70 protein-coding genes, 3 tRNA genes and 1 pseudogene are annotated in these 88,613 nt (G+C 72.8%); 43 read left to right on the top strand and 31 right to left on the bottom strand.

Translation table 11 applies throughout. The annotated features are described in order from the left end of the window. Positions 1–112: 112 nt before the first annotated feature. From MXD62_RS12835 to MXD62_RS12825, 3 genes are read right to left on the bottom strand one after another with little or no spacing between them, the layout of a single operon-like run. Entirely contained in the window at positions 113–946 is an 834-nt protein-coding gene (locus MXD62_RS12835) for an enoyl-CoA hydratase (protein WP_248829494.1), read from the bottom strand. A gap of 46 nt (positions 947–992) precedes the next feature. Continuing rightward, entirely contained in the window at positions 993–1,829 is an 837-nt protein-coding gene (locus MXD62_RS12830; protein WP_012157787.1) for an SDR family oxidoreductase, read from the bottom strand. After that, positions 1,826–2,764 (bottom strand): zinc-binding dehydrogenase, encoded by a 939-nt coding sequence (locus MXD62_RS12825; protein WP_248829493.1) that lies wholly within the window; start codon positions 2,762–2,764, stop codon positions 1,826–1,828. The genes MXD62_RS12830 and MXD62_RS12825 overlap by 4 nt, the downstream gene beginning before the upstream one ends. 298 nt (positions 2,765–3,062) lie before the next feature. On the opposite strand from MXD62_RS12825, the gene MXD62_RS12820 reads away from it, so the two are divergent. Continuing rightward, positions 3,063–4,187, top strand: coding sequence for a hypothetical protein (locus MXD62_RS12820; RefSeq protein ID WP_248829492.1), 1,125 nt, complete (start codon positions 3,063–3,065; stop codon positions 4,185–4,187). A 19-nt stretch (positions 4,188–4,206) separates the two neighbouring features. Here the strand turns inward: MXD62_RS12820 and MXD62_RS12815 are convergent, their stop codons facing one another. The 4 genes from MXD62_RS12815 to MXD62_RS12800 all read right to left on the bottom strand — a co-directional run bounded on the left by MXD62_RS12815 (position 4,207) and on the right by MXD62_RS12800 (position 8,290). Next, entirely contained in the window at positions 4,207–5,478 is a 1,272-nt protein-coding gene (locus MXD62_RS12815) for a choice-of-anchor D domain-containing protein (protein ID WP_248829491.1), read from the bottom strand. Positions 5,479–6,012: 534 nt separating this feature from the next. Further along, positions 6,013–6,678: a response regulator transcription factor gene (locus MXD62_RS12810; RefSeq protein WP_248829490.1), complete on the bottom strand. Its 666-nt coding sequence runs from the start codon at positions 6,676–6,678 to the stop codon at positions 6,013–6,015. Positions 6,679–7,140: 462 nt separating this feature from the next. Continuing rightward, positions 7,141–7,217: transfer RNA gene (locus MXD62_RS12805), tRNA-Pro, on the bottom strand. A 161-nt stretch (positions 7,218–7,378) separates the two neighbouring features. After that, positions 7,379–8,290, bottom strand: a complete 912-nt coding sequence (locus MXD62_RS12800; protein ID WP_248829489.1) for a metallophosphoesterase — start codon at positions 8,288–8,290, stop codon at positions 7,379–7,381. Between the two features lie 230 nt (positions 8,291–8,520). On the opposite strand from MXD62_RS12800, the gene MXD62_RS12795 reads away from it, so the two are divergent. After that, positions 8,521–8,979, top strand: a complete 459-nt coding sequence (locus MXD62_RS12795) for a GatB/YqeY domain-containing protein (protein ID WP_248829488.1) — start codon at positions 8,521–8,523, stop codon at positions 8,977–8,979. 30 nt (positions 8,980–9,009) lie between these two features. Here the strand turns inward: MXD62_RS12795 and MXD62_RS12790 are convergent, their stop codons facing one another. Then, positions 9,010–11,352 carry a penicillin-binding protein gene (locus MXD62_RS12790; RefSeq protein ID WP_248829501.1) on the bottom strand — a complete coding sequence of 781 codons (2,343 nt, stop codon included), beginning with the start codon at positions 11,350–11,352 and terminating at the stop codon, positions 9,010–9,012. Between the two features lie 785 nt (positions 11,353–12,137). Here MXD62_RS12790 and MXD62_RS12785 point away from each other — a divergent pair. Next, positions 12,138–12,494, top strand: a complete 357-nt coding sequence (locus MXD62_RS12785; protein ID WP_248829487.1) for a WhiB family transcriptional regulator — start codon at positions 12,138–12,140, stop codon at positions 12,492–12,494. A gap of 461 nt (positions 12,495–12,955) precedes the next feature. Here the strand turns inward: MXD62_RS12785 and MXD62_RS12780 are convergent, their stop codons facing one another. Both MXD62_RS12780 and MXD62_RS12775 read right to left on the bottom strand, forming a co-directional pair. After that, on the bottom strand, positions 12,956–14,464 hold the full coding sequence (locus tag MXD62_RS12780) for an ArsA-related P-loop ATPase (RefSeq protein ID WP_248829486.1): 1,509 nt from the start codon (positions 14,462–14,464) through the stop codon (positions 12,956–12,958). Beyond that, positions 14,461–15,480 (bottom strand): ArsA-related P-loop ATPase, encoded by a 1,020-nt coding sequence (locus MXD62_RS12775; protein WP_071066205.1) that lies wholly within the window; start codon positions 15,478–15,480, stop codon positions 14,461–14,463. The genes MXD62_RS12780 and MXD62_RS12775 overlap by 4 nt, the downstream gene beginning before the upstream one ends. A gap of 119 nt (positions 15,481–15,599) precedes the next feature. Here MXD62_RS12775 and MXD62_RS12770 point away from each other — a divergent pair, with 119 nt between their 5' ends. The 5 genes from MXD62_RS12770 to MXD62_RS12750 all read left to right on the top strand — a co-directional run bounded on the left by MXD62_RS12770 (position 15,600) and on the right by MXD62_RS12750 (position 22,457). Then, complete coding sequence (locus MXD62_RS12770) at positions 15,600–15,761, top strand: DUF4177 domain-containing protein (RefSeq protein WP_012157776.1); 162 nt, start codon at positions 15,600–15,602, stop codon at positions 15,759–15,761. 87 nt (positions 15,762–15,848) lie between these two features. Then, complete coding sequence (locus MXD62_RS12765; RefSeq protein WP_248829485.1) at positions 15,849–16,340, top strand: RidA family protein; 492 nt, start codon at positions 15,849–15,851, stop codon at positions 16,338–16,340. A gap of 38 nt (positions 16,341–16,378) precedes the next feature. Further along, the gene (locus MXD62_RS12760; protein WP_248829484.1) at positions 16,379–17,365 is read left to right on the top strand and encodes an NUDIX hydrolase; all 987 of its coding nucleotides are present in this window, start codon (positions 16,379–16,381) and stop codon (positions 17,363–17,365) included. Then, positions 17,362–18,141: an MBL fold metallo-hydrolase gene (locus MXD62_RS12755; protein ID WP_248829483.1), complete on the top strand. Its 780-nt coding sequence runs from the start codon at positions 17,362–17,364 to the stop codon at positions 18,139–18,141. The genes MXD62_RS12760 and MXD62_RS12755 overlap by 4 nt, the downstream gene beginning before the upstream one ends. A 476-nt stretch (positions 18,142–18,617) precedes the next feature. Further along, on the top strand, positions 18,618–22,457 hold the full coding sequence (locus tag MXD62_RS12750) for a tetratricopeptide repeat protein (RefSeq protein ID WP_248829482.1): 3,840 nt from the start codon (positions 18,618–18,620) through the stop codon (positions 22,455–22,457). A gap of 134 nt (positions 22,458–22,591) precedes the next feature. Here MXD62_RS12750 and MXD62_RS12745 read toward each other — a convergent pair whose 3' ends face one another. Both MXD62_RS12745 and MXD62_RS12740 read right to left on the bottom strand, forming a co-directional pair. After that, positions 22,592–23,281 (bottom strand): Crp/Fnr family transcriptional regulator, encoded by a 690-nt coding sequence (locus MXD62_RS12745; RefSeq protein WP_018506292.1) that lies wholly within the window; start codon positions 23,279–23,281, stop codon positions 22,592–22,594. Between the two features lie 290 nt (positions 23,282–23,571). Further along, complete coding sequence (locus MXD62_RS12740) at positions 23,572–23,808, bottom strand: hypothetical protein (protein WP_012157770.1); 237 nt, start codon at positions 23,806–23,808, stop codon at positions 23,572–23,574. A gap of 119 nt (positions 23,809–23,927) precedes the next feature. On the opposite strand from MXD62_RS12740, the gene nth reads away from it, so the two are divergent. Genes nth through MXD62_RS12720 form a run of 4 tightly spaced genes read left to right on the top strand, consistent with a single transcriptional unit; the run spans position 23,928 to position 27,085 of the window. Further along, positions 23,928–24,653 carry an endonuclease III gene (gene nth / locus MXD62_RS12735; protein ID WP_248829481.1) on the top strand — a complete coding sequence of 242 codons (726 nt, stop codon included), beginning with the start codon at positions 23,928–23,930 and terminating at the stop codon, positions 24,651–24,653. Next, a complete protein-coding gene (locus MXD62_RS12730) occupies positions 24,650–25,471 on the top strand; it encodes a CoA pyrophosphatase (protein ID WP_248829480.1) in 822 nt (273 codons plus the stop codon). The genes nth and MXD62_RS12730 overlap by 4 nt, the downstream gene beginning before the upstream one ends. Then, complete coding sequence (locus tag MXD62_RS12725; RefSeq protein ID WP_248829479.1) at positions 25,468–25,884, top strand: cupredoxin domain-containing protein; 417 nt, start codon at positions 25,468–25,470, stop codon at positions 25,882–25,884. The genes MXD62_RS12730 and MXD62_RS12725 overlap by 4 nt, the downstream gene beginning before the upstream one ends. Before the next feature lie 19 nt (positions 25,885–25,903). Then, the gene (locus MXD62_RS12720) at positions 25,904–27,085 is read left to right on the top strand and encodes a MarP family serine protease (RefSeq protein ID WP_248829478.1); all 1,182 of its coding nucleotides are present in this window, start codon (positions 25,904–25,906) and stop codon (positions 27,083–27,085) included. Positions 27,086–27,095: 10 nt separating this feature from the next. On the opposite strand, the gene MXD62_RS12715 is transcribed toward MXD62_RS12720, so the two are convergent. Together MXD62_RS12715 and MXD62_RS12710 are read right to left on the bottom strand one after the other, a co-directional pair. Beyond that, the gene (locus tag MXD62_RS12715; protein ID WP_248829500.1) at positions 27,096–28,148 is read right to left on the bottom strand and encodes an alpha/beta fold hydrolase; all 1,053 of its coding nucleotides are present in this window, start codon (positions 28,146–28,148) and stop codon (positions 27,096–27,098) included. 116 nt (positions 28,149–28,264) lie between these two features. Continuing rightward, complete coding sequence (locus MXD62_RS12710; protein WP_248829477.1) at positions 28,265–28,765, bottom strand: phage holin family protein; 501 nt, start codon at positions 28,763–28,765, stop codon at positions 28,265–28,267. Positions 28,766–29,076: 311 nt separating this feature from the next. Between MXD62_RS12710 and MXD62_RS12705 the strand changes: the two genes are divergently transcribed. From MXD62_RS12705 to MXD62_RS39720, 7 genes and pseudogenes are all read left to right on the top strand, one after another. Further along, on the top strand, positions 29,077–30,072 hold the full coding sequence (locus tag MXD62_RS12705; RefSeq protein ID WP_248829476.1) for a hypothetical protein: 996 nt from the start codon (positions 29,077–29,079) through the stop codon (positions 30,070–30,072). Between the two features lie 158 nt (positions 30,073–30,230). Then, positions 30,231–31,655 (top strand): septum site-determining protein Ssd, encoded by a 1,425-nt coding sequence (ssd, locus tag MXD62_RS12700; RefSeq protein WP_248829475.1) that lies wholly within the window; start codon positions 30,231–30,233, stop codon positions 31,653–31,655. Between the two features lie 179 nt (positions 31,656–31,834). Continuing rightward, positions 31,835–33,214, top strand: coding sequence for a TadA family conjugal transfer-associated ATPase (locus MXD62_RS12695; protein WP_248829474.1), 1,380 nt, complete (start codon positions 31,835–31,837; stop codon positions 33,212–33,214). Further along, complete coding sequence (locus MXD62_RS12690; RefSeq protein ID WP_248829473.1) at positions 33,211–34,809, top strand: secretion system protein; 1,599 nt, start codon at positions 33,211–33,213, stop codon at positions 34,807–34,809. The genes MXD62_RS12695 and MXD62_RS12690 overlap by 4 nt, the downstream gene beginning before the upstream one ends. A 222-nt stretch (positions 34,810–35,031) precedes the next feature. After that, positions 35,032–35,286 (top strand): DUF4244 domain-containing protein, encoded by a 255-nt coding sequence (locus MXD62_RS12685; RefSeq protein WP_248829472.1) that lies wholly within the window; start codon positions 35,032–35,034, stop codon positions 35,284–35,286. Between the two features lie 10 nt (positions 35,287–35,296). Continuing rightward, positions 35,297–35,695, top strand: coding sequence for a TadE family type IV pilus minor pilin (locus MXD62_RS12680; RefSeq protein ID WP_248829471.1), 399 nt, complete (start codon positions 35,297–35,299; stop codon positions 35,693–35,695). After that, positions 35,692–36,069, top strand: a pseudogene (locus tag MXD62_RS39720) (Rv3654c family TadE-like protein); the annotation flags it as partial. The gene MXD62_RS12680 and the pseudogene MXD62_RS39720, both read left to right, overlap by 4 nt. A 131-nt stretch (positions 36,070–36,200) precedes the next feature. Here the strand turns inward: MXD62_RS39720 and MXD62_RS12675 are convergent. Together MXD62_RS12675 and MXD62_RS12670 are read right to left on the bottom strand one after the other, a co-directional pair. After that, positions 36,201–37,232 carry a hypothetical protein gene (locus MXD62_RS12675; protein WP_248829470.1) on the bottom strand — a complete coding sequence of 344 codons (1,032 nt, stop codon included), beginning with the start codon at positions 37,230–37,232 and terminating at the stop codon, positions 36,201–36,203. Positions 37,233–37,340: 108 nt separating this feature from the next. Beyond that, complete coding sequence (locus MXD62_RS12670; RefSeq protein ID WP_248829469.1) at positions 37,341–39,788, bottom strand: DEAD/DEAH box helicase; 2,448 nt, start codon at positions 39,786–39,788, stop codon at positions 37,341–37,343. Positions 39,789–40,123: 335 nt separating this feature from the next. Between MXD62_RS12670 and MXD62_RS12665 the strand changes: the two genes are divergently transcribed. The 9 genes from MXD62_RS12665 to MXD62_RS12625 all read left to right on the top strand — a co-directional run bounded on the left by MXD62_RS12665 (position 40,124) and on the right by MXD62_RS12625 (position 54,562). Continuing rightward, complete coding sequence (locus MXD62_RS12665) at positions 40,124–40,465, top strand: STAS domain-containing protein (protein ID WP_012157755.1); 342 nt, start codon at positions 40,124–40,126, stop codon at positions 40,463–40,465. Positions 40,466–40,501: 36 nt separating this feature from the next. Beyond that, positions 40,502–41,104: an ATP-binding protein gene (locus MXD62_RS12660; protein ID WP_248829468.1), complete on the top strand. Its 603-nt coding sequence runs from the start codon at positions 40,502–40,504 to the stop codon at positions 41,102–41,104. A gap of 656 nt (positions 41,105–41,760) precedes the next feature. Then, entirely contained in the window at positions 41,761–44,121 is a 2,361-nt protein-coding gene (locus MXD62_RS12655; protein WP_248829467.1) for a sodium-translocating pyrophosphatase, read from the top strand. Between the two features lie 655 nt (positions 44,122–44,776). After that, positions 44,777–47,863: a type I DNA topoisomerase gene (gene topA / locus MXD62_RS12650; protein ID WP_248829466.1), complete on the top strand. Its 3,087-nt coding sequence runs from the start codon at positions 44,777–44,779 to the stop codon at positions 47,861–47,863. Then, positions 47,863–50,268 (top strand): dTMP kinase, encoded by a 2,406-nt coding sequence (tmk, locus tag MXD62_RS12645; protein WP_248829465.1) that lies wholly within the window; start codon positions 47,863–47,865, stop codon positions 50,266–50,268. The genes topA and tmk overlap by 1 nt, the downstream gene beginning before the upstream one ends. 16 nt (positions 50,269–50,284) lie before the next feature. Further along, positions 50,285–51,541 carry a DNA polymerase III subunit delta' gene (locus tag MXD62_RS12640; RefSeq protein ID WP_248829499.1) on the top strand — a complete coding sequence of 419 codons (1,257 nt, stop codon included), beginning with the start codon at positions 50,285–50,287 and terminating at the stop codon, positions 51,539–51,541. Positions 51,542–51,583: 42 nt separating this feature from the next. After that, positions 51,584–52,537, top strand: a complete 954-nt coding sequence (locus MXD62_RS12635; protein ID WP_248829464.1) for a metallophosphoesterase — start codon at positions 51,584–51,586, stop codon at positions 52,535–52,537. 162 nt (positions 52,538–52,699) lie between these two features. Next, entirely contained in the window at positions 52,700–53,782 is a 1,083-nt protein-coding gene (ricT, locus tag MXD62_RS12630) for a regulatory iron-sulfur-containing complex subunit RicT (protein ID WP_248829463.1), read from the top strand. A gap of 111 nt (positions 53,783–53,893) precedes the next feature. After that, positions 53,894–54,562, top strand: coding sequence for a histidine phosphatase family protein (locus MXD62_RS12625; protein ID WP_248829462.1), 669 nt, complete (start codon positions 53,894–53,896; stop codon positions 54,560–54,562). Here MXD62_RS12625 and MXD62_RS12620 read toward each other — a convergent pair. Then, positions 54,522–55,253, bottom strand: a complete 732-nt coding sequence (locus MXD62_RS12620) for a response regulator transcription factor (RefSeq protein WP_012157746.1) — start codon at positions 55,251–55,253, stop codon at positions 54,522–54,524. The two genes, MXD62_RS12625 and MXD62_RS12620, sit on opposite strands and share 41 nt — an antisense overlap. Before the next feature lie 459 nt (positions 55,254–55,712). Here MXD62_RS12620 and MXD62_RS12615 point away from each other — a divergent pair. Further along, positions 55,713–55,784, top strand: a tRNA-Thr gene (locus MXD62_RS12615). A gap of 158 nt (positions 55,785–55,942) precedes the next feature. On the opposite strand, the gene MXD62_RS12610 is transcribed toward MXD62_RS12615, so the two are convergent. Continuing rightward, positions 55,943–56,485 carry an inorganic diphosphatase gene (locus tag MXD62_RS12610; protein WP_308301248.1) on the bottom strand — a complete coding sequence of 181 codons (543 nt, stop codon included), beginning with the start codon at positions 56,483–56,485 and terminating at the stop codon, positions 55,943–55,945. A gap of 616 nt (positions 56,486–57,101) precedes the next feature. Here MXD62_RS12610 and dacB point away from each other — a divergent pair. From dacB to folE, 5 genes are all read left to right on the top strand, one after another. Beyond that, the gene (dacB, locus tag MXD62_RS12605) at positions 57,102–58,589 is read left to right on the top strand and encodes a D-alanyl-D-alanine carboxypeptidase/D-alanyl-D-alanine-endopeptidase (protein ID WP_248829497.1); all 1,488 of its coding nucleotides are present in this window, start codon (positions 57,102–57,104) and stop codon (positions 58,587–58,589) included. 148 nt (positions 58,590–58,737) lie between these two features. Continuing rightward, positions 58,738–59,871, top strand: a complete 1,134-nt coding sequence (locus MXD62_RS12600; protein WP_248829461.1) for a zinc-dependent metalloprotease — start codon at positions 58,738–58,740, stop codon at positions 59,869–59,871. A gap of 70 nt (positions 59,872–59,941) precedes the next feature. Continuing rightward, entirely contained in the window at positions 59,942–61,771 is a 1,830-nt protein-coding gene (hpt, locus tag MXD62_RS12595; RefSeq protein WP_248829496.1) for a hypoxanthine phosphoribosyltransferase, read from the top strand. 300 nt (positions 61,772–62,071) lie between these two features. Next, positions 62,072–64,333, top strand: a complete 2,262-nt coding sequence (gene ftsH / locus MXD62_RS12590) for an ATP-dependent zinc metalloprotease FtsH (RefSeq protein ID WP_071060916.1) — start codon at positions 62,072–62,074, stop codon at positions 64,331–64,333. Then, positions 64,330–65,106, top strand: coding sequence for a GTP cyclohydrolase I FolE (gene folE, locus MXD62_RS12585; protein WP_248829460.1), 777 nt, complete (start codon positions 64,330–64,332; stop codon positions 65,104–65,106). The genes ftsH and folE overlap by 4 nt, the downstream gene beginning before the upstream one ends. A 102-nt stretch (positions 65,107–65,208) precedes the next feature. On the opposite strand, the gene glsA is transcribed toward folE, so the two are convergent. The 3 genes from glsA to MXD62_RS12570 all read right to left on the bottom strand — a co-directional run bounded on the left by glsA (position 65,209) and on the right by MXD62_RS12570 (position 68,594). Beyond that, the gene (gene glsA, locus MXD62_RS12580) at positions 65,209–67,008 is read right to left on the bottom strand and encodes a glutaminase A (protein WP_248829459.1); all 1,800 of its coding nucleotides are present in this window, start codon (positions 67,006–67,008) and stop codon (positions 65,209–65,211) included. Between the two features lie 214 nt (positions 67,009–67,222). Then, positions 67,223–68,068, bottom strand: coding sequence for an ATP phosphoribosyltransferase (hisG, locus tag MXD62_RS12575; protein WP_248829495.1), 846 nt, complete (start codon positions 68,066–68,068; stop codon positions 67,223–67,225). A 64-nt stretch (positions 68,069–68,132) separates the two neighbouring features. Continuing rightward, positions 68,133–68,594, bottom strand: a complete 462-nt coding sequence (locus MXD62_RS12570; RefSeq protein ID WP_248829458.1) for a phosphoribosyl-ATP diphosphatase — start codon at positions 68,592–68,594, stop codon at positions 68,133–68,135. Positions 68,595–68,844: 250 nt separating this feature from the next. On the opposite strand from MXD62_RS12570, the gene MXD62_RS12565 reads away from it, so the two are divergent. Beyond that, complete coding sequence (locus MXD62_RS12565; protein WP_248829457.1) at positions 68,845–69,654, top strand: Cof-type HAD-IIB family hydrolase; 810 nt, start codon at positions 68,845–68,847, stop codon at positions 69,652–69,654. Positions 69,655–69,696: 42 nt separating this feature from the next. Here the strand turns inward: MXD62_RS12565 and MXD62_RS12560 are convergent, their stop codons facing one another. Then, the gene (locus MXD62_RS12560) at positions 69,697–70,608 is read right to left on the bottom strand and encodes a Scr1 family TA system antitoxin-like transcriptional regulator (protein WP_248829456.1); all 912 of its coding nucleotides are present in this window, start codon (positions 70,606–70,608) and stop codon (positions 69,697–69,699) included. A 718-nt stretch (positions 70,609–71,326) separates the two neighbouring features. After that, entirely contained in the window at positions 71,327–71,743 is a 417-nt protein-coding gene (locus tag MXD62_RS12555) for a hypothetical protein (protein ID WP_248829455.1), read from the bottom strand. Between the two features lie 575 nt (positions 71,744–72,318). Between MXD62_RS12555 and MXD62_RS12550 the strand changes: the two genes are divergently transcribed. The 3 genes from MXD62_RS12550 (at position 72,319) to MXD62_RS12540 (ending at position 77,053) form a co-directional block, all read left to right on the top strand. Continuing rightward, positions 72,319–73,662: a hypothetical protein gene (locus MXD62_RS12550; RefSeq protein WP_248829454.1), complete on the top strand. Its 1,344-nt coding sequence runs from the start codon at positions 72,319–72,321 to the stop codon at positions 73,660–73,662. A 290-nt stretch (positions 73,663–73,952) separates the two neighbouring features. Continuing rightward, positions 73,953–75,524 carry a TldD/PmbA family protein gene (locus tag MXD62_RS12545; RefSeq protein ID WP_248829453.1) on the top strand — a complete coding sequence of 524 codons (1,572 nt, stop codon included), beginning with the start codon at positions 73,953–73,955 and terminating at the stop codon, positions 75,522–75,524. Further along, a complete protein-coding gene (locus tag MXD62_RS12540; RefSeq protein WP_248829452.1) occupies positions 75,521–77,053 on the top strand; it encodes a metallopeptidase TldD-related protein in 1,533 nt (510 codons plus the stop codon). Before MXD62_RS12545 ends, MXD62_RS12540 begins: the two co-directional genes overlap by 4 nt. Positions 77,054–77,096: 43 nt before the next feature. Here MXD62_RS12540 and MXD62_RS12535 read toward each other — a convergent pair whose 3' ends face one another. The 3 genes from MXD62_RS12535 to MXD62_RS12525 form a co-directional block, all read right to left on the bottom strand. Beyond that, entirely contained in the window at positions 77,097–77,660 is a 564-nt protein-coding gene (locus MXD62_RS12535; RefSeq protein WP_248829451.1) for a bacterial proteasome activator family protein, read from the bottom strand. Between the two features lie 99 nt (positions 77,661–77,759). After that, the gene (locus tag MXD62_RS12530) at positions 77,760–78,752 is read right to left on the bottom strand and encodes an NAD(P)H-quinone oxidoreductase (RefSeq protein ID WP_083788141.1); all 993 of its coding nucleotides are present in this window, start codon (positions 78,750–78,752) and stop codon (positions 77,760–77,762) included. Positions 78,753–78,794: 42 nt separating this feature from the next. Continuing rightward, a complete protein-coding gene (locus MXD62_RS12525; protein WP_235014915.1) occupies positions 78,795–79,061 on the bottom strand; it encodes a hypothetical protein in 267 nt (88 codons plus the stop codon). Between the two features lie 403 nt (positions 79,062–79,464). Between MXD62_RS12525 and MXD62_RS12520 the strand changes: the two genes are divergently transcribed. The 4 genes from MXD62_RS12520 to MXD62_RS12505 all read left to right on the top strand — a co-directional run bounded on the left by MXD62_RS12520 (position 79,465) and on the right by MXD62_RS12505 (position 83,770). Next, positions 79,465–80,508, top strand: coding sequence for a SigE family RNA polymerase sigma factor (locus MXD62_RS12520; protein ID WP_248829450.1), 1,044 nt, complete (start codon positions 79,465–79,467; stop codon positions 80,506–80,508). A gap of 151 nt (positions 80,509–80,659) precedes the next feature. Continuing rightward, the gene (locus MXD62_RS12515) at positions 80,660–82,219 is read left to right on the top strand and encodes a hypothetical protein (RefSeq protein WP_248829449.1); all 1,560 of its coding nucleotides are present in this window, start codon (positions 80,660–80,662) and stop codon (positions 82,217–82,219) included. A gap of 583 nt (positions 82,220–82,802) precedes the next feature. Next, positions 82,803–83,345, top strand: coding sequence for a hypothetical protein (locus tag MXD62_RS12510; RefSeq protein WP_248829448.1), 543 nt, complete (start codon positions 82,803–82,805; stop codon positions 83,343–83,345). After that, positions 83,342–83,770, top strand: coding sequence for a DUF3817 domain-containing protein (locus MXD62_RS12505; RefSeq protein ID WP_248829447.1), 429 nt, complete (start codon positions 83,342–83,344; stop codon positions 83,768–83,770). The genes MXD62_RS12510 and MXD62_RS12505 overlap by 4 nt, the downstream gene beginning before the upstream one ends. A gap of 42 nt (positions 83,771–83,812) precedes the next feature. Here MXD62_RS12505 and MXD62_RS12500 read toward each other — a convergent pair whose 3' ends face one another. The 4 genes from MXD62_RS12500 to MXD62_RS12485 all read right to left on the bottom strand — a co-directional run bounded on the left by MXD62_RS12500 (position 83,813) and on the right by MXD62_RS12485 (position 86,424). Next, on the bottom strand, positions 83,813–84,622 hold the full coding sequence (locus MXD62_RS12500; protein WP_248829446.1) for a hypothetical protein: 810 nt from the start codon (positions 84,620–84,622) through the stop codon (positions 83,813–83,815). A 155-nt stretch (positions 84,623–84,777) separates the two neighbouring features. Further along, positions 84,778–85,125 carry a hypothetical protein gene (locus MXD62_RS12495; RefSeq protein WP_248829445.1) on the bottom strand — a complete coding sequence of 116 codons (348 nt, stop codon included), beginning with the start codon at positions 85,123–85,125 and terminating at the stop codon, positions 84,778–84,780. Positions 85,126–85,766: 641 nt separating this feature from the next. Continuing rightward, positions 85,767–85,855 (bottom strand) — tRNA-Ser (locus MXD62_RS12490). A 161-nt stretch (positions 85,856–86,016) separates the two neighbouring features. Further along, complete coding sequence (locus tag MXD62_RS12485; RefSeq protein WP_248829444.1) at positions 86,017–86,424, bottom strand: hypothetical protein; 408 nt, start codon at positions 86,422–86,424, stop codon at positions 86,017–86,019. Positions 86,425–86,535: 111 nt separating this feature from the next. Between MXD62_RS12485 and MXD62_RS12480 the strand changes: the two genes are divergently transcribed. Continuing rightward, the gene (locus MXD62_RS12480) at positions 86,536–87,093 is read left to right on the top strand and encodes a hypothetical protein (RefSeq protein ID WP_248829443.1); all 558 of its coding nucleotides are present in this window, start codon (positions 86,536–86,538) and stop codon (positions 87,091–87,093) included. Here MXD62_RS12480 and MXD62_RS12475 read toward each other — a convergent pair. After that, positions 87,024–88,541, bottom strand: a complete 1,518-nt coding sequence (locus tag MXD62_RS12475; protein WP_308301246.1) for an FUSC family protein — start codon at positions 88,539–88,541, stop codon at positions 87,024–87,026. The genes MXD62_RS12480 and MXD62_RS12475 overlap by 70 nt on opposite strands. Between the last annotated feature and the right edge of the window lie 72 nt (positions 88,542–88,613).

Genomic DNA, 88,613 nt, shown 5'->3' with positions numbered 1-88,613 from the left:
ACGGCGGTCGGGTGAATCCCACCGGACTCACCCGACCGCCACAGTCATCTACACAACAGCCCACACCGGACGGCCGGGTGCCGGATCGCTGTCGCGGTGACCGCGGGCCGGGTCAGCCGCGGGTCTGCTGGCGGCCGCGCTGGGTGACGTCGGTGCGCCGGGCGGCGACGTGGCTGGTTCCGGGCCGCCACATCTCGGCCATGAGTCCCTCGGCCAGGTGCGCCTCGTCGAGGGTCGCCGTGTTCGCCAGCTGCCGGTAGTGCAGCAGCAGCCGGCGAACGCTCTGCCCGTCGTTGCTCACGATGTCGCCGGCCAGCCGCCGCGCGCACCCCAGCAGCTCGTCGTGCGGCACGACGTGGTTGACCAGGCCGAGCCGCAGCGCCTCCGCCGCGGTCAGGAAGTTGCCGGTCAACGACATCTCGACGGCCCGGCGCAGCCCGATCGACCGCGCCAGCAGGACGGTGGCCCCGCCGCCCGGCATGATCCCGAGCCGGGCGTGGGTGTCGGCGAACAGGGCGCGCTCCGAGGCCACCAGGAACGTGCACTGCAGGGCCAGTTCGAGGCCTCCCGTCACGGCCACACCGTTGACGGCTCCGATGACCGGCTTGTCGATGACGGGCAGGAACCGGAACAGCCCGTTGTCGTACCGCTCGGGCCCCTCCCCCGGCCCGCGCGGGACGGCGGAGGGCGGCACCTCGCCCGAGACCTCCTTGAGATCGACCCCGGCACAGAACGCGGGATCGGCGCCGGTCAGGATCACCGCGTCGACGCCGGGATCATCCCCGGCCGCGGCGACGGCGTCCCACAGCGCGTGCGTGAGCGCCCGGCTGAGCGCGTTGCGCGCGGCGGGCCGGTTGAGCGTCACCGTCGTGACGCGGTCCGCGGTCTCGACTACGACGACGGGCTCGCTCTCGCCCACCACCGACACCCCGCTTCCACAGGTCATGGATTCACCATCGGGTCAAGGATCCACCGGCTCGGGCGGAGTCCCGCTACCTCACGGCAGCGGCGGCCGGCCCGCGCACGGCCGCCGCGACCCCGCCGTCCACGAGGACGTCGATGCCGCTGACGAAGCGCGCCTGGTCCGACAGGAGGAAGGCGACCACGTCGGCGACGTCCTCGGACTGCCCGATGCGGCCGACCGGGGTCCGCTCGACGAGCGCCTGCATGGAGCTGTGCTCCGCCGCCTCCTGCTTGCCCTGCGGCGTGTCGATGATCCCCGGGGAGAGGGAGCAGACCCGGCCGCCGAGCGGCCCGACCCGGACGGCCTCCTGCTGGGCGAAGCGCTGCACCCCCCGTTTGGCCCACGAGTAGGCCCAGCCCGAGTCCTCGACCGTGGCGCCGAGCGCGGCGTGGATCCGGTCGAGGAGGTCCGGGGCGAGCGGGTCGTCCAGCGCGGCGTCGGCGGTCGGGTGAGGTTCACCGATCGCCAGGATCGGCGCCATCGAGGCGAAGTAGACCGACGCCGTGCCGGCCGTGGTGAGCGGCCGCAGCGCCTGCGCCAGCTGCGCCGTGGCGACCAGGTCGACGGCGAAGATGCGCCGCCAGTCGGCCATGGTCGGGGAGATCCCGGCCGCGTGGGCGACGGCGCGCAGCGTGCCGAGCTCGGCGACCCGGGCGGCGAGCCGCTCCACGCCGTCGACGTCGGTGATGTCCAGGACGAACGGCTCGACGGTGGCCGAACCGGCCTTGGTGAGCTCGCCGACCACTCCGGCGACGGCGGGGTCGCGGTCCACCAGGAGCAGGACGTCCACCAGGTCGACGAGCCGGTGGGCGCAGGCCAGGCCCATGCCGCGGCCGGCCCCCGTCACGATGCCCACGGTGCTCACGGCTCGATCACCACCCGCAGCGCGCCGGCCTTGCGGTCGGCGGCGACCCGGAACGCCTCGGCGGCGTCGGCGATCGGGAACCGATGGGTGATCAGCGTCCGGGTGATCTCGGGGTCCTTGGCGAGCATGGCCGCCGCGTCCTCCATCTCCCGACCGTTCTCGTGGGCGCAGTAGCCCATGGAGGGGATGAGCCGCCCCTCGCGGTGGAACAGCGGGCTCCAGTTGACCCCGACCTTGCTTTCCAGCTGGACGCCCACGCAGACCACCGTGCCACCGGGGGCGACGAGATCGATCGCGCGGTCGAGGCCGCTGTCCGAGCCGGCGGCCTCCACGACCACGTCGTAGAGCCCGTCGTGGGCGAGCGTCGCGCCGAGCCGCTCCCCGGCCTCGGCCTGGTGGGGGTGACGCGCGTCGAGGGCGACCTCGGGTGCACCCTGGTGCCGCGCGCCGGCGACGGCGAGCAGGCCCAGCGCCCCGGCCCCGACGACGGCGACCCGGGTGTTCGGGCCGGTGCCCGCGAGCCGCAGGGCGTGCCAGGAGACCGACGCCGGCTCGACCAGCGGGGCGTCACGGACGTCGAGGCCGGCCGGGAGCGGGACGAGCCGCTCCGTGGGCACGCGGAACTGCTCGGCTATCCCGCCGTCAGCGGTCGCGCCGAGGGCCTGCTTCGTGTGCTGCACGCAGAGGTTGTACCGGCCCTGCCGGCAGAGGTCGCACACCGTGCAGCCCATGATCGCCTCGACGATCGCCGCTGATCCGTCCTCGCGCACGCCCGCCAGCTCGTGCCCGATGATCCGTTGGCTGCCTAATCTGATGTACAGGAGGTCGGAGCTACAGATGCTCGCGGCCGCGATCTTCAACACCTCGCCGGAGCCGGGCGGCTCATCGAGGTCGACGACGCTGACGCCGCCGTTGCCGGCGCGTACGGCTTTCATGGGCGCTCCCTGACGGTGACGATTCGATCCGCCCTTGTCACCCGCATCACCAGAACGCTGTTCTGACCATGCGGAAACAGCTTCTTCATCGCCGGAATCGTACTCTCAGCACACCGCCGCGGAAACGGTATCGCCGCTTCCCCACCAGCCCCGCTTTCCGGCGCCGGATCTGACCGCGGGACGGCGCCGCGCCGTCGATATGGTGGGGATCTTCCCGGACGAAACAGTCGCCCACCCGACGGCGGTGGCCGCGGGACAAGGGGCGCACGTGCGGCAACGGGCGACGGCGGTACTCTCGGTGGCGGCACTGACCACTGCGGCGGTCTGCGGGCTCGCCGCGTGCGGGGGCGCGTCGGGCGACGCCGACGGCCGGGGCTCCGGCGGCGAGGTCCGCGCCGTCGACGGGCCGGTCGACATGGGTGCCCTCAACGACGTCTGCGCCGGGAACGTGGCCCTCACCTCCGCTCCGCCCTACACCGGGCCGGCGCCGCATCCGGTGGCGTTGTTCAGCCAGCAGCAGGGAAACGACCCCACCGGGTCGACGTTCCCCGTCCGGCTGCTCCAAGACATGGGCCAGCCCGAGCGCGACGCCTTCCTGGCACCGCCGGCGCAGGCCCAGCTCGTCGCGTGCGCTGAGCGGGACGCCCGCGAACCCACCGATGTCATCTGCCATTTCGACATCGGCAGCCAGGAGCAGGTGCCGTTCTTCCGCACCTCGTACCGGATCACGGTGCGCGCGGCGCGCACGGGGCAGGTCGTCGCCACCGTCCCGGTCAACCCGGCCGCCGCGGGGTGCCCGACCTCGGTGAAGGTCGCCTGGAGCGGCGCGGAGGTGTTCAGCGCCCCGACCGACCGTCAGATCGTCACCGTGCTGACACCCTTCGTCTCCTGGGACGGAACCGGGACACCGCCGGCGTCCGCGGGCCCGGAGGACGCCCCGGCCGCGGGCGGGGCCCCGGTCGTCGCGGGCTCCGTCCAGATGACGACCGGGCCGGGGGTGGACCCCGCCAGCCCCGCGGTCCGCGTCCATCTCACCTTCTGGGACGCCTTCGCCCGGGCCCAGGAAGGCGACCGCGCCGCCCTCGGCACGCTGCTGGACCAGGTCGACGGATCCTTCTTCGGCATGCTGACGACCCTCCTGGACCAGAACCGCGCCATCCCGGGCCGATCCGTCCGCGGGCCGCTGCGGCTCCTGGTCACCGGGGTCTCGGCCGGGCCGGAGGGTGGGGCGGTCGCCGTGGACAGCTGTCTGGACGAGACCGGGCGGGAGACCCTGGAGCAGTCGCTGCCCACCGGGCAGATCGGCATCGCGTCCCGGATCCGGGTGAACCTTGCCCGCGACTCCACCGGCGAGTACCGGGTCACGGACTTCGCCGATGCGCCACCGGCCCCATGCCCATCCCCCGCCGGGCGGATCAGCTAGCCCGAGGGCGGAAACGGGTTCAGGAGGCGGAGAGGGTGACCTCGGTCGCGGGCCCGGCGAGATTGTGGTGGATGACCAGGGTGGCCGTCGCATCGGTGCCGCCCTGCGGCGTGTATTCGGGGGTGACGACGCACCGGGCGCCTGTCGGCAGGGACGCGCCCTCGCAGTCACTCGTGTAGCTGAACGCGGCGGCGTCCGACCCCACGATCTCGACGGACGTGACGGCCAGCGGGTCGTCGCCGGTGCTCTCGACCGTCACCGGCTGGCAGGCGGAGCTGGTGCAGAACACCGTCTCCGGCGTCACGGCGATGCCGGGCTCCGGGCCGGGCGGCGCCGTCCCGGCGCTCCCCTCCAGGTTCACCTCGTTGGCGGGACCGCTGAGATTCTGGTGGATGACCAGCGTCGCGGCGGCCGCCTCGCCGCTGTCCAGCGGCACGTAGCCGACGCTGAGAGTGCACTGCCCGCCGGGAGGCAGCTCGGCCTCGCAGCCCGCGTCCACGGAGAACGCGTCGGCGCCGGGACCGATGATCTCGGTCGAGGTGACCCGCAGCGTGCCGGTGCCGCTGCTCTCCACGGTCACGGTCCCGGCGCACCCCGAGTCATCGCAACTCAGCGTCTCCGGTGTCACCTCGATGCCCGGCTCACCCGACCCACCGCTCGGCCCTCCACTCGGCCCGCCGTCGTCCGGTGCGGCCGAGGGGTCCGTGTCCTCGGGGACCTCCGGCAGTACCTCGACCTGCTCGGATTCGAAACGGTCACCGGAGTCGTCGTCTGTCGCTTCGGCGACCACCCCGGTCGCCGGGCCGGTCACCTCCAACAGCGCGACGTTCTCCTCGGCCTGCGGGACGAGTCGGTTCGCGCCGTCCACGGAGAAGTGCAGGTTCACCGCGGCCAGCAGCGTGAACCAAGCATCCCTCAGCTCACCGGCGACCTTGTGACGAAGGATCATCAGAGTTCGGTCCGATGGGACGTCCCGCGGCAATGCAACCGATTCGCTGATCGTGAAGGTGCCGATCGGGGTCACCAGGTCACGACTCGCGCTGACGTCGATGTTGCCGTTCTCGTCGATGGCGAACACGATGGGCGCGAATGGTGGCTTGTATTCGGCCTGGCAGGCACTGGCGCCGACTAGAACAACGACCGCCAGCAGAAATCCCGCGGCGCGGCGCCGACCGGCCCGGGCCACCGCCGTGAACCCGGTACGATCCTTCCGCCGCCGCCTCCTCGGCTTCGCCGCCACCGCACGGGTCTCGCCTTCCTTCGGTACGCCCGTCCTGAGATCGATGCTCACCTGAGACGTCACTGCAAGGCCCCCCGGCTGTGAGTGAACAGGCGTTCATGGCGCGCGGAACCACGCTGGCCCGATGGGCCAGCGCACCCCCCCGTGGCGCGCTGGCCCGGGTTCACCGGACCGGCCGCGGCGGATGTGGCCGGCGATCCGGCTGACCGGCGCGGGTGCCGTTTTCCCACGGGCGCTGTTTCCCCCGAAGGATGATCGGTCACGAAGATGAGCCTGATCTTTCCGGGAGCGGCCAACATCAGGGGTAGCCCTGAAACCGGAACCGGCTTCGAGTGGCATCCTCGGACAAATGTCCGCCACGGCCCTTCTCACAGATAACCACGCGGATTTCTGTGCCCTGGCAGGCGTCATCCTGACGGCCGGCGGCTACCGGGTCGTCGGTGACGCCGGACAGGATGGGCCGGACTGGCCGCGACGGTCGCCGTCACCCCGGACATCGTGCTGCTCGTCCCGCAGCTTCCCGACCTCGACGGCCAGTCGGTAGCCGGGCCGGATCGCGTCGTCGGCGCGCCCTGAACACGTCGGTCAGTGATGTGCTCGCAGATAGGTGAGCACCGCGAGAACCCGCCGGTGATCGTCCGGTTCGGGTGCCAGGCCAAGCCGGGTGAAAATGCTGCGCACATGGGATTCGACCGTCTTGGGAGTGAGAACCAGCCGGGCACTGATCGCCTGGTTGGAACGGCCCTCGGCCATCAGCGCCAACACCTCCCGTTCACGGGCGGTCAGGGTGTGCAGGGGATCACGCCGCGACCGGGCGGCGATCATCAGGTCGACGACCTCGGGGTCGAGAACGCAGCCGCCCGCCGCGACCCGGGTGACGGCCTCGACGAACGCCTCGATGCCGGTCACGCGCTCTTTGAGCAGATAGCCCACGCCCCGGGCGTTCGCACCGAAAAGCACCGGAAGGTAATGCGACTCCAGGTAGTGCGAGAGCAGCAGCACCCCGAGGTCCGGATGCCGGGCGCGCAGCTCCACCGCGCTCTCCAGCCCTTCCAGCCGGCCGGTGGGAGGCATGCGGATGTCGATGACCGCGATGTCGGGGTGTAGCGCCGAGACCGCGTTACGCAGCCCGTCGGCGTCGCTCACCTGCCCCACGACCTGGAAGTCGTGCTGCTCCAGCAGCCAGGCGATGGCCTGACGGAACAGCGGCGCGTCGTCCGCCAGGACGACCCGGGTCGGCGTCACACGCATGGGAGCGCAGCCCGTACGGACGTCCCACCGCCGACACGGTCGCCCACCGTCAGCCCGCCGCCGACCGCGGCGACCCGGACGACCATGCCGACGGCCACAACACCGAGCACCACAGCCGCCCGTACTCGGTATGGACGAGCCGGCTTGTCCCCCCTTGGCACCGCCCCAGCATCCCAGGCCCGCCACGAAACGTCACAGACCTGACACAAAGAGATCGCACGTCTTACCGGGCCCGCCGCGGGCCCAACCAAGTCGGCACGCCCCGCCGGCCACGTCTCTATGTACGGTTCCGAGCAACCGCGGCGGTTCGAGCCGTCCGAAATCCCCGGCTGTCTCCGGCGACCTCGGGGAGATTCCCGATGAGTTGAATCTTCTCAGCCCGGTGGGCGGAGGGCCGGCGGCTCAGATGGTCGCCCAGAACGGCGAAGAGGCCACTTTCAATGATCGAAAGTGGCCTCTAGCTGGTCGGGGTGGCGGGATTCGAACCCACGACCTCTTCGTCCCGAACGAAGCGCGCTACCAAGCTGCGCCACACCCCGCGACCGTGGCTCAGTGTACTAGACGCAAGGATCCGAGTGGCGTGCCGGGGTACCCCGGTTTTCGGAACGGTCCACCGGGCCGGCACCGGCGCTCCGCCGGCTCGCCCGCCCTCCAGCCCGCCCTCGGGACCGCCGGCCTGCCCTCCGGGGACGGGCACGGATCAGCGACGTTCGGTGAGCGTGAGCAACGTTGCCTCCGGGCGGCAGTTGAAGCGGAACGGGGCGAACGGTGAGGTACCGAGCCCGGCGGACACGTGCAGCCAGGAGTGCCGCCCGCCCGCCGCGTGCCGCGACAGGCCCCAGGCCCGCTCCCGGTCGATGCCGCAGTTGGTGACCAGCGCGCCGTAGCCGGGCAGCCGGATCTGTCCGCCGTGGGTGTGGCCGGAGAGGATGAGGTCGACCCCGTCCGCCGTGAAGGCGTCCAACACCCTGGGCTCGGGGGTGTGTGACAGGCCGAGCCCCAGCGCCGTGCCCGGCTCGGGTGGGCCGGAGACCAGGGCGAGCCGGTCGCGGCGCAGGCGGGCGTCGTCGACCCCACGCAGGTCGAGGGTGCGGCCCCCGATGTCGATCGTGCCCCGGATGTTGGTCAGCTCACGCCAGCCGCTGGCCGTGGCGAGCGCGCGGGCGAAACCCGCCCAGTCGAGCGCCGGGCCCTTCGGCCCGGGCGTGTTCGTGCGTCCGAGATAGCGGTGTGGGCTGCGCAACGTCGGTGCGTGGTAGTCGTTGTTGCCCGGCACGAACAGGCCGGGGAACGTGAAGAGCGGGTCGAGCGCGGCGAGCAGCGGAGCCTGGGCCCGGGGGTGCGAGAGCACGTCGCCGGTGAGCACGACGAGGTCGGGGACCAGCCGGGCCAGATCCGACAGCCAGGCGAACTTGCCGTGCTGGTTCGGGGTGACATGCAGGTCCGAGATGTGCAGCAGGCGCAGAGAGGTACTTCCCGGCGCGAGAACCGCCACCTCGCGCCGGCGCAGGGTGTAGGCGGTCCGCTCGTAGACGCCCGCGTAGAGCGCGGTGCCGAGACCCGCGGCCGCGAGCCCCGACACCGCGCGGACAGTTCCCCGGCTCGGTCGCATCGGTCGCATCGCTCCAGTCTCGCCCAGCCGCACGACGGCCCGGCTGCCCGGTGCCACGCCCGCGGACGTGTCCGACCACCCCGGCGGACAGGTCCCGCCACACCGGCGGAAGTCCCCGGTCGCGTCGGCGCCGTCTACCAACGGCCGCACCGGCGCGAACCGGACCAGCGGCTGCACCTGAACGGAAACCGCGTGGCCGCCGGTGCGGGCGGGCCGTAGGCTCGGCGACCATGAGCACACTCAAGGAGCGGCTGCGCGAGGATCTCACTGTCGCCATGCGAGCACGTGACGACCTGCGCCTGTCGACGCTGCGCCTTGCCCTCGCCGCGGTGAAGGACGCGGAGGTCGCCGGCACCACCGCCCGGGAGCTCGACGACGCCGAGGTCGAGAAGATCCTGGCCCGGGAGGTCCGCAAGCGCCGGGAGGCCGCGGAGGCGTTCGCCGCCGCCGGGCGGCCCGAGCAGTCCAGCCGCGAGAACGCCGAGGGTGACGTTCTCGCCGACTACCTGCCCAGCCAGCTCGGCGAGGACGAGCTGCGAGCGATCATCGACGAGGTGCTGGCCGAGCTCGGGCTCACCGGCATGAAGGCGATGGGCCAGGTGATGAAGGCCGCGCAGGCGCGCATCGCCGGCCGGGCGGACGGGAAGCGGGTGTCCGAGCTCGTCCGCGCGCGGCTGAGCGAGTCCTGACAGCCGGATCCCGCCGCGCCGCGCCGGCCTTCAGTTCCGGAGCTGGTTGCGCAGGTCCGGCAGCCCCGGGACGCCTGCGCGGCCGTCCCCCGCCGGTGGGGCGGCGGGCTGGCCGGGGCGTGCGCCGGCGCCGTTCGGCAGCAGCACCGCGCCGGTGAGGCCGCCGGACACCTGGAGCACCACCTCGGTATCCATGGAGACCTCCCCCCCGGGCACGGGAGCCATGCCGACGACGATCCCGGGCGGGGCCACGTGCGGCACGGTCTCCGAGCGGACCCGGAATCCCAGCGAGCGCAGGGCGTACTCGGCCGCCTGCTGGCTCTGCCCGCGGACGTCCGGCAGGGCCTTCTTGGGCACCTGCGGCTGGGTGTTGTCCGGCGCCGGCAGTGGCATGACGGGCAGCGCCAGGCCGTCGATCGTGCGCGTCATCGTCCGGGCCCAGATCTGGGCCGGGAATCCGCCGCCGAACACCACGCGGCTGGTGAGCACGTTGCGAAGCTGATGAGTCGTCGGGCCGCGCGGGTCGGCGAGGGTGACCGCGGTGGCCAGCTGCGGGATGAAGCCGGCGAAGGACGCCGTGCTGAATCCCTCGGCCGTCCCGGTCTTGCCCGCCGCCGGACGTCCGATCTGCGCGTTCCCGGACGCGGTCCCGTGGTTGATGACGCCCTGGAGAACCGAGGCGACGGTGTCCGCGATCCCGGGGGCGAGGACCTGTTCGCACGGCTTTCCCGTGTTGAAGGCCAGCGGACGGTCAGCCGTCCCGACGCGCTGTGTGATCGAGAGCACTGTGCGGGGATAGCAGCGGTTTCCGCGGGCGGCGAGCGTCGCGTAGGCGGTGGCGAGGTCCAGCGTGCTGATCTCGTTCGAGCCGAGGATCGCCGAGCCGTCGACCGGTCCGATCCCCCCGCCCCTGCACTTGGGGTCGTTCTCTTCATTCGGCCGGATCCGGCAGGAGGAGACGCCTAGCCGGCGGGCCATCTCGGCGGTCTTCATGACGCCGAGGCGCTCGGCGAGCTGGATGTAGTAGGTGTTGACCGAGTTCCAGGTCGCCGTGGTGAGGGAGTAGAAGCCGTCCTCGCTCGGGTCGGCGTTGCTGTAGCAGTTCTTCCCGCCCGGATCCGGGTTGGGGAAGCGGTCCGAGTGATAGCACAGCGGCGAGTGGAAGGTGGTCGACAGCGGGATGTTGTTCTCCAGCGCCGCGGCCAGGGTGAAGACCTTGAACGTGGAGCCGGGCGAGAACGAGTCGGGGTCGACCGGGTAGATCTCCTTGGTGTGGACGAAGTCGGCGGTCAGCGCCGGCGGCTGGTTGTCGTCCGGCGTGCCGTAATCCCGGTTCACGGCGAGTGCCAGCACGTTGCCGGTGCCCGGCTGCACCATCGCGACGCCGGCGGCGACCCGGTTCCCGGTGGGGATCACCTCTCGTGCGGATGTCTGCGCCGCGCCCTGCGCGACCGGGTCGAGCGTGGTCCGGATGGTGAGCCCGCCCTCGAACAGCAGCCGGCGGGCGTCCTCGGGGGTGGCGGCGAACGTCCGGTCGGCCAGCAGCACCTGGCGGACGTAGGAGCAGAAGAAGGGGGCTGAGGAGTCCTGACAGGCGTCCGGTGACCGCGCCGGGCGGTCGAGGACGAGTTCCTCGGCCCGGCCTGCCTCCCACGCGGCGGCGTCGAGGTGGCCGAGCTCGTGCATCCGGTCGAGGACGATGTTGCGGCGTTCCCTGGCGGCCTGCGGGTGAAGCGCCGGGTTGTACGCGGTGGGGTTCTTCACCAGGCCGGCCAGCATCGCCGACTGGGTGACGCCGAGCTGGCTGACGTCGATGTTGAAGTAGTGCCGGGCGGCCGCCTGGACGCCGTACGCGCCGTCGCCGAAATAGGCGATGTTGAGGTACCGCTCGAGGATCTCGTCCTTGGTGAGGTGTTCTTCCAGATACAGCGCGTAACGGGCTTCGCGGAGCTTGCGGTCGACCGTCTGCTCGGTCGCGGCCGCCTTTTCCTCCGGTGTCCGGGCGGAGGCCAGCAGGACGTTCTTCACGTACTGCTGGGTGAGGGTCGATCCGCCCTGGGTGACCCCGCCGGACTCCTGGTTGGCGAGGTACGCGCGGATCATTCCGCGGTAGTCGACGCCGGTGTGCTCGTAGAAGCGCGCGTCCTCGATGTCGATCATCGCCTGGCGCATCTGCGGCGGGACCTTGTCCAGGGTGACGATCTCGCGGTCCTGCTCGCCGCGCAGCACCGCGATCTGGTTTCCGGCGGCGTCCAGGATGCGCGAGGGCTGGGCCAGCGGGGGGACGGTCAGATTCGCGGGGAGAGAAAGGAAATGGTCCGCGCCGCCCTTGGCGGTCACGCCGGCCAGGCCGATGACGGGCAGCGCGAGCATGCCGACCAGAACGCCCGCCGCCACGCTGGTGGTGAGGACGCCGAGCAGCCGTTTCGGTGTGACTCGGCGGCGGCGCGCCGAGTCGGGCCCGATATGCCGTGAGGCTGGGCCGGAGGCCGGCGCGGACAGGCCTGATTGCCACGTGGACCGCGCGTCGGCAGCGCCGCGGAGTTTCGACCGGATCACGCCTGGACCCACCGTGGCGCAGGGAACGCTCCGAACACGGGGAACACGGGGAACACGGGGAACGGCTGGGTGCACGGAACGCCCCGGGGCTCGGTCCCGGCTTCGGCGACCGGCGCTTCACCGGTGTTTCGGCCTGGTATGAACACTGAGCCCGGGACCCCCTGCTCGAGTCCTCCGCTGCCGTCGACGATGCCCGCCTTCGTCAGGTGCCCGCACCGGCCGCGGCCGAGGCGCTGATCGAGTACTGCGCTGACCCAAACACCGTGCCCGCCCGGGGCCCGCCAGTCCAGGACTGTGGTCCCGCACACTGCCCGCCCGGGACCACACGGGCACGCACGGCAAGGCGTCCGAACGGCTACCTCATCGAACTAAGACTACGACGCCACAGCAAGGTCACGGTTGCGTCACCGAAGTGACACACGGGCGTCACAGATCGCACTACTGCGGCGATCGGGATCAATGGCCCGGACTAGTCATTTGGACAACCACCCGTGTGGGGTCTGTGCCGTGGCCACGCCACTCCGTACGGTTTCGGTTCAACGCCACGTCACCACCCGCACGGGCCCCCTGACCCGGACTCGAGAAGAAAGGCAGGTGGCATGACCACAAGCCTGACCCCACCCGTCAGCCTGTCACGCCGTACCAGTACGACCGGGCTCGTCGGCTCCACCGCCGACGGCGACTGGACGGCCCACGCCGCCTGTCGCGACCTCGACCCGGATGAGCTCTTCGTCCAGGGAGCGGCCCAGAACCGGGTGAAGACCAGGTGCTTCGGGTGCGTCGTGCGCACCGAGTGCCTGGCGGACGCCCTCGACAACCATGTCGAGTTCGGCGTCTGGGGAGGAATGACCGAGCGGGAGCGCCGCGCGCTGCTCCGCCGCCGTCCGGACGTCACGTCCTGGCGGAAGCTGCTCGCGGACGCCCAGGCGGATCACCGCTCCGCGTCCGCCGGCTAGCCCGGCCTCGAGCCCTCATCCGGAGGTGTCCGACGACAGCGGGGTCGAGCGGACACCACCACCCCGAACGTGACACCAGCAGTACACAGTTGTTTCCATCCGAGTCGCGTATAGCCCGGATGGGCGGTGAAGTCTCCACCAGTGGCGCTGGTCCCCCGCAACATCCCGGGCAACACGTTCCTGTGTATGGCCCGGACGGGCGGAGGCCCTCCTTGGACCCGGGTTCACATCGCACCGGCGCGATTCCCGGGGCCGTCATCTCAGTGCGTCAAGCCAGTTCAGTGCGTTGAGTCAGTGCATCGAGCGAGTGCATCGAGTTCCGTACGCGGTCCCCGACGGGTCCCGCGGAACGACCCTTCGTACCTACGGCAGGACCCCGCCAGGTGCCTACGCCAGCCACCTCCACGTCGGCCTCCCCCAGAACACGCGCCGCGCGCTCCCACCCGCCGTTCCCCGGCCGGTCAGCCGGCCGCCGCGGCCCGTTCGTCCCCGGCGAGCGCGCGACCGATCTCCCGCAGCCCGGCCAGGTCGTGGACGTCCTCGGACAACGCCTCGACCTCGACGAGTGCCGTGTCCGGATGGGCACTGGTGAACCGTTCACGCAGCCGGACCTCACGTTCGGCGAGCCGCGCCCGGTCGGCGTGGATACGCAGCACAGCCGCGGCCAGCGGATGCTCGCCGTGGTCGGTGAGATTCTCAGCGGCGGCCAGCCCCCGCTCGACGGTCAGCGCGGAGGCGGCGCAGAAGTGCATCCTGTTGACGATCAGTCCCGCGAGCGGCATGCCGTCCGAGTCGAGCCGGTCCACGAAGTAGGACGCCTCCCGCAGCGCGGCCGCCTCGGGCGCCGCGACCACCACGAAAGAGGTGCCGGGCGCCGCGAGCAGGCGGAACGTCTCGTCGGCGCGGGCCCGGAAACCGCCGAACATCGTCTCCAACGCGGCCACGAACTGGCTCACGTCGGCCAGCAGCTGCGCGCCGAGCACCTTCGTGATGACCCGGGTGAACATGCCCAGGCTGGCTCCGATGACCTTCGCGTACGCCCGGCCACCGGCCTTCGCGGGCGCCAGCAGCAGGCGCAGCAGGCGCCCGTCGAGGAAGTCGCCGAGCCGGTTCGGCGCGTCCAGGAAGTCCAGCGCCGAACGGGTCGGCGGGGTGTCGACGACGATCAGGTCCCAGGAGCCGCTGGCGTCGAGCTGCCCCAGCTTCTCCATCGCCATGTACTCCTGCGTACCGGCGAAGGACGACGACAGCGACTGGTAGAACGGGTTCGCCAGCAGCGCCTCGGCCCGTTCGGGCGTGCTGTGGTCGAGGACGATCTCGTCGAACGTCCGCTTCATGTCGAGCATCATCGCGTCGAGATGGCCACCGGCGGCCGGGTCGACCCCCGCGACCTCGCGGGGGTTGTTGTCGAGCGCGGTCAGGCCGAGCGACTGCGCGAGGCGCCTGGCCGGGTCGATCGTCAGTACCACCACGCGCCGGCCACGCTCGGCGGCGCGCAGCGCGAGCGCGGCGGCGGTCGTGGTCTTGCCGACCCCACCCGACCCGCAGCACACGATGATCCGCTCGTTGTCGAGCATGGCGTCGACGTCCAACCGCGGGACCCCGAGCGGATGCGGACGCGGCCGCGGCCGGCTCGGCGCCGTCCGCTGACCCCGTCCCGTGGCCCTACGGGCCCCGGTCGCCTTCCGCGGCGATCCGGGCGTCGCCTTCGCCCGCCCCGTGGTGGTCTTCTTCCCCGCAGCACGTGATCCCGTAGCGCGTGACCCCGCGGCGCGGGTCGGCTTCCCGGCCGTCGCGCCGGAACCACTCTCACCGGCGCCATCGGCGCCACCGGACGGCGGCCCGCCACCGGCCCGCCCGCGGCCGCCCGCGGAGCCACCGGCCGTGCCCATGCCGGTGGTCGGCTCCGTGCTGGTGGTCGGGTCCGTGCCGGTGGTCGGGTCAGCCGGGTTCTCGCCCGCGGGGGTCATGCCACCATCCGCTGGGCTCGGAGCATCTCGGCGAACCGGTAGAGCGAACCGAGATCCACGCCGTCCGCCAGCAGCGGCACCTCGTAGACCGGACGTCCCAGCGCGGCGATCTCGGCACGTTGCGCCGTCTCCAGCGCGACCCGCTCGGCGTGCTGCGCGGCCTCCCAGGCCAGGTTCGAGATCAGTTCCTCGGTCGGCTCGATGCCGGTCTCCTTGATGCCGGTGGCCAGTTCCTCGCGGTCGAGCTGGCCACGCCGGGCCAGGTCGAGATCGCCGGGGGCGAGCAGCGGGCTGCGCACCATGTTCACCACCACCGCGCCGACCGGCAGGCCCACCTCGCGCAGCTCCCGAATGCCGTCCACCGTCTCCTGGACCGGCATCTCCTCGAGCAGGGTGACCAGGTGGACCGCCGCCCGCTCGGGCGCCAGCACCGCCATCACGCTGTCCGCCTGTGCCCTGATCGGGCCCATCCGCGCCAGCCCCGCGACCTCCGCGGTGACGTTCAGAAAACGGGCGATCCGGCCGGTGGGGGGCGCGTCGAGCACGACCGCGTCGTAGGCGAGCCCACTCGGGCGGGTGCCGTCCGGCCGGTTGACGGCCTCCTTCACCTTGCCGGTGAGGAGCACGTCACGGACACCGGGGGCGACCGTGGTGGCGAAGTCGACGGCGCCGATGCGGCCGAGCGCCCGCCCCGCGCGGCGCAGGTTGTAGAACATCTCGAGGTACTCCAGCAACGCCTCGTCCGCGTCGATGGCCAGCGCGAAGACCTCGCCGCCGCCGGGCGCGCTCGCCACCTTGCGCTCGCGGTAGGGCAGCGGCGGGGTATCGAAGAGCTGGGCGATCTGCTGGCGCCCCTCGACCTCGGTCAGCAGCACCCGGCGCCCCCCGGTGGCCAGCGCGACGGCCAGCGCGCCGGCGATCGTGGTCTTTCCCGTGCCGCCCTTGCCGGTGACGATGTGCAACCGACAGTCCCAGGGGCCGGCGGTCGCCGCTGGCGCGTTGTCGTCACCGGTCACGTGCTCGACCGTACCCGTGGGCCGCCGATCCGGACTGCCACGCCCCGGACCCTCGTCACGGCGGCCACACCGCCTACCCAACCGGGTGGCGGTCCGCGGATGCTCTAGGGTCCATCGTCATGCAGACCAAGTGGGAGTACATGACTGCCCCGCTCCTGATCCACGCCACCAAGCAGATCCTCGACAACTTCGGTGCCGACGGCTGGGAGCTCGTCCAGGTCGTCCCCGGGCCCAACCCGGAGAGCCTGGTGGCGTACTTCAAGCGGCCGAAGTCCCAGTAGGGACGTCCGCCCGCGACGGGACGGTCGTCCCCGCCCCGCCCCCCTGTTCCCTGACGTGCCCTCCTCGACAGAAGGTCGACTCCGACGATGACCGCTCCCGTCCCGCCCGCGGCCGCCACGACGCCGTCCGGGCGGCTCGCCGAGCTCGGGCTGGTCCTCCCGGCGGTGCCCACCCCGGCCGGGGCCTATGTCCCCGCGGTGCGCGACGGCGATCTGGTCTGGACGGCGGGGCAGCTCCCGCTGGTGGCCGGGAAGCTGCTGGCGTCCGGCCTGGTCGGTGCGGAGATCACCGCCGAGCGGGCCGCTGAGCTGGCCCGCGTGTGCGCGCTCAACGCGCTCGCCGCCGCCGCGGCCGTGGCCGGTGGCCTGGACACGATCACCCGGATCGTGAAGGTCGTCGGCTTCGTCGCGAGCGCGCCGGGATTCGTCGGCCAGCCGGTCGTCCTGAACGGCGCCAGCGAGCTGATCGGCGCCGTCTTCGGTGCCGCCGGACTGCACGCGCGCTCCGCCGTCGGGGTCGCGGCGCTCCCGCTGGGAGCGCCCGTGGAGGTGGAGCTCGTCGCCCGCGTGGCCGGCTGACCTCGGCTTCTGTCGGCCCTACTGTCTACCATCAGAGGATGGCTGATCATCAGGCGGCAATCGTCGCCCGGTTCGGCACGTCCCGCCGGATGGAACCGGAGGAGGAACTCCGGCTGGCTCGGCTGGCCGCCAACCCGGCACCCGCCCGGGACGCGGCGACCGTTGTGCTCCTGCGCGACGCGCCGGCCGGTTCCGGCATCGAGGCCTACCTGCTCAGGCGCACCCGGGCGATGTCGTTCGCGGGCGGCATGCACGTCTTCCCTGGCGGGCGGGTCGACCCGTCGGACGCCGCCGAGGATCTCCCGTGGGTCGGGCCCTCCGCCGAGGAGGCGATGCCGGGGCTGGACGACGATCCCGCCCGCGCGCGGGCCCTGGTCTGCGCGGCCGTCCGTGAGACCTTCGAGGAGTGCGGCGTCCTGCTCGCCGTCCCGGCGGGTGGAACCGTGTCTCCGGGCACGGGCAATCCGGGCTGGGCCGCCGAGCGGCGGGCGATGGAGAGCCATCGCAGTGGCCTCGCCGAGCTGCTGACCCGCCGCGGGCTGGCCCTGCGGGCCGACCTGCTGGCCCCGTGGACCCGTTGGATAGCCCCCGAGCTGGAGCCACGGCGGTACGACACCAGGTTCTTCGTCGCCGCGCTGCCGGCCGGGCAGCTGCCGGGCGAGCTCGCGACGGAGCTCTCGACCGAGGCTGACGGGATGCTGTGGATCCGTCCGGCGGAGGCGATGGAGCGGTTTGTCGCCGGCGAGATCGGTATGCTCCCGCCCACCGCCTTCACCCTCGCGGAGCTGTCGGCCTACGACGACGTCGCCGGTGCGCTCGCGGCCGCGCGCACCCGCGACCTGAAGCCGATCATGGCGAGGATCGTCGCCGGCGACGGCACCTGGCAGCTGTCGTTCCCACACCTGTTACCGCCGGACGGTGCCCCCGGCACACCGCTGGACGGTGCCCCCGACACCGAGCCGGGCACGCCTTCGGGAACCGCCCCGGCACCGGCCGCGGGCACCCGCGGTGGTGTCCCGCGGTGACCGCCCTCCGCCGGGTCACGAAGCTGGCCTCCGTCGTCCTCGCGCCGAATCCCGGCCCGATGACCCTCGACGGCACGAACACCTGGATCCTGCGGTCACCGGGCGACGCCGGCTGCGTGGTCGTCGATCCCGGCCCCGACCACGGCGAGCACCTCGCCCGGGTCGCGGCCGCCGGCCTGGTGCGCACGATCCTGCTGACCCACGGCCACTCCGACCACAGCGAGGGCGCCGCGACGCTGCACGCGCTGACCGGGGCGCAGGTGCGCGCCCTCGACCCCGCGCACCGCCTCGGCTCGGAGGGCCTCGGCGCCGGGGACGTCGTCGCCGCCGCCGGGATCGAGCTGCGGGTGCTGGCCACCCCCGGGCACACCTCGGACTCGCTGTCCTTCGTGCTGGCCGGCGACGACGAGCACCCGGCCGTGCTCACCGGCGACACGATCCTGGGGCGCGGCAGCACGGTCGTCGCCCATCCCGACGGCCGGCTCGCCGACTACCTCTCGAGCCTGCGCCTGCTGCGCGAGCTCGGCGACACCACCGTGCTGCCCGGCCACGGCCCCGAGCTGCCAGCGGCCGGGCGGGCGGCCGAGGCCTACCTGGAGCACCGGGCCCGGCGGCTCGATCAGGTGGTCTCCGCGTTAGCCGATCTGGGTGCGTCGGCCGAGCAGGTGACGCCGATCGACGTGGTCCGGATCGTGTACGCGGACGTCGACGTGGCACTCTGGCCGGCGGCCGAGCTGTCGGTACGGGCCCAGTTGGACTACCTCCGCCCACGCTGAGCCACCCGCCGCGGCGCGCGCGGGGTCACCCCGGCACACGCCGGTCCGCCACGCCCCGCGCAGGTCAGGGCCCTGGCGGCGGTCACCGCGGGTAGCCGGCGGGGCCGGTGTGGACGTTCAGAGGCTGGCCGCAACCTGCCGAAAGACGCGGGTCATATCCCGGAAACCGGGTAGGCAAGTGAGCTGCGCCACTATAGAGGCCGGGCCGCTCGCGGTCTGGAATCCCCGCGAACGGGGCCAGGTCGGTCATCCGACACACCTTGATCCAGAAAGGGAGACGAAGGCCACTAAACTTTCCGGCGGAGGAGACCGCTCGTGCGCTTTGTGACCCTTTGGACCATTGGTACCAACCGCGGGCCCTCGTACCCGCGGGACGTTACCGACCGCGCGCGCTCCGGTGCCGGCCCCCACCCGGCCTTCCGACCCAGCGGTTCGCGCGGCCCAGCGATCATCCGGCGGAGAGGAACCGATCCACGATGGTGATCAGCTCCCCCACGACCGGTCCCCTGGTCTGTCCCAGATGCGGCACCCCGACGGTGCCCGGCGGGCGGTTCTGCTTCAACTGCGGGCTCCGGTTCACCCAGACCGACACGCCGCGCGCCGAGGCCGCCGAGCGCCGGGTCGTCACCGTCCTGTTCGGCGACCTGTCCGACTTCACCGCCTGGGCGGAGGACCGCGACCCCGAACGGGTCGGCGAGGTCACCGACCGGGTCCTCGCCGCGCTCGCGCGCGAGGTCGACGAGGTCGGCGGGCGGGTCGACAACCTCAGCGGCGACGGGATCATGGCCGTCTTCGGCGCCCCGACGGCGCACGAGGACGACCCGGAACGCGCCGTGCGCGCCGCGGCGGCGATGCAGGAGACGGCCCGTCGCCTGATCAAGGACGAGGGCGGTGACAGCAGCCCGCTCGGCCTGCGGGTCGGCGTCAACACCGGCGAGGTGCTCGCCGGTGTGCAGGCGGCGCTGTCCTACACGGTCATCGGGGACACGGTGAACACCGCCGCGCGGTTGTCCGGAGCGGCCGCGGTGGGCACCGTCTACGCCGGCCGGGACACGGTCACCGCCACCCGCTCCGTCGCCACCTGGCGCGATCTGCCGCCCCTGGTACTCAAGGGCAAGCGCGAGCCGGTGCCCGCCTACGAGCTGGTCAGCCTGCGCCCGTCCAACATCGCCCGGCCGGGCCTGGCCGACGACGCGACGTTCATCGGGCGCGAGCAGGAGCTGGCCGAGCTCAGCCGCTACTTCGCCGGCGTGGTCGACGCCGGCCAGCCCGACATGGCTGTGATCATCGGCGAGGCCGGCATCGGCAAGACCCGGCTGGCCCGGGAGCTCGCCGAGACCGCCGAGGCCGCGGGCGCGACCGTGCTGTGGGGGCGCACCGTGCGCCACGGCGACGTCCGCGACCTCGCCCCGCTGATCGACCTCATCCGCGGGGCGTGCGGCATCACCGACGGCGACACCCTCGACCGGGTCGCCGACCGGGTACGCCGCACGGTCGCCGGCCTCACCCATCCGATCTTCGAGACGAAGCTGCCGAGCGGCATCGGGGACCGCCTGCTCGGGATGCTCGGCGTGCCGCCGGACCGCCGTCCCAGCGCCGGGGCGACCACCCCGCCGGGTGACCCGGTCGGCCGGGCCTCCCACGGCGAGGCGGTCCAGCGGGCCGCCGACGACGCCGTCGAGACGGTCGGCCTCCTGCTGAGCGCGCTGGCGGTCCGCAACCCGGTGCTGGTCGTCGTCGACGACCTGGAGTGGGCGACCAGCCGGCTGACGACGGCCCTGCGGCGGCTGACGACGACCCTCAACGGCCCGGTGATGCTCGTCCTGCTCGACCGGGAGAGCCCGCAGTTCTCCGATCTCGTCGGCGCGCGCCGCATCGCGCTCAGCCCGCTGCCGGAGAGCGCGGCGCGTGCCCTGCTCAAGGACTACCTGGGCGAGCCCGGCCTGTCCCGGGCGACCCAGGCCGAGCTGCTGGCCCGGGTGCACGGGAACCCGTTCTTCCTGACCGAGCTGCTCAACCTGCTGGTGGACCGCGGTCTGCTGCACCAGGTGCCCGACCCGGGCGGCGGCGAGGGGATGCGCTGGGTGCTGGAGGGCTCTCTGGCGGCGACCGTCCTGCCCGCCGGCGTCCAGTCGGTGCTGGCAGCCAGGATCGACGACCTGGACGCGGCCGCCAAGGCGGCGCTGCGGGCGGCGGCCGTGCTCGGCGCGCGCTTCCCCGCCGAGGCGCTCCAGGTCGTCGGCGAACGCCCGGCGGCCGAGGTCGAGCGCGCGCTGTCGGTGCTCACCGAACGCCAGATCGTCCGCCCGCCGCGGCAGGGCGAGGCCCTGTGGCGGTTCGTGCACCCGATGGCGCGCGACGTCGCCTACTCGGGCCTGCCGAAGGTGGAGCGGGCCCGCCGGCACGCCACGGCCGCGCGCTGGGGCGTCACGGCGATGATCGGTTCGTCGCGTGAGGTGTCGACCTTCGTCGCCACGCACGCGCTGCGCGCCTACGACCTGGCCGCCTCGATGGCGCTGCCCGCCGGCGACCCGGCCTGGTCGGCGCGGGAGGCCGGCTTCCACGCGCACGTCCGGCTGGCCCGCTCGGCGCTGGCCCGCGACGACCACCGGGCCGCTGCCGACCTGCTCGCCGACGCCCGTCGGCTCGGGCGGGGTGTGATCGACGGCGACGACGACATCAACGTGCGGATCCTGCACGCCGAGGCGCTGGTCTGGCTGCGCCGCCTCGACGAGGCGGAGCGCACGCTGCGCCCGGCGCTGCGGGTGAACGTCCCGAGCCGGCGGGCCGCCGCCTACGCGGTGCTCGGTGAGCTGCGCCAGAAGCAGGGCCGCGGCGAGGAGGCCCGCCAGTCGCTGATCACGGCGCTGGAGGCCGCGCACCGGGCCGGCGACGACCGGGCGGTCGCCGCGGCGCTGCGCCGGCTCGGCCTGCTCGAGTACGCCGCCGGCCGCATCCAGGCCGCCGAGGAGCGCTACCGCGAGGCGCTCTCCCTGGCCCGCCGGGTCGACGACCCCCGCGGGGTCGGCTGGGCGTTGCAGCACCTGGCGTGGAGCGCCACCACCCGGGGGGACTACGCGCAGGCCGAGCGCACGCTGCGCGAGGCGTCCGCGGTGTTCGAGCGGCTGGAGGACGCCGGCGGGCTCGGCTGGTGCTCGGGCACCGAGGCCCTCGTCCTGCTGCTCTCGGGTCAGCTCACCCGGACCCGCAAGGTCTCCCGCGTGCTCATCAACCTCGCCGAGTCGATGCGCGAGCGCTGGGGGCAGGCGGTCTGCCTGACGATCGACGCGGTCGCCGCGGCCGAGCTCGGCGACATCGAGACCGCCGAGAGCGAGGCGGCCCGCGCGGCGGAGCTGTTCACCGAGACCGGCGACAGTTGGGGGCGCACCCTGACCCTCATCGCGCGCGGGCTGGCCGCCCGCGGGGCTGGCCGTCCCCGGCGCGGTGCGGACCTGCTGACCGAGGCGTGCGCGGAGGCGGCGTCCACCGGGCATGTGCTCATCGGCGCCTTCGCCCAGGTGCTGCTCGGCCTGACCAGGCTGGACGCCGGCGAGGTGGATGCCGCGGAGGAGGCCGCCCGGCGCGCCCTGGCCGACCTGGACCGGCTGGAACTGCGCCCGCACGCCCAGCTCGGGGCGAAGGTGCTCGTCGCGCAGATCGCGCGGGCGCGCGGTCGCCTCGACGAGGCGATCACCGAGCTGCGGGGGGCGCTGTCCGCCAGCGAGCCGGCGACGCTGATGTTCCCGCGCCGGCAGGCCTACGCCCACCTCGCGGGCACCCTGCTCGACGCGGGCGAGCCCGACGAGGCCCTGCGGGTGGCCCGCCAGGCGGTCGGAGTGGACGCCGAGGACGTCCGGGCACAGGTGCTGGCATACCGGGCGCTGGGGACGGTCCTGGCGGCGCACGGTGACGTCGAGGGCAGCCGCGAGGCCTACGAGCAGGCCCTGGCCGCCGCGACGGCCACCGGCGCGATCAGCGAGGCGCCGCAGACCCGGCGGCTGCTCGCGGCCCTGCCGGGATCCGCCCCGGATGCCCTCGACGCACCGGACGGGCTCGACGCAGCAGACGGACTGGGCGTGGCGGATGGACTGGGCACACCGCACCAGGACGGGCTGGCCGCCCAGGATGACCTGAGCGCACAGGACGGGCTGGGCGCGGCGGCCGCGCTGGCGAAGGTGAGCGTGAACGGGACGAGGGCGCGGGCCAGGACGGCGGCGCGTCTGCCGGGATCGCCGGTGGTCGTGCCGGTGGCCGACCCGTCCGGTGAGGCCGTGCCCTCGGTGGAGATGCCGCCCGCCGAGGGCACCAGCCGGTAGCCGGGTCCGGGTACCGCTGGCGAACACCGCTGAGGACGTCTGCCGCACGGATACGTCCCCCGGATCCGGCGGCGGCGACGGATCCGGGGGACGAACGGGCAGGGGACAGGCCGGTTTTCAAACCGGCGGTGGGTTCAGCGGGCCCGGCGGGCGAGCCGCTCACGGTCGAGCAGCACGACAGCACGGGAATCCAGCCGGAGCCAGCCACGGGTGGCGAAGTCGGCGAGGGCCTTGTTCACCGTCTCCCGCGAGGCTCCGACGAGTTGAGCCAGCTCCTCCTGAGTGAGGCCGTGTTCGACCCGGACCCCGGCCGCCTCGTTACCCGGCTGGGCCGGTTCACCGAAGCGGTCGGCCAGGTCGAGCAGCGCCTTGGCGACGCGACCGGGCACGTCGGTGAACACCATGTCCGCCATCGTGTCGTTGGTCCGCCGCAGGCGGCGGGCCAGCACACGCAGCAGCAGCGCTCCGGCTTCGGGCCGGGAACGCAGCCATGGCCGCAGCGCGGTGTGCTCCAGCGCGACGAGCGACGCGTCGGTCACGGCGGTCGCCGTCGCGGTGCGCGGCCCGGGATCGAACAGGGAGAGCTCTCCGAACAGGTCTCCCGGCCCCATCACATACAGCAGGTTCTCCCGCCCATCGGCGGACTGGCGTCCTATCTTGACCTTGCCGGACAGAACCACGAAAACGCGGTCGCCGACATCCCCTTCGCGGAACAGCACGTCGCCACGGGTCACGTCCTGCCGGTCCAGGTGATCGGAAAGCGCCTGGCGGTCGGGCTCGGACAACCCGGCGAACAGCGGAACGCGGGCTAGCAGATCGTCCACGCCCTGAGCATGCCAGGACACGGGACGCAGAGCACGGCCAGGGACCCCCATCGGCCTGACCAGGTCACGCAGATGCACCCGAATGCTCTGTTCTGATACGTAAAGTGACGCAAGAAGGACCACCAAAGTGGTCCAGGTCACAATCCGCCTAGTACGGCCGATCGGCACCGGCCCGATCGTGCCACTCCCGGCGGGGGTCACATCGACACAGCCCGGCCCAGTTCAGGACGGCTGTTCGGGGGTCAGGAGGGCACGACACGCGACACGCCCGGGGCCGCATGAGTTGCCCGTCAGGCGGCACGGTGCTTGCCCGGCGGCGTGCGGCGGAGTCGGCGCCGGTAACGCTCGAGCGCGGCCGGCAGGCCCTGCTGGACGAACGTGGCGACTTCGTCCGGGCGGGCGCTGTCGAGGAAGCCCTCGAGCCCCTTACCCGTGTCGGCGGCGTTGAGTGGCCGCTCGACCCGCTCCATCGCCAGCAGGAGCCCGAGCAGCACCAATGGGAACGTGATCGCGGCAAAGACAAACATGGCCCGTCCATGGTCGCCGATGTCGGCGCCGCGCCCGCACCCGGGGGGTCGACGCGCCCTGCCGGACCACGGCGAAGCGACGGGTCCCGCGGGCCGACACGCCGGATACGCTGCGAGGCATGGTAACCACCGTCGACGCGCGAGCCGAGACGGCGCTGGCGCGCACCCGGCGCGCCCGGCGGATCGTGCGCGCGCTCGGCGAGCTTCACCCCGACGCCCGCATCGCGCTGCATTTCAGCAGTCCGCTGGAGCTTCTCGTCGCCACGGTGCTGTCCGCGCAGTGCACGGACAAGAAGGTCAACGAGGTCACGCCGGGGGTCTTCGCCCGCTACCCGACCGCCGCCGCCTACGCCGCCGCGGACCGCGACGAGCTCGAGGCGATCCTGCGGCCCACCGGCTTCTTCCGGGCGAAGGCGAACTCGCTGATGGGCATCGGCGCCGCCCTGGTCGAGCGCTTCGACGGCGAGGTCCCGGGCCGGCTGGAAGCCCTGGTCACCCTGCCCGGTGTGGGCCGCAAGACCGCGAACGTCGTGCTGGGCCACTACTTCGGCATCCCCGGGATCACGGTCGACACCCATGTCGGGCGGCTCTCCCGCCGCTTCGGCCTGACCACCGAGACCGATCCCGTCCGAGTCGAGAGCGACCTCGCCGCGCTGATCGAGCGGCGCGACTGGACGATCGCCTCCGACCGCATGATCTTCCACGGCCGCCGGGTGTGCCACGCCCGCCGGCCGGCCTGCGGCGCCTGCGCCATCGCGCGGATGTGCCCGTCCTTCGGCACCGGCCCGACCGAGCCGGCCGAGGCCGCGCGTCTCGTCCGCGGGGACGCGGAGGCGGCCCGGTGAGCGACCTCGCGCCGTCCGGGGATCCGAGCAGCCAGGACGCCGGCCAGGACGCCCACTCCGCGAGCGCCGGCGGAGACACTCGTCCGGCGAGGGGCGGCGGAGCTCCGGCTCCCCCATGGCTGACCGCGCTGATGGCGGCGGTGGGCGACGGCATCCCCGTCCAGACGCGACACGCTCGCCAGACGCGGCCGGGCGGGCGGGCGGCGGCCGTCCTGATCCTGTTCGGGGAGGGTCCGGACGGGCCTGACGTGCTGCTCCTGCAGCGGGCCGCCGACATGCGCGACCATGCCGGGCAACCGGCGTTCCCCGGCGGCGGCGCCGACGAGACCGACGCGTCGAGGGCCGCGACGGCGCTGCGTGAGGCGGAGGAGGAGGTCGGGCTCGACCCGGCCGGCGTCGAGGTCCTCGCCACCGCCAGCCCCCTCTACCTGGCTGCCAGCCACTTCCTGGTCACCCCCGTGCTCGCCTGGTGGCACACGCCCACCGCGGTGGACGCGGTCGACCCGGCGGAGACGTCCTCGGTGGCCCGGGTACCCGTCGTGGAGCTCGCCGACCCGGCGAACCGGATCCTGCTGTGGCATCCGTCCGGCTTCGGCAGCCCGGCGTTCCGCGTCCGCGGTATGACGGTCTGGGGTTTCACCGCGGGCGTCCTCGACGCCCTGCTGCGGCTCGGCGGATGGGAACGCCCCTGGGACACCGAGACGAAAGTGGATGTGCCCGAGATCACCGTGGCGATCTCCGCGGCCATGGCCCTCCCCCACGCGGTGGTGGAGCCGCGGGGACCGCTCGACGAAGCGGGCGGTACCGTCGGAAGATGACCTCAAGATCCGCTCGATCGGCCCTGGTCGCGCTGGTCACGGCCGTGGCGGTGCTCACCGCGCTGACCGGGTGCGGGAGCGGCGGCGGCGACGCCGGCACACCCTCGGCCGCGGCGACGCTGACCCCGAGCGTCAGTGACGGCACCCAGGTCTTCGCCGTGGTCGGCCAGGTGGACCAGACGTTCTCGGCCCGCGAGCTCGTCGCCCACCCCGGCACGATCCGAGTCGACTTCTCGGTCGCGAAGGGGTCCGCGCCGCACAACTTCGTCATCTCCGCCATCCCCGGCGCCACCACGAGGATCGTCAGCGCCGGCAACTCCCAGTCGATCACGTTCACCGCCGACAAGCCCGGGCGATATCCGGTGGTCTGCACCCTGCACCAGGGCATGACAGCCACGCTTGTGATCGTCTGAGCTCGGTCGACGAGCCCCGGTGAACCTTCTCGATCTCGTCCTGATCGTCCTGGTCGTGATGTTCGCGGTCTCCGGCTACCGCCAGGGGTTCGCGGTGGGGGCTCTGTCGTTCGTCGGTTTCCTCGGCGGCGGTGTGCTCGGCGCCAAGGTGGCGCGCCCCTTCGCCGAGCTCATCGGCCGCGAGGAGGACGGCGCCCTGGTCGGCCTCATCGTCGTGGTGGGCCTGGCCCTCGTCGGGCAGATCGCGGGCACCGCGCTCGGAGCGGCCCTGCGCGGCCGGCTCACCTGGCGGCCCGGCCAGCGGCTGGACGCGGTCGCCGGCGCCGTGCTCTCCGGGGTGTCCGTGCTGCTGGTCGCCTGGCTCGTCGCGACCGCGGTCGACCGCTCGCCGTTCCAGACCCTCGCCCGCGCCGCCCGCGGATCCGAGGTCCTGGGCACCGTCGACACGACGATGCCCGACGACGTCCGCCACACCTTCGCCGACCTGCGCCGGCTCATGGACGACCAGGGCTTTCCCGAGGTGTTCGCCGGCCTGGACGGCGAGCGCATCGTGGCCACCGATCCACCGGACCCTGCGATCGTCAGCGTGGCGGATGTCCAGAACGCCGCGGCGAGCATCCTCAAGGTGCGGGGGCAGGCGCCGTCGTGCGGGAAGCAGGTCGAGGGCACCGGCTTCGTCATCGCGCCCCAGCGGGTGATGACGAACGCGCACGTCGTGGCCGGTGTCACCGAGGCTGTCGTGGAGCTGGACTCCGGGTCGCTGCCGGCCGAGGTGGTGCTGTTCGACCCCGACCGGGATGTGGCCGTCCTGCACGTGCCGGGGCTGCTCCGGCCCCCGCTGCGCTTCCAGTCCGCGCCGCCCGGTGACATGGGCGACTCGGCGGTCGTCGCCGGCTACCCCCAGGACGGGCCATACACCACCGAGCCCGCGCGCATCCGCAACGAGCAGGTCGCGCGGGCGCCGGACATCTACTCCCGCGGCACGGTTCGCCGCGAGATCTACGCGATCCGCGGGCGGGTGCGGCCGGGCAACTCCGGCGGGCCGCTGCTGTCGAGCGCCGGGACGGTCTACGGCGTGGTCTTCGCCGCGGCCACCGACGACGACGACACCGGGTACGTGCTGACTGCCGACGAGGTCAGCGAGCCCGCGCGGCAGGGAGCGCAGGCCCTCGTGCCGGTGAGCACCCAGAGCTGCGACTGAACGAGCCGGGTCACCGACGCCCGTACTCCCGTCCAGGCTCTGGTCGGGCGTCCGGCTCGACGTCCGGCTCAGCCGCCGGCTCGGCGTCCGGTTCGACGTCCGGTGCCGGTTCGGCCGCGTCCTCGGCCATGGGGGCCTGTTCGGGCGCGGTCTCGGCCAGCCAGGTGATCAGGTCGCGGGTGACGGTGTCGGGGTCCTCCTCGTGCGGGAAGTGGCCCAGCCCGTCGTACAACCGCCAGGAGTAGCTGGCAGCCACGTGGCGATCCGAGCCGGCCGCCGTGGACGGCAGGAAACAGCGGTCGAGCCGTCCGTGCAGCTGCAGCGTCGGCACCCGCACGGGCGTCCGGAGCAGCTCGGCGAAACGTGCCCCGTCGGGGCGGAACAGCGAGCGCACGACCCAGCGGTGGTACTCCAGGGAGCTGTGCGCGACTCCGGGGATCCGCATCGCGAGGCGGTAGCGGGCCTCGGTCTCCGGTGTCGGGTAGCCCGGTCCGCCCCAGGAGCGCAGCAGCTCGCCGACGTGCGCCGCCCCGTCGGCGACGAGGCGGCGCTCAGGCCGCCACGGCAGCTGGTAGGCGGCCAGGTGGCGGCTGGCCAGGCCCTGCCCGCGGGGGTCCGCGGCGATCTGGCGCCGGATCCGCAGCGGATGGGGCATGCCGATCACCGCCAGCGCGCGCACCACCCGCGGGCGGCGGACCGCGGTCGTCCAGCCGAGCAGGCCCCCCCAGTCGTGCCCGACGATCACCGCGTCCCGCTCGCCGAGGGCCCGTACCAGGCCGGCGACATCGTCGGCCAGGGTGAACGCGTCGTAGCCTCTGGGCGGCTTGTCGCTGGCGCCGTACCCGCGCAGGTCCGCGGCGACCACCCGGTAGCCGGCCCGCGGGAGGTCCCGGAGTTGGCTGCGCCACGTCCACCAGAACTGCGGGAAGCCATGGAGGAGGAGGACCAGCGGCCCCTCGCCGGCCTCGGCGACGTGCAGGCGGGTCCCGTTGGTCGATACGTCACGGTGGCGCCACGGCCCGTCGACGAGAACCGTGGCGGACTCGGGGGTCGCATCCTCCATCGCTCGCAAGGATGGCAGATCCCGCGGCTGTGCCGACCAGTGGTTGCGCGCGTCACACGGATCGTCGGGACCTCGGCGGCCTGAGTGACCAGAGGGGCCTCCGCGGCTCCGAGGCCTCAGTGGGCGCTGGGGCCGTCGTCCAGGTGCGCCGCCGGCGCCGGTGGCGCTCCGGCGTTTCCCGGCTTCGTGCGCGCCCGCGCCGAGCCGTTGGACCCGTTCGTCGGGTTGCGCAGCCAGGCGATGTCGTCGCGGACGGTCTGGATGGTCCGTTCGGGCGGTGAGAGGCGCTTGAACCTGGTCACGGCGAAGATCGTGAGCAGGCCGGCCGCGGCGAGGTAGAGCACCGCCGTCAACAGGTACGCCCAGAAGCGCTCCAGGCCCGCCCAGGTGAACAGCTCGCCCAGGAACACCGTGCCGGCGATGAACGCGCCCAGGCCCAGACCGGCCGCCGCGACGAGGAACCCGATGCCCAGCCCGGCCGACACCGCCTGGCGCGCGAGCTCCGCCTTGGCGAGCTCGATCTCCTGGCGGATCAGCAACGACATGTCCCGGGTCGCGAGCGCGACCAGCTCCCCCAGCGTCGGTTCCCGCCCCGCTCGCGAACTGTCGGTCGTCATCGGCACACTGGCCCTCCCTCTCGAAGTCGGTCGGCGGACCCCGCGGTCAGATCCGGGACCGATGCCCTCCCGGGAGCGCGCACGGCCGCCGTCACGCGGCCGACCCGTCCGGATGCCCTGCCTGCAGTGTGACCGCTCGTTGCGGACCACGGGGGGCAACAACCCGAAGGAGCGATGTGATCCGGAGGACGATTCGCCCACCTCACGCTTCATGGCACACCTCATGACACACCTGATGGCGGACGACCTGGCGCCTTCCGCCCGCACGGTGGGCCGGTGCCGGCGAACCCAGCCGGGGTAGCGTCTGCGGGGTGACAGCACGTTCGTCGGTATCAGTCGTCGGAACCGACCCACTGAGCCAGGTTGCGGCGATTCCCGGTGTCGACGAGGCCGCGACGGCGGCCCGCGCGGCCGTCGACGCGCTCCTTCGGCATCGCATCCTGCGGCGCCGCAGTGCCGAGGTGACCGCCGAGGCATCGCTGCGGGCGGCCCGCGCCTCGGCCGCGCTGGAGGGCCACGACATCACGCTGGACGCGCTGCGGGCCCGGCTGGGCGAGACCGGCCGCGACAACGACCAGCCCGCGGTCTCGGTCAGCCAGTCGGCCGACCCGTGGGAACGCTCACTCGCCGTGACGCTGGGAGCGGTACGCCTCTACGCGGAGCTGGGCACGCTCTCCCCCGCCTGGGAGCGCGCGCCGCGCCAGGCACTGGCACGCATGCACGTCCTCGCCGGGCGCGGGCTGCTTCCCGACGACGTGCTCGGCCGGCCGCGAACGGACGTCTCATGGTCGCCGACCAGCATCACCGGGGCCGGTGTCACGGACGTCGCGGGATCTCCGCCCGTGCCGGCGATGCCGGCGGCGGAGATGTCTCAGCGCCTGGACGGGCTCACCGCGGTGCTGACCGTGCCGACCAGGGCTCCCGCGATCGTGGTCGCGGCGATCACGCACGGTGAGCTGCTCGCGATCCGTCCCTTCGGCGCGCTCGACGGGATCATCGCCCGGGCCGCCGCGCGCCTCGTCCTGGTCAGCCGCGGCCTGGACCCGAAGGCACTGGTGGCAACGGACGTCGGCCATCTCGAGCTCGACCACGACCGCACCGGCCCGGCGGGAGCGGCCGGCACGGATGCCGCAGTGCCGGGTGTGGATGTGGGTGTCGGCACGGAGCCGGACTACCGTGCCGCGCTCGCCGCGTACGTCGCGGGCGGCGCCGAGGGTGTCGGGGTCTGGGTGCGGCACTGTGCCGGAGCCCTGGAGCTGGCGGCGCGGGAGTCCCTCGCGGTGTGCGAGGCACTCTCCCGGGGCTGAGTACAGGCCCGTTCCCGGCGGGACGCCTGCCGAGGCACGGCCCGCGCGAAACGGTTTTTATAGCACGGCCCGGCCCACCCTGAAGATCCACTCAGACCGGGGGGCACGGCGCATGGTGGCCGCACACAGCCACCCGCGCCGAAGGGACGGGCCCCGCCATGACTCCCGCGAAGCCCCTGACATCAGCAGACGACAACCATCGCCAGCGCCCCCTCGTCGTCACCGACGCGCCCGACCTGCTGGACGACCTGCTCCGGCTCGCGGCCGCGGCGGGAGCGGCCGTCACGGTGGCGCCGACGGCCAGAGCCGCGAGCCGGTACTGGGCGAGCGCGCCGCTCGTCGTCGTGGGCGCCGACCGCGCCGCCGCCTGCGTCGCCGCGGGCCTGCCGGAGCGGTCCGACATCGTGCTCGTCGGCACCGACGTCGACGATCACCGCACCTGGAACCTCGCCCTCCTGATCAACGCCGAACACGTGATCTTCCTACCCGAGGCCGAGACCTGGCTGGTCAACCTGCTCTCGCGCGCGGCTGACGCGGCGCGGCGGCGGTCGCGGACGGTGGGCGTCCTCGGCGGCCGGGGCGGGGTCGGCTCGACGACGCTGGCGGTGGCCCTCGCCCGGGCGGGGCTGCGGCGTGGCGTCCGTTCGGTGTTGCTGGAGGTCGACCCGTTCGGCGGCATCGCGGTGGGCGACGACAAGCCGCCGGCGGACCCGCCCGGGGTCGGCCGGGGCCCGTTCACCACCGCCCCTCGCGGCGCACGCCCGGTGCCGCCGGGTGACCGGTCGCGGCGGCACCGTCCCGGCCCGCCCAGCGGGGCGCACGGACGTCCCGGCGGAGGCACCGCGACCGGCGGGAGCCCACGCGAGGCGCCCATCGCCGACGAGGAGGACGGCTTCCTCGACGGGCTGCTCGCGGGGCCGACCATGACCGGCGGCGACCTGCCGGTGCTTTCCTGGGACCGCGGGGCGATCCCGGTGCTGCCGCCCGCGGCGGTCGGCGCCCTGTTCGCCACGGCGCGCGGGAGCGCCGACCTGATCGTCGCGGACCTCCCCCGCTCGGCCGACCCGGCCGGCGACATCGGCCTGTTCCTCTGCGAGACGGTGCTCGTCGTCGTGACGACGCAGCCGTGGGCGACCGCCGCGGCGGCCCGGGTGATCGCGCACGCCGCTCGCACCTGCTCGGACGTCAGGCTGGTCGTCCGGCTGCCGCCGTCCGGTCCCGGTGGCCGCGGCGAGCTCATGCTGCCCGGTGGGACGGACCTGTCCGGGCGTCCGGCGACGGCCGGAGCGGTCGCGGCCCGGCTGGGCCTCCCCCTGGCCGGGGTGATCCACGACGAGCCCGGGGCGAGCCCCGCCGCGCTCGCCGCCGAGGGCCGGCGGCGGGAGGCGGACGGCGAGGGAGACCGTCCGACCACAGGTCGCACTTCGGGCAAGCCGCGCTCAGATGCCACAGACAGGACCACGAAGCGGGGCATCGTCGACAACGCGGCGACCGGCTCGGAACCCCGACTCGGCGCATCGATCATCGAGTTCAGTGACCTCTTCATCGCGGAACTCGGGTTGGACGGCGGAGCTCGGCGATGAATGGCCGCCAGTCGCTCCCCTCCCCGGGGAACCGCCCGCGCCCGCCCGGCGTTGCTCGCGCCAGTTCCCCTCTCCCCGGAACGGGTGGAGCCGGCGGGACCGGTGGAATCGGTGGGCTCAGCGCGACCAGCGGGATCGACCGAATCGGCCAGATCGGCCAGATCGGTCGATTCGGCGCAATGGCCGGGATGGCGGAGATCGGTGGGATCACCGGCGGCGGTCCCGGCCGAACAGGCGAACGCGAGGCCGCCCCGAGAATCCCCGGCGCATCCGCGGGCGGCGAGCAACGACTCGGGCCACTCAGCGTCCTGCTGCGGGACCCGGAGGTCACCGACATCCTGGTCAACGGCCCCGATCAGGTCTGGATCGAGCGGGCCGGCCGCCTGCGGCACACGGCCGTGCGCTTCCCCGACGACGCCGCCGTCCGCGGGCTCGCCGTGCGGCTCGCCGGCAGTGGCGGCCGGCGCCTGGACACGGCGATGCCGTTCGTCGACGTCCGGCTGCCCGACGGGATCCGGCTGCACGCGGTTCTCTCCCCGCCCGCGCTCGGCGGGACGTGCCTCTCGCTGCGCAGGCCACGGCCCCGGCCGTTCACCCTGGACGAGCTCGCCGCGCTGGGAACGATCGGGCCGTCCGAGGTGATCGTGCTGCGCGCCGTCCTCGCCGCCAGGTTGACTACCGTGATCAGCGGCGGGACGGGCACCGGGAAGAGCACCCTGCTCGCCGCGCTGCTCGACGCCGTCCCCGCGGGCGAACGGATCGTGCTGGTCGAGGACACCGCCGAGCTCGTCCTCGCCCGGGTCAACCTGGTGCGGATGGAGGCTCGCCCGCCCAACATCGAGGGCGCGGGCGAGATCACCCAACGCGAGCTCGTCCGGCAGGCACTCCGGATGCGCCCGGACCGGCTGGTCGTCGGCGAGGTGCGGGGGCCGGAAGTGCTCGACCTCCTGATGGCGATGAATACGGGTCACGAAGGGGGGCTCGGTACGGTTCATGCCAACACAGCCGAGACGGTGCCCGCCCGGTTCGAGGCTCTCGGGGCACTCGCCGGCCTGCCGCGCGCCGCGCTGCACAGCCATCTGGCCGCGGCCGTCCACGTCGCCGTCCACCTCGGTCGCGACGGCGACGGCGCCCGCCGCGTCACCGGCATCGGTGTCGTGCGCCGCGACACGGACGGGATCGTGCGGATCGTGCCCGCGCTTGCCGGCGGAACCGGCCCGGTCCACCGCGACACGCACGGCGACGACCGAGCACGCGGCGATGACCGAGCACGCGGCGACCGGCAGGCCCACGACGACCACCGGTCCCGCGGCGGCCAGCGAGCACGCGGTGACCAGCGGACGTCCGGCGATCAGCGGCCACCCGGTGGCCGGGGAGTCCACGGCGGGCGTCCGTTCGCCGGCGTCGAGCGCGAGGGGCTTCCCATCCTGCGGGCGCTCCTGCGCGACCGCGGGTTCTCGCTGTGGCCCTTCGATCAGGCCACCCCGGTCCGGCGCGGCCCACGGCCGGCCCCGGTCACCGCACCGCCGCCTCGCGCGAGCGCGCCGGAGGCACGATGACCACCGGCGGCCGCGGGCGGCGGGTGGCGACCTCGAGGCTCGCCGGCGGGGCCGCACGGCTGGGCCTGATCGTCGCCGTGACGGCTCTCGCCGGCCCGCTCGCCGGGCTTGCCGTCATCGTCGCCCGGGCGGCGCAGCTCGCCATCCGGCGCGCGGCTGACCAGCGGTACGAGGCGGAGCTGCGCGGCGCGGCCGAGGACGTGCTGGCCGCTCTGTCGACCGAGCTCGATGCCGGCGCGGCCCCCGACGAGGCTCTCCGAACCGCTCTGTACTCGGTCGGGGATCTGCCTACCCGGCCCGGCCGACGGCGACGCGGCGCGGGCCACAGCCACGGCCAGGCAGGCGTGACCGGGCAGGCGGCCGGTGGGGTCGACCTGGCGCGCCTGCGGGAGCTGCTGCCCGGCGCGGAGGACCCCGCGCGCCTGCTGGCCCGGTGCGAGGCTCCCGCGCTGCGCCAGCTCGCGACGGCGTACCGGGTCTGCCGGCTGGCCGGCGTCCGGCTCGCCCCCGTCGCGACCATGCTCGCCGACGCCGCCCGCGCGGATGCCGCCCGGGCCGACGAGCTGGCGTCCGCGCTCGCCGGGCCACGGTCCTCGGGTCGCCTGGTGGCGGGGCTGCCCCTGCTCGGGCTCGCGCTGGGCGCGCTCGTCGGCTCGTCGCCGGTGGAGGTGCTGCTGACCGGATCGGCCGGTCGGGCGTGCCTGACCGCGGGCGTCCTGCTCGACCTCGCGGGACTGCGCTGGCTGCGCCGCATCGCGGACGGCGTGCAGGCTCGGGTGCCGCCGGTCTGCGCCGGGCCGCTGCCCGCCGGCCGGCGCTGGGGCGGTTCGACCTCGCGCGAGTACCGGCGCCGCCTACTGGCCGATCTTCCACTCGCCCTCGACCTCGTGGCCGCGTGCCTGCGGTCGGGCGCGACCACCCAGCACGCGCTGGAGGTCGTCGGCGTGGCGACGGGCGGTGCGGCAGGCTCCCAGCTGAAAGCCGCCGGCCGGGCCATGCGCCGGGGCGTCCCCGTAGACGAGGCATGCGACCGGCTCCTGGCGGCCGGCGGCGCCCCTCGCCCCGATGCGGCCCGGGCCGGAACGGAGGGGCGGGTCGGAACGGGCCGGGCCGGATCCGGCCGCGCCGGCGCGGCCCGCGCGGTGGGGCGGCGTGGGGGCGACCGGCGCGCGGCCGGTCGCCGTGAGGGGCTCAGGCACGAGTCCTCCAGGCACGAGAGCGGCGGACCAGGCAGGGGCCCGACCCGGCACTCGCGCAGGTCGTGGCGAGCCGATCCGCACCGCACGGGGCGCGGATCGAACCGGCGCAGGGAGACCCGTGTGGTGACAGCCACCGCCGCCGCCATCGGCCGGACGGAGTCGTCGGGGGCGAAGCTCGCCGCGACACTGACCAGGATCGGGGACCGCGCCCGACAGGAGGCCCACGCCGCGGCCATCGCCGCCGCACGCCGAGCGGGTGTCCTCGCCGTCGCCCCGCTCGGGCTGTGCTTCCTGCCCGCGTTCCTGCTGCTGGGGGTCGTACCCGTCGTCATCGGCTCGGTGCCGGATCTCGGCCCGGCGTTCGGCCCGACCACTCCACCCACGCCCCAGGGCTGAGGCGCCGTGACCGCGCCGGGAGGACCCGTTCGCGGCCCCTCAGTCGCGGCCGTTCGGTTACAACGCTTTCGTCACGGCCGCCCCCGCATCACGGCGGGCCCTGTGGACGGGAACCCGCCGTCCACAGGAGCTCCTTCGTCGACATGGGGCGGCTGATCCGGCGACACGATCGATGGTGCGCGGGCCGACCCGGCCCGGCTCCCCTTGAACCCGGAGGCAACCATGCTGTTCCTGTACGCGCTGCTCCGCCCGCGGCGCTCCGTGCCCTCGCCGCGGCCACGGCACCAGCGCTGGTACCACTCGCCCCGGTCGAACGCGGGCGTGCCGACGGACGCGGGAATGTCGACGGCCGAATACGCGGTCGGAACGCTGGCCGCCGTCGCTTTCGCGGGGGTCCTCTACGCGGTCATCTCGAGCTCGGCCACCCGCTCATTGATCTCCTCGGTCGTGCAGCGCGCGCTGACGGTCGCGTTCTGACCTCGCCGCGATGCCCGCACCGGTACGGCAGCCACACGCCGACCACGACGACGAGGACGGCGGCCAGGTGACCGCCGAGCTCGCCATGGGCCTGCCGAGTCTCGTGGCGGTCGTGTTCATGCTCGTCTGGATGATCGGCGCGGTGTCGGCGCAGACCCGGTGTGCCGACGCCGCCCGCCTCGGCGCACGGGCCGCCGCCCGCGGCGAGGCGGAGGCCGCCACCCGGGCCTGGGCGCAGCGCGTGGCACCGCCAGGCGCCGCCATCGAGATCACCCGGGCCGAGGGCGCGGTCCGCGTCCGCGTCACCGTGGCGGTGGGTGGCGACGACATCGGCCGCCTGGTGCCGGTGGTCACGGTGGCGGCGGTCGCGGTCGCCGCTGTGGAGGAGGGCCCGGTGGAACACTCTTGAATCGGCTCCCACCGCCCGCGAGGCGGCTCTCGCGCCTGCTTCTCGGAGAAGCCCGCGCCGACCGCGGCTCGGCCACGATCTGGCTGCTCGGCGCCCTTTCCGTCATCGTGCTGGTCGGGTCGGCGGCGCTGGGCCTGATGGTGGCCGGGGCGGCCCGCCAGCGCGCGGCGGCCGCGGCCGACCTCGCCGCACTCGCCGCGGCGTCGGACCGATCGGCCCAGCCCGAGGCGGCCTGTCGCCGGGCCGCGGCGACGGCGTCCGCCAACGCCGGAAGGCTGTCCCGCTGTCAGGTCGAATCCGACAGCATCAGGATCGGTGTGGAGGCCGACCTGCCCGGCCCGCTGCGGGTGCTCGGCCCGGCCCGGGCATGGGCGCGCGCCGGGCCCTGGGAGGGTGGGCCCGGCGCGTATCAGCCGACCGCGCTGGAAGGCGTCAGCCCCACTCGCTCACTTGATGGTCAGGGCGTGCGCACACCAACGGATCGGGCGGTGCGCACGCCCGCGGGTCAGGGGGTGCGCACGCCCGCGGGAGGTGTGGGCGACCCGGACGCCGGCACCGCCCCGGAGACGGGCCCCGGCGCCGTGGGGGCACCAGGGGCGGTCTCGGCCGCCTGCGCCTCGCGCTTCTTGCGCCGCAGGTCGGAAACCCGGGCCACGACGCGGTCCCCCGGATGCGCCGTCGGCACGGGCCGCGCCGGAGCAGCCGGGGAGTCGGTCGTGGCAGCGCGCTCGGCGCGGGCGGACCGACGTCCCGCCGACCGTCCCGACCCCGGCGCGGATTCCGGCGCGGCCACCAGCGTGGGGGCGGTTGCGTTCGCTCGCCCGCCCCCGGCCTGGCCGACCGGAACGGTCACGGCGGCACCCTGTTGGGTCGGTGCGCCAGCGGCCCGCCCCTCTCCGGGCTGGCCCTCCCCGGTCCCACGGCGCCCCATCCGAAGCGGACCGGTGTCGGCCGCCGCGGCAGCCGCCTGGCGACTGGACTGAGCACGCACGACCGGGTCAGGCGCGGTCGTCGGCACGGAGCCGGTCTGTGCGGGCATGGCCGGTGTCGGTACCGCGGATCGGCGCGAGGGCGCGGTTCCAGCGGCCCCACCCGGCATGACGGCGCCGGGGCCACCGGCGGGAACCGGGGCCGGGCCGGAACGAGGCGCCGCCCCCACCGGAGTGGGTCCAGCGGTCGCGGCGGACCCAGTGGTCGCGGCGGACCCAGCTGTCTGGGCGGAGGCGGTGGTCGGGGCGGTCGGGGCCGAGTGCCGGGGTGCCGGGGTGGGCACAGCCCGCGTCATGGCGGCCAGGTCGCGGGCGCGCTGGCGCTCCAGCCGACGCCGGTGCCTGTCCCGGGCGAAGCCCTGCAACGTGATCTGCGTACCGGCCACCACCAACACGCCGGTCGCGAGCCCGAGAACGAACAGCCCCCAGATGTCGAAGGAGAGCGACTGACCCATGATCATTACTTCTGTCTGACCGGAGTTCTCCAGGACGATGTCCGCGGTGAGAACACCCGCCAGAAGCAACAGGACCACACCGACGGTGACCACCGGAACCTCCAGATTTCCTGCTACGTATCGATTGCGCCGCCTTGAAAATCCGACAGAGGGCGGTCTACCCCCGATACGGTCGTCTGCACCCCCGGCCCGCGATCGTGTTCATTCCCGCCGGGGGCTCGGCGGGTCCGCAGGGTCGCCGTCCACCGCTGCCAGCACGGCGTCGAGCAGCCGGACCGCGGCCGCCTTCTCGAGCGGCTCGTTGCCGTTGCCGCACTTCGGCGACTGGACGCAGGACGGGCAGCCGGCCGGGCATTCGCACGCGGCGACGGCATCCCGGGTCGCCCGTAGCCAGTTCGCCACCCGCAGGAAACCGCGTTCGGCGAATCCCGCGCCACCGGCATGGCCGTCGTAGACGAAGACGCTGGTGCGGCCGGTGTCCGGGTGCAGATCGGTGGAGACCCCGCCGATGTCCCACCGGTCGCATGTCGCGAACAGGGGCAGCAGGCCGATCGCCGCATGTTCGGCGGCGTGCACCGCCCCCGGCACGTCGGCGGGTTCGATCTGGGCCGCGGCGAGGAGCTCGTCGGTCACCGTGTACCAGACAGCCCGCGTACGCAGCTGGCGCGGCGGCAGGTCGAGCGGCTCCTGCCCGAGGACCTCCCCGGTTGTCAGCCGGCGCCGTTGGAAGGCGATCACCTGATTGGTGACCTCGACCGTCCCGAGATGGATCTCGACGTCGGCGAACCGCGCGGAGCGGGTGGACTCGACGACCCGGATGTCGGTGTGCTCCCGCGCGACCGTGGTCCAGTCCGGCGTCGCCGCGTCGACGAAGGCCACCGCGTCGTCCAGGTCGAGCTCGTTGACGATGAAGCTGGCGCCCTGGTGCAGGTACACCGCCCCCGCGTGCACCGTCGAGTGCGAGGTCGCCGCGTCGACGGTGCCGAGCAGCCGGCCCGTCGCCGTCTCGACGATCCGCACCGGTGGGCCGCCGACACCACGGATGTCGACGTCCGGGCGGTGCCGCTGGGTCCAGAACCAGCCGGTGGGTCGTCGACGCAGCCGCCCGTGCCGGACGAGGTCGTCGACCGCCGCGCGGGCACCGGGCCCGAACAGCTCCAGGTCGTCCTCGGTCAGCGGTAGTTCGCTGGCGGCGCATTCCAGGTGGGGCATGAGCACGTACGGGTTGTCGGGGTCGAACACGCTGGCCTCGACCGGCCGACCGAAGACGGCCTCCGGATGGTGGACTAGGTAGGTGTCCAGCGGATCGTCCCGCGCGACCAGGACCGCGAGCGCCGCCTGCCCCGTCCGGCCCGCGCGGCCGGCCTGCTGCCACAGCGATGCCAGGGTCCCGGGAAAGCCAGCGATCACCGTGGCGTCGAGTCCGCTGATGTCGACGCCGAGCTCGAGCGCGGACGTGGCGGCCACGCCGAGGAGCTCACCCGTCCGGAGGCGTCCCTCCAGCGAACGGCGTTCCTCGGGCAGGTATCCCGCCCGGTAGGCGGCGACCCGCTCGACCAGTTCGGGGGCGACCTCGCCCAGGCCGCGGCGGGCGGCGGCGGCCACCACCTCAGCGGCCCGGCGGGAACGGACGAACACCAGCGTCCGCACACCCTCGGCGACAAGATCGGCGAGCAGATCAGCGGACTCGGCGGTCGCGGCCCGCCGGACGGGGGCGTCGTTCTCTCCATGTGGCACGGGAGCGCCCGCACCATCCACTCCCGCACCGTCCACGTCCGGGCCACCCACTTCTGTGCCGTCCGCGGGGGTGCTCGGCCGTCCCGCGCGGACGCCGAGCAGCGGCGGCTCGTACAGCGCGAAGTCCATGGGCCCTCGGGGAGACGCGTCGGCGTCGACCACGTCGACGTCCACGCCGGTCAGCCGGGAGGCGGACAGGCCCGGATCAGCCACCGTCGCCGAGGCGAGCACGAACACCGGCCGGGTGCCGTACCGGGCGCAGACCCGCCGCAGGCGCCGCAGGATCTGGGCGACGTGCGCGCCGAACACGCCCCGGTAGCCGTGGCACTCGTCGACGACGACGAACCGGAGACCGCGCAGGAACGGGGCCCAGCGGCGGTGTGCCGGCAGGATCCCGCGATGCAACATGTCCGGGTTGGTGAGGACGAACGTGGCATGCGCGCGCACCCACTCCCGCTCGGGGCCCGGGGTGTCACCGTCATAGGTGGACGCCCGGACACCGGTCAGCATCAGTGAGCGCACCGAACGAAGCTGGTCGTTGGCCAGCGCCTTGGTGGGCGCCAGGTAGATGGCGCGCGAGCTCGGCTCCGCCAGCAGCCGGGTCAGCACGGGCAGCAGGTAGCCCACGGACTTCCCCGAAGCGGTACCGGTGGCCAGCACGACGCCGCGCCCCTCGTGCGCCGCCCGGGCCGCCTCGACCTGGTGGGCCCACGGCTGCTCGATCCCCGCCGCGCGCAGCCGGCTCACGAGCAGCGGGTCGGCCCACTCCGGCCACGCGGCCGGCTGGCCCCGCCGGGCGGGAACGCTCTCGACGTGGGTGATGTTGGCCGCCCGTCGACTGTCCCGGGCGAGTCGGTTCAGGACGGTTCCGACTCGCGCGGGATCGTGCTCGGTGACGGCCGGCGAACCCACGCCCGTCACGATAGGCGGTCGCCCGAGGACGATGTCCGCCCACCATCCACACCACTTGCTCCCGTTACCTGGCCGATCCCTGCCAGGTCACGGTAGGCAACCTGATGACACCCCACACCGGGTCCAACACTAGATCGGCGATAGCATCATCCGAGGTGCGTCGCTTCGGATGAGCGAGGAGCAACACCGGGTCGATTCATCCGTCGGCGGCGCCGAATGCCGGCTCGCCATCTGTGTTGCGGGCCATCGGATTGATCCTCCTCATGGGAGGGTAGTGCCGCCGTGATGTCGGTCGCCCGAGGCGCGGGCGCCGGGAAGAACCACTAGGAGGATCCGTGGATCTGTCCCTCACGACTCGCCAGGAGGGGACCCACACGGTCGTCGTGGTGGGCGGCGAGATCGACGTTTACACCGCCCCCAAGCTTCGCGAGCAGCTCATCGACCTGGTGTCAGCCGGGTCGTACCACCTGGTGGTCGACATGGAGGGGGTGGAGTTCCTCGACTCCACCGGTCTCGGTGTCCTGGTCGGCGGGCTCAAGCGGGTTCGTGCCCACGAGGGCTCGCTGCACCTGGTCTGCACCCAGGAACGTATCCTCAAGATCTTCAGGATCACGGGACTCACCAAGGTCTTCCCCATCCACTCCTCCGTCGAGGAAGCCCTGGCCGCCAGGGACTGATCAGGTCCCGTTCGCGAAAGGCAGGTCCTCGGACGCATGCCCACCGTCGAGTTGCACTTCGCCGCCTTGCCCGGCCATGTCCGTACCGCCCGGATGATCGCGACCGCGGTCAGCAGGCGCGCGGGCGTGCCAGCCGGCGCCGTCGACGAGATCAAGTTGGCGGTTGGTGAGGCGTGCGCCCGAGCCGTCCGGGTCAACCGCCGGAGCAATCCCGAGGCGCTGGTGCACGTGGCGCTGACCGACGCGCCGGAGACGTTCACCGTCATCGTGTCGGACAGTGGCGCCCCGGGAGACGAGGTCGCCCCCGGGCCGGACGGCGGCCTCATCAGCGCGCCTGCCCTGCTGGACCTCGGTGGCGCGGACCTCGGTGGCGCGGCGGCCCTCGGCTCCGCCGCGCTCACCGCGCCGGGCCTCGACAGCGACCCTGACGCCGACCAGCCCTTCCCGCCCGGCCTGGGCCTGGCCCTCATCGAGGGCCTGGTCGACGAGGTCGCCGTCCGGCGCGGCACGGACGGCACGGGCACCGTCGTCGAGATGACCTGGCACACCGGTGAGCCGCCGGCCGATTCCGATCTCGACTCCGCCGCCTACGCGGCACTGGCCGCGGAGATCGCCGGTTCCGCCCGCCGCGAGACCTGACGAGTCGACAGCGAGACCTGGCGAGCCGCAGTGAGACCTGCGGGCCCTGACGCGGCCGAGAAAGGCCCAACGCCTGCTTGACGCCTGACAGCGACTCGGGTGAGTTCCCGACAGTGACCGGGGCCCACCCGAGGTTCGAGCGCGTCCAGCCACACTTCGGGCAGGCCGTCGGCAGCCGAACGGCACGCCGGACTGCGGGCGTCGGCCCGGGCGACACCTCACGGGCCGCGCTACAACAAAAACGGGCGACTCGGCCAGCCACAACCGAAAAACGAGCGCACGTCACAGACGTGCGGATAGACTCCGCCGCATCTCACCGACGGTCGATCGGGGCCGTCGGTGTTTCCCTTGGTGTTCCCCGTGGGGCCTGGCCCCGGGCCACAGGCCAGGGCCACACGAAGGCGTTCACTGCGCGGGCTGGTCGGCAGCGCCGGGTACGGACCGGCACCGCTACCTCACCGGAGTCACGTCCGGCGCCCGCTCGGCGCCCGCCAGAAGGTGGCTCCCGCCCGCTGACCGGTGTCGGTCGCCACCCAGGACGTCGTCGGATGCGACGTGTACGGCTGTGATCGACGAACGGTGCACGGCGGGCGTTCTGTGCCCGACTCGCATCTGCCGCGGCCACAGAGGGCGCACACAGCAGACCGGGAGGAGCCATGTCCCCGATCCACACCCTACAGGCCGAGAACCCCCCTATCGACCTTAGCGGTGGAGCTGTCGGATTGGTCGCCGGTGTGGCGATCGTCGCAGCACTCGCCCTCCTCGTCGCCGCCTACCTGGTGCGCGAGGTACTGGCGGCGAACGCGGGCACTCCGAAAATGATCGAGGTGGGCAGAGCGGTTCAGGAGGGAGCCGCAGCCTACCTCCGCCGGCAGTTCCGGACCCTCGCCGGGTTCGTGATCGTGATCCCGTTCGTCCTGTTGCTCCTACCGGCGGATGACACGGGCGCTCGTGTGGGCCGTTCCGTGTTCTTCGTCGTGGGCGCCGTCTTCTCCGCGCTGGTCGGCTTCGTCGGTATGTCGCTCGCGACCCGGGCCAACACCCGCACCGCGGCGGCGGCGATCGAGAGCGGTGAACGTGCCGCGATGCGGATCGCGTTCCGCACCGGCGGCGTCGTCGGGATGTTCACCGTCGGACTCGGCCTCCTCGGGGCGGCGGTGGTGGTCCTGGCCTTCCGGGACACCGCCCCGCAGGTGCTCGAGGGGTTCGGGTTCGGCGCCGCCCTTCTCGCGATGTTCATGCGAGTCGGCGGCGGGATCTTCACCAAGGCGGCGGATGTCGGAGCGGACCTGGTCGGCAAGGTCGAGCAGGGCATTCCCGAGGACGACCCGCGCAATGCGGCGACGATCGCCGACAACGTCGGCGACAACGTCGGCGACTGCGCCGGGATGGCCGCCGACCTGTTCGAGTCATACGCGGTGACCCTGGTCGCGGCGCTGATTCTCGGGGTCAAGGCGTTCGGCGAGAACGGGCTGGTCTATCCGCTGCTGATCCCGGCGGTCGGCGTGCTCACGGCGATCATCGGGATCTTCGCCGTCTCCCCCAGAGACGGCGACCGCACCGGCATGACCGCGATCAACCGGGGCTTCTTCATCTCCGCCGTGGTCTCCGCGATCGGCGTGGTGATCGTCTCCATGGTCTACCTGCCGGGCAGTTTCGCCGAGTTCCCGGGGCTGGAAGGCAGCACCCAGAGCGGCGATCCGCGGGTGATCGCGATCAGCGCGGTGCTCATCGGCATCGTGCTCGCCGCCGCCATCCAGCTGCTGACCGGCTACTTCACCGAGACGAACCGCCGCCCGGTCCTTGGCGTCGCCGAGGCGTCGACGACCGGGCCGGCGACGAACATCCTGGCCGGAATCGGGGTGGGTCTCGAGTCGGCTGTGTACTCCGCGTTGCTCATAGGCGCGGCTGTGTTCGGCGCGTATCTCCTCGGCTCGGGCAGCGTCACGATCGCCCTGTTCGCGGTGGCGCTTGCCGGAACCGGCCTGCTCACCACGGTCGGTGTCATCGTCTCGATGGACACGTTCGGCCCGGTCAGCGACAACGCCCAGGGCATCGCCGAGATGTCGGCCGGGCCGGAGGGCATCGACGAACGCGCCGGGGCGATCCTGACCTCGCTGGACGCGGTGGGCAACACCACCAAGGCGATCACCAAGGGCATCGCGATCGCCACGGCGGTGCTCGCCGCGACCGCGTTGTTCGGCTCGTTCACCGACACGGTCACGACCGCGCTCGCCGACGCGGGGGCGTCCACGGAGGCCGCCCGGGGCACCGTTGGTGGGCTGAACATCGCCTATCCGGACGCCCTGGTCGGCCTCATCATCGGCGCCGCCGTAGTCTTCCTGTTCTCCGGTTTGGCGATCAACGCGGTCGGCCGCGCCGCCGGCCGGGTCGTGATGGAGGTGCGCAACCAGTTCCGGACCAAGCCGGGAATCATGGAGGGCACAGAGAAGCCCGACTACGGCGCCGTTGTGGACATCTGTACCAGGGACTCGCTGCGCGAGCTTGTGACGCCGGGAACACTCGCCGTGATGGCCCCGATCGCGGTCGGGTTCGGCCTCGGCTACCCGCCGCTGGGCGCGTTCCTCGGCGGGGCGATCGCCGCCGGGGTGCTGATGGCGGTCTTCCTCGCGAACTCGGGCGGCGCCTGGGACAACGCGAAGAAACTCGTGGAGGACGGCAACTACGGCGGCAAGGGCTCCGAGGTGCACGCCGCGACGGTGATCGGGGACACCGTCGGCGACCCGTTCAAGGACACCGCCGGCCCGTCGATCAACCCACTACTCAAGGTGATGAACCTCGTCAGCCTGCTGATCGCTCCGCTGGTCGTGAAGTTCTCGGTGGGCGAGGACGAGAACACGGCCGCCCGCATCGGCATCGCCCTCGCCGCCGTCGTGGTGATCGTCGCGGTCGTCTCGACGTCCAGGCGGCGGGGCTCGTCGGTGGGGGACGGGCCGCCGACGCCCTCGGCACCGCCGACGCGCACCCCGCCGTCGGGCTCGGAGGTGAAGGTCTGACGACGAGATCGGGCGCTGTCGGCGCGTAACCGGCACACCGACCGCGTGATCTGACAGTGTCCCGCAGCGGATGCTGCCCGACGATCTCCGTCCGACGCCGGCCGGATCGCCACCGGTGCCGTGTCGAGGCCTGGTGGACACCCGCCCGTGCGGTCGTGCGCGGCCGGTCGGCCCTTCGCTCGCCGAAGCGATACGGGGCCGCATCCCGCCTGGTAGGCGGGATGCGGCCCCGTTCGTGGTCGCCGGGTCCGGCGGTCCGGCGAGCGTCTCCGGGGCAAAGTGGTGGTCGGGCGGGGTCATCCGGCACGTGATCGTCTGCCGCTGGACCGCCCGGCGTGGACGACGGCACGATGGTGCGGATGCCTGCCGGCGCAACCGCCGAGGGAGTGCCCGCGCGGCCCCCGACGGCGGACGGGGGGAGCCCTCCAGCCACACACCGGCGTACGGTGCTCCCTGCGGCCGATTCCGGCAGCGGGAGATGTCCGGTCGCGCCGGGCCCGTGTCCACGCCCATGGAGCGGGGATCGCCGGCGCGCCGACAACAGCCCCGGGCGGGCATTGGAGCAACTGACAGAGGTAGATCACACGAGGATCACCCGGGCGGCACTGACGTCCCGAGCGGTCCACCGGAGCAGCACGCCGTAACGAGGAGAGAAGTGCCACCGCGCACGAATTCGACGAGCCGGACGACCGCGGGGTCGCCCACGCCGGTCGCCGAGCCCGCCAAGCCCGCGGCAGCGAGCGCCACGGCGGCCAACGCCACGGCAGCGGGCGCCACGGCAGCCAAGGCCGAAGCGGCCGAGACGGCCGAGGCCGGCGCGACCGCAGAGCGCGCTTCGGGCGCCCGCGCCACGGGCGGGCGCCGCCCGGCGCAGGCCACCACGAACGGGAACGGGACCCGTCTGGTGATCGTGGAGTCGCCGGCCAAGGCGAAGACGATCGCGGGCTACCTGGGCCCGGGGTGGCAGGTGGAGTCGAGCATCGGCCACATCCGCGACCTGCCGCGCAGCGCCGCCGACGTGCCGACCGCGCACAAGGGCAAGCCGTGGGCCCGGCTCGGAGTCGACGTCGACAACGGCTTCGAGCCCCTCTACGTCGTCAGCCCGGATAAGAAGGTCCAGGTCAGCAAGCTCAAGTCGCTCGTCAAGGACGCCAGCGAGCTCTACCTGGCGACAGACGAGGACCGCGAGGGCGAGGCGATCGCCTGGCACCTCCTGCAGACCCTGAAGCCGACCGTCCCGGTCAAGCGGATGGTCTTCCACGAGATCACCCCGCAGGCCATCCAGCGTGCGGTCGACAGCCCGCGGGAGATCAACGAGAACCTGGTCAACGCGCAGGAGACCCGGCGGATCCTGGACCGGCTCTACGGCTACGAGGTCTCCCCCGTGCTGTGGAAGAAGGTCATGCCCAAGCTCTCGGCGGGGCGGGTCCAGAGCGTGGCGACCCGTGTCCTCGTCGAGCGGGAGCGGGCGCGGATGCGGTTCCGCACCGCGGAGTACTGGAACATCGAGGGTGTCTTCCAGCAGACAGTCGCGCACGACGGCGCCGCCCTCGACACGACCCCGCTCCCGGCGACCCTCGTCGCCCTGGACGGGCGGCGCCTGGCCAGCGGCCGCGACTTCGCCCCGACCGGCGAGCTGACGTCCGACGGGGTCGCGCTGCTCGACGAGGCCGGCGCCCGCGCGCTGGCCGGCCGGCTCACCGGCGCCGCGTTCGCGGTGCGCTCGGTCGAGACCAAGCCGTACCGGCGCTCGCCCTACCCGCCGTTCATGACCTCCACGCTCCAGCAGGAGGCCGGCCGCAAGCTGCGGTTCTCCAGCCAGCGCACGATGCAGGTCGCGCAGCGCCTCTACGAGAACGGCTACATCACCTACATGCGGACGGACTCGACGAACCTGTCCGAGACCGCCCTGGTCGCCGCCCGGGATCAGGCCCGCACCCTCTACGGCGCCGAGTACGTCCCGGACCGGCCCCGCACCTACGCCAAGAAGGTCAAGAACGCCCAGGAGGCCCACGAGGCGATCCGGCCCGCCGGGGATCACTTCCGGACCCCGGGTGAGGTGCGCTCGGAGCTCGACGGTGACTCGTTCCGCCTGTACGAGCTGATCTGGCAGCGCACGGTGGCCAGCCAGATGGCCGACGCGCGCGGCACCAGCGCCACCATCCGCCTGGGCGCGACCTCCAGCTCCGGGGAGGACGCGGAGTTCTCCGCCTCCGGCAAGGTGATCACCTTCCCCGGGTTCCTGCGCGCGTACGTCGAGGGCGCCGACGACCCGGACGCCGAGCTCGAGGACCGCGAGCGGCGGCTGCCCGACGTCCGGCGGGGGGACCCGCTGGCCACCCGCACGCTCACCCCGCGTGGCCACACGACCAGCCCGCCGCCGCGGTTCACCGAGGCCAGCCTGGTCAAGACGCTGGAGGAGCTGGGGATCGGCCGGCCGTCCACCTACGCGTCGATCATCGGCACGATCCAGGACCGCGGCTACGTGTGGAAGAAGGGGTCCGCGCTGGTCCCGAGCTTCGTCGCGTTCGCGGTGGTCGGGCTGTTGGAGGACCACTTCACCCGGCTCGTGGACTACCAGTTCACGGCCTCGATGGAGGACGACCTCGACGCGATCGCCGCTGGTACGGCCGCGTCCACGGACTGGCTCACCGGGTTCTACTTCGGTCTGCCCGACACGACCGACACCGGAGGTTCCGGAGCGGTCGAGGGCCTCAAGCACCTGGTCGGCGAGCGGCTCGGGGAGATCGACGCCCGCGAGGTCAACTCCATCCCGTTGGGCAAGGCGGACGACGGCGAGCCTGTCGTCGTGCGGGTCGGTCGTTATGGGCCCTATGTCCAGCACGCCGACGGGCGTGCCAGTGTCCCGGACGAGGTCGCTCCCGACGAGCTGACCGTGGAGCGCGCGCTCGAGCTGCTGGCCGCACCCAGCGGCGACCGTCTGCTCGGCACGGACCCGAAGACGGGTGCGTCGATCACCGCGAAGGCCGGCCGCTACGGCCCGTACGTGACGACGGACAGCGAGCCGCCGCAGACCGCGAGCCTGCTGCGCACCATGTCGTTGGAAACCGTGACCCTCGAGGACGCGCTGCGGCTGCTGACGCTCCCCCGCGTCCTCGGCACCGACGCGGAAGGCGCGGAGGTAACCGCCCAGAACGGGCGGTACGGCCCCTATGTGAAGAGGGGCGCCGACAGCCGTTCGCTGGAGTCCGAGGACCAGTTGTTCACGGTGACGCTGGACGAGGCTCTCGCGCTGCTCGCGCAGCCGAAGGCCCGCGGTCGGCGCCAGGCGGCGCAGACGCCGCCGCTGCGTGAGCTCGGGCCCGACCCCGCCACCGAGCGCCCGATGGTCCTGCGCGAGGGCCGGTTCGGCCCGTACGTGACCGACGGCGAGACCAACGCCAGCCTGCGCAAGGGCGACGCGGTCGAGACCATCACGGTCGAGCGTGCCGCCGAGCTCCTCGCGGACCGCCGAGCCCGCGGCACGACCACGCCGCGCCGGACCACGAAGACCACGGCCAAGGCGCCCGCGAAGGCCACAGCCAAGCCCCGGACGGCCGCGAAGACCACCACGAAGGCCAAGACCGCGGGCAAGACGTCGGGCGGCACGGCGAAGTCCGGCTCCCGCGCGTCGAAGTCCGCCGCCAGCGGCGCCGGGGAGACCGGCACCGCCGCGGGCGACGCATCCGGCACCGACAGCGCCACCGGAGCAACGTCCGGTGGCTCGCAGCGGTCGAGCTGATGGATCTGCCCGTCGGCGAGAGCCACGGCAAGCTGGACCAGACACCGCTGCGGGCCGCGCGGGCGGCTCCGCGGGAGCCCGCGGCGGCTCCCGCGGTCAACACCGACCCGCCGAGCGCCAACTCGACGAGCACCGATTCGCCGACCGCTGACCCGCCAGGCACGCACCTGCCAAACACCGAGCCGCCAGGCACTGGGCCGCCGGCTGGTCAGCGGGCCCCGCGTCCGCCACGGATGCGGGTCCGGCGGCCGCTGAGCCGTCATCCGGTCACGACGGTGCCCTCGCCACCGCGTGCGCGTACCACCGGCGGCTCGGACGGCGACCTGCGGGCGGTTCTGCGGATTCCCGAGTTCCGCCGGATGTGGATCCAGCTCAGCCTTTCCAGCCTGGGCGACTGGATGGGCCTGCTGGCGACCACCGCCCTGGTCACCCAGCTGACCGAGAGCTTCTCCGGACAGGCGTTCGCGATCAGCTCCCTGCTGATCGTCCGTCTGCTGCCCGCGCTCGTGCTGGGCCCGCTCGCCGGAGCGATCGCCGACCGCCTCGACCGCCGGATGACCATGGTCATCACCGACGTGATGCGGTTCGGGCTGTTCCTGTCCATCCCGATCGTGGGAACCCTCGGATGGCTACTGATCGCGTCCTTCCTCGTCGAGTGCGTGAGCCTGGTGTGGGCACCGGCCAAGGAGGCCTCGATCCCGCATCTGGTCCCGCGTAACCGGCTCGCGGCGGCCAACACCCTCAGCCTGATAACGACCTACGGCACGGCGCCGCTGGCCGCGGCGATCTTCACGCTGCTCGCCACCGTGTCCCGGGCCCTGGGCCCGTCCATTCACTTCTTCCGCGACTCCTCCCTGGACATCGCGCTGTACTTCAACGCGGCCACGTTCCTCGGGTCGGCGATCGTCATCTGGGGCCTGCGGTCGATCGGCCGCGCGGAACGGCCCGAGCACAGCACGGAGCCGGGCTTCTTCGCCTCGATCACCGAGGGCTGGAAGTTCGTCGGCCAGGACCGCCTCGTCCGCGGGCTGGTCGTCGGAATCCTCGGCGGCTTCGCCGGCGCCGGCTGTGTGGTGGCGCTCGGCAAGCTCTACGTCGAGATCCTCGGCGGTGGCGACTCGGCCTACGGCGTGCTGTTCGGCGCGGTGTTCATCGGCCTCGCCGCCGGAATGGGCGCCGGCCCGAAGCTGCTCGGGGATTACAGCCGTACCCGCCTTTTCGGCGTCTGCGTCACCGCCGCGGGAATCACGCTGGTGGTCGTCGCGATCATCCCGAATCTGGTGATCGCCTGCATTCTGGTCGTGTTCGTCGGCGCCCTCGCCGGCGTCGCCTGGGTGACCGGGTACACCCTGCTGCAGGCCGAGGTCGCCGATGAGCTGCGCGGGCGCACCTTCGCGCTGGTCCAGTCGCTGGTACGGGTCGACCTGCTGGTCGTACTCGCGGCCGCGCCGGCCCTCGTCGGTCTGATCGGTTCGCACCAGGTCCACCTCTGGGGTGACATCAACGTCCGGGCCGACGGTGTCACCGTCGTTCTGCTCGCCGGCGGGCTGCTCGCCGTCGCGGTCGGCCTGTTCTCCTACCGCCAGATGGACGACCACACCGGGGAAGCCGTCCTGCCCGAGCTGTGGAACGCGCTGCGCGGGCGGCGGCCGGGCGCTGCCCGCCGCCGTCATGGCGGGTTGTTCATCACCGTCGAGGGTGCCGCGGGCGCCGGCAAGACGACCCAGCTGGAGCTGTTGCGAAGCTGGCTGTCCTCGAGCGGGCGCGAGGTCGTTCCGGCGTACGAGACTGACGGGACGTCCCTCGGCGCGGGCCTGCGGGACCTGCTGGACGACCCCGCGAACCGGCTGCACGCCCGGACCGAGCTGCTGCTGGACGCGGCCGACCGCGCCGAGCACGTGGCCCGGGTCATCGAACCGGCGCTGGCACGGGGCGCGATCGTGCTCACCGACCGTTACGTGGACTCCGCGATCGCGTGCCAGGCGCTCGGCCAGCGGATCGACAGCGACGAGCTGACGGTGCTGACCCAGTGGGCCAGCCACTCGTTGCTGCCCGACGTGACGATCCTGCTGGACCTGCCTGCGGAGCAGGCGCTGGCCCGAGGCGGGAGTGATCCTCACCTCGGGCGGGAGAGCGAGGGCGACGGCGGCGGACACGATGGCGGTACCGGACGCGGCGGCGGTGCCGGGCACGGCGCGGGGCCGGATCGCTCCGGCACCGACCCGGTCGCGGCCGTGGCCTACCACCGACGGGTCCGCGAGCACTTCCGCCGGCTCGCGGACGAGGATCCGGACCGGCACGTCATCCTGGACGCGACGCTCTCCCCGCAGGAGCTGCACCGGCAGATCCGTGCGGTGATCGCCGGACGCCTGCGCCCGGCGATCACCGGTGACGACCCGCGATGATGATCAGGTCGCGGTGATGCACGACAATGACGGTGTGACGGTCTGGGACACCCTGGTCGGACAGGACGCGGTGGTCGCCACCCTGACCGCCGCGGCCACGGCGGCGGCGCTGGTCACCGAGGGTGGGTCTCTGGCCGCCGCCCGGGCGGGGATGACCCACTCCTGGCTGTTCACCGGCCCGGCCGGCTCGGGCCTCGCCGACGCGGCCCGGGCCTTCGCCGCCGGCCTGCTCTGCGAGAACATCCCGCCAGGCTGCGGGCAGTGCCCGGGCTGCCACACCGTCCTCTCCGACACCGCGGCCGACCTTCGCACGGTCCGCCCGGAGGGTCTCTCGATCGGAGTGCGGGACGTCCGTGCCCTGATCAGGGACGCCGCCAGCGCCCCCAGCGCGGGCCGATGGCGCATCCTGCTGATTGAGGACGCGGACCGCTTCACCGACTCGGCGGCGAACGCGCTGCTCAAGGCGCTGGAGGAGCCAGCCGAGCGAGCCGTGTTCCTGCTGTGCGCCCCATCCGTCGACGACGTGCTGCCCACCATCCGCTCCCGGTGCCGGTCGGTCGCCCTGCGGCTGCCGAACCCGAAGGACGTGGCCGACGTCCTCATCCGGGAGGGCACAGCCGAGGATCTCGCCGCCGTGCTGGCGCAGGCGTCCCAGGGGCATGTCGGGCAGGCCCGCAGGCTGGCCACCGACCCGCAGGCCCGCGCACGGCGGGAGTCGGTGCTGCGCCTGCCCTCCCGGCTGCGGCGGGTCGGCGACTGCCTGGCCGCGGCCGCCGACCTGGTGGACGCCGCGAACGCCGACGCGCAGGCCGCGAACGCCGAGCGCGACGAGGTCGAGACCGAGGCGCTGAAGACGGCGCTGGGCGTCGGCGCGACGTCCTCCGGTACCAGGTCGACGTCCACGCGGGGTGCCAAGGCGGGGGCCAAGCCGAGGTCTCTCCAGGTCCGCGGTGCTGCCGGGGCGCTCAAGGAGCTGGAGCGGACCCAGAAGAGCCGCGGGCGGCGCACTGTTCTCGACTCCCTCGACCGGGCCCTGGTGGATCTTGCCGGGCTGTACCGGGACGTACTGGTCCAGCAGCTGCGGGGGCAGGTCACCCCGGTGCACCCCGACCAGGCCGACGCCGTCGCCCAGCTGGCCGCCGCGGCCACCCCGGAGCAGACGTTGCGCCGGTGGGAGGCCGTCCTGGCGACACGGCAGGCGCTGGCGGACAACCCGGGTCTTGTGCCGCAGCTGGCTGCCGAGTCTCTTGCCCTCACGCTGCGCGACGCATAAGAACCTGTTCGACGGCAGGCTCCACCGGAGGAGAGGACGGGCATGCGGGTTGCGGCGGTCGGCGACCTCCATGTCGTTCCCGGATCCGCGTTCCGGCTCCGGCCGCTCTACCAGCGGGCGGCGATCGTCGCCGACGTCCTGCTGCTGGCCGGTGATCTGACCAACGACGGCGAGCTGGACTCCGCGGCGGAGCTGTGCACGGTTGTCCGCGGGCTCGACCTGCCGGTCGTGGCGGTGCTGGGAAACCACGACCACGACGCCGGCGAGGGCCCGCGGGTCGCCGCGATGCTCGGTGACGCCAGCGCGATCGTGCTCGACGGCACCGCGGCGACGATCGGGACGGCGGCCGGCCCGGTCGGGGTCGCGGGCGTGACGGGGTTCGCCGACAACCACCTAGCCGACGGCGGGCCCGGCGGCCGGACGCCCGAGGACGCCGCGGCCGACGCCTTTCACCTGCGCGACGCGCTCGCCTCGCTCGACACCGACGTCCGCATCGCCCTCACCCACTACGCGCCCGTGCGGGAGACGCTGACGGGCGAGGCGCCGGGGCTGCACCGGTTCCTCGGCAGCTCCCTGCTCGGCGCCGCCATCGACGGTTCACGCGCGGCGGGAGCCGGGCGCGGCACCGGTCCCGGGCGCGGGGCGACCGCGGCGCGCAGGTCGGGCATGGCGGGCACGGGAGCCACCGCGGGCACGCTCGACCCGCCGGGGCCGGCGTCGGTCCTTCCCTCGGACGGCCCCGCTCCGGCGCCAGCCGACGGCTCCTGGCACGACAGCGTGATCCCGGGCTGCGTGATCCCGGGCTGCGTGACCCCGGGCTGCGGCGCGGGCGCCCCCGACGCGCCCGCCACCGCGCTCGCCGTCCACGGCCACGCCCACCACGGCCAGGAGACGGGGCGCACCCCGGGCGGTACGCCGGTGCGCAACGTCGCCCGCCCGGTCATCGTGGCCCCGTTCGCCGTCTACCAGGTCCCGGGCGGCGCCCGCATCGGATAACACCGGCCGGCCCCGGGGCGCGCCGACCGAACCGTCTCCATCCGGAACGGAGCCGTCGCACCCCGCATCGGGCGAGATGGGCGAACCGGGAGCCTCGCCGCCGCCCCCGTCGTAGTCTTCCGTGGACCGGACATCCGAGGGCGGAAGGTGGCGGGACGTCGCATGCCGATGATGTGCGCGGTGTCCTTCTCCCGCAGGGGCCGGCTCTACTACGCCGATCCGGGCCCGTACAGCCCGCGGGTCGGTGACCGGGTCCTGGTGCCCACCGACGAGGGGCCCGAGGTCGCCACCTGCGTGTGGGCGCCGCAATGGGTCAGCGAGGACGTCGGCGGCCTGCCGGTCCTGGCCGGCCTCGCGGACGAGGACGACCTGCGCCGCGACGACGCCGCCCGCCGGCGCCGCGCCCAGGCCAGGGTCGCCGCCCGCCGGCTCGTCCGGGAGCACGGCCTGCCGATGAAGGTGGTCGGCGTCGACGTTGTTCCCGACAGCAACGCCTTCACTGTCTACTTCACCGCCGAGAACCGGGTCGACTTCCGTGCCCTCGTGCGTGATCTCAACCGGACGCTTTCCGCCCGTGTACAGCTGCGGCAGCTCTCGGCCCGCGACAGCGCGAAACTCCAGGGCGGGATCGGCTCCTGCGGGCGGGACCTCTGCTGCTCCACCTTCCTCACCGACTTCGAGCCGGTGAGCGTGCGGATGGCCAAGGACCAGAACCTCTCGCTGAACCCGATGCGCATCAGTGGGGCGTGCGGCCGGCTGATGTGCTGCCTGCGCTACGAGCATCCCCTCTACGAGGAGTTCACCGCCGCCGTCCCCGCGGTGGGCGCACGCGCGTCCACACCGGACGGGGACGGCCGGGTCGTCGCGCACGACGTGCCGCGCCAGCAGGTGACGGTCGCCCTCGACGGCGGGGGCCGGCACGCCTGCTCCCGCGCGGACGTCTGCGGCTCACGCAAGGCCTACGAGGCCACCCATGCCGCCGGACCGGCACGTCCGGCCGGCACCGCGGACCCGACCGGCACGGCAGTCCCAACCGGCACGGCAGCCCCGGCCGGCACGGCAGGGCCAGCCGACATGGCAGGGCCAGCCACCACGGCGGAACCAACTGGGACCGCGGAACCAGCCGGGCCGGCGGGGACGGCGGGGACGGCGGGCCCGGCGCCGGACGGCGGCGAGGACGGCTCCCCCGACACGGCCGGCGGGCGGTCCCACCGCCGCCGTTCCCGGCGGCGCACGGAGCACTGAGGGCGTACGCGGCACAGGCCGCCCGAACTTCGGGACGGCAGCTCGCGGCAAACAGACAGCGCGATATGACCGCGCGCCGGCGCGGCCGGCGGCATCGACATGGGGGGAACCATGCAACGGCGGGTGTGGCTGGTACGCCACGGCGAGAGCACGGCGAACGCGGGACAGCCGTCGGCCGATCCGCACGGGATCGGGCTCACCGACCTCGGAGTGCGCCAGGCTGACGCGGTCGCCGGGATGATTCCCCACGGCCCGTCCCTGATCGTGGTCTCCTGGTACCTACGCGCCCGGCTGACCGCGGAACCGACCGCGCGCAGGTTCCCGGCCACCCCGCTGGAGGTCTGGGACGTCCAGGAGTTCACCTACCTGGGCAGTCTCCACGGCCAGAAACTGACCGACCTCGAACGGGCGCCGTTCGCGCGGCAGTACTGGCACCAGGCGAACCCGTACTCGGTGGACCGGCCCGAGCTGGGCTGTGAGTCGTTCGCCGGGCTGATGGACCGGGCCGACCGGCTCCTCGCCCGGCTGCACCAGGCGCCCCCGGGACTTGTCGTGGTCTTCACCCACGGCATGTTCATCCGCGCGGTGGACTGGTGCCTACGGGCACGCGCCGGCACGGCCGAACGGCTCGACATGGGCGGCTACCGGGAACACCACCGGCGCCGGCCCGTGCCAAACGGATCGATCATCGAGCTCCAGGAGGGTGACCGGGAGCTACGCGAGGCGACGGAGCCGGATCTCAGGGATCGAACCGGTAGCCCATCCCCCGGAGCGTGGTGACCAGGCGGCGCTGCGGCGGTCTTCCCTCGACCTTGGTGCGCACCCGCCGGACGTGCTCGGTCACGGTCGCCGGGTCCTGGAAGCGGGTGCCCCAGACCTGTTCAAGCAGTTCCTCGCGGCTGAACACCCGGCGTGGATGTCGGGCGAGGAAGGCCAGCAGCTCGTACTCACGGGCGGTGAGATCCACCCGCTCACCCGCGACGGCCACCTCCCGCGCGCGCAGGTCGATCGAGACGTCGCCGTAGATGAGGGGCTCGTTGCCGTCCCCCGTGCGCTGCGGCGGCGCCTCGACGGGCCGGCGGCGCAGCCGCGCACGCACCCGGGCGACCAGCTCGCGCAACGAGTACGGCTTGACCACGTAGTCGTCGGCACCGAGCTCAAGGCCGACGACGCGGTCCACCTCCTCAGCACGTCCAGTAAGCATGATCACCGGAACCTCGCTGGTCTGGCGCAGCCGGCTGAGGACGGCGAAACCGTCCATCCGCGGCATGGCCACGTCCAGCACAACGAGATCTATCTCGGTGGTCTGGAACAGTCGCAGCGCTGCCTCGCCGTCCGCGGCCTCGAGCACCCGGTACCCAAATCGCTCAAGGCTGCGTGCCAGCGCGATTCGCGATGCCTCGTCGTCTTCGGCGACAAGCAGCGACGCTCCGCGCGTCGTGCCTGGCGCACCTTCCCCGGCCCCGGTCATGGTGCGAAACCCTACGCAACCTCTCCGGAGCCACTGCGACCGGGGGTGCCTTTTCGACACCTTCGGCCGACGCGCGGGGGTTCGAGCATTCAAATCCGTAACAGAAAGCCTTGCAAGACATGCGATCAGTGCGCGTCCCGATCATTCCGTATCCCGCGGACAACCGAACGTCGACAGGATGTGGCGGGGTGCGCAGACGGGCAGAGCGGTGACTTCCCGCCGACGGACGCCCCAGCACACACCGAGCCACCGAACTGGACCGCATCCGGACCCGGGACGCACCGGATCGAGCCCGTCACCCGCCGGCAGCCCGGCCACCCCGGCCCAGAGGGTGGCGCGCGCGAGCCACGTCAGGGCCCGGACCACGGACGGGCGCCGATCGCCACATCGCCTTCATCTGGCATACTCGTCCGGGCAGGACGGCGCCGGAGCCCACCGGCTCGCAGCCGCCTGGCCGATGCCGGAGTAGCTCAGTGGCAGAGCAATCGCCTCGTAAGCGATAGGTCGCGGGTTCAATCCCCGCCTCCGGCTCAGACTCTCTTCCCAGCCAGCGCCGTTCACCGTAGTGGCGGCCTGGCCAACCCCCTCGCACCTGTCTCAGGGCATGCCACAGCGGCCGGTGGGGGCAATCCCACCGGCCGCCCGGGACGGCCGTGCTCGATGCCGGAGCGTGGCCGTCGCCGTGGTTGTCAGGCCGTGCGTGCGTGCGCGGTGCCGTCCTCGTCCGCGCCGTGCTCGACGCCCTCGGAGTCCTTGAGCCGGGTGATCGAGGCGAGGATCTCCTTCTCGGCGGCCCCCCGGTCCACCCAGGAGGCGCCCTCGACGGACTTCCCGGGCTCGAGGTCCTTGTAGACCTCGAAGAAGTGCTGGATCTCCAGCCGGTCGAACTCCGGCAGGTGACGGATGTCACGCAGATGCTCCTGCCGGACGTCCGCCACCGGGACGCAGAGGACCTTGTCGTCCGGGCCCTTCTCGTCCGTCATCCGGAACATGCCGATCGTGCGGCACCGCACCAGGCAGCCCGGGAAAGTCGGCTCCTCCAGCAGAACCAGCGCGTCGAGCGGATCACCGTCCCGACCGAGCGTGCCCTCGATGAATCCGTAGTCGGACGGATAGTGGGTGGACGTGAACAGCATCCGGTCCAGCCGGATGCGCCCGGTGTGGTGATCCATCTCGTACTTGTTGCGCTGCCCCTTGGGGATCTCGATGGTCACGTCGAACTCGAGGTCCACGCCGTTCCCTGTCTCCTTCGGTCCGTCCGGCACCGAAGGCCGGCTCTGTGTCTGATGGACGCCGTGTCCGGCGTCCATGGGTCGTCCGTGTCGCGATGCGCCGCTACCCGCGTGGCGCGTCACTCGATCGCGGTAGTCAAGCCGAGCCCCGGACCCGCGGTTCGTGCGGGTCCACTGTGCCCTGTGCGTGGTGACGCGCTGTGGCGGGGTGCGGCCACCGGGCCGCGGTGCCACCGCACGGCGCCGCCACTCGCACGATCGCACGGCCACGCCCCGCGAGGCGCGCCGCGCAGTCGGCTCCGAGCGCCCCCGGGCGACATCCATCGTGCCTGTCACACCCCGCGGCGCACACCATGGTGTGGTCTTCTTCGTACCCGATCCACATGATTGCCGAAGCGGTTCCACCCCGACCGGAGACCGAGCCACCCCCGCGTGGGGTGTTCCCGCTCGCCGGAAACCCACGCGGCCAGCACGGTCGCGGGCTCCGGACGGCCGGGAGGCACACCGCGTTCTCCCGTTGCCGGGGCGAGGCCGTCCACCTTACGAAAGCCGGGACGTGACCGGCAGGGCGCCACCCGCGCGACACCGACCTGCGTAACCTTCCCGGGTGACCACAGTGCCGCTGGGCGCGCGGGCCGGTGGCCTCACGGCACTGGCCGGAGCGCTGCTCGCCGGATCGCTCTCGTCCGGTCCGGCGGCGCCTCCGGGCGGCGCGTCACCGGCCCCGCCGGGTGTACGCGCCGAGGCGTCCGCGCTGCCGGGGCTGGACCCGGACGCGCCGAAGGCCGACCCGGACGCGGTGGCCGCGCGGCTGCTCGGGCCGCTCTCCGACCCCGTGCTGGGTGGCCCGGCCACGCTGGTGGTCGACGCGCTGACCGGGCAGGTGCTCCTCGCGAACCGCCCCACCGAGCCGACCGCTCCCGCGTCCACGGTCAAGATCGCCACGGCGACCGCGGCGCTCACCGCGCTCGATCCGGACACCCGCCTGCGCACCCGCGTGGTCTACCTCCCACCGGCCAGCGCGCCACCCGCGGCGACCGCGGGGTCACCTGCGGCGACCACCGGGTCGGCGGCTGCGCCCGGGCGGGCGCCCCTGGCCCCAGGCGGCACGCTCTGGCTGGTCGGCGCGGGCGATCCGACCCTGACCGCGGCGACCGGGGCGGCCGGGTACCCGCCGGCGGCCCGGTTGAGCGACCTCGCCGAGCAGGTCCGCAAGGCCGGCATCACCGCTGTCGGCGCGGTGGTCGGCGACGGGACGGCCTACGAGGGCCCGGGGATGGCACCCGGCTGGCGCGACGGCTACGTGACCGACGGGAACGTGACCCCGGTGTCCGCGCTGTCGGTCGACGCGGGGCGTGCCACACCCGGCGCCGCCGGGCCGCGCAGCCTGACCCCGGACGCCGCCGCGGCGGCCGCGTTCCGCACGGCCCTCACCGCGGCCGGGGTGTCCGTCGGCTCGGTCTCGACGGGCCGGGCGGACGCGGCGGCCCGCGAGGTCGGGTCCGTGCAGAGCCCGCCGATCCCGGTCCTGGTCGAGCGGATGCTCACCGACTCCGACAACGACCTGGCGGAAAGCCTGGGACGTCAGGTCGCGATCGCCCGGAGGCTTCCGGCGAGCTTCGACGGGGCCACCCGGGGCGTGCTCGGCGCCCTTCGCGACGCGGGCATCCCGACCGACGGCGCCTCGCTGCGCGACACCAGCGGACTTTCGATCGACAACCGGATCGCCCCGGCGACGCTCGTCGCGGCGCTGCGGACGGCCGCCCTGCCGGGTCATCCGGCCCTGCGGACGGTCCTGTCCGGGCTACCGGTCGCGGGCTTCACCGGCACGCTCGGCGACCGGTACGGCCCCGGTGACACCTCGCCGGGGGCCGGCGTCGTCCGGGCGAAGACCGGCAGCCTGCGCATCGTGACCAGCCTCGCCGGCATGGTTACCGACAGTGACGGACGGCTGTTGCTGTTCGGGCTGTTCGCCCCGGTCGAGGAGCAGGGCCTGACCAAGATGGCGCTGGACCGGGTCGCGGCGGCCCTCGCCTCCTGCGGATGTCCGCCGGCCGGCGCCGGGCCGCCATCAGCCGGGCCACCGGCGCCGCCGGGCGGCTAGGTAATCGGACAACCTAGGTAATCGGACAACAAGGAACACCACAGCCCCGCCAACCTCAACGGCAGGCGCCGCGGACGACTCCCCGGGCCCGACTGGCGTCGTCCGATCGGGCGGGCGAAGCGGCCGGAAGCCCGGTACGCTCCTATTCGTGGACGCTGAGCTGGTGGACTGGGAACTCGCCGTAACGACGGCGAAGAAGCTCGTCCGACCAGGGCCGCAGCGAAGCCGGGCGGAGGCGGACGAGATCGTCTCGGAGCTCCGGCGCCTGGCTGTCATCGCCGAGGGCCATGTGCAGGACTACACCCAGCTCGTCCCCGCCGGGCCACCGACCCCGATCGCGGTCGTCGACCGGCCGGAGTGGGTTCGTTCCAATGTCGCCGGGCTGCGCGTGGCCACCACGCCCCTGATCGAGAAGCTCTCCGACCAGAGCCGCGGCCGGCTCGCCGCCGCGGTGGGCCGGCGGGTCACCGGTGTCCAGGTCGGGTCCGCGCTCGCCTACCTCGCGGGCAAGGTTCTCGGCCAGTTCGAGGTCTTCCTCCCGCCGGAGGAGTACGAGGCGGGCGGCGCCGCGAGCGCCCCGTCCCTGGCGAAGCCCGGCGCTCCGACCCCGGTGGGGCGGCTCAGCCTCGTCGCGCCGAACATCGCCCACGCCGAGGAGACCCTGCGGGTGGTCCCGCGCGACTTCCGGCTCTGGGTCTGCCTGCACGAGCAGACGCACCGCAGCCAGTTCACCGCCGTCCCGTGGCTGCGCGAGCACCTCGAGTCCGAGATCGCGGCGTTCATCGGCGCGACCGACCTCGATCCCGAAGTCCTCGCCGACCGGCTCCGCTCCGCCGTCACGGCGCTGCGCAGCGCCGTGCGCGACCACGGGCCGGACACGCCGAGCGTCGTGGAGGCGTTGCAGACCCCGGCGCAGCGCGCCGTCCTCGACCGCCTCCAGGCGCTGATGACCCTGCTCGAGGGGCACGCCGACCAGGTCATGGACGCGGTCGGCCCGCAGGTCGTGCCGACGGTGGCCGACATCCGCGGCAAGTTCGACAACCGGCGCTCCGGCGGCTCGCCCATCGACCGCTTCCTACGTCGCCTGCTCGGGCTGGATCTCAAGATGCAGCAGTACCGCCAGGGCGGGGCGTTCGTCCGCGCCGTGGTCGCCGAGGTCGGCGTGGAGGGCTTCAACCACGTCTGGCAGTCGCCGCGGACCCTGCCCACCCGCCCTGAGCTGACCGACCCGGGCGCGTGGATGCTCCGGGTGCTCGGCACCCGCCCGTCGATGTCCGCGTGACGGTTCGGCCCGCGTGACGGTCCGGCCGACGCACGGTCCACAGCCCGCCGCGCTCGGGCGGGGCCGGGGGATGCCCGCTCCGGCCGTCGCCGCGGTGCGGCTGGCCGTCCGCGACGCGGTGGCCGACGTCCCACCCGGCGGCCTCGTCCTCGTCGCCTGTTCGGGCGGGGCGGATTCACTCGCGCTCGCCGCCGCGCTGGCCTTCGTGGCTCCCCGCCGCGCGCTGCGGGCCGGGCTCCTGACGGTGGACCACGGATGGGACGACACCTCACGACCCCGCGCCGAGGAGGTCGCCGCGAGCGGCCAGCTGCTCGGCCTGTCCCCGGTGGAGGTGCTCGCCGCGCCGTCACCGAGATCCGAGGGCGCGGCCCGGGACTCGCGCCGCGCCGCGCTGCTCGCGGCCGGCGAGCGCCTGGGCGCGCACGCGGTGCTGCTCGGCCACACCCTCGACGACCAGGCCGAGACCGTCCTGCTGCGGCTCGCCCGCGGCTCGGGAGCACGGTCGCTGAGCGGCATGCCCGCCACGGACGGCGCCATCCGCCGCCCGCTGCTGCGGCTGCGGCGCGACCAGACCCGCCAGGCCTGCCAGTCTCTCGGCCTGGAGTTCTGGGACGACCCCACCAACGCCGACCCGGCCTTCGCCCGGGCCCGGACACGGTCGACCGTGCTGCCGGTGCTGGAGGCGGAGCTGGGGCCGGGCATCGCCGAGGCGCTGGCCCGCACCGCCGACCTGCTGCGGGCGGACGCGGACGCGCTCGAGGCACAGGCAGAGTCGGTCTACGCCGAGCTCGCCGGGAGCTCCGCGGATGCAACGGGCGCAACGGCGCCACGGGCACCGCGAACGCCGCTGGCGGCGGAGCCGGGGCCGCGGGTCGAGTTCGACGTGGCGGCCCTCGCGGGCCTGACACAGGCGTTGCGGAGCCGGGTCCTGCGCCGCGCCGCGCTGGCGGCCGGGTCGTCGGCGTCCGCGCTGCGCGCCGACCACATCTGGGCCGTCGAGGACCTGGTGACCCGCTGGCGCGGGCAGAAGCCCGTCCCGCTGCCGTCGGGGGTGCTCGCCCGCCGGACCGGTGGCAGGATCGCCCTCGTCGGCCCGGACGCACCGGTCCGTCCCGACACACCGGCCGGTGCGGGCCACCCGGGCCGTCCCGGTGTGGTCCGCGCGCCCGGTGAGCGTGGCGGACCGACGTCCCGCGCCCCGGCGTCGGGCACTCTGACGCCAGGCACCCCGGCGTCGGGCGACCGAGGACCAGGCGACCCAGCGCGCAACGAGGAGGACAGGCCGGTGAGCCAGGCCGCGACCGCGAAGCCCGACCACGACGGCACTTCGATCCCGGCCGGCGGGCCGCCCCGGGCGCATCCCGACATCGACGAGATCCTGGTCAGCCAGGATGAGATCGCCGCGAAGATCGCGGAGCTGGCGGCCCGCGTCGACGCGGACTACGCCGGTCGCGAGATCCTCCTGGTCGGCGTGCTCAAGGGCGCCGTGATGGTGATGGCGGACCTCTCCCGGGCCCTGTCGGTGCCGATCACGATGGAGTTCATGGCCGTCTCGTCGTACGGTTCGACGACGTCGTCCTCCGGTGTGGTCCGCATCCTCAAGGATCTCGACCGGTCGATCGAGGGCCGGGACGTGCTGGTCGTCGAGGACATCATCGACTCCGGGCTGACCCTCTCCTGGCTGCTGCGGAACCTGCGGTCGCGCGGGCCGGCGTCGCTGGAGGTGCTGGCGCTGTTCCGCAAGCCCGAGGCGATCACCGTGGATGTCGACGTCCGCTATGTCGGGTTCGACATCCCGAGTGCCTTCGTCGTGGGCTACGGCCTGGACTACGCCGAGCACTATCGGACCCTGCCGTTCGTAGGCACCCTCACGCCCGAGGCGATCGCCCGGCGCGCCTGACGGGCCGCGGGGCGGGGATCCGTCCCCCGGTCAGGCCCGGCCACAGCACGGGTTCCGGGAAGGTCACGGGCCGGTTCACCCGAGTCAGGCGGGGCCGGCACCGCTGATCGGCAGGTGTCCGGTAGCCCGCCGGTACGTCCCCGAGGGCCGTTACGGAACAGTGCGGCCCCCCGGTCCGTTGCTCGGATGTACGCGCGGTGAGATGCGCGTGCCGGCGGTACCCTCGGCACAAGGGAATCCCGATCGAGGGCAGCACACACGGCAGGAGGGTGGAACGCTTGTGTCCGGCGTTCCAGACAGATGACTCCAAGAAGAATCTTCCGCGGCTGGGTACCTCTGCTGCTCCTGGTCCTCTTCGTGATCATCCTCACGACGGGCGTGCTGTCCGGACCGAGTGAGTATCAGAAAGCAGACCTGAGCTTCGTACAGCAGCAGATCGACCAGAGCGCCGGAGCAAAGCCCGAGACCAGGGTCGTCGATGCGACGATCCAGGACTCCAAGCAGATCATCCGGATCGAGCTGGGGAACGGCAAGAAGTACGAGTCGTCCTTCGCCACCGAGCAGGCCCTGGTCCTCGCCAACGAGCTCAAGCAGCAGAACATCAAGTACAACGTCTCCGTCGACCGCGGGAACGTCCTCGTCTCGCTGCTACTCAACCTGCTCCCCGTGCTGTTGATCGTGTTCCTGCTGCTGTTCTTCATGAACCAGATGCAGGGCGGCGGCAACCGCGTCATGAACTTCGGCAAGTCCAAGGCGAAACTGGTCAGCAAGGACACACCCAAGACCACGTTCGCCGATGTCGCCGGCGCGGACGAGGCGATCGAGGAACTCCAGGAGATCAAGGAGTTCCTCGAGAACCCGGGCAAGTTCCAGGCGATCGGCGCCAAGATCCCCAAGGGCGTCCTGCTCTACGGGCCGCCCGGCACCGGCAAGACGCTGCTCGCCCGTGCCGTCGCGGGTGAGGCCGGCGTGCCGTTCTACTCGATCTCCGGCTCCGACTTCGTCGAGATGTTCGTCGGCGTCGGCGCGAGCCGGGTCCGCGACCTGTTCGAGCAGGCCAAGGCGAACGCGCCCGCGATCATCTTCGTGGACGAGATCGACGCCGTCGGCCGGCACCGCGGGGCGGGCCTGGGCGGTGGCCACGACGAGCGCGAGCAGACCCTCAACCAGCTCCTGGTCGAGATGGACGGGTTCGACGTGAAGGGCGGCGTCATCCTGATCGCCGCGACCAACCGGCCCGACATCCTCGACCCGGCCCTGCTGCGTCCCGGCCGGTTCGACCGCCAGATCGTGGTCGACCGCCCCGACCTGCTCGGTCGCGAGGCGATCCTGAAGGTCCACGCCAAGGGCAAGCCGATCAGCTCGGACGTCGACATGCTGATCATCGCCCGGCGCACCCCCGGCTTCACCGGCGCGGACCTGGCGAACGTGCTCAACGAGGCGGCGCTGCTCGCCGCGCGGTCGGACGTCCGGTTCATCTCGTCGGCGCTGCTCGAGGAGTCGATCGACCGGGTCATGGCCGGGCCGGAGCGCAAGACCCGCGCGATGAGCGACCGGGAGAAGAAGCGGATCGCCTACCACGAGGGCGGCCATGCCCTGGTGGCGCACGCGCTCCCCAACGCCGACCCGGTCCACAAGATCACGATCCTGCCGCGTGGCCGGGCGCTCGGGTACACGATGCAGCTCCCCCTGGAGGACAAGTACCTGTCGACCAGGTCGGAGATGCTCGACCGGCTCGCCGTCCTCCTCGGCGGGCGCACCGCGGAGGAGCTCGTCTTCCACGAGCCGACCACCGGGGCCAGCGACGACATCGAGAAGGCGACCCAGATCGCCCGCGCGATGATCACCCAGTACGGCATGAGCGACAAGCTCGGCGCGATCAAGTTCGGCAGCGAGTCCGGTGAGGTCTTCCTCGGCCGCGACATGGGCCACCAGCGCGACTACTCCGAGGAGGTCGCGAGCGAGATCGACGACGAGGTGCGCCGGCTGATCGAGGCCGCGCACGACGAGGCCTGGGAGATCCTGGTCACCTACCGGGACGTCCTCGACAACCTCGTCCTGCGGTTGATGGACACCGAGACCCTGAGCAAGGACGACGTGCTCGAGGTCTTCGCCACCGTCCAGAAGCGCCCCAGCCGTGGTTCGTACACCGGCGTGGGGCGGCGCATCCCGTCGGACCGACCGCCGGTGCAGACCCCGGCCGAGCTGGGTCTCGTCCCGTCCAAGGTCTCTGACCTGGTGAAGGGCAACGGCGGGCCGGCCGGCCATGCCACGAACGGCGGCGGCACGAACGGCGGCGGTTCGGCGAACGGCGGTGGGGTGAGCGGCGGCAACGGCACCGCGGGCCACCCCCGCCCGGCAGGCCAGGCCGACCCGGGCACCGCCGGAGGTCCCGCGGGCCTCGGGCACGGCGACCCCGCGCAGAGCGGGCCCGGGCACAGCGCCCCGAGCCCGGCCCACGGCACACCCCCGCCGGGATCCCCGCCACCGGAAGGCCCCCGGATCGCGAACCCCTGGGCACCGCCCACCTGGGACAACGATGACGACAGGAGACGCCGTTGACCTCCGATTCCGACCAGGCGCAGACCATCGTGCGACAGGCCGGTGAGCTGAACGCGGGCTCCTCCGGACTGGACCAGGGTGTCTCGCCGGGATCGGCCGCCGAGAGCAACGTCTCGGACAACGTGACCGACGCGAAGGACGCCGGCAGCGGTGCTGGCAACGGCGTCGAGGCGCGGCGGCGGCTGAAGCGGCCGGAGATGGTTCGGCCCTTCGACCACGAGCGGGTCGCCCGGGCCGTCCGTGAGTTGCTGATCGGCATCGGCGAGGACCCGGACCGCGAGGGCCTACGCAAGACCCCGGACCGCGTCGCGCGCGCCTACCAGGAAGCGGTCGAGGGCCTCGGCCGGGACCCGGCGGAGGTCCTGACCACGGTCTTCGACGAGGGCCACGACGAGATGGTGCTGGTCCGCGACATCGACTTCTCGTCGCTGTGCGAGCACCACCTCGTGGTCTTCGCCGGCAAGGCACACGTGGCCTACATCCCGAACGAGAAGGGGCAGATCACCGGCCTGTCCAAGCTGGCCCGGCTGGTCGACCTCTACGCCCGCCGGCCGCAGGTCCAGGAGCGCCTCACCTCTCAGGTCGCCGACGCGCTCGTCGACGTCCTCGACCCGCGGGGCGTCATGGTCGTCGTCGAGGCGGAGCACCTCTGCATGTCGATGCGCGGTGTCCGCAAGCCGGGGGCGACCACGGTGACCTCGGCGGTGCGCGGCCAGTTCCTGAGCCCGGCCACCCGCAGCGAGGGAATGTCGCTGATCATTCGGGGTCGCTGACCCCCGGTCCGAGCCCGGACTCGTTCCGGGCTCGGACACCCGGCTCGCAGTCGTTCCGGGCTCGGCTCGCGCCCACGGGCGGCAGGCCAGGCCCGGATGCACTCACTCTTCGAGCGACTGGATCTCCCGGGTCGCTCGGCGCAGCTGCGCCGAGAGGCTGCGCGCGATCGCGCGCACCAGCGCGTTGTAGACGTCCGGATGCTCGCGCACCAGGGTGTCGAACGCCGCGACCGAGAGCACCTCGCAGGTCATGGTCTCCGCGACGACGATCCGGGTGGAACGCCGGCCGCCGTCGACGAGTGCCAGCTCACCGAAGGCACTGCCGGCCGGAACCGAGCTGAGCCGGAACCAGCGCGTCCCGTCCGCGTTCGGCGCCTGCGCGTTCGCCAGGCCCCTGGTGACGAAGTAGAGCGCGTCCGCCGGATCTCCCTCGTCGAAGACCGTCGCGCCGCGTTCGTAGGTGCGTCGTTCGCACATCGCGCCGATGACCCGGGTGCCCTCCTTGCCGAGATCGGCGAGCAGTTCCTGCGCACCGAGCGGGACGTGCGCGGTCGGCGGGAGGGTCGCGAGGTCCTCGCGCATCAGCAGCGCCTCCTCCGCCCATTCGAGCGCGGTCTCCAGATCGGCAACGCGCTGCGTGCTCCAGTCCCCCCGCATCAGCCGGTCGACGCCCGGGAGCCCACGCGGGTCGGCGAACAGGACGTTGACGTCCCGGCTGGCCAGCTCGTCGAGCAGCACCCGCAGGAGCTCGAGGGCGGGCTCCCGGACGGCGGCCACCCGGCGCAGGTCGAGCACCACCCAGCGGACGTCGTCCAGGTGCTGGCGGACGGTGCGCACAACCCGCTCCGCGCTGGCGAACACCAGATCGCCCTGCAGCTCGTGGATGACGATCGCGGAACCCCGTACGGCGAGGACGGCCCGTTCCCGCGCGCCTCGCATCCGCTTCGAGCTCAGCGCGTCGCCACGGTGCGTGCCCCGCACCGGGTGCGGCGGTTCTCCCTGCGGGGCAAGGAGATGCAGTGCGAACCGGGAGGCCAGCCGCTCGCAGGCGCGCACGCCGCGGACGCTGTTGCCCACCTCGTCGAGCGGCGGGCTGAAGACGCCGATCCCGAGCTGCCCGGGCAGCACCGCGCACACTCCTCCGGCGACCCCGCTCTTCGCGGGCAGGCCCACCCGGAACAGCCAGGTTCCCGCCCGGTCGTACATGCCGCAGGTCGCCATGACGGTCAGCACATGGCTGACGTGCTCCTCGTTCAGGACGCGCTCGCCGGTCAGCGGGTTCACCCCGCCGCGGGCGAGGGTGCCGGCCATCACCGCGAGGTCCGCCGCGGTGACCTCGACGGCGCACTGCCGGAAGTAGACCTCGCAGATCTCGTCCACCGGCCCCCGCAGGGCCCCCGCGCCACGCATCAGGTAGCCGATCGCACGGTTTCGATCACCGGTGTCCCGCTCGGAGACGAAGACCCGCTCATTCACGGTCAGCTGCCTGCCCGCGAACGCCGACAGACCCGTCAGGACACGGTCGAAACGCTCGGCCGCGTCACCGCCGCCCACCAGGCTGGAGGTGAGCAGCGCCCCGGCGTTCACCATCGGGTTCAGCGGACGGCCGGTCTCCGGCTCGAGCGTGATCGCGTTGAAGGCGTCGCCGGTCGGCTCGACCCCGACCCTGGCCAGCACACCGTCGGTCCCGCGGTCGCGCAGGGCCAGCGCGTAAACGAACGGCTTCGACACCGACTGGATCGTGAACGGGACGTCGCTGTCGCCCGCCCGGTAGCGCAGCCCGTCCATCGTCGTGACGGCAAGGCCGAACAGGGCCGGGTCCGCGGTCGCGAGCTCGGGGATGAAGCTGGCGACCTTCCCGGACCGGTCGGTACGGAAAGCCTCATGGATGTCCGCGAGCATCCGCTCCATCGGACCGGCGTCCGGTGCTCGTAGACGGGAGTCCTTGGCTGTCCGTGCGTTCCCGCCCGCGCGCATGGATCGATGAAAACACGAACATCGTGCGGACGTGGCCGGACGAACCAGCGCCAGCCGAACGAGCGCCAGCCGGCCAGGCGCGACAGCCAGCGCCGAGGCGTGGCCGGCGCTCGCGGCACGGCCGTCAGTGGGCCGAGTGCTACAGCCGGCAGGCCTGGATACCGGAGACCAGGATCCCGCGCGCGCCGAGATCCCACAGGTCGTCCATGGTGCGGTTGACGTCGGCCTTCAGGACCATCGCCCGGACCGCGACCCAGCCCTCCCGCTGCAGCGGGGAGATCGTCGGGGATTCGTAGCCCGGGGTGATCTCGCAGGCCTTCTCCAGCACGGAGGAGGGCACGTCGTAGTCCATCATCACGTACCGCCGGGCCACCAGGACGCCCTGCACCCGGCGCAGCAGCCGCTCGTGAGCGGCCGACAGATCCGCCCCGCGCTTGGCGATCATGATTGCCTCGGAGCGCAGCACCGACTCGCCGACGAGCTCGAGCCCGGCCGCCCGCAGGGTCCGCCCGGTCTCGACGACGTCGGCCACCGCGTCCGCCACGCCGAGCCGCACGGCGGTCTCGACGGCGCCGTCCAGCTTGACGATCTGGACCGAGATGCCGCGCCCGGCGAGGTCGGTACGCACCAGGCCGGGGAACGACGTGGCGACCCGCAGCCCGTCAAGCTCCTTGAGGTCGCTCATGGCGCCGGCCGGCGCCGCGTAGTGGAACGCCGACTGGCCGAACCCGAGGGGTACCAGCTCCTGCGCCGACGTGTTGCTGTCGACGAGGAGATCACGGCCGGTGATGCCGAGATCGAGCCGGCCGGTGCCTACGTACACGGCGATGTCACGCGGACGCAGAAAGAAGAACTCGATGTCGTTCTCGACATCGGCCACCACCAGCTCGGCGGACTCCCGCCGCGCGAGGTAACCCGCGTCGCACAGCAACTGACTGGAGGCCGCCGCGAGCCCACCCTTGTTCGGAACCGCGATACGCAGCATCATCAACACTCGCCAAAGGCACGGAGGGCCGCAAAGCGGACGACCACGGAAAGGCAGGACCTACTCACAGGTGCGAGTATACGTCGTCCAGAGAAAGGCCCAGGGAAATCATCATCAGCTGGCTCCAGTAGAGGAGCTGGGAGAGTTCCTCGGCAGCCCGCTCCCGACTCTCGTGCTCGGCGGCCATCCACGTCTCGGCGGCCTCCTCGACGAGCTTCTTGCCGAGATGGTGCACGCCCAGGTCGAGCGCGGCGACAGTACCGGAGCCCGGCGTCCGCTCACGCCATTTCCCGCCGAGCTCGGCAAAGAGTTCGTCAAATGTTTTTCTCTCGCGGCCTGTTCTCGCGCCACGAGGTGATCCGACGACAGACGGCAACGGTGGGGTTCCGCCCGGCGTACCACCGGCCTGGTCACCGGCGGCCGCGGACTCCCCTCCCGGGACGCCCCCGCCACTCCCACCGTCGGTGCCCCCCGCGCCGCCGGTAACGGGCGAACGAGACGCCTCGGACGCGTCGGAGAAGGCCATGTCCGCATGCTACCCGCAGTGGCGGGGACGACAGCCGGCAACGATCATCGGTGTGCGCCACCGTGTCAGGCGCCGTTGATCTCCGATATCCGGCTCGTCGGCGGTGTCCGGGAACGGGATCATCCCCGGCGGAGATCCGGTTCCCCGCTCCCGGGACACCGTTCGCCCGCGACACCGTTCGGGACACCGTTCGGGACGTGAGGACGACACCGGCGCAGCCCTCTCGGACGATGGTGTCCCATCCCGGTGAATGGTTGACTGGTTACTTGTGTCCCGTCCCGTTCTCGTCGCCACCGACCTGGACGGAACCCTGATCCGCACCGACGGCACCGTCTCCGACCGGACCAGGGACGCCCTGCGACAGGTCGAGAACTCCGGCTCCACGGTCGTGTTCGTCACCGGCCGTCCCACCCGGGTGATGGCGGACGTCGTCCGGCAGACCGCGGTCTCGGGCCTCGCCATCTGCGCGAACGGCGCACTCGTCTACGACCTCGACACCGGCGTTCCGGTAAGCCAGACGATTCTGGAGACGCCCGCGGCGTTGAAGCTGGCCGCCGCGATCCGGGCAGCGGTACCCGACGTCACCTTCGCGGTGGAGAGCGGCGTGCGATTCGGCCGCGAACCCGATTTCCTGACCATGTGGCCGGATCCGGGCGAACTGGTCGCCGGTTTCCACGAGCTGCTCGAGCACCTGCCCGCGACGAAGCTGCTGGTCCGCCGGGGCGGCGCGTCGCTGGCCGACGTGTACGAGACGGTCGTCGCCCTGGCCGGAACCGAGGCGGTCGTCACGACGTCCAGTCACGACCTGATCGAGATCGCCGGCCCGGGGGTGTCGAAGGCCGTCGCGCTGGCTGAACTGGCGAGCGAGCGCGGTGTGCTCGCCGCCGAGGTGGTCGCGTTCGGCGACATGCCCAACGACCTGCCCATGTTCGCCTGGGCCGGGCACGCGGTCGCCGTCGCCAACGCCCATCCGGACGTCCTCGCCGCCGCCGACGAGATCACCGCGTCGAACGATGATGACGGTGTGGCCCAGGTGCTGGAACGGCTGTATGGGTCGTAGCCATACGAACAGTGATCGCGAACATTGGTAACGGATCAACCGTCAGCGTGAACGCGCCAGATCCACGTACTTGGCTCGGTAACGCGCAAGTATTTCCCCAAGATCGGTCTCAGCTTTCTTGGCGAAGTACTCGTAGACTCGCCGGTAGAAAGCGACGGTCTGCCGATCGCGAATCATCGTCGCGTCCGTGGTCTCGGTAAGGACCATGGAATCATCGAGAATAGTGAAACCCACAACCGGCGGCCATAACAGCTCGATGTCATTCGGTACCACACGCACCGTAACGTTCTTGAGCCCAGAAGCAGACTCGATACGATCGATCTGGGCAAGCATGTAACTCGGCGAGGCAAAGCGGTTCCCCAAGACCGCCTCCATCACGACGAAATCAAACTTTCGGTCGAGGTCGTACAAGCGCTCTTGCCGCCGCGCGCGCAGCGAGACCGTTGCAGCGGTGTCGGCGTGCCAATCTTCTTCGGCCGAGCCCTCGCCGCTCTGCAACGCAAAGTATCCGTTGGCGACGCGCCGGGTGTACTCGCTGATCTGAAGTAGACCCGGAACGACAACGGGCTCATAGCACCTGACGTACCGTGCCCCGCCCTCTTCGTTGAAGTATTCCTGTTGTCCAGCCATTCCAGTTCGCCGGCTGCCGCGACGCCGCGGCGCCGCGGAGCGGAGACGCCTGGAATGATCCACCAGCTCGTCCAGCAGCACCGCAGGGGCGTCGAGCGCCCTCGCGATCCGCTCGACATCCTCGGGGTTCGGACGCATCTGACCGCGCTCAAGCTTCGAGATCTTCGCCTGGCTCATCTCCACCAGCGCGCCAAGGGCCTCGCCGGTTATTCCGCGGTCCCGACGCAGTCGAGCCAGCGCCGCCCCGATCCTCGTCGCGGACGGAAAATCGACCTCGTCCGAGTCGTCTGGTACGCGGCTCGAGTCATCTTCCACGGCGGTCACCCCTGATACCCGACCACGGTCCGTGCGGCTAAGGGAGAAGGGAGAGATCGGGGCGGCACGCCATCAGTCCAGCTCCGGGAGCTTCCGGGCCGCCTCGAGGAGGAGGTGGCGAGGTATGCGCACCCTGGCTTCACCCGCAGGAATACTTCCGTCACGCTGGTCCGGCACGACATACCCCTGAACGACCAGATCGTCACCCTCCGCCACGAACACGGTGGGGCAAGCTTTGGATGAACACGCTGTGCCGGCCAACGGGATGAGCTTCATCGCCCCAGACTCCTGATCATCAAAGTCCATACAGACAGGCCGGACCCACCCAGTCTAGTACTCCAGACCAGCGCGCCACGCGGACTGCTGGCCGAATAGTCCGAGGGACCGGCAACTCTCCGGAACATATTCGACGCGACAGCGAGGGAATCACAGGCTCGGGCCACCTTGCGCATCCAATCGAACACGTGGCGTCACGAAAGGGCGACGGTGGACGGCAAGCCTCCGCAAGGTGGCCGATATTCCCTCCCGCCGATCGCCTCCAGCCCTCGGGTCGGCCGATGAGACCGGACAAACCCCACGACCTGCGGCGTTTCCACTACAAGCACACGAGAGCGGAGTGGCGACACGATCCCAACTTCAGTGTGATCCTCGCCACATCCCCGCCTTGCGCGCCGGCGGTCCGTTCATGAACTGCTGTCACGCCGGAACGCCATCGGGCAAAGCTCACTCATGACCGGCCTGTCGGCCTGCCCGTACGGACCGCGCCCGTCGTACGAGCCACGCCGAGAAAGGCGTCGACCTCGATCTCGACCACGGCCTCGCCCGCCGAGAGCACGACCGCAACCACCCCCGGCCGAAGATGACGACCCCGGACCAACATGCGCTCCGCGGTCACCACGTATACGCCGGCGCACCCCTGGTCGTATCGGTCCAGCGGACGAGGGACCGGCTCGACGCGGGGCTCCAGCGCCCGCACCGCGCTCCAGTAGACAGAGGCCGGTATCTCCACGGCCTGCTCGACGGAGGCGGACGTGGCCGGCGAGGTGGATACCATGCCCTGGACGGCGACCGATCCGAGATCGGTGACGTATACCGCGGGGCACGCACCTCCGTTACACAGAGAAGTGATGGGAGTCAGGAGCATCCGCTCGACCTCTCTGTACATGCCCCATGGCCGCCGGCGGTAATTTCCAAAAGACCCGCATGGCGCACGCGGCAGGCCCGCTCCCCTGACGGCGGGGTCAATGTAGGTCGAGTAGACCACGAACGTGATCCAGGATCCCGAAATTCAGATATCCAAAAAGGACCTAGTTGACTTAATTCGCAGAACAGGTCAACGCGGACAGAAGCAGCAAGCGATCGGCCGATAGCAGCTTGTAATCGAAACTCGACTTTAGACGACATTCGCAGAGTTGGTCGAATTATTCGCGGACGAGGCCTTGAGATTCGATCGCGAGTCGGACACCATCCGTACAGAGCCCTGGAGATGCACCGGGGCGGTCACAGCTCTACCGCACCCCAGGAGGTGCATCGGATGTCTGGCTCGGGGGCGAGGCCATCCATCGGACCACGGTCCCCTACGAGATCATGGCTCTCGCCACTTATTCCCCTCGAATCCTGTGCGCCGGTGCCCACCGTTCTCCGGAGCCCCGTCCCGGCTTTCCACCTGGCCGTGCGCCGCGCTCCGGCCGCGATCGGCGTCACGCACGGAGGCCGGGCATGAACGCTGTCCTCTCCACACCTCCGGGCGCGGACGTCCCGGTCGGGACGCTCGTCGCCATCGGTGTAGCCCTGACCGTCGTCGCTGCCTGCCTCGGCAGGTTCCGGCTCGCCGGCCTGCTGGCGATTCCCACCCTGCTTCTCACGGGCGCGGCGGCGATTCTGAGCTGGCTGTTCGGCGGTACGCACGACAGCGACCCCGCGACGCCTCCTCCGGCACCCGCCACCACCCAGGGCACGGACCCGGCAGACATCTCGGGGAGCGGGACCCACTGGGGTGCCTTCGCGCTGACCGCGCTGGGTGTGGTCCTCATTGTTCTGGGCACCGTGGTGTGGGCACTGTGGTCCCGGAGATCCGACAGTTGGTACACGTACGACCACCTGGACGAAAACGGCGACGAGGTCGTCTACCCGGATCTGTCCGTGGGGCCCCGGCCAGCGCACGGTCCCGGCTCGTCGACGTCGTGGAAATCGGCGGCGCCCGACACGGACGGCCATGACGCATGGCCGTCCGACAACAGTGCCCACTCCGTCGGAGCACCGGAGGGAACCGGGAACGGAGCGGCCGGCCCAGGAACGACCGGCCGAGCCGAGCCACGCGAACCGGCGGCGACGGGAGAGGCACATACCTCGGCGCGACCACCCGGCGACGTGTGGAAGCCCCTGGACAACCCGTTCCTCGAGAACCTCCAGGCCCGCATTGACCGCCTGGCCGGCCTGTACCTGAACGCCATGATGCCCCGCCCCGGCAGACCGGCCCGCGTCGACCTTCTCGCGCCGGACGCCCGATACTTCGTCAGTGCGCTGACCACGACGTTGGATCTTTTCGACGGCAAGATGTCGGCCGCCCGGATGGAGCAACTGGTCGAGGCCGTCCGTGAGGTCGAACGTCGCTGGGATGCCGTCATCGGGACACGGATCGGACCGAGCCTGCCGGGTGACGCCGAGACATCCGCGGAGCCGATCGGTCCGGCACGGACCGCGCAGGCTTTGGGGACCGAGCAGACCGACGCACCCACCGGTGAGCGCCCGGCGGTGCCGCCGAGACACCGGATTCGGATCCCGCCCCGCCACCCCGTCCGGTCGACGCCGGGTGAGGCGGAGAACACGGCGTTCCGCGGGCGACGGCGGCCGGGCGAGCATCCGGCCGGGCCTGGCCGGTCCCGTCTGGGACCGGGCCAGGCTGCTCCCCACACCCATTCCACGCCGCCGGATTCGGCCGCCCCGCCGACCCGGCCCAATCCGGCTGACAGCCCCGCCCCGCTCAGCCAGGCCGACGGCCCCGTCCCACCCGGCCAGGCGGCTGACGGGGCCAACCGGTCCGACCCTCCCGGCGATCTCTGATCACGGAGTCTGGGAGGGGCTCGTCCACCGCTGACCGATGTGCCCCGTCTGGTAGCCGTCCGCAGCAGCAGTGAACACCCGTGTGAACCGCGCCGACGAGGTCGTCGGGCGCCCGCGCGTCTCCGGGTCGGCCTCAGCTCGGGGGGAGGCCGACCCGGAGACCCACGTGCGTGGGTCTCCGTGGCTCCGTCACGGCTCCGGCGCTGGCTCCAGCACCCCGGCGACGCGATCCCCGGGCGCCAGTCGCATGCGATGGCGCGACCGGCGGGCGGGGAGGCCAGGATAGGAGCATGGCGACCTCCGTTCCCCGGGATTCGGCCGAGCCGGCCCTGCCGCCGCACGAGATCGACGAGGAGTTCCGCGCGCTGCCCACCGCGGCTCTCACCGACGCCGCGCTCCAGGCCGCCCGAGACCTGGGTGCCGCCCACGCCGACATCCGGATCGAACGTCTCAAGGAGTCGTCGCTGTCGTTCCGCGACGCCGGCCTGGAGAGCCGTTCGGACGGTGTCACCGCGGGCTTCGCCGTCCGCGTCGTCCACGACGGGACCTGGGGCTTCGCCGCCGGTGTGGATCTGACCGTGGATGAGGCCGTGCGGGTCGCCCGGGAGGCCGTCGCCATGGCGAAGGTGGCGCGGCCGCTGAACTCCGAGCCGGTCGAGCTGGCCGACGAGCCCGTCCACGCCGGCGCGACCTGGGTCTCCAGCTACGCCACGGACCCGTTCTCGGTCGATCCGCGCGACCAGGTCGAGCGGATCGGCGGGCTGTGCCGGTCGCTGTACTCCGCCGAGGACGTCGATCACGTCGACGGACGGTTCGCCGCCGTCATGGAGAACAAGTTCTACGCCGACACCGCCGGGACGGACACCACCCAGCAGCGGGTCCGCGTGCTCTGCCAGCTCGAGGCGACCCGGGTCGACCCGGCGGGTGGCTTCGAGTCCATGCGCACCATCGCGCCTCCGGCCGGCCGCGGCTGGGAGTGGATGGTCGGCGGCCCGGCGGCCGGCTGCTGGGACTGGGAGTCCGAGATCGAGCTCATCCCCTCGCTGCTGGCCGAGAAGGCGAAGGCGTCGTCGGTGGAACCAGGACGCTACGACCTGGTGATCGACCCGTCGAACCTGTGGCTGACGATCCACGAGTCGGTCGGGCACGCCACCGAGCTCGACCGGGCTCTCGGCTACGAGGCCGCCTACGCCGGGACGTCCTTCGCCACGCTCGACAAGCTCGGGTCGCTGCGCTACGGATCACCGGCGATGACCGTGACCGGCGACCGGACGGCACCGCACGGCCTGGCCAGCATCGGCTACGACGACGAGGGCGTGCAGACCCGCCGCTGGGACATCGTCCGCGACGGTGTCCTGGTCGGCTACCAGCTCGACCGGCGGATGGCGGCGCAGAACGCGTCCGCGCTCGGCGTGGACCGCTCCAACGGCTGCGCCTTCGCGGACTCCCCCGGGCATGTACCGATCCAGCGGATGGCGAACGTCTCGCTGCTCCCCGCGCCCGGCGGGCCGTCCACGGAGGACCTGATCGGCCGGGTCGACCGGGGGATCTACGTGGTCGGCGACCGGAGCTGGTCGATCGACATGCAGCGCTACAACTTCCAGTTCACCGGGCAGCGGTTCTACGAGATCCGCAAGGGCCGGATCGTCGGCCAGCTGCGCGACGTCGCCTACCAGGCGACCACCACGGACTTCTGGGGCTCGCTGGACGCCGTCGGCGGCCCCGAGACCTACGTGCTGGGCGGGGCGTTCAACTGCGGCAAGGGCCAGCCCGGCCAGGTCGCGGCGGTCAGCCACGGCTGCCCGTCGGCGCTGTTCCGCGACGTCAACATCCTGAACACGCGCCGCGAGGGCGGCCGATGAGCGAGGGGCTCCCGGTGACGGGCACGACACAGGCGATCCGTGCTTCGCACGAGATCGTCGAACGGGCGCTGGAGCTGTCCCGCGCGGACGGCGCGATCGTGATCGCCAGCGAGTCGAGCACGGTGAACCTGCGCTGGGCGAACAACACGCTCACCACGAACGGTGCCGCGCGTGACCGCTCCGTGACCATCATCAGCGTGATCGGGCGCTCGTTCGGGGTGCGCTCCACCTCCACGGTGGACGGGCCGGGCGGCGGGGCCGACCTGGCGGGCCTGGAGGCGCTGGTCCGCGCCTCCGAGGCGGCCGCACGCGAATCAGACGACGCCGAGGACTACAGCGACCTGGTCGTGCCCGCGGCGGCGGCGGCGGTCGGCGGCCAATCCTTCACCGACCCGGCCGAGCGGACCAGCAGCGACGTGTTCGCCTCCTTCGCCGGCGACCTGGCCGAGGCGTTCGGCGCGGCGCGGGCGGAGGGCCGGCGCCTGTTCGGTTTCGCCGAGCACGACCACACCACGACCTGGCTCGGGACGTCGACCGGCCTGCGGCTGCGGCACAGCCAGCCCACCGGCTCGGTGGAGTGGAACGCGAAGAGCGCCGCCCCCGGTGGCTCCGTGTGGCACGGGCAGTCCACCCAGGACTTCACCGATGTGGACGTCGCCGCGACCGACGCGCGTCTGCGGGCCCGGCTGCGCTGGTGCGACCGGTCGGTGGAGCTGCCGGCCGGCCGGTACGAGACGCTTCTCCCCCCCTCCGCCGTCGCCGACCTCATGGTCTACCTGTACTGGTCGGCGGCCGGGCGGGACGCCGCCGAGGGACGCACGGTGTTCAGCCGCGCCGGCGGCGGGACGCGCGTGGGCGAGGCGCTCGGCCCCGCTGGCCTGCGCCTGTGGAGCGACCCCGGCGCGGCGGGCCTGACGACCGCGCCGTTCGTGACGGCCGGTGCGTCCTCGGCGACCTCGAGTGTCTTCGACAACGGGCTGCCGCTGGGACCGACCGACTGGATCCGGGACGGTCGTCTCAACGCGCTTGTCCAGACCCGCTCGTCGGCACGCGCCGCGAGCCTGGCCGCCCCGGCCCCCGCGCCGAACGGCACCAGCAACAGCTCCGGCAACGGCATCAGCGCCGGCGCGGCCGGCCTCGCCGGTCAGGGCATCGCCGTGACCCCCTTCGTCGACAACCTGCTCCTCGACGGCGGCGGCACCGCCACCCTGGACGAGATGATCACCTCGACGCGGCGCGGTCTGCTCCTGACCTGCCTGTGGTACATCCGGGAGGTCGACCCGCAGGTCCTGCTACTCACCGGCCTCACCCGGGACGGCGTCTTTCTCATCGAAAACGGTGAGGTCGTCGGGGCGGTCAACAACTTCCGGTTCAACGAGTCGCCGGTGGACCTGCTGGGCCGCATCGCCGAGATCGGTGCCAGCACGCGGACGATGCCGCGGGAGTGGGCCGACTGGTTCACGCTGGCCAGAATGCCCGCGCTGCGGATTCCGGACTTCAACATGAGCTCGGTGAGCCCGGCGAGCTGACCCGCCCGACGCCGGCACCAGGCGGGTGCCGGCGTCACCGGCGTCAGAGGTAGGCGCCGCCGAACGGCTCGTTGTCGCCCTGCTGCTGCCCGCTGGGCAGAGCCCGGCGACGCATCTCCTCGAGCTGCGCCCGCGCCGCCATCTGCTGGGCGAACAGCGCGGTCTGCAACCCGTGGAAGAGCCCCTCGAGCCAGCCGACGAGCTGCGCCTGGGCGATCCGCAGCTCTCCGTCGGAGGGGGTCGCGTCCTCGTCGAACGGCAGCGACAGGCGGTCGAGCTCCGCGCGTAGCTCCGGGGCGAGCCCGTCCGAGAGCTCGGTGATCGAGCTCTGGTGGATCTGCCGGAGCCGGACGCGGCTGGCGTCGTCGAGCGGTGCGGCCCGCACCTCCTCGAGCAGCTGCTTGATCATGGTACCGATCCGCATGACCTTGTCCGGCTGGGACACCATGCCGGCGAAGGGGTTCTTGCCCTCGCCCGGCCCATCAGCGCCGGCCCGCCCGCTGTGCCCCGCGGAGGGCGTGAGCGGGACGCCTACCGCGCCGGGGGCCTCCTGCAGGGCGCCGTCCGGGCCGACGACGACGACACGGGGTTCCGGTTGGTCTGTCATGCCCACCATCCTGCCCTCCTGGTCGGACGAATCCATCCGGTGGCACGGCGAACATCTCGTTCGGTCACGGCAGTTCACCCCGGCGGCCGAACCGCCGGCTCAGCCGCCCACCGTCATGACGACCTTGCCCACATGCCCGGACTCCTCCAGCACCCGGTGGGCCGTGGCGACCTCGGTTATCGGCAGGACACGGTCGATCACTGGCCGGATCCGCCCGGCGGCGACCTCCGGCCAGAACTCCTCGCGCACGCCCGCGACGATCCGGGCCTTCTGCGCGTCCGGACGGGCGCGCAGCGAGAGCGCGTGCACGCTGGCCCGCTTGGGGAGCAGGGCTCCCAGGTTCAGGGTGCCCTTGGTGCCGCCCTGCAGTCCGATCACGACGAGGCGGCCCTCGGTCGCCAGCAGGTCCACGTTGCGCTCCAGGTACGACGCGCCCATGTTGTCGAGAATGACGTCGGCGCCGTGGCCGCCGGTCTCCGCCCGCACCCGGGCGACGAAATCCTCGTCCCGGTAGGCGACCGTGATGTGCGCGCCGAGCTCGCGGCAGCGGACGAGCTTCTCCGCGCTGCCCGCCGTCGTGGCGACCACCGCGGACGGGCGCAGCGCCCGCACAGCCTGGATCGCGAAGGTACCGATGCCGGACGCGCCGCCGTGGACGAGAAAGACCTCGCCGTCCGCCAGGGCCGCGCGCTCGAAGACCGTGGAGTGCACGGTGCACGCGACCTCGGGCAGGCCCGCGGCATGGATGAGGTCGACCCCGGAGGGAACCGGCAGCAGCTGGGCCGCCGGGACATTGACCTGGGTCGCGTATCCCCCGCCCACCAGCAGCGCGCACACCTCGTCGCCCAGGGCGAAACCGTCGACCCCGGGGCCCAGCGCGGCCACCCGGCCGGAGCACTCCATCCCGATGATCTCGGTCGCGCCGCGGGGCGGGGGATAGAAGCCCTGCCGCTGCAGCAGATCCGCCCGGTTGACGGCCGTCGCCACGATGTCGACGGTGACCTCACCGTTGCCGGGCGGCGGGAGGTCGGGCACCTCCGACCAGCTCATGACGTCGGGTCCACCGGGAGCGCTCACCGTCACCGCATGCACGGACCTCACTGTACGGCGCGGGCCGGGTGCGCCGGCGCGAGCTCAGACGGGTTCCGGCTCCGGTTCCGGCCGCTCGGGGGCCGGCGGGGTGAAAGGGGACGGCTCGTGCGGCGCGGGCGGAAGGTCGGGGGTGTCGGGGAGCAACGGCCCGGGATCGTCCGGTATCGGGGCGTCCGGGTCGAGCGGGGGCGGGTCGGGCCGCCGCGGGGTGGCGCCCGGCGCGCGCGCCGGGCCGGGCGACTCCAGGGCAGGCGGCACTCGAGCGGTCAGCTCCAGGGCAGACGGCACCCGAGCAGTCAGCGCAGACATAGACATCGCCTACCCCGCACCCCGTCCGCGGGAAACATCGCCGTTCAGCGCCGACGGCCACGAAGCCCCCGCCGCGAAACCCCCGGCCGCGACGGCCCTGGCCCGACAGCCCCGCCTCCGACAGCCCCAGGCGCGTGAACCCAGTAGGGACGGCACCAGCCCGGCACGAGACACCACCGCCCGAGCCTGGAACGGGTACCGCCAGGTCACGCGCCCAGCCAGGAAACGAATCCGGCCAGAAGGCGATTTCGTCGGGATGTACCCCTTTCGCGATACTTCCGGCACGGAGTACCGTCCGGTCGAGCGGCGATGTCGTACCCGTTAACAAGGATCTCCCGCGGCCGCGGCGGAGACACCCGTGGACACACGAGTATCGCCAAGACCAGCCGTGGGAGTGTGCCTGGTGAGTGTGGACAGCGCCGCGGACGTCGGCGTCCATGTGCCACGCCTGCCCACCGGCCGGGCGCGTCCGCCACGACCGGACCAGAGCGCGGGGGCGCACCGTGGACGCGGACCGCACTGGTACCCGGACTCCCTGGCCGCGGGCGTGAGCACCGATGCGACCGCCAGCGGCGCCCCGCCCCAGCGCCAGGGCTCCGACGACGGGCTCACCGGCTCCGACGATCGGCTCCCGGGCTGGCACACGGCTCGGGACGAGGCGGGGTGGTCCGACCTGGAGGACCCCGAGCCTGTTCCAGGCGAGACGGCTGGGCCGGAGTCTGCCGGCGGCACGGGCACGCCCCCGAACGCGCCGGTCGAGTTCCGGGAGTTCTTCGAGCGCCACCACCGCGAGCTGTCGCGTTTCGCCTACCTGCTCACCGGCGACCACGACGCGGCTGACGACCTCACCGCCGAGGCGCTCACGGCCGCCTGGTCCAAGTGGGAGCGGGTCAGCAGCGCGGACAGCCCACTCGCCTACGTGCGGCGCATCGTGGCGAATCTGGCCACCAGCCGGCTGCGGCGGGTGATCCGGGAACGCCGGGGGATGACCGTCCTCGGCATGCTGGCCGAACGCACCGAGCACGCTCCGGACGACGCTGACGTTCCCGCCGCCGTGGACCTGCGCGCCGCGCTGATGACCCTTCCAGCCAGGAAGCGGGCGTGTGTCGTGCTGCGGTACGCCTTCGACCTGTCCGAGGCGGACACCGCCCGGACGCTGGGAATCTCCGTCGGAACGGTGAAGAGCCAGACATCCAAGGCGGTGGCCGAGCTCGAACGGGTACTCGGCACCAGGCCCGAACTGACCCGCTCCGACCCGCCGGACGGCACCCCGGCCCGAAAACCGGACGCGCACCCCCTGGCCCCACAGGCACCGCGCCGGGCCGGCGCCACGCGCGGCCGCCGGCGTGCGGCCGGCGGAACGGATCCGGCGAGCGTCGCCCGGTCGGCACTGAACCGGCTGCGCGACAGCGAGGCACCCGGACGGCTCCGCGGCAGCGAGGGCTGAGAACACTCCCAAGACCCCGGAGCGCACAAAGGAGGACCCACCAGCACGTTCCTCCGGCGAGACGCCCTCGGATCCTGGAGACCTCACACCATGACTGTGTACGGCGGTGAGTGGTACCCACGACGATCGCGGGTCTCATAATGGACATGCCATGATCAGGGACCGTTTCATCTCGAGCTCTTCCCGCCGCCGGGTGGACGGTCACGGCACCGCGGGCGATCAGGCTGGCACCGGCGATCGAGCTGAGACCGGCTCGGTGGCGGCCTCGGCGCCCGTCAGCGACGGCTCCGGAGCAGCCACGGCCACGCCGCCGTCCTCCCAAGATTTCACCAGCACGCTGCGGTCCCTACTGGCCCGCGAGCTCACGGAGCACGATCCGGACACAGAACGCATCCGTGCCCGCATCGCCGCGATGGACCCGTCGGCAGCCCGGCACCTGGCGCCCGCGGCCCGGCCGGTCGATCGCCCGGTGATCCCGGCGCCGCTGGCAGGGACGACGTCCCCGGCAGGAGCACCGCCGCCGACAGGACCAACACCGTCGACAGGACCAGTAGAACCAGGACCGGCAGAAACCCCACCGCCAGCGGGAGCAGCCGCACGCCCGCGCGCGACCGCGCGCCAGCGCCGCCCTCGCCGGACGCGGCCACGCCTGCTCATCCCCACGGTCGTGGGCACGGCCGCGACCGCCCTGATCGGCGTCGTCCTGCTGAGCGGCACCCTGTTCACCCCCCGGCCGGACACGGGCACCGTGACGGCCGCGCCGACCCGGATTCCCCGCGCAGCCTCCGCCGATGCCGGAAATGCGCCACCGGCCGACAGCCTCGGCGTCACCCCCACTCCGAGTAGCGCCGGGCCACCGAGTCCGGCGCCGGGCGACGGGGACCCGGCAGTGCTGAGCCCCGAAGATCTTCCGTCCCAGGGCGCGGGCACGAGCGCGGCACCGTCCGGCGCGCCGGACGGACCGGCGTCCCAATCTGACCAGGGGACGGGCGGATCGGCGCCGCGGGACACCCGGCCGGGCAGCGGTGACAGCGGTGACAACGGCACCGCTCCCCGCCGCGACGACTCGCGCCACTCCGGCGGCCGGGACGGCTCCGCGGACCGCGGAGCCGGCGAAGCCGACACGCCCCCGGGTCGCGACGGCGCACGGCGTGACTCCGGCGGCTCCGACGGTTCAGGGGGCTCGGGCGGTGTCAGCGTGTCCACGGCGCCGTTCAGCCACGGCCAGGAGGTGAGCCTGCCGACGGCGGGGTGCCTCGACTGGGTTTTGTTCGGCGCGGACGGTGTCCAGACCCGGGCCGACATCCCCCGGCCCGGGATCGGCACCGCCCGGATCGAGCGCGGCCCCGGCTCCGGCTCGGGCGGATTCGCCAACCGCTTCTCCTGGCACGGCGGCCGGCCCGTCAGCTCCGGTTCCCGCGACGACGACCGACTGGTCATCGAGGGCTCCGTGCGGCTGGACGTGGCCCTGGCCGGCCAGGCGCGGCGCCTCGATCTCTATCTGGGCTCCCCGGACGGCAGCGTGCGCGTCACCGTGGGCGATGGTCGGAACGCCTGGTCGCGCAGCGTGGCACTAAGTGCCCGGCAGCGGGGGGACGCCGACGGGGTGCTCTCCGTGTGGCTTCCCCGCGGTCAGGGCTCGATCGCCGTCACCGTGGCGGCCGGTTCGGGCGTCGGGCTACTCACGCTCGCGGCGGCAGTCCTCTACTGAGGACTGCCGCGGCACGGGTTCCGAACCGCTTCAGCCACACCGCACAGCGGCCAACCAAAGAACACGGCAGACACCAGGCAAACACCGAGACCTATCGAAGGACTCTTCTCGGACAACAGAAAAAAACATCGCGAAAGATGGCAACCTGGCACATGGTCCGAAGCGACTGGACATATGAACGCACCGCCGTACTCCGCGCCAGGTTGCGGTGGTCGTTCCGGCCCGCCCGATCCCCGCTAACCCCCCCCAGCCGGGCGGGCGGGCCGCACACAGCGCGGAAGCTCGAAACACCAGGTACGCCGCTCGGCAAACGAAGTGCCCTCCGCCGAGCGGGTACCAGAGCTCCGTCCGGTGGGAGGGTTACTTTCCGCCCGTCAGGCCCTCCCACCACACTTCCCCATGGCGCCCTCCCCCGCCGGCCGGCCCAGTCAGGCACCTCCCGGTGACCCTTGACTTGGATCACAGTGTGATCCGGGTCAATCGCCCGGTCGGACCAGTCGGAGCAGCCCCGGCAGGAGGCGTCCGCCACGTCCGGATCGTCTGTTGTACCCGCCGGCCCAACCCGGCGGGTAGCGTCGGTCCCGTGCGCAGGATCCTGCTCTCCCCGTGGTGGCTCGCCCGTCACGCGCTCGCGCTCCTCCTGATCGCGTTCTTCCTCCGGATGGGCGTCTGGCAGTGGACGAAGGGCGAATCCGATCACGGCAGCATGCAGAACCTCTTCTACGGCGTCGAATGGCCGGTGTTCGCCGCGTTCGTCGTCTACTGGTGGTATCGCATGATCTCCGAGGATCTCCGCCCACGCGACCCCGACGATCCGGGACCCCAGTGGGGCAAGGCCGGGCGCATCGCGCCCGAGGCGCCCGTTCCCACGGGCGGCGACCCCCTGAACGGACCAGGCTCACTCGTGGCCGTACCGCGCCAGGGGAAAGCCGGAACCGTGGCGGTGACGCCCGCGCCGGCCCGGCTCGGCCGTCCGACGGCTGGTGATCCGCTGGCCGGTGATCCGCTGGCCGAGATGGAGACCGACGAGGACCGCGAGCTCGCCGCCTACAACCGCTATCTCGCGTCGCTGTACGAACGCGACGCCGCTGGCTCCGACAACGACACCAAGGGAGACCGCCGGTGACGGCATCCTCCGACCCCGTGACGTCACGGTCGGCCGCCCCGGCGTCCGGTCGGCCGGCAACGCCCGGTGGGGGGCGTTCCGCGCCCGCCGCGGTCAGGTCCGCGCTCCTGCGCTACCGGATCATCGCCTATGTGGTCGGCGTCGTCCTGATCGCGCTGGTCGTGGTCGGAGTGCCGCTGAAGTACCTGGCGGACGAGCCGTCCGTCGTGGCGGCCATCGGGCCGATCCACGGCGTGCTCTACATGGTCTACCTGGCGGCGACGCTCGATCTGGCGAGCCGGATCCGCCTCCCGGCCGGCCGGACCGTCCTGGTCATGCTCGCGGGCACGATCCCCTTCCTGTCCTTCGTCGCGGAGCGGAAGATCGCCGGGCTCGTCCGCGCCGGGCTCGCCGGCGCTGCCGGCACCGGCCGGGCACCCGCCTAGGCACCGCACCCACCCCGCCGCTGCCGGCAGCGGACCAGGTCGTCAGGTCGCCGGGACGTCGGCCTCGCTCCCCCGCGGCTCGGGGAGGTCCACGAACGGCGGGCGCCGGATCCTGGTCGCGACGGTGACGGGAAGGGTCTCCCCGGCCGCGAGTCGGCGCGGCCGGGCGAGCCCGAACGGCCGCGCCGCGAGGACCTGAGCCCGCTCCATCCCGAACGCGAAGTACCGCCCGTCGGACCAGACCACAAGCTCCTCCGCGCGCCGGCCACCGCGGCTCACGATCATCCGCCGGCGGCCCGGCTCCCAGACGATCGCCAGCAGGTGCTCCCCCAGCGTCTCCAGCGCGCGCTGGCCAGCCGCCCGGTACGCGCGCATCAGCGCGGACGCGACTCCCGTGCCGTGATCTCCGTCAGCCGCCCGGTCCCGCTCCCCGCGCGATCCCAGACCACCGAGCTCATCGTCAACAGCCCCGCCGGCATCACCCAGATCACCTGGGTCCCTCCGTTTTCCGAGGTGGACGGCGTCTCCGTCCGGTTTCCCCCCGCGCAGCGAGCGCAGCGGCACCGGCCGCCATGATCTCCCCGGCCGTAGCACGGTCACCGATCCCACGCCGGGGACGACCCACCCGTCCGCGGCATGCTCCGCGATCACGATGACCAGCCCGGACGGCCCCACAAGCACGGACGGCATCGGGCCGGCGGCGCTGTCAGCGGCCGTCACCACCCCGAACGGACCATCCAGGTGCACGCGACGCGCGGCGGGCAGACCGATCGAGGAAGCCGCGAGCATCCCGGTCAGCGCCGAGCGACGGACATCCGCGCCGTCCAGCCGCAGCAGCCCGCACACGGTCATGCCGTCCTCCCGCCCCGCGCACGCCCTAGCGGAACGCCCAACCGCGCTCCCGCGCCGGAACGTAGCAGCTCGAGGACCCACCGACCGGGCCGTTGCGCCCGATGGCCGGCTCGTCCGCGCCAGGTTGCCCCGCGGGACCCCTCAGCCGGTCGGTGTCAGGCGACGTTCCACTCGTCGCGGGCAGCGTCCGCGGGGAGGTCAGGCCCGGCCTCCGCGCCCTCTGCTGGACGTCGACGCTGGTCCGGGATCCGCTTCGGCTTACGCGGGGCGATCTCGGGCGCGGCCGGGCACTCGACGAGATGATCGTCGAACCCGACCGCCGACGGCCAGATCTGATGACACGCCCGGCAGTGGGCTGCCTCAAGATCGGACCAGTGCTCGGCGCAGCCGCCACAGCTCATCGCGGTGGGGAAGTCGCGCAGGCGCGCGGGCTGACGGGAGGACTCGACCGGCATGGGCAGTGCCTGCTGGGCGGACGGGCCCGGACGGATCGGCAACGTCACCGAAACGGCACGTGGGGCGGTGTTCGGCGCGAGCGGGGCCGGGATCGCGCGCCGACCAGTAGAGCGGCGGGGAGGCACCGGGCCATCCTGTCGTACACCGGCACAAGCGTCACGCAACCGGGCGTCGACTCTTCAGAGTTCTTGTTCGTACGGCCCGCTTTTGGCCCTTCCAGGCGGCCACGCAGGCCCGCTACCTGGGCTCCCGCACGAAGGACCGCACGATCGCGCCGCAGACCCACCTGCGGCGCGCGTCCACCTCCCGGGGGGACCTGGCCTGATCGGGTGAGTCCGGACGATCACTTCACCGGTCCGTTCGGATGGGTGGTGGGCACCGGATCCCCCCGGACTGGTGCCCACCACCTACCGCACGCCGCCCCCGTGCCGGCGTGCGCCCAGGCCGCGGGTGTGATTGGACGTTGGCCCCCCGACCAAAGCGCCCTACCCCCGTCACCCGCTTGCCATCACCGAGTCTGCCGCCACCCCCCGATGCCGTCACGACCCCATATGCGCCGCCCGTCCGTCCCCCGCCCGGGGGTCCCGGCCCTGCGGGAGATCCCGCATGGCCGGGCCCGAAAACCACGAAGCCCTGAACCCAGGATCGTGGGTTCAGGGCTATGCCGATGTCTTGAGACATCACAGAGCGGAGGGCGTGGGATTCGAACCCACGAAGAGGATCACTCCCCTTAGCGGTTTTCAAGACCGCCGCCATCGGCCACTAGGCGAGCCCTCCTGACCTGCGGAGACTCTGCCAGGCTGTGTCCGGCTTGCCGGAGTTCGACTGTCATGTGCCCGCCGGGTACCTGACCAGGATCTCACAGCCCGCGGCCGTGGTGTCCGGGACATCACCCGACTGTCTCGGTCGGGAGACGAAAGGCCTCTGACCCCGGCTCGTCAGCCGCGGCGGAGGCGGCCCTCGAAGCCGTCCCCGGCGAGTTGCTCGAAGAGCGCGCGGGCGCGGTCGTCCTCGGCGTCGAGATGATCGTCCATCGCCTCCTGGGCGTCCTGTGCGGTGAGGAAGCGCAGGCTGTCCAGCGCGCCGCAGGAGCAGGTGACCTGCCACTGGCCGTCGGCCTCCTGGTCGGTCGTCGCGTCGGTGCAGCTGTCGTCGCCCAGCAGGAACATCGGCACGAAGCCGATGCCCGGTCGGCAGGCGCTCATCGAGATCTCGCCGCATCGCCTGTCCGAGGCCGAATGGCCATCCGCCGCCGCACGGGCGTCGGCTTCGGTCGGATGTTCGCCGTTGAGCTCACCGCACCGGCAGTGCACCCACCACGGACCATCAGTGTCTTCGTGGTCCACCGTGTTCTCCTCCGTCATCGGCCGCGCGCCACGCCCATCGTGCCGGTCGCCTCAGGTGGTCCGAGCAAGATCGGTTTGATTGTGTCCGGCCCGGCCGGGCACGCCAGGACTGTGACCAGTGCCCATGCACCGAACACCGCGGGGCGGCACGATCGCCACACCTCGTGGGCGGCCCAGAAGCCCACAGCGCGCGCCGCACCCCCGCCGCCCCCGTCCTCCGCGACGCCCGCCACACCCGCAGAGTTCGCAGAGCCCACGGCTGATCGGACGGTCCCGCAGGTCGACGACGCGACCTCTGCGGCGGCCGGCAAGCTCAGCGAGGCCCTCGAGTGGGTGGAGCGCGCTCGGGGCGCGCTGTACTCCTTCCACCAGCTCTCCGGCCGCGCCGATCTCATTCTCGGCGAGGCGCTGGACGCCCTGCGCGAGGCCGGGCACCCGCGGCTGGCGGCCGAGGTACGGCGGGAGCTGCACGGCCGCAACGTGCTGGACGGACGGTGGACGTTCCAGATCGTCGAGGAGTACGACGACCTGTACTACCGGCCGTTCGTCAGCACGGAGGAACGAGTGCGCGCCCTGCTCACCGACGGCCAGCGGCACGTCTACGAGGCTCGGATGAAGGCTCGTGAGCGTTCCGGGGCCGGCCGCGACCCCTGGGGCCCCGGCGCCTGATCGACCGGCTTGCGCGGGCGGTCCCGGCCGCCGTCGGACGTCCGGTCGAGCGCCGTGGCGGCGGCCGTCAGCCGGGGCTGCAGGTCGCGCAGGATGTCCAGGTAGGCGGCCCGGGAGGTCAGCGCGGCACCGGCGAGGATCTCGGGGCCGCGGTGCGCGCGGGCAGCCCTGTGGATCATGATCAGCCCGGCTGTAGCGGCCCGGCCGGAGCCGGCTTCGGGCTCGGGTGGCCGCCGCGCGGCACCGAGGGCCGTGGCGTAGGCGGTGTACCAACGACAGAGGTCCCGCATGTCCTCGATGAGGATGCCCTGGGCGGCGGCGAAGCCGCTGCCCTCGGCGCGGCCGGCGCCGGTCGCGCGTAGGAGATCGGGCGTCAGATCGGGCGGCCAGGGGACGTCCCCGTTCCACAGGAGCTGCGCCGTCCGCCGGATACGCAGCGCGCCGGCGACGATCGTCATCAGCGCGTCGACGTCGAAGCGGCCCGGCGGCTGCTCGGCGAGGAACTGGCGTACGGCGTCGTCGAGGAGGCGGCCGGCCCGGATCGCCTCGCGGGCGGCCGGTGCCACGGCCGGATGCTCGGGGGCACCCGGCGCGTGCGGGACGACGAGATCGAGGAACGTCACCGCACTTCGGTAGGCGGATTCGGCGCGGGCCCGGATCACGGCGACCGCGCCGCGGGGCCACAGCAGGGCACCGATGACGATGCTCACCCCGAACCCGATCATGACGTCCTGGATCCGTACTATGCCCACCCGCCAGCCGGCGGGTTCGACGATGTTGAACAGCATGAGCACGGCGACCGTGAAGCCCGCCTGGCCCAGTACGAACCCCGACCTGCGGCGGGAGTAGCTCCCGAGCAGCACGGCGAGCGGGAGAACCGCCCACAGGACGGCGGTGTGGGTGCCGACGGCGACCACGAAAAGGCCACCCACGACGATGCCGACTCCGGTACCGGCGAGCGCGCGTACCGCGGCGGAACCGGTGGCCATGGCGTTCGAGCGCAGGACGGACAAGGTCCCCAGCACGACCCAGAAGCCGTGCTGGAGCCCGGCGGCCTGGGCGATGATCACCGCCGTGGTGAGGCCGAGGGAGCCGCGCACGCTGTTGCGGAACCACACCGACCGCGGGCTGGCGTAGCCGGCGGCGAGATCGGTCGCGGCGGTTCCCCGCTCGCGCACCAGCCGGCGCGCGTGATGGAACGCGTCCACGGCGCGCCGGACGGGACTCGCAGGCGGGCGGGGCGGGAGGGGGCCGGTCACCCGCAGCACGTTCAGCGCCAGTTCCCTGGCCCCCCGGGCCAGCCGGCGCAGGCGGAACGCCTCGGCCGCGGCGAGGTCCGGTGGGCAGGCGGGCGCCGGCTCCCGCAGCTGCCGCAGCAACGCCGACCGCATCGCCCGCTCGGACCGTTCGAGTCGCGCGATCCCGAGCCGATCGTCCCCGACCCGCACCCCACCACCCCCCCCCGGCGCCCCCGCCCCCCCCCCCGGGGCCCCCCCCCCGCGCGCAGCGAATGACAAATA

Origin of the sequence: Frankia sp. Mgl5, from assembly GCF_023242985.1 — a bacterium.
GTDB classification, from domain to species: domain Bacteria; phylum Actinomycetota; class Actinomycetes; order Frankiales; family Frankiaceae; genus Parafrankia; species Parafrankia soli.
This window is presented reverse-complemented; position numbering and strand designations above follow the sequence as displayed.

Bases quoted from the DNA above. Each gene is read 5' to 3' on its own strand.
- MXD62_RS12660 (WP_248829468.1), top strand. From the start codon at position 40,502: ATGCCCACCGTCGAGTTGCACTTCGCCGCCTTGCCCGGCCATGTCCGT.
- MXD62_RS12795 (WP_248829488.1), top strand. From the start codon at position 8,521: ATGAGCACACTCAAGGAGCGGCTGCGCGAGGATCTCACTGTCGCCATG.
- MXD62_RS12555 (WP_248829455.1), bottom strand. From the start codon at position 71,743: ATGCTCCTGACTCCCATCACTTCTCTGTGTAACGGAGGTGCGTGCCCC.
- MXD62_RS12715 (WP_248829500.1), bottom strand. From the start codon at position 28,148: ATGGAGGATGCGACCCCCGAGTCCGCCACGGTTCTCGTCGACGGGCCG.
- MXD62_RS12625 (WP_248829462.1), top strand. From the start codon at position 53,894: ATGCAACGGCGGGTGTGGCTGGTACGCCACGGCGAGAGCACGGCGAAC.
- MXD62_RS12685 (WP_248829472.1), top strand. From the start codon at position 35,032: ATGCTGTTCCTGTACGCGCTGCTCCGCCCGCGGCGCTCCGTGCCCTCG.
- MXD62_RS12725 (WP_248829479.1), top strand. From the start codon at position 25,468: ATGACCTCAAGATCCGCTCGATCGGCCCTGGTCGCGCTGGTCACGGCC.
- MXD62_RS12765 (WP_248829485.1), top strand. From the start codon at position 15,849: ATGACCGCTCCCGTCCCGCCCGCGGCCGCCACGACGCCGTCCGGGCGG.
- MXD62_RS12740 (WP_012157770.1), bottom strand. From the start codon at position 23,808: ATGTTTGTCTTTGCCGCGATCACGTTCCCATTGGTGCTGCTCGGGCTC.
- ssd (WP_248829475.1), top strand. From the start codon at position 30,231: ATGACTCCCGCGAAGCCCCTGACATCAGCAGACGACAACCATCGCCAG.
- MXD62_RS12655 (WP_248829467.1), top strand. From the start codon at position 41,761: ATGTCCCCGATCCACACCCTACAGGCCGAGAACCCCCCTATCGACCTT.
- MXD62_RS12515 (WP_248829449.1), top strand. From the start codon at position 80,660: ATGATCAGGGACCGTTTCATCTCGAGCTCTTCCCGCCGCCGGGTGGAC.
- MXD62_RS12810 (WP_248829490.1), bottom strand. From the start codon at position 6,678: ATGCGTGTGACGCCGACCCGGGTCGTCCTGGCGGACGACGCGCCGCTG.
- nth (WP_248829481.1), top strand. From the start codon at position 23,928: ATGGTAACCACCGTCGACGCGCGAGCCGAGACGGCGCTGGCGCGCACC.
- MXD62_RS12525 (WP_235014915.1), bottom strand. From the start codon at position 79,061: ATGTCTGCGCTGACTGCTCGGGTGCCGTCTGCCCTGGAGCTGACCGCT.
- hisG (WP_248829495.1), bottom strand. From the start codon at position 68,068: ATGCTGCGTATCGCGGTTCCGAACAAGGGTGGGCTCGCGGCGGCCTCC.
- ricT (WP_248829463.1), top strand. From the start codon at position 52,700: ATGCCGATGATGTGCGCGGTGTCCTTCTCCCGCAGGGGCCGGCTCTAC.
- MXD62_RS12635 (WP_248829464.1), top strand. From the start codon at position 51,584: ATGCGGGTTGCGGCGGTCGGCGACCTCCATGTCGTTCCCGGATCCGCG.
- MXD62_RS12690 (WP_248829473.1), top strand. From the start codon at position 33,211: ATGACCACCGGCGGCCGCGGGCGGCGGGTGGCGACCTCGAGGCTCGCC.
- MXD62_RS12535 (WP_248829451.1), bottom strand. From the start codon at position 77,660: ATGACAGACCAACCGGAACCCCGTGTCGTCGTCGTCGGCCCGGACGGC.
- MXD62_RS12620 (WP_012157746.1), bottom strand. From the start codon at position 55,253: ATGACCGGGGCCGGGGAAGGTGCGCCAGGCACGACGCGCGGAGCGTCG.
- MXD62_RS12790 (WP_248829501.1), bottom strand. From the start codon at position 11,352: ATGCTCGCGCTGCCCGTCATCGGCCTGGCCGGCGTGACCGCCAAGGGC.
- ftsH (WP_071060916.1), top strand. From the start codon at position 62,072: ATGACTCCAAGAAGAATCTTCCGCGGCTGGGTACCTCTGCTGCTCCTG.
- MXD62_RS12800 (WP_248829489.1), bottom strand. From the start codon at position 8,290: ATGCGACCGAGCCGGGGAACTGTCCGCGCGGTGTCGGGGCTCGCGGCC.
- MXD62_RS12710 (WP_248829477.1), bottom strand. From the start codon at position 28,765: ATGACGACCGACAGTTCGCGAGCGGGGCGGGAACCGACGCTGGGGGAG.
- tmk (WP_248829465.1), top strand. From the start codon at position 47,863: ATGGATCTGCCCGTCGGCGAGAGCCACGGCAAGCTGGACCAGACACCG.
- hpt (WP_248829496.1), top strand. From the start codon at position 59,942: ATGCCCGCTCCGGCCGTCGCCGCGGTGCGGCTGGCCGTCCGCGACGCG.
- MXD62_RS12500 (WP_248829446.1), bottom strand. From the start codon at position 84,622: ATGACCGTGTGCGGGCTGCTGCGGCTGGACGGCGCGGATGTCCGTCGC.
- MXD62_RS12695 (WP_248829474.1), top strand. From the start codon at position 31,835: ATGGCCGGGATGGCGGAGATCGGTGGGATCACCGGCGGCGGTCCCGGC.
- MXD62_RS12760 (WP_248829484.1), top strand. From the start codon at position 16,379: ATGGCTGATCATCAGGCGGCAATCGTCGCCCGGTTCGGCACGTCCCGC.
- MXD62_RS12640 (WP_248829499.1), top strand. From the start codon at position 50,285: ATGCACGACAATGACGGTGTGACGGTCTGGGACACCCTGGTCGGACAG.
- MXD62_RS12785 (WP_248829487.1), top strand. From the start codon at position 12,138: ATGACCACAAGCCTGACCCCACCCGTCAGCCTGTCACGCCGTACCAGT.
- MXD62_RS12680 (WP_248829471.1), top strand. From the start codon at position 35,297: ATGCCCGCACCGGTACGGCAGCCACACGCCGACCACGACGACGAGGAC.
- MXD62_RS12550 (WP_248829454.1), top strand. From the start codon at position 72,319: ATGAACGCTGTCCTCTCCACACCTCCGGGCGCGGACGTCCCGGTCGGG.
- MXD62_RS12825 (WP_248829493.1), bottom strand. From the start codon at position 2,764: ATGAAAGCCGTACGCGCCGGCAACGGCGGCGTCAGCGTCGTCGACCTC.
- MXD62_RS12545 (WP_248829453.1), top strand. From the start codon at position 73,953: ATGGCGACCTCCGTTCCCCGGGATTCGGCCGAGCCGGCCCTGCCGCCG.
- glsA (WP_248829459.1), bottom strand. From the start codon at position 67,008: ATGCTCGCGGACATCCATGAGGCTTTCCGTACCGACCGGTCCGGGAAG.
- MXD62_RS12570 (WP_248829458.1), bottom strand. From the start codon at position 68,594: ATGGCCTTCTCCGACGCGTCCGAGGCGTCTCGTTCGCCCGTTACCGGC.
- MXD62_RS12835 (WP_248829494.1), bottom strand. From the start codon at position 946: ATGACCTGTGGAAGCGGGGTGTCGGTGGTGGGCGAGAGCGAGCCCGTC.
- MXD62_RS12780 (WP_248829486.1), bottom strand. From the start codon at position 14,464: ATGACCCCCGCGGGCGAGAACCCGGCTGACCCGACCACCGGCACGGAC.
- MXD62_RS12750 (WP_248829482.1), top strand. From the start codon at position 18,618: ATGGTGATCAGCTCCCCCACGACCGGTCCCCTGGTCTGTCCCAGATGC.
- MXD62_RS12770 (WP_012157776.1), top strand. From the start codon at position 15,600: ATGCAGACCAAGTGGGAGTACATGACTGCCCCGCTCCTGATCCACGCC.
- MXD62_RS12540 (WP_248829452.1), top strand. From the start codon at position 75,521: ATGAGCGAGGGGCTCCCGGTGACGGGCACGACACAGGCGATCCGTGCT.
- MXD62_RS12565 (WP_248829457.1), top strand. From the start codon at position 68,845: ATGGTTGACTGGTTACTTGTGTCCCGTCCCGTTCTCGTCGCCACCGAC.